110 protein-coding genes, 3 tRNA genes, 2 pseudogenes and 2 riboswitches (1 of these 117 only partly in view) are annotated in these 110,757 nt (G+C 69.7%); of the genes and pseudogenes, 46 read left to right on the top strand and 69 right to left on the bottom strand.

The window, feature by feature from the left end:
• On the top strand, positions 1 to 767 hold the final stretch of the coding sequence (locus CEK65_RS10110; protein WP_152181624.1) for a hybrid sensor histidine kinase/response regulator. It extends 1,918 nt beyond the left edge of the window; the window shows 767 of its 2,685 coding nt (coding positions 1,919-2,685); its start codon lies beyond the left edge, outside the window; the stop codon is at positions 765 to 767.
• Between the two features lie 393 nt (positions 768 to 1,160).
• On the opposite strand, the gene bfr is transcribed toward CEK65_RS10110, so the two are convergent.
• The 3 genes from bfr to CEK65_RS10095 all read right to left on the bottom strand — a co-directional run bounded on the left by bfr (position 1,161) and on the right by CEK65_RS10095 (position 2,636).
• Positions 1,161 to 1,631 (bottom strand): bacterioferritin, encoded by a 471-nt coding sequence (gene bfr, locus CEK65_RS10105; protein ID WP_017910327.1) that lies wholly within the window; start codon positions 1,629 to 1,631, stop codon positions 1,161 to 1,163.
• Between the two features lie 103 nt (positions 1,632 to 1,734).
• Positions 1,735 to 1,944 (bottom strand): (2Fe-2S)-binding protein, encoded by a 210-nt coding sequence (locus CEK65_RS10100; protein ID WP_017912292.1) that lies wholly within the window; start codon positions 1,942 to 1,944, stop codon positions 1,735 to 1,737.
• An 80-nt stretch (positions 1,945 to 2,024) separates the two neighbouring features.
• Positions 2,025 to 2,636 (bottom strand): RNA pyrophosphohydrolase, encoded by a 612-nt coding sequence (locus CEK65_RS10095; protein WP_152181623.1) that lies wholly within the window; start codon positions 2,634 to 2,636, stop codon positions 2,025 to 2,027.
• Between the two features lie 120 nt (positions 2,637 to 2,756).
• Here CEK65_RS10095 and CEK65_RS10090 point away from each other — a divergent pair.
• Positions 2,757 to 2,833 (top strand) — tRNA-Met (locus CEK65_RS10090).
• 41 nt (positions 2,834 to 2,874) lie between these two features.
• Positions 2,875 to 2,949, top strand: a tRNA-Gln gene (locus CEK65_RS10085).
• A gap of 480 nt (positions 2,950 to 3,429) precedes the next feature.
• Here CEK65_RS10085 and rpsI read toward each other — a convergent pair.
• A complete protein-coding gene (gene rpsI, locus CEK65_RS10080; protein ID WP_010341421.1) occupies positions 3,430 to 3,822 on the bottom strand; it encodes a 30S ribosomal protein S9 in 393 nt (130 codons plus the stop codon).
• A gap of 2 nt (positions 3,823 to 3,824) precedes the next feature.
• Entirely contained in the window at positions 3,825 to 4,253 is a 429-nt protein-coding gene (gene rplM, locus CEK65_RS10075) for a 50S ribosomal protein L13 (protein ID WP_010341420.1), read from the bottom strand.
• A gap of 215 nt (positions 4,254 to 4,468) precedes the next feature.
• On the opposite strand from rplM, the gene coq7 reads away from it, so the two are divergent.
• Both coq7 and CEK65_RS10065 read left to right on the top strand, forming a co-directional pair.
• On the top strand, positions 4,469 to 5,113 hold the full coding sequence (gene coq7, locus CEK65_RS10070) for a 2-polyprenyl-3-methyl-6-methoxy-1,4-benzoquinone monooxygenase (RefSeq protein WP_017913963.1): 645 nt from the start codon (positions 4,469 to 4,471) through the stop codon (positions 5,111 to 5,113).
• Positions 5,114 to 5,341: 228 nt separating this feature from the next.
• Positions 5,342 to 5,806, top strand: coding sequence for a hypothetical protein (locus tag CEK65_RS10065; protein ID WP_017910330.1), 465 nt, complete (start codon positions 5,342 to 5,344; stop codon positions 5,804 to 5,806).
• Positions 5,807 to 5,830: 24 nt separating this feature from the next.
• Here the strand turns inward: CEK65_RS10065 and CEK65_RS10060 are convergent, their stop codons facing one another.
• Positions 5,831 to 6,148, bottom strand: coding sequence for a multidrug efflux SMR transporter (locus CEK65_RS10060; RefSeq protein WP_152181622.1), 318 nt, complete (start codon positions 6,146 to 6,148; stop codon positions 5,831 to 5,833).
• Between the two features lie 116 nt (positions 6,149 to 6,264).
• On the bottom strand, positions 6,265 to 7,059 hold the full coding sequence (speD, locus tag CEK65_RS10055; protein WP_017910332.1) for an adenosylmethionine decarboxylase: 795 nt from the start codon (positions 7,057 to 7,059) through the stop codon (positions 6,265 to 6,267).
• A gap of 147 nt (positions 7,060 to 7,206) precedes the next feature.
• On the opposite strand from speD, the gene crp reads away from it, so the two are divergent.
• From crp to CEK65_RS10040, 3 genes are all read left to right on the top strand, one after another.
• On the top strand, positions 7,207 to 7,896 hold the full coding sequence (crp, locus tag CEK65_RS10050) for a cAMP-activated global transcriptional regulator CRP (protein ID WP_010341415.1): 690 nt from the start codon (positions 7,207 to 7,209) through the stop codon (positions 7,894 to 7,896).
• Positions 7,897 to 7,923: 27 nt separating this feature from the next.
• Entirely contained in the window at positions 7,924 to 8,682 is a 759-nt protein-coding gene (locus CEK65_RS10045; RefSeq protein ID WP_017913961.1) for a sulfite exporter TauE/SafE family protein, read from the top strand.
• A gap of 195 nt (positions 8,683 to 8,877) precedes the next feature.
• The gene (locus tag CEK65_RS10040) at positions 8,878 to 9,894 is read left to right on the top strand and encodes a glycoside hydrolase family 5 protein (RefSeq protein ID WP_226980538.1); all 1,017 of its coding nucleotides are present in this window, start codon (positions 8,878 to 8,880) and stop codon (positions 9,892 to 9,894) included.
• A 27-nt stretch (positions 9,895 to 9,921) separates the two neighbouring features.
• Here the strand turns inward: CEK65_RS10040 and CEK65_RS10035 are convergent, their stop codons facing one another.
• The 13 genes from CEK65_RS10035 to CEK65_RS09975 form a co-directional block, all read right to left on the bottom strand.
• The gene (locus CEK65_RS10035) at positions 9,922 to 10,659 is read right to left on the bottom strand and encodes a haloacid dehalogenase-like hydrolase (protein ID WP_152181621.1); all 738 of its coding nucleotides are present in this window, start codon (positions 10,657 to 10,659) and stop codon (positions 9,922 to 9,924) included.
• The gene (gene trpC / locus CEK65_RS10030) at positions 10,656 to 11,453 is read right to left on the bottom strand and encodes an indole-3-glycerol phosphate synthase TrpC (protein WP_152181620.1); all 798 of its coding nucleotides are present in this window, start codon (positions 11,451 to 11,453) and stop codon (positions 10,656 to 10,658) included. The genes CEK65_RS10035 and trpC overlap by 4 nt, the downstream gene beginning before the upstream one ends.
• Before the next feature lie 87 nt (positions 11,454 to 11,540).
• Complete coding sequence (gene trpD / locus CEK65_RS10025) at positions 11,541 to 12,578, bottom strand: anthranilate phosphoribosyltransferase (RefSeq protein WP_152181619.1); 1,038 nt, start codon at positions 12,576 to 12,578, stop codon at positions 11,541 to 11,543.
• The gene (locus CEK65_RS10020; protein ID WP_152181618.1) at positions 12,575 to 13,093 is read right to left on the bottom strand and encodes a DUF3304 domain-containing protein; all 519 of its coding nucleotides are present in this window, start codon (positions 13,091 to 13,093) and stop codon (positions 12,575 to 12,577) included. Before CEK65_RS10020 ends, trpD begins: the two co-directional genes overlap by 4 nt.
• 9 nt (positions 13,094 to 13,102) lie before the next feature.
• A complete protein-coding gene (locus CEK65_RS10015) occupies positions 13,103 to 13,741 on the bottom strand; it encodes a flavin reductase family protein (RefSeq protein ID WP_152181617.1) in 639 nt (212 codons plus the stop codon).
• A 49-nt stretch (positions 13,742 to 13,790) separates the two neighbouring features.
• Positions 13,791 to 14,369: an aminodeoxychorismate/anthranilate synthase component II gene (locus CEK65_RS10010; protein WP_017913955.1), complete on the bottom strand. Its 579-nt coding sequence runs from the start codon at positions 14,367 to 14,369 to the stop codon at positions 13,791 to 13,793.
• Positions 14,370 to 14,379: 10 nt separating this feature from the next.
• Positions 14,380 to 15,138, bottom strand: a complete 759-nt coding sequence (locus CEK65_RS10005; RefSeq protein ID WP_193314748.1) for an SIMPL domain-containing protein — start codon at positions 15,136 to 15,138, stop codon at positions 14,380 to 14,382.
• 27 nt (positions 15,139 to 15,165) lie between these two features.
• Positions 15,166 to 16,236: an aminotransferase class I/II-fold pyridoxal phosphate-dependent enzyme gene (locus CEK65_RS10000; RefSeq protein WP_152181615.1), complete on the bottom strand. Its 1,071-nt coding sequence runs from the start codon at positions 16,234 to 16,236 to the stop codon at positions 15,166 to 15,168.
• The gene (trpE, locus tag CEK65_RS09995) at positions 16,233 to 17,708 is read right to left on the bottom strand and encodes an anthranilate synthase component I (RefSeq protein WP_026143672.1); all 1,476 of its coding nucleotides are present in this window, start codon (positions 17,706 to 17,708) and stop codon (positions 16,233 to 16,235) included. Before trpE ends, CEK65_RS10000 begins: the two co-directional genes overlap by 4 nt.
• A 406-nt stretch (positions 17,709 to 18,114) precedes the next feature.
• A complete protein-coding gene (gene yegS, locus CEK65_RS09990; RefSeq protein WP_152181614.1) occupies positions 18,115 to 19,053 on the bottom strand; it encodes a lipid kinase YegS in 939 nt (312 codons plus the stop codon).
• 218 nt (positions 19,054 to 19,271) lie between these two features.
• Positions 19,272 to 19,754, bottom strand: a complete 483-nt coding sequence (locus tag CEK65_RS09985) for a GNAT family N-acetyltransferase (protein WP_152181613.1) — start codon at positions 19,752 to 19,754, stop codon at positions 19,272 to 19,274.
• A 1-nt stretch (position 19,755) separates the two neighbouring features.
• Positions 19,756 to 20,424, bottom strand: a complete 669-nt coding sequence (gene rpe, locus CEK65_RS09980) for a ribulose-phosphate 3-epimerase (protein WP_017910179.1) — start codon at positions 20,422 to 20,424, stop codon at positions 19,756 to 19,758.
• 9 nt (positions 20,425 to 20,433) lie between these two features.
• Positions 20,434 to 20,766 carry a DnaJ domain-containing protein gene (locus CEK65_RS09975; RefSeq protein ID WP_010341396.1) on the bottom strand — a complete coding sequence of 111 codons (333 nt, stop codon included), beginning with the start codon at positions 20,764 to 20,766 and terminating at the stop codon, positions 20,434 to 20,436.
• 142 nt (positions 20,767 to 20,908) lie between these two features.
• Here CEK65_RS09975 and CEK65_RS09970 point away from each other — a divergent pair, with 142 nt between their 5' ends.
• The 6 genes from CEK65_RS09970 (at position 20,909) to CEK65_RS09945 (ending at position 26,984) form a co-directional block, all read left to right on the top strand.
• Positions 20,909 to 21,835 (top strand): phosphoribosylaminoimidazolesuccinocarboxamide synthase, encoded by a 927-nt coding sequence (locus tag CEK65_RS09970; RefSeq protein ID WP_191091472.1) that lies wholly within the window; start codon positions 20,909 to 20,911, stop codon positions 21,833 to 21,835.
• 170 nt (positions 21,836 to 22,005) lie between these two features.
• Positions 22,006 to 22,686 (top strand): hypothetical protein, encoded by a 681-nt coding sequence (locus tag CEK65_RS09965; protein WP_226980537.1) that lies wholly within the window; start codon positions 22,006 to 22,008, stop codon positions 22,684 to 22,686.
• Between the two features lie 150 nt (positions 22,687 to 22,836).
• A complete protein-coding gene (locus CEK65_RS09960) occupies positions 22,837 to 23,319 on the top strand; it encodes a hypothetical protein (RefSeq protein WP_152181612.1) in 483 nt (160 codons plus the stop codon).
• Positions 23,320 to 23,662: 343 nt separating this feature from the next.
• Positions 23,663 to 24,196: a hypothetical protein gene (locus CEK65_RS09955; RefSeq protein ID WP_152181645.1), complete on the top strand. Its 534-nt coding sequence runs from the start codon at positions 23,663 to 23,665 to the stop codon at positions 24,194 to 24,196.
• Between the two features lie 70 nt (positions 24,197 to 24,266).
• A complete protein-coding gene (locus CEK65_RS09950; RefSeq protein WP_152181611.1) occupies positions 24,267 to 26,036 on the top strand; it encodes a peptidoglycan-binding protein in 1,770 nt (589 codons plus the stop codon).
• Between the two features lie 465 nt (positions 26,037 to 26,501).
• Positions 26,502 to 26,984 (top strand): Mpo1-like protein, encoded by a 483-nt coding sequence (locus tag CEK65_RS09945; RefSeq protein WP_152181610.1) that lies wholly within the window; start codon positions 26,502 to 26,504, stop codon positions 26,982 to 26,984.
• Positions 26,985 to 27,105: 121 nt separating this feature from the next.
• On the opposite strand, the gene CEK65_RS09940 is transcribed toward CEK65_RS09945, so the two are convergent.
• The gene (locus CEK65_RS09940; protein ID WP_152181609.1) at positions 27,106 to 28,035 is read right to left on the bottom strand and encodes an NAD-dependent epimerase/dehydratase family protein; all 930 of its coding nucleotides are present in this window, start codon (positions 28,033 to 28,035) and stop codon (positions 27,106 to 27,108) included.
• A 455-nt stretch (positions 28,036 to 28,490) separates the two neighbouring features.
• On the opposite strand from CEK65_RS09940, the gene CEK65_RS09935 reads away from it, so the two are divergent.
• The 6 genes from CEK65_RS09935 to CEK65_RS09910 are packed head-to-tail and all read left to right on the top strand — an operon-like array spanning position 28,491 to position 34,400.
• On the top strand, positions 28,491 to 31,322 hold the full coding sequence (locus tag CEK65_RS09935; protein WP_152181608.1) for a monovalent cation/H+ antiporter subunit A: 2,832 nt from the start codon (positions 28,491 to 28,493) through the stop codon (positions 31,320 to 31,322).
• Positions 31,322 to 31,687, top strand: coding sequence for a Na+/H+ antiporter subunit C (locus tag CEK65_RS09930; RefSeq protein WP_017908199.1), 366 nt, complete (start codon positions 31,322 to 31,324; stop codon positions 31,685 to 31,687). Before CEK65_RS09935 ends, CEK65_RS09930 begins: the two co-directional genes overlap by 1 nt.
• Positions 31,684 to 33,246 (top strand): monovalent cation/H+ antiporter subunit D, encoded by a 1,563-nt coding sequence (locus CEK65_RS09925; RefSeq protein WP_152181607.1) that lies wholly within the window; start codon positions 31,684 to 31,686, stop codon positions 33,244 to 33,246. The genes CEK65_RS09930 and CEK65_RS09925 overlap by 4 nt, the downstream gene beginning before the upstream one ends.
• Before the next feature lies 1 nt (position 33,247).
• The gene (locus CEK65_RS09920; RefSeq protein WP_010341382.1) at positions 33,248 to 33,751 is read left to right on the top strand and encodes a Na+/H+ antiporter subunit E; all 504 of its coding nucleotides are present in this window, start codon (positions 33,248 to 33,250) and stop codon (positions 33,749 to 33,751) included.
• On the top strand, positions 33,748 to 34,032 hold the full coding sequence (locus tag CEK65_RS09915) for a K+/H+ antiporter subunit F (RefSeq protein ID WP_017908201.1): 285 nt from the start codon (positions 33,748 to 33,750) through the stop codon (positions 34,030 to 34,032). The genes CEK65_RS09920 and CEK65_RS09915 overlap by 4 nt, the downstream gene beginning before the upstream one ends.
• Positions 34,029 to 34,400, top strand: a complete 372-nt coding sequence (locus CEK65_RS09910) for a Na+/H+ antiporter subunit G (protein WP_017908202.1) — start codon at positions 34,029 to 34,031, stop codon at positions 34,398 to 34,400. The genes CEK65_RS09915 and CEK65_RS09910 overlap by 4 nt, the downstream gene beginning before the upstream one ends.
• Positions 34,401 to 34,464: 64 nt before the next feature.
• Here CEK65_RS09910 and CEK65_RS09905 read toward each other — a convergent pair whose 3' ends face one another.
• Entirely contained in the window at positions 34,465 to 35,415 is a 951-nt protein-coding gene (locus tag CEK65_RS09905; RefSeq protein WP_152181606.1) for a sodium:calcium antiporter, read from the bottom strand.
• 211 nt (positions 35,416 to 35,626) lie between these two features.
• On the opposite strand from CEK65_RS09905, the gene CEK65_RS09900 reads away from it, so the two are divergent.
• The 3 genes and pseudogenes from CEK65_RS09900 to CEK65_RS09890 form a co-directional block, all read left to right on the top strand.
• Positions 35,627 to 36,724 carry a catalase family peroxidase gene (locus CEK65_RS09900; protein ID WP_152181605.1) on the top strand — a complete coding sequence of 366 codons (1,098 nt, stop codon included), beginning with the start codon at positions 35,627 to 35,629 and terminating at the stop codon, positions 36,722 to 36,724.
• The gene (locus CEK65_RS09895; RefSeq protein WP_017916921.1) at positions 36,721 to 37,290 is read left to right on the top strand and encodes a cytochrome b; all 570 of its coding nucleotides are present in this window, start codon (positions 36,721 to 36,723) and stop codon (positions 37,288 to 37,290) included. Before CEK65_RS09900 ends, CEK65_RS09895 begins: the two co-directional genes overlap by 4 nt.
• Before the next feature lie 175 nt (positions 37,291 to 37,465).
• Positions 37,466 to 37,636, top strand: a pseudogene (locus tag CEK65_RS09890) (TonB-dependent receptor); the annotation flags it as partial.
• An 88-nt stretch (positions 37,637 to 37,724) separates the two neighbouring features.
• On the opposite strand, the gene CEK65_RS09885 reads toward CEK65_RS09890, so the two are convergent.
• The 5 genes from CEK65_RS09885 to CEK65_RS09865 all read right to left on the bottom strand — a co-directional run bounded on the left by CEK65_RS09885 (position 37,725) and on the right by CEK65_RS09865 (position 43,159).
• A complete protein-coding gene (locus CEK65_RS09885) occupies positions 37,725 to 39,416 on the bottom strand; it encodes a diguanylate cyclase (RefSeq protein ID WP_017908336.1) in 1,692 nt (563 codons plus the stop codon).
• Positions 39,417 to 39,519: 103 nt separating this feature from the next.
• Positions 39,520 to 40,122, bottom strand: coding sequence for a response regulator transcription factor (locus CEK65_RS09880; protein WP_026143841.1), 603 nt, complete (start codon positions 40,120 to 40,122; stop codon positions 39,520 to 39,522).
• Between the two features lie 52 nt (positions 40,123 to 40,174).
• Positions 40,175 to 41,374 carry a sensor histidine kinase gene (locus tag CEK65_RS09875; protein WP_152181604.1) on the bottom strand — a complete coding sequence of 400 codons (1,200 nt, stop codon included), beginning with the start codon at positions 41,372 to 41,374 and terminating at the stop codon, positions 40,175 to 40,177.
• A 100-nt stretch (positions 41,375 to 41,474) separates the two neighbouring features.
• A complete protein-coding gene (locus tag CEK65_RS09870; protein ID WP_152181603.1) occupies positions 41,475 to 42,260 on the bottom strand; it encodes an ABC transporter permease in 786 nt (261 codons plus the stop codon).
• On the bottom strand, positions 42,257 to 43,159 hold the full coding sequence (locus tag CEK65_RS09865; protein ID WP_152181602.1) for an ABC transporter ATP-binding protein: 903 nt from the start codon (positions 43,157 to 43,159) through the stop codon (positions 42,257 to 42,259). The genes CEK65_RS09870 and CEK65_RS09865 overlap by 4 nt, the downstream gene beginning before the upstream one ends.
• A 250-nt stretch (positions 43,160 to 43,409) precedes the next feature.
• On the opposite strand from CEK65_RS09865, the gene CEK65_RS09860 reads away from it, so the two are divergent.
• Positions 43,410 to 44,657 (top strand): efflux RND transporter periplasmic adaptor subunit, encoded by a 1,248-nt coding sequence (locus CEK65_RS09860; RefSeq protein WP_152181601.1) that lies wholly within the window; start codon positions 43,410 to 43,412, stop codon positions 44,655 to 44,657.
• Between the two features lie 487 nt (positions 44,658 to 45,144).
• Here CEK65_RS09860 and CEK65_RS20970 read toward each other — a convergent pair whose 3' ends face one another.
• A complete protein-coding gene (locus tag CEK65_RS20970) occupies positions 45,145 to 45,582 on the bottom strand; it encodes a hypothetical protein (protein ID WP_193314746.1) in 438 nt (145 codons plus the stop codon).
• Between CEK65_RS20970 and CEK65_RS09850 the strand changes: the two genes are divergently transcribed.
• The 4 genes from CEK65_RS09850 (at position 45,581) to CEK65_RS09835 (ending at position 50,109) form a co-directional block, all read left to right on the top strand.
• The gene (locus CEK65_RS09850; RefSeq protein ID WP_017908954.1) at positions 45,581 to 46,270 is read left to right on the top strand and encodes an ABC transporter ATP-binding protein; all 690 of its coding nucleotides are present in this window, start codon (positions 45,581 to 45,583) and stop codon (positions 46,268 to 46,270) included. The two genes, CEK65_RS20970 and CEK65_RS09850, sit on opposite strands and share 2 nt — an antisense overlap.
• 13 nt (positions 46,271 to 46,283) lie before the next feature.
• Complete coding sequence (locus CEK65_RS09845; RefSeq protein WP_043093602.1) at positions 46,284 to 47,441, top strand: FtsX-like permease family protein; 1,158 nt, start codon at positions 46,284 to 46,286, stop codon at positions 47,439 to 47,441.
• 64 nt (positions 47,442 to 47,505) lie between these two features.
• On the top strand, positions 47,506 to 48,816 hold the full coding sequence (locus CEK65_RS09840) for an ABC transporter permease (RefSeq protein ID WP_152181600.1): 1,311 nt from the start codon (positions 47,506 to 47,508) through the stop codon (positions 48,814 to 48,816).
• Positions 48,817 to 48,966: 150 nt separating this feature from the next.
• A complete protein-coding gene (locus CEK65_RS09835) occupies positions 48,967 to 50,109 on the top strand; it encodes an alpha/beta fold hydrolase (RefSeq protein WP_152181599.1) in 1,143 nt (380 codons plus the stop codon).
• Positions 50,110 to 50,209: 100 nt separating this feature from the next.
• Here CEK65_RS09835 and rarD read toward each other — a convergent pair whose 3' ends face one another.
• Together rarD and yedA are read right to left on the bottom strand one after the other, a co-directional pair.
• Complete coding sequence (gene rarD, locus CEK65_RS09830) at positions 50,210 to 51,151, bottom strand: EamA family transporter RarD (RefSeq protein WP_152181598.1); 942 nt, start codon at positions 51,149 to 51,151, stop codon at positions 50,210 to 50,212.
• Positions 51,148 to 52,044 carry a drug/metabolite exporter YedA gene (yedA, locus tag CEK65_RS09825; RefSeq protein WP_152181597.1) on the bottom strand — a complete coding sequence of 299 codons (897 nt, stop codon included), beginning with the start codon at positions 52,042 to 52,044 and terminating at the stop codon, positions 51,148 to 51,150. Before yedA ends, rarD begins: the two co-directional genes overlap by 4 nt.
• A gap of 122 nt (positions 52,045 to 52,166) precedes the next feature.
• Here yedA and CEK65_RS09820 point away from each other — a divergent pair, with 122 nt between their 5' ends.
• A complete protein-coding gene (locus CEK65_RS09820; RefSeq protein WP_017913668.1) occupies positions 52,167 to 52,580 on the top strand; it encodes a Rap1a/Tai family immunity protein in 414 nt (137 codons plus the stop codon).
• Between the two features lie 473 nt (positions 52,581 to 53,053).
• On the top strand, positions 53,054 to 53,641 hold the full coding sequence (locus CEK65_RS09815; RefSeq protein WP_152181596.1) for a hypothetical protein: 588 nt from the start codon (positions 53,054 to 53,056) through the stop codon (positions 53,639 to 53,641).
• Between the two features lie 382 nt (positions 53,642 to 54,023).
• Here CEK65_RS09815 and CEK65_RS09810 read toward each other — a convergent pair.
• The 3 genes and pseudogenes from CEK65_RS09810 to CEK65_RS09800 all read right to left on the bottom strand — a co-directional run.
• Positions 54,024 to 54,134: pseudogene (locus CEK65_RS09810) on the bottom strand (peptidase); the annotation flags it as partial.
• A gap of 107 nt (positions 54,135 to 54,241) precedes the next feature.
• Entirely contained in the window at positions 54,242 to 55,174 is a 933-nt protein-coding gene (locus CEK65_RS09805) for an MBL fold metallo-hydrolase (protein ID WP_152181595.1), read from the bottom strand.
• Positions 55,175 to 55,534: 360 nt separating this feature from the next.
• Positions 55,535 to 56,827, bottom strand: coding sequence for a tryptophan--tRNA ligase (locus tag CEK65_RS09800; RefSeq protein ID WP_152181594.1), 1,293 nt, complete (start codon positions 56,825 to 56,827; stop codon positions 55,535 to 55,537).
• A 156-nt stretch (positions 56,828 to 56,983) separates the two neighbouring features.
• Between CEK65_RS09800 and CEK65_RS09795 the strand changes: the two genes are divergently transcribed.
• Positions 56,984 to 57,886, top strand: coding sequence for a hypothetical protein (locus tag CEK65_RS09795; RefSeq protein WP_152181593.1), 903 nt, complete (start codon positions 56,984 to 56,986; stop codon positions 57,884 to 57,886).
• A gap of 70 nt (positions 57,887 to 57,956) precedes the next feature.
• Here CEK65_RS09795 and CEK65_RS09790 read toward each other — a convergent pair whose 3' ends face one another.
• From CEK65_RS09790 to rocF, 4 genes are all read right to left on the bottom strand, one after another.
• Positions 57,957 to 58,172 carry a CsbD family protein gene (locus CEK65_RS09790; protein WP_010341025.1) on the bottom strand — a complete coding sequence of 72 codons (216 nt, stop codon included), beginning with the start codon at positions 58,170 to 58,172 and terminating at the stop codon, positions 57,957 to 57,959.
• 186 nt (positions 58,173 to 58,358) lie between these two features.
• Positions 58,359 to 58,493, bottom strand: a complete 135-nt coding sequence (locus CEK65_RS09785; RefSeq protein ID WP_026143575.1) for an entericidin A/B family lipoprotein — start codon at positions 58,491 to 58,493, stop codon at positions 58,359 to 58,361.
• Positions 58,494 to 58,548: 55 nt separating this feature from the next.
• A complete protein-coding gene (locus CEK65_RS09780; protein WP_017908941.1) occupies positions 58,549 to 58,701 on the bottom strand; it encodes an entericidin A/B family lipoprotein in 153 nt (50 codons plus the stop codon).
• Positions 58,702 to 58,843: 142 nt separating this feature from the next.
• Positions 58,844 to 59,767, bottom strand: a complete 924-nt coding sequence (gene rocF, locus CEK65_RS09775; protein ID WP_152181592.1) for an arginase — start codon at positions 59,765 to 59,767, stop codon at positions 58,844 to 58,846.
• 142 nt (positions 59,768 to 59,909) lie between these two features.
• On the opposite strand from rocF, the gene CEK65_RS09770 reads away from it, so the two are divergent.
• Positions 59,910 to 60,263: a hypothetical protein gene (locus CEK65_RS09770; protein WP_226977802.1), complete on the top strand. Its 354-nt coding sequence runs from the start codon at positions 59,910 to 59,912 to the stop codon at positions 60,261 to 60,263.
• A gap of 235 nt (positions 60,264 to 60,498) precedes the next feature.
• Here CEK65_RS09770 and CEK65_RS09765 read toward each other — a convergent pair.
• The 4 genes from CEK65_RS09765 to birA all read right to left on the bottom strand — a co-directional run bounded on the left by CEK65_RS09765 (position 60,499) and on the right by birA (position 63,328).
• A tRNA-Thr gene (locus CEK65_RS09765) sits at positions 60,499 to 60,574 on the bottom strand.
• A 102-nt stretch (positions 60,575 to 60,676) separates the two neighbouring features.
• A complete protein-coding gene (locus tag CEK65_RS20965; protein ID WP_193314745.1) occupies positions 60,677 to 61,525 on the bottom strand; it encodes an SPOR domain-containing protein in 849 nt (282 codons plus the stop codon).
• A 97-nt stretch (positions 61,526 to 61,622) separates the two neighbouring features.
• A complete protein-coding gene (locus CEK65_RS09755) occupies positions 61,623 to 62,366 on the bottom strand; it encodes a type III pantothenate kinase (RefSeq protein ID WP_152181591.1) in 744 nt (247 codons plus the stop codon).
• Positions 62,363 to 63,328: a bifunctional biotin--[acetyl-CoA-carboxylase] ligase/biotin operon repressor BirA gene (birA, locus tag CEK65_RS09750; protein ID WP_193314747.1), complete on the bottom strand. Its 966-nt coding sequence runs from the start codon at positions 63,326 to 63,328 to the stop codon at positions 62,363 to 62,365. Before birA ends, CEK65_RS09755 begins: the two co-directional genes overlap by 4 nt.
• Before the next feature lie 155 nt (positions 63,329 to 63,483).
• On the opposite strand from birA, the gene CEK65_RS09745 reads away from it, so the two are divergent.
• A complete protein-coding gene (locus CEK65_RS09745; RefSeq protein WP_152181589.1) occupies positions 63,484 to 63,768 on the top strand; it encodes a hypothetical protein in 285 nt (94 codons plus the stop codon).
• Entirely contained in the window at positions 63,735 to 64,523 is a 789-nt protein-coding gene (locus CEK65_RS09740) for a M90 family metallopeptidase (RefSeq protein ID WP_152181588.1), read from the top strand. Before CEK65_RS09745 ends, CEK65_RS09740 begins: the two co-directional genes overlap by 34 nt.
• Before the next feature lie 181 nt (positions 64,524 to 64,704).
• On the opposite strand, the gene CEK65_RS09735 is transcribed toward CEK65_RS09740, so the two are convergent.
• The 7 genes from CEK65_RS09735 to CEK65_RS09705 all read right to left on the bottom strand — a co-directional run bounded on the left by CEK65_RS09735 (position 64,705) and on the right by CEK65_RS09705 (position 72,365).
• A complete protein-coding gene (locus CEK65_RS09735) occupies positions 64,705 to 65,895 on the bottom strand; it encodes a DUF1501 domain-containing protein (RefSeq protein WP_152181587.1) in 1,191 nt (396 codons plus the stop codon).
• Between the two features lie 29 nt (positions 65,896 to 65,924).
• Positions 65,925 to 67,508 (bottom strand): DUF1800 domain-containing protein, encoded by a 1,584-nt coding sequence (locus CEK65_RS09730; protein ID WP_051064879.1) that lies wholly within the window; start codon positions 67,506 to 67,508, stop codon positions 65,925 to 65,927.
• A 215-nt stretch (positions 67,509 to 67,723) separates the two neighbouring features.
• On the bottom strand, positions 67,724 to 69,094 hold the full coding sequence (locus CEK65_RS09725) for a sensor histidine kinase (RefSeq protein ID WP_193314135.1): 1,371 nt from the start codon (positions 69,092 to 69,094) through the stop codon (positions 67,724 to 67,726).
• Positions 69,095 to 69,176: 82 nt separating this feature from the next.
• Positions 69,177 to 69,860, bottom strand: a complete 684-nt coding sequence (locus CEK65_RS09720) for a response regulator transcription factor (RefSeq protein WP_003469280.1) — start codon at positions 69,858 to 69,860, stop codon at positions 69,177 to 69,179.
• Between the two features lie 72 nt (positions 69,861 to 69,932).
• Positions 69,933 to 70,316 (bottom strand): hypothetical protein, encoded by a 384-nt coding sequence (locus CEK65_RS09715; protein WP_039726258.1) that lies wholly within the window; start codon positions 70,314 to 70,316, stop codon positions 69,933 to 69,935.
• Positions 70,317 to 70,730: 414 nt separating this feature from the next.
• Complete coding sequence (gene dusA, locus CEK65_RS09710) at positions 70,731 to 71,765, bottom strand: tRNA dihydrouridine(20/20a) synthase DusA (protein ID WP_152181585.1); 1,035 nt, start codon at positions 71,763 to 71,765, stop codon at positions 70,731 to 70,733.
• A 144-nt stretch (positions 71,766 to 71,909) separates the two neighbouring features.
• Positions 71,910 to 72,365, bottom strand: a complete 456-nt coding sequence (locus tag CEK65_RS09705) for a hypothetical protein (RefSeq protein WP_152181584.1) — start codon at positions 72,363 to 72,365, stop codon at positions 71,910 to 71,912.
• A 221-nt stretch (positions 72,366 to 72,586) separates the two neighbouring features.
• Positions 72,587 to 72,840: riboswitch (cobalamin riboswitch) on the top strand.
• A 210-nt stretch (positions 72,841 to 73,050) separates the two neighbouring features.
• On the opposite strand from CEK65_RS09705, the gene metE reads away from it, so the two are divergent.
• Positions 73,051 to 75,342 carry a 5-methyltetrahydropteroyltriglutamate--homocysteine S-methyltransferase gene (metE, locus tag CEK65_RS09700; protein ID WP_152181583.1) on the top strand — a complete coding sequence of 764 codons (2,292 nt, stop codon included), beginning with the start codon at positions 73,051 to 73,053 and terminating at the stop codon, positions 75,340 to 75,342.
• Positions 75,343 to 75,581: 239 nt separating this feature from the next.
• The gene (locus tag CEK65_RS09695; protein ID WP_152181582.1) at positions 75,582 to 77,582 is read left to right on the top strand and encodes a choice-of-anchor X domain-containing protein; all 2,001 of its coding nucleotides are present in this window, start codon (positions 75,582 to 75,584) and stop codon (positions 77,580 to 77,582) included.
• A 261-nt stretch (positions 77,583 to 77,843) separates the two neighbouring features.
• Here the strand turns inward: CEK65_RS09695 and purU are convergent, their stop codons facing one another.
• The 7 genes from purU to CEK65_RS09655 all read right to left on the bottom strand — a co-directional run bounded on the left by purU (position 77,844) and on the right by CEK65_RS09655 (position 84,813).
• Positions 77,844 to 78,695, bottom strand: coding sequence for a formyltetrahydrofolate deformylase (gene purU, locus CEK65_RS09690; protein ID WP_017911840.1), 852 nt, complete (start codon positions 78,693 to 78,695; stop codon positions 77,844 to 77,846).
• A 689-nt stretch (positions 78,696 to 79,384) separates the two neighbouring features.
• Entirely contained in the window at positions 79,385 to 79,825 is a 441-nt protein-coding gene (locus CEK65_RS09680) for an XVIPCD domain-containing protein (protein ID WP_017908683.1), read from the bottom strand.
• 121 nt (positions 79,826 to 79,946) lie between these two features.
• A complete protein-coding gene (locus CEK65_RS09675; RefSeq protein ID WP_152181580.1) occupies positions 79,947 to 80,825 on the bottom strand; it encodes an NAD(P)-dependent oxidoreductase in 879 nt (292 codons plus the stop codon).
• A gap of 58 nt (positions 80,826 to 80,883) precedes the next feature.
• Positions 80,884 to 82,041 carry an NADH:flavin oxidoreductase/NADH oxidase gene (locus tag CEK65_RS09670; protein WP_193314744.1) on the bottom strand — a complete coding sequence of 386 codons (1,158 nt, stop codon included), beginning with the start codon at positions 82,039 to 82,041 and terminating at the stop codon, positions 80,884 to 80,886.
• Positions 82,042 to 82,068: 27 nt separating this feature from the next.
• Positions 82,069 to 82,950 carry an NAD-dependent protein deacetylase gene (locus tag CEK65_RS09665; RefSeq protein ID WP_152181578.1) on the bottom strand — a complete coding sequence of 294 codons (882 nt, stop codon included), beginning with the start codon at positions 82,948 to 82,950 and terminating at the stop codon, positions 82,069 to 82,071.
• A gap of 195 nt (positions 82,951 to 83,145) precedes the next feature.
• Positions 83,146 to 83,526 carry a VOC family protein gene (locus CEK65_RS09660; protein ID WP_152181577.1) on the bottom strand — a complete coding sequence of 127 codons (381 nt, stop codon included), beginning with the start codon at positions 83,524 to 83,526 and terminating at the stop codon, positions 83,146 to 83,148.
• A gap of 33 nt (positions 83,527 to 83,559) precedes the next feature.
• Positions 83,560 to 84,813, bottom strand: a complete 1,254-nt coding sequence (locus CEK65_RS09655) for an MFS transporter (RefSeq protein WP_152181576.1) — start codon at positions 84,811 to 84,813, stop codon at positions 83,560 to 83,562.
• Positions 84,814 to 84,912: 99 nt separating this feature from the next.
• Here CEK65_RS09655 and CEK65_RS09650 point away from each other — a divergent pair, with 99 nt between their 5' ends.
• The gene (locus tag CEK65_RS09650) at positions 84,913 to 85,818 is read left to right on the top strand and encodes a LysR family transcriptional regulator (protein ID WP_017912252.1); all 906 of its coding nucleotides are present in this window, start codon (positions 84,913 to 84,915) and stop codon (positions 85,816 to 85,818) included.
• Between the two features lie 1,089 nt (positions 85,819 to 86,907).
• Here the strand turns inward: CEK65_RS09650 and CEK65_RS09640 are convergent.
• The 5 genes from CEK65_RS09640 to CEK65_RS09620 all read right to left on the bottom strand — a co-directional run bounded on the left by CEK65_RS09640 (position 86,908) and on the right by CEK65_RS09620 (position 92,688).
• Positions 86,908 to 87,240: a thioredoxin family protein gene (locus CEK65_RS09640; protein ID WP_017911175.1), complete on the bottom strand. Its 333-nt coding sequence runs from the start codon at positions 87,238 to 87,240 to the stop codon at positions 86,908 to 86,910.
• 87 nt (positions 87,241 to 87,327) lie between these two features.
• Positions 87,328 to 87,888, bottom strand: a complete 561-nt coding sequence (locus CEK65_RS09635; RefSeq protein ID WP_152181575.1) for a flavodoxin — start codon at positions 87,886 to 87,888, stop codon at positions 87,328 to 87,330.
• A gap of 120 nt (positions 87,889 to 88,008) precedes the next feature.
• Complete coding sequence (locus CEK65_RS09630; protein ID WP_010340146.1) at positions 88,009 to 89,049, bottom strand: ribonucleotide-diphosphate reductase subunit beta; 1,041 nt, start codon at positions 89,047 to 89,049, stop codon at positions 88,009 to 88,011.
• Positions 89,050 to 89,157: 108 nt separating this feature from the next.
• Positions 89,158 to 91,572, bottom strand: coding sequence for a ribonucleoside-diphosphate reductase subunit alpha (locus tag CEK65_RS09625; protein WP_017908331.1), 2,415 nt, complete (start codon positions 91,570 to 91,572; stop codon positions 89,158 to 89,160).
• Positions 91,573 to 91,752: 180 nt separating this feature from the next.
• A riboswitch (cobalamin riboswitch) is annotated at positions 91,753 to 91,972 on the bottom strand.
• Between the two features lie 188 nt (positions 91,973 to 92,160).
• Positions 92,161 to 92,688: a hypothetical protein gene (locus tag CEK65_RS09620; RefSeq protein ID WP_152181574.1), complete on the bottom strand. Its 528-nt coding sequence runs from the start codon at positions 92,686 to 92,688 to the stop codon at positions 92,161 to 92,163.
• A 178-nt stretch (positions 92,689 to 92,866) separates the two neighbouring features.
• Between CEK65_RS09620 and ompR the strand changes: the two genes are divergently transcribed.
• The 3 genes from ompR (at position 92,867) to CEK65_RS09605 (ending at position 95,861) form a co-directional block, all read left to right on the top strand.
• Positions 92,867 to 93,595, top strand: coding sequence for a two-component system response regulator OmpR (ompR, locus tag CEK65_RS09615; RefSeq protein ID WP_043093664.1), 729 nt, complete (start codon positions 92,867 to 92,869; stop codon positions 93,593 to 93,595).
• A complete protein-coding gene (locus tag CEK65_RS09610) occupies positions 93,592 to 94,860 on the top strand; it encodes an ATP-binding protein (protein ID WP_152181573.1) in 1,269 nt (422 codons plus the stop codon). The genes ompR and CEK65_RS09610 overlap by 4 nt, the downstream gene beginning before the upstream one ends.
• Before the next feature lie 77 nt (positions 94,861 to 94,937).
• Positions 94,938 to 95,861, top strand: a complete 924-nt coding sequence (locus CEK65_RS09605) for an alpha/beta hydrolase (RefSeq protein WP_152181572.1) — start codon at positions 94,938 to 94,940, stop codon at positions 95,859 to 95,861.
• Between the two features lie 31 nt (positions 95,862 to 95,892).
• Here the strand turns inward: CEK65_RS09605 and CEK65_RS09600 are convergent, their stop codons facing one another.
• From CEK65_RS09600 to CEK65_RS09590, 3 genes are all read right to left on the bottom strand, one after another.
• Positions 95,893 to 96,663, bottom strand: a complete 771-nt coding sequence (locus CEK65_RS09600; protein WP_152181571.1) for an NAD-dependent deacylase — start codon at positions 96,661 to 96,663, stop codon at positions 95,893 to 95,895.
• A 163-nt stretch (positions 96,664 to 96,826) separates the two neighbouring features.
• Positions 96,827 to 97,258 (bottom strand): organic hydroperoxide resistance protein, encoded by a 432-nt coding sequence (locus CEK65_RS09595; protein ID WP_017908249.1) that lies wholly within the window; start codon positions 97,256 to 97,258, stop codon positions 96,827 to 96,829.
• A gap of 87 nt (positions 97,259 to 97,345) precedes the next feature.
• Entirely contained in the window at positions 97,346 to 97,804 is a 459-nt protein-coding gene (locus CEK65_RS09590) for a MarR family transcriptional regulator (RefSeq protein WP_152181570.1), read from the bottom strand.
• Positions 97,805 to 97,945: 141 nt separating this feature from the next.
• On the opposite strand from CEK65_RS09590, the gene CEK65_RS09585 reads away from it, so the two are divergent.
• Entirely contained in the window at positions 97,946 to 98,344 is a 399-nt protein-coding gene (locus tag CEK65_RS09585) for a hypothetical protein (RefSeq protein WP_152181569.1), read from the top strand.
• Between the two features lie 22 nt (positions 98,345 to 98,366).
• Here CEK65_RS09585 and zapE read toward each other — a convergent pair whose 3' ends face one another.
• Positions 98,367 to 99,464 carry a cell division protein ZapE gene (zapE, locus tag CEK65_RS09580; protein ID WP_152181568.1) on the bottom strand — a complete coding sequence of 366 codons (1,098 nt, stop codon included), beginning with the start codon at positions 99,462 to 99,464 and terminating at the stop codon, positions 98,367 to 98,369.
• Entirely contained in the window at positions 99,461 to 100,126 is a 666-nt protein-coding gene (locus CEK65_RS09575; RefSeq protein ID WP_017908253.1) for an alpha/beta family hydrolase, read from the bottom strand. The genes zapE and CEK65_RS09575 overlap by 4 nt, the downstream gene beginning before the upstream one ends.
• A gap of 86 nt (positions 100,127 to 100,212) precedes the next feature.
• On the opposite strand from CEK65_RS09575, the gene CEK65_RS09570 reads away from it, so the two are divergent.
• The gene (locus CEK65_RS09570) at positions 100,213 to 101,076 is read left to right on the top strand and encodes an EamA/RhaT family transporter (RefSeq protein ID WP_152181567.1); all 864 of its coding nucleotides are present in this window, start codon (positions 100,213 to 100,215) and stop codon (positions 101,074 to 101,076) included.
• A gap of 61 nt (positions 101,077 to 101,137) precedes the next feature.
• Here CEK65_RS09570 and CEK65_RS09565 read toward each other — a convergent pair whose 3' ends face one another.
• Positions 101,138 to 102,463 carry a GTP-binding protein gene (locus CEK65_RS09565; protein WP_152181566.1) on the bottom strand — a complete coding sequence of 442 codons (1,326 nt, stop codon included), beginning with the start codon at positions 102,461 to 102,463 and terminating at the stop codon, positions 101,138 to 101,140.
• Positions 102,464 to 102,538: 75 nt separating this feature from the next.
• Here CEK65_RS09565 and CEK65_RS09560 point away from each other — a divergent pair, with 75 nt between their 5' ends.
• Positions 102,539 to 102,922, top strand: coding sequence for a MerC domain-containing protein (locus CEK65_RS09560; protein ID WP_017911918.1), 384 nt, complete (start codon positions 102,539 to 102,541; stop codon positions 102,920 to 102,922).
• 54 nt (positions 102,923 to 102,976) lie between these two features.
• Positions 102,977 to 103,363 carry a hypothetical protein gene (locus tag CEK65_RS09555; RefSeq protein WP_193314743.1) on the top strand — a complete coding sequence of 129 codons (387 nt, stop codon included), beginning with the start codon at positions 102,977 to 102,979 and terminating at the stop codon, positions 103,361 to 103,363.
• Between the two features lie 807 nt (positions 103,364 to 104,170).
• Here CEK65_RS09555 and CEK65_RS09550 read toward each other — a convergent pair.
• From CEK65_RS09550 to CEK65_RS09540, 3 genes are all read right to left on the bottom strand, one after another.
• Complete coding sequence (locus tag CEK65_RS09550; protein WP_152181564.1) at positions 104,171 to 105,928, bottom strand: ExeM/NucH family extracellular endonuclease; 1,758 nt, start codon at positions 105,926 to 105,928, stop codon at positions 104,171 to 104,173.
• Between the two features lie 93 nt (positions 105,929 to 106,021).
• Complete coding sequence (locus CEK65_RS09545) at positions 106,022 to 106,540, bottom strand: c-type cytochrome (RefSeq protein ID WP_017915253.1); 519 nt, start codon at positions 106,538 to 106,540, stop codon at positions 106,022 to 106,024.
• Between the two features lie 154 nt (positions 106,541 to 106,694).
• Positions 106,695 to 107,303 carry a TetR/AcrR family transcriptional regulator gene (locus tag CEK65_RS09540; RefSeq protein ID WP_017909842.1) on the bottom strand — a complete coding sequence of 203 codons (609 nt, stop codon included), beginning with the start codon at positions 107,301 to 107,303 and terminating at the stop codon, positions 106,695 to 106,697.
• A 132-nt stretch (positions 107,304 to 107,435) separates the two neighbouring features.
• Here CEK65_RS09540 and CEK65_RS09535 point away from each other — a divergent pair, with 132 nt between their 5' ends.
• Together CEK65_RS09535 and CEK65_RS09530 are read left to right on the top strand one after the other, a co-directional pair.
• Positions 107,436 to 108,599, top strand: coding sequence for an isovaleryl-CoA dehydrogenase (locus tag CEK65_RS09535; RefSeq protein ID WP_010341368.1), 1,164 nt, complete (start codon positions 107,436 to 107,438; stop codon positions 108,597 to 108,599).
• A gap of 129 nt (positions 108,600 to 108,728) precedes the next feature.
• Complete coding sequence (locus CEK65_RS09530; RefSeq protein WP_152181563.1) at positions 108,729 to 110,339, top strand: carboxyl transferase domain-containing protein; 1,611 nt, start codon at positions 108,729 to 108,731, stop codon at positions 110,337 to 110,339.
• The last annotated feature ends 418 nt before the right edge of the window (positions 110,340 to 110,757 follow it).

Raw genomic sequence — 110,757 nt, 5'->3', positions numbered from 1 at the left:
GCGCGCGGCTGGAGGACTGCCTGCAGCGCTGGCTGCCGCTGCAGCCGGCGGCCGCGCCGGCCAGCGCGGCGTTCGCGCCGGAGGCGGATGCAGCCGCGGACGGGTCCGCGGCGATCGCCAGCGGGCCAGCGGCGGATGCACTCGCCGACGCGGTGCACGTCGAACCGCAGGACACCCGCCACACCCCCCTGCACACGACGGACGCCGCCACGGCGTCCAGCCCCACCACCACGTCGACCGCCTCGATGCCATCGCCCGATCACGCCACGCTCGACGTCCCCCCGGCAGCGCCTGCGTTGGAACAGGACCTGGCATCGCGCGGCGCCACCGCAACGTCGACGCTGCCGCTCGCCGCGCCGGAGGCAGACGATCCGGAACCGCCCTCAGCGGTGCCGGCGCCGGTGCTGGAGATCGCCGTGCTCGACGAGTTACGCGAGGTCATCGGCTCGGCCAGCGTGGCGCAGATCGTCGAGCTGTTCCTGGCCGATGCGCCGCTGCTGATCCAGCGCCTGGAGCAGGCTGCGGCGACGGCGCAGAGCGACGCGCTGCGCGAGGCCGCACACACGCTGAAGTCCTCGGCCGCCAACCTCGGCGCATTGGCGCTGTCGGCGGCGGCGCTGCGCATCGAGTCGGGCGTGCGCACCGGCACGCTGGATCGCCCCGTGGTCGCGGTCGCCCTGGTGATCGCCGAGTTCGCGCGTGCGCGCCTGGCGCTGAGCGGCTACCGCGCCAGCGTCCGCGATGCCGCCGAGCCCGCCGAACCCTAGCGCGGTATCGCGCTACGGCGCGTCTGCAGGCGACACGATCGCCCGCAAGACCCGGCCACAGTGCATCGAAGACATCGACGCACGGCCTACTGCCTTTCTTGTAGGAACGCTTCAGCGCGACAAGGCGCTACCGGTAATGCCATCGCGGCTGAAGCCGCTCTTACAGGAGAGCGAGGTGGTGCGATGCCGATGCCATGTCGGCCGCATGGATTCGCGCAGAAGCAGCGTGTGCCGCTGCGCTGGATCAGCGGCGTTCTTGCGCCAGCCACGCGTCGCGGCTGCATGACAGTTGACTCCTGCACGTGCATGTCAGCGCCATCCCGGAGCGCAGAGCGAACAACATCCTGCGCGGCGCCGACACAGGCCAGCGCCGCGGCCTCATGCGCCGACGATTCAGTCGTCGAGCTTGGTCAGCAGGTAGTTCGGCTCGCCGATCCGGTCGATCAGGTCGAGCTGGGTTTCCAGCCAGTCGATGTGCTCTTCTTCCGATTCCAGGATGTCGGCCAGGAGCTGGCGGCTGACGTAGTCCTGGATCGATTCGGCGTAGGCGATGCCTTCGCGCAGGGTGACCGTGCCGTCCTGTTCCAGCGCCAGGTCGCACTCGAGGATTTCCTTGGGGTTCTCGCCGATGCGCAGCTTGCCCAGCGCCTGGAAGTTGGGGAGCCCCTCGAGGAACAGGATGCGGTCCGCCAGCTTGTCGGCGTGCTTCATCTCGTCGATGGATTCCTTGTACTCGTGCTCGGCCAGTTCCTTCAGGCCCCAGTTCTTCAGCATCTTGGCGTGCAGGAAGTACTGGTTGATCGCGGTCAGCTCGTTGTAGAGGACCTTGTTGAGGAACTCGATGACTTTGCTGTCGCCCTTCATTGCATCGCTCGCGTAAGCCGGAAAGCGCAGACTCTAGCGAATCGCGCTGCGACGTGAAGGAACGCGAATCGTGATCATCCCGCGCTGCAGCGCGGCGACGGCCTCAGGCGGCGCGGGCCAGGCCGCCGAGCACCGGCAGGGGCAGCTCGCGGCTCAGCGCGCGCTCCAGCAGGTCGCCGGCCATGTCCAGACAGGAGCCGCAGGTGGCCCCGCAGCCCGTGCGCATGGTCAGTTCGGACACGCTGCGGCAGCCGGCTTCGGCGGCTTCGCGGATCTGGCGATCGGTGACCCCATTGCAGATGCAGACGTACACGGCGGGCTTGGCGGCGGACGGCGCGGACTGCGCCTGGCACCCATTCAAACCAAAGTGAGAATGGTTGTCAATTCCGCCCGTTAATCGTTATTAATCCGCGCTACCCAAGGTCCGCCGCGCTTGCGTGGACGCTTGCGCGGCCGCTCGTGGCCCGCCGTATTGCCCGGCAGCCAGGCCTCCTGGGCCAGGGTCGGCATGGCGCGGATGCCGGCGCCGGCGATGGTCTGCGCCAACGGCGCCAGGTGGCGCAGCGCCCGCGCATAGACCCCGCGCTTGAACAGCACCACGTGCTGCACCGGGTACCAGAAATCGACCCAGCGCCAGTGGTCGAACTCCGGCGTCTCGGTCAGTTCCAGGTTCAGCTGGCTCTCGTCGCACTGCATCCGCAACAGGAACCAGACCTGCTTCTGGCCGATGCAGACCTGGCGCTCGTTGCGGCGGATAGCCCGGCTGGGCAGGCGATAGCGCAGCCAACCGGGGGTGGCGCCGAGCACTTCCACATGCTCGGGCAACAGCCCGGTTTCTTCGCGCAACTCGCGGTACATGGCCTCCACCGGGGTCTCGTCGGTGTTCATGCCGCCTTGCGGGAACTGCCAGCCGTCCCGGCGCACACGGCGTGCCCAGAACACCTGACCATCCGGCCGCATCAGCACGATGCCTACGTTCGGTCGATAGCCGTCCGGATCGATCACGATGCGGACTCCTGAAAAATCTACTGGCTCCGACTCTGCCATGGCTGCGGCCGGGCCACAAGCAGCGCAAAAACCCGTTGACAGCCGCCCGCTTCTCCATAAGAATTGGCGGTTCACCAGGGCTATGTAGCTCAGCCGGTTAGAGCACAGCACTCATAATGCTGGGGTCGGTGGTTCGAGTCCACCCATAGCCACCATGGTGTGCACGCCCAAGGCGTGCGATACTTGCAGTCCACATTGCCCCGTCGCCAAGCGGTAAGGCACCTGACTCTGACTCAGGCATTCGGTGGTTCGAATCCATCCGGGGCAGCCAAACAAAAAAAGAAGGCCGATCGAAAGATCGGCCTTCTTTTTTTGTTTGGCGCGGGGTTTGCGCAGGCGCTTCGCGCCTACGCCCCACATCTTGCTGCGCAAGATGTGGGCCCCAGCCCTTCCGCTTCCACATCCCCGCGCCTGTCGGCGCGCCCCCTTGGACTCCAAGGGGGCTACTCCACCAGATGGAATGCGGATCGTTGGAAGCAGGCGCGAGCCTATGAACTTCATCGGAAGCATTTCGGCAGCAGGGCGCGCGACCTCGAGCGTGAGGCAGGAAACCTCCCAGCGACCCCGGACCTCCAATCAGGCCGGCGATCGCCCAAGCCCGTGAGCAGATCCAACGAGGCAGAGCCTCGACGACCACCACTGCACTTGCCAGCACAAACCACAACCCTAGAACGACAAAAGCCCGGCCGAAGCCGGGCTTTTGCTTGGTCCCCAGCGGGCTCCCAAGGGAGCCCACGCCAGGCGCGATGGATCAGCGCTTGGAGAACTGGGTGGCGCGACGGGCCTTGTGCAGACCGACCTTCTTACGCTCGACTTCGCGGGCGTCGCGGGTCATGAAGCCGGCCTTGCGCAGCTCGGTCTTCAGGGTTTCGTCGTACTCGACCAGCGCACGGGCGATGCCCAGACGGATCGCACCGGCCTGGCCGGTGGTGCCGCCGCCGGTGGCTGTGACCAGGATGTCGAAGCTTTCGGTGTTCTTGGTCAGCTCCAGCGGCTGGCGCACGATCATGCGCGCGGTCTCGCGGCCGAAGAACTCGTCCAGCGGACGGCCGTTGACGGAGATGTTGCCGGTGCCCTTGCGCAGGAACACGCGAGCGGTGGAGGACTTGCGGCGGCCAGTGCCGTAGTTTTGCGAAATCGCCATGATTAGATATCCAGAACCTGCGGCTGCTGAGCGGCGTGCGGATGCTCCGCACCGGAATAGACCTTGAGCTTGCGGTACATCGCGCGGCCCAGCGGGCCCTTGGGCAGCATGCCCTTGACCGCGATTTCGATCACGCGCTCCGGGTGGCGCTCCAGCGCCTGCTCCAGGCTCTCGGTCTTCAGGTTGCCGATGTAGCCAGTGAAGCGGTGGTACTTCTTGTCCTTGAGCTTGTTGCCGGTGACGACGATCTTCTCGGCGTTGATCACCACCAGGTAATCGCCGGTATCGACGTGCGGGGTGTAGACCGGCTTGTGCTTGCCGCGCAGGCGGCGGGCCAGTTCGGTGGAAAGCCGGCCCAGCGTTTTGCCGGCGGCGTCGACGAGATACCAGTCGCGCTGGACGGTCTCGGACTTAGCAGTGAAGGTGCTCATGATCAGACTCGGTTGGTCGGGCGGATTCCTGCAGCGAACGGCCGGAACTTTGCCACGCGTTGTGAATTGCAAAAACGCAAGAGGCGAAATTCTACGCGGCCCGGCCGGCCGGCGCAAGTCCACCCATGACCGGCGGAGATCGGGCAGGCGGCGCGCTTGGCAGTGCGCCGGCCGGGGGCGAAAATCGGGATCCCCACTGCTTCCGGGCTTCCCCCATGACCGCCAGCCGCCAGCATTCCCCGCTCGATCGCGCCCTGGTCGAGGCCCAGCGCGCGCTGGAGACCGTATTCGGCGACCCGCCGGCGCAGCGCCCCTACCCGGCCGCGGCCACCGCCGATGTGGTGCTGGCGCCGGACGAGCGCCGCCATGCCGCCGGCCTGATGCGCATCAACCACGTCGGCGAGGTCTGCGCGCAGGGCCTGTATTTCGGCCAGGCCGCGGTCGCGCGCGATCCGGCCACCCGTGCGCACCTGCTGGAGGCGGCGCAGGAAGAGACCGACCACCTGGCCTGGTGCGCGGCGCGGCTGCGCGAGCTGGACAGCCGCCCCAGCCTGTTCAACCCACTGTGGTACGCCGGCAGCTACGCGATCGGCACCCTGGCCGGGCTGCGCGGCGACGGCTGGAACCTGGGCTTCGTGGTCGAGACCGAGCGCCAGGTCGAGGCGCACCTGGACGAACACCTGCAGACCCTGCCGCCGGCGGACCTGCGCAGCCGCGACGTGCTGACAGTGATGAAGGCCGACGAGGCCCGCCACGCCGAACATGCCGAACAGGCCGGGGCGCGGCGCCTGCCGCCGCCGATCCCCACGGTCATGGCCGCCGCCTCGCGACTGATGAAGGCCGTCGCCTATCGGCTGTAGCCGCCCGCCGGTCGGGCCGATGCCACCCCGGCTGGCATTGCCGCGCCGATCGCGTTAAAGTGAACGAACGCTGACTGATTCCACGTCGGCGCACGCCGTTCCGGCTGCGGTATCGCCATGTGCCGCAACCACCGATGTACCCGTGCCGAGTCGCGCCCGCGTGCGCTCCGCCTGCAGACTGTCATGCCCGCATCCTCGCCCCATCTGCCATCGCCCCGGACCCGCTGGTTGTCGCGCCTGCTGTTCGCGACCCTGTTCGCGATCGGCGGCGGCGCCCTGCTGCATCACCTGCTCGGCGACTACCGCCAGGCCAGCGCGATCCTGCGCGACCATTCGGTCGCCACCGTCCCGGTGATCGCCGACGGCGCCTTCGGCGTGCAGACCGAGCCACTGGTGCGCTACCGCTTCCACTATGTGTTCGAGAGCAAGGGCCGCCTGCACAGCGGCGCCTTCGAGGCCAGCGGCGCGGAGGCCGCGCCGTTGCTGCTGGACGGCGCCACGGTCGAGATCGCCTACGCCAATGCCGATCCCGCACGCTTCGGGCGCCTGGACCAGCTGCAGCACGCCGGCAACCTCGGCAGCGTGTTCACCCGCGCGCTGATCGCGCTGTCGATCGCCGCCCTGCTGGCGGTGGTCGCGCACCGGCTGCTGATCGGCCGGGTGCTGACCCGGCGCCGCATCGCCGCCGCCTGAGGCCCACGCGCGCGCGGGCTGCGCTCAGTGCCCGACCAGCTTCAGGCCGATCACCCCGACCACGATCAGGCCGATGCAGGCCAGCCGCGCCGGCGAGGCGCTGTCGCCGAACAGGGCGATGCCGAGCACCGCCGTGCCCAGCGCACCGATCCCGGTCCAGATCGCATAGGCGGTGCCCAGCGGGATGTGCTTGAGCGCCTGGGTCAGCAGCCACAGGCTCAGGCCCGCACCGGCCAGGGTGGCCACGGTCGGCCACGACCGGGTGAAGCCTTCGCTGTACTTCAGGCCGAGGGCGAAACCGATCTCGAACAGACCGGCGAGCAGCAGGTAGATCCAGGGCATTGTCTTTCTCCGTAGACAAATGAAAACGAAAACGGCCCGATGTCTGCACATCGGGCCGCCGTCGGCAGGGGTCGCAGCGCGTGCTGCGGGCGGGCCGTCCCGCCGGTGTGGAGCGCTTACTCGGACAGGTTGCGCCCGTGGAACAGCTCCTCGATCTCGCGCTTGAGCAGCGCCTCGATGCGCATGCGCTCCTTGAACGAGAGATTCTTGGCCTTTTCCTCGAACAGGTACTGGTCCAGGTCGAAGTCCTTCAGGTGCATCTTGGTGTGGAAGATGTTCTCCTGATAGACGTTGACGTCGAACATCTCGTAGCGCGACTTGACGTTCTTGGCCAGGAAGTTCTGGATCGAGTTGATCTTGTGGTCGATGTAGTGCTTCTTGCCCTTCACGTCGCGGGTGAAGCCGCGCACGCGGTAATCCATGATCACGATGTCCGATTCCAGGCTCTCGATCAGGTAATTGAGGGCCTTCAGCGGCGAAATCACGCCGCAGGTGGCGACATCGATGTCGGCGCGGAACGTGGCGATACCGTGCTGCGGATGGGTTTCCGGGTAGGTATGGACGGTGATGTGGCTCTTGTCCATGTGCGCGACCACGGCGTCGGAAATGATCTCCTTGCCCGCCGCCTTCTTGTCGATGACCGGCTCCTCGGAGATCAGGATCGTCACCGAGGCGCCCTGCGGATCGTAGTCCTGGCGCGCGATGTTGAGGATGTTGGCGCCGATGATCTCGGCCACATCGGTGAGGATCTGGGTCAGGCGATCGGCGTCGTACTGCTCGTCGATGTACTCGATGTAGCGCTGGCGCTCCTCTTCGGAGATCGCGTAGCAGACGTCGTAGATGTTGAAGCTCAACGCCTTGGTGAGGTTGTTGAAACCTTGCAGCCTCAGGCGAGGCAACGGCTTGACCACGGCGTGGATCCTCTGGAAGTGGGTCGGGGGGAAAGCCAATCAATTATGAGCCAAATGGCCGCGCTGCGAAACGTGGCGTCCGTCTCTTGTTTGCCGCCGCGAACGCGTCCCGTTAAGCTTCGGGAATTACGCCGTAGCGAAGCCGCCATGAGCCCCGGAAACACATCCACTGCAGCACCTGTGCGCATCGCTCCAAGTCCTTTGACGTTGGACACCGCCACCATCGACCGCTTCCTGGCCCACAGCCACCGTCGCCGCTATCCGGCGCGGACGGACGTGTTCAGGCCAGGCGATCCGGCCGGCACCCTGTACTACGTGGTCAGCGGCTCGGTCAGCATCATCGCCGAGGAAGATGACGACCGCGAGTTGGTGCTGGGCTATTTCGGCAGCGGCGAGTTCGTCGGCGAGATGGGCCTGTTCATCGAGTCCGACCAGCGCGAGGTGATCCTGCGCACCCGTACGCCCTGCGAACTGGCCGAGATCAGCTACGAGCGCCTGCACCAGCTGTTCCTGGGCTCGCTGTCGTCCGATGCGCCGCGGGTGCTGTACGCGATCGGCGTGCAGCTGTCCAAGCGCCTGCTGGACACCTCGCGCAAGGCCAGTCGCCTGGCGTTCCTGGACGTGACCGACCGCATCGTGCGCACCCTGCACGACCTGGCCCAGGAGCCGGAGGCGATGAGCCACCCGCAGGGCATGCAGTTGCGCGTGTCGCGGCAGGAACTGGCGCGACTGGTCGGCTGCTCGCGCGAGATGGCCGGCCGCGTGCTGAAGAAGCTGCAGGTCGACGGCATCCTGCACGCCCGCGGCAAGACCGTGGTGCTGTACGGCGCGCGCTGACCGCCATGGGTCGATAGGCCCGGCACGATGGTGCTGAGCGAGACCTTCTACTGGTTCGTGCTGGTCGGCCTGGCCGCCCAGCTGGTGGACGGCGCGCTGGGCATGGCGTTCGGCCTGGTCTCGTCCTCGGTCCTGCTGAGCCTGGGCCTGCCGCCGGCGGTGGTCAGCGCCAGCGTGCACAGCGCCGAGGTGTTCACCACCGGCGCCTCGGGCCTGTCGCACCTGGCCCTGGGCAACGTCGACAAGCGGCTGTTCCTGCGCCTGGCGCTGCCGGGCATGGTCGGCGGGGTCGCCGGCGCCTACGTGCTGACCCAGTTGCCGGGCGAGCTGATCCGCCCCTTCGTCTATCTGTATCTGCTGGCCCTGGCGGTGCTGATCCTGCTGCGCGCGGCCGGCCGTGCGCTGCCGCGCCGCGAGGTGCGACGGGTGCCGCTGCTGGGTTTCGTCGCCGGCCTGCTGGACGCCAGCGGTGGTGGCGGCTGGGGCCCGGTGGCGACCTCGACCCTGCTCGCCCACGGCGGCCAGGCCCGCACCACCATCGGCACGGTCAACGCCGCCGAGTTCCTGGTGACGCTGTCGATCTCGCTGACCTTTCTGCTGACCATGGGCGTGCAACACCTGGACATCGTGCTCGGCCTGCTGGTCGGCGGCATGCTCGCCGCGCCGCTGGCGGCGCTGCTGGTCAAGCGCGTGCGCGAGCGCTGGGTGCTGGTGGCGGTGGGCCTGCTGGTGCTGGGCATCAGCCTGTATCAGGTGGGCGGGGCGCTGTATCGGTGGTTGGGGTGAGGCCCGGGATTTGGGAGTCGGGATTGGGGATTCGCAAAGGCGGTCTCCGCGGCGCCTGAAGCCGTTGCGCTGGTGACCCGATCTGCGGTCAGGCCGCGTTCGCTTTTGCCGGGGCGGGCCGCGCGATGATCGCGGCCGGGATGCCGCCGCCGATGGCCGCGCGTCTCGCCACTCCCCTGCCCCCGCGAGACCGCCATGCGTGCCATCCCATTGCTCCTGGCCTTGTTGTGTCTGGCGCTGCCGGCGCCGCGCGCACGGGCCGACGACGCCTTCGCCCGGCTCGGGCGCGGGGTCAACATCCTCGGCTACGATCCGCTGTGGAACGACCCGGCGAAGGCGCGTTTCCGCTCGCCGCTGTACCGCACGATCCGCGACGGCGGCTTCCGCACGGTGCGGGTCAACCTGCAGGCATTCGCGCACATGGACGCGGACAACCGGCTCGACCCGACCTGGCTGAAGACGCTGGATACGGTGGTCGACCAGGCCACCGCCGCGGGCCTGAACGTGATCCTGGACGAACACGACTTCCACCCCTGCGCGGCCGACGCGGCGGTGTGCCGTACCAAGTTGCTGGCGTTCTGGAGCCAGGTCGCCCCGCGCTACCGCCATGCGCCGCCGTCGGTGCTGTTCGAGATCCTCAACGAGCCCAACGGCCAGATGACCAGCGCGGTGTGGAACGACCTGCTGCACGATGCGCTGCAGATCATCCGCCGCGACAACCCGACCCGCACGGTGGTGGTGGGCCCGGCCAGCAGCAATTCCTTCACCGCGCTCGACAGCCTGCGCCTGCCCGACGACGATGCGCACCTGCTGGTCACCGTGCACTACTACAACCCGTTCCGCTTCACCCACCAGGGCGCGCCGTGGGCCCCGGCGGACATCCGCGACCACACCGGCGTGAGCTGGGGCAGCGCAGCCGACCGGACCAAGCTCTACGGCGAGTTCGACCGCATCGCGGCCTGGGCCAAGGCGCATCACCGGCAGGTACTGCTGGGCGAGTTCGGTGCCTACGAACAGGCGCCGCCGGCCGATCGCCTGGCCTGGACGGTGGCGGTGGTCAACGCCGCCGAGAAACGCCATTTCGCCTGGGCGTATTGGGAGTTCGAGGGCAGCTTCGGCGCCTACGACATCGACCGCGGGCAATGGGTCGCGCCGCTGCACCATGCGCTGGTGGGCAGCGACAGCGCTTACCGCGGGGCTGCCGGCGGCTGACGCCGGCCTTCCCCGCCGCGGCGCGCCCTAGCGGGAACCGCCAGCGTCGCCGGCGCGGTCGCGGCAGCCCCAGTTGAGGATCGGCGTGCCGGACGGCAGCAGCCGGCGGAACACCGCCACCGCGCCGTGCTTGGGATTGACCACCACCGGCGCGGCCGCAGCCTGCAGCAGCGGCAGATCGGCGATGCTGTCGGAATAGGCCATGGCGATCTCGCCGTAGCCCAGTTCGCGCAGCATGCGCATCTTTTCCTCGTTGTGGCAGTGGCGCGTGGCGGTGACCGCGCCCAGGCGCGGGCCGATCAGGCTGCCGACCACCGGCACGTCCTGGTGCGCGACGAAGCCGAGGATGGCGCGCGCCAGTTCCGGCGGCGCGCCGGTGGCGACCACCACGCGATCGCCGGCGGCGCGGTGCCGGGCGAACACCTCCAGCGCCTGCGGCAGCAGCCGCTGGCGGATCTGCGCCTGATGCTGCAACACGTACTGGTCGATGATGCGGTTGAACTCGCGGGCGCGGCGCAGGCCGAAGCTGGCGATCCAGACGTAGCCGGAAATGCCGGTGCGCCGGGTCGGCAGCATCGCCACCAGCGGCCCCAGCAACGGGGTGGCCAGCACCGCGGCGGCCAGGCGCAGCGGATTGCGCTTGATCAGCCAGGCGAACAGGTGACTGCCGGAATCGCCGTCGTACAGGGTGTGGTCGAAATCGAACACCACCAGCGGCGCATCGGCGCGCGGCAGCGGATACGGGCTGGCGTCCTGCCCGCTCATGCCGCGAAGAACAGCTGGCGCAGCGCCTCGCCCGGTTCCTCGGCGCGCATGAACGCCTCGCCGACCAGGAACGCGTGCACGCCGGCGCCGCGCATCAGCGCCACGTCGTCCGGGCCGAGGATGCCGCTTTCGGTGACCAGCAGGCGATCGCGCGGCACCGCGCCCTGCATCGACAGGGTGGTCTGCAGCGACACCTCGAAGGTGCGCAGGTTGCGGTTGTTGATGCCGATCAGCGGCGCCGGCACCTGCAGCGCGCGTTCCAGTTCGTCGATGTCGTGCACTTCCACCAGCACGTCCATGCCCAGCTGCAGGGCAAGCGACGACAGCTCGGCCAGTTGCAGGTCGTCCAGCGCGGCCACGATCAGCAGGATGCAGTCGGCGCCGAGCGTGCGCGCCTCGTACACCTGGTACGGATCGATGGTGAAGTCCTTGCGCAGCACCGGCAGGGTGCAGGCGTCGCGCGCCTGCTGCAGATAGCGGTCGTGGCCCTGGAAGAAATCCTCGTCGGTCAGCACCGACAGGCAGGCGGCGCCGCCGAATTCGTAGCTGACCGCGATGTCGGCCGGGTGGAAGTCCGGGCGGATCACGCCCTTGGACGGGCTGGCCTTCTTGACCTCGGCGATCACCGCCGGGTCGCCGTTGGCGATCGCCGCCTGCAGCGCGCGGGCGAAGCCGCGGGTGGGCGGCATGGCCTCGGCGCGGGCGACCAACTCGGCCAGCGGCACGCGCGCGCTGCGCTCGGCGATCTCGTCGGCCTTGCGCGCGAGGATGGTGCGGAGAATGTCGCTGCTCATGCGGTGGGAATCCTGGGGGATGGCCGGATTATCGGCGATGCAGGGTGTCGGGGGTGAGAACCGGGATCGGGCGCTGGCGAAGGCGGTTCAGTCCAGCCCGGCCAGGCCACGGGTGCAGGCCACGTAGGCTTCCAGCTTCGCCCGCGCACGCCCATCGGCGATGGCCGCACGCGCCAGGGCGATGCCGGCACCGATGTCCTCGGCCAGGCCGGCCACGTACAGCGCCGCGCCGGCGTTGAAGGCGACGATGTCCAGCGCCGGGCCGGGCACGTTGTCGAGCACCGCGCGCAGCATCGCCATCGATTCGGCGGCGTCGGCGACCTTGAGGTTGCGGCTGGCCGACATGGCGATGCCGAAGTCCTCCGGGTGCACTTCGTACTCGCGGACCTGGCCGTCGCGCAGTTCGCCGACCAGGGTGCCGGCGCCCAGCGAGAGCTCGTCCATGTCGTCGCGGCCCCACACCACCAACGCGCGCTCGGCGCCCAGTTCCTGCAGCACGCGCGCCTGGATGCCGACCAGGTCGGGGTGGAACACGCCCATCAGGATGTTCGGCGCGCCGGCCGGGTTGGTCAGCGGGCCGAGGATGTTGAAGATGGTGCGCACGCCCATCTCGCGCCGCACCGGCGCCACCACCTTCATCGCCGGGTGGTGCACCGGGGCGTACATGAAGCCGATGCCGGTCGCCGCCAATGCCTGCGCCACCTGCTCGGGCTGCAGTTCGATCGCCGCGCCCAGCGCCTCCAGCGCATCGGCGCTGCCGGACTTGGAGGAGACGCTGCGGTTGCCGTGCTTGGCGACCTTGGCGCCGGCCGCCGCGGCCACGAACATCGCGCAGGTGGAAATGTTGAAGGTGTGCGAGCCGTCGCCGCCGGTACCGACGATGTCGACCATGTGGGTGCGGTCGACGACCGGCACGGTGCGCGAGAACTCGCGCATCACCACCGCCGCACCGGCGATCTCGCCGACCGTTTCCTTCTTGACCCGCAGCCCGGTGAGGATGGCCGCGGTCATCATCGGCGACACCTCCCCGCGCATGATCTGCCGCATCAGCCCCACCATCTCGTCGTGGAAGATCTCGCGGTGCTCGATGGTGCGTTGCAGGGCTTGTTGGGGCGTGATGGTCATGGGAGAGGAGCTGCTCGTAGCTGGGGAAGAAGTAGATCTTTTCGGGTTTCCCAGGGGCGCTTATCTTCTTCGCTCATGGGGTAAAGAGGGTGTCCAATGCCATATTCCGAAATGACTACCTTGACTTTATGATCTGGATAAAAATGCACTTGAATATCCCCGCCTTGGCTTGGATATTGGGGTAGATCAACAATTGCTTCTTGCGGCGATGGGGGCTGCGGGCCATTTTGCGTGGTGTCATAGGTCCATTGGATCTTGACCTTCATTCCCGGATGCCAACGCCTTGGAATGGACGCACAGCATGAAAATTTCCCGCCCCCTTCCTCGGGCGAAAGGTTGGGTCCACTTGCGCCGTCGACTGTAAATCTCTCGATGCCCCAATCGCTCATGTGATTGTAACCAGTCACAGATGCGGGCAAGCGATCATTGCCGCAACCACTTAATGAGATGCAGGCGACAAGCATGGACAATGAATTCCAGTACTGGATGCGCTTTTTTGTTTTTCTGTTTTGCATGTGATGCGCTCAGCGCGCCTGCGTCGGCCGCGACATGCGCAGGCGCCCTTGCGCCAGCACCTCGAAGTAGTCGGCCGGGCCGCCGGCGCGCAGCAGGGTGGCGACCGCGGCCGGGTCGTAGATGCCGTCCTGCAGGGCGTGCTCGGCGATGTGCACGCCGACCACCTCGCCCAGCACCAGCCAGGTCTGGATCGGCTCGCCGCGTGCGCTCTGCAGCGGCAGCAACTGGCTGAGCCGGCATTCGAAGCTGACCGGGCTGGCGGCCACCCGCGGCGCGCCGATCAGGCGCGAGGGCGCGGCGGCCAGGCCGGCCAGCGCGAACTCGTCCACCTCCGGCGCCACCGCGGCGGAACTGGCGTTCATCGCCTCGGCCAGCGGCCGCGTGGCCAGGTTCCAGGTGAACTCGCCCGTGGCCTCGATGTTGCGCACGCTGTCCTTCCAGCCGATGCTGGCGAAACCGACGATCGGCGGCACGTAGTTGAAGGCGTTGAAGAAGCTGTAGGGCGCCAGGTTGGCGACGCCGTCGGCGCCGCGCGAACCGATCCAGCCGATCGGCCGCGGCCCGACGATGGCGTTGAACGGATCGTGCGGCAAGCCGTGGCCGTTGGCCGGTTCGTAGAAATGGAAGGCGTCGGTGCGCTCGTGCATCGGCAGGGTCCGGCAGTGACGGGAAGCGGGCGACGCCCGCGCGGCGCGCTCAGCGCTCCAGGAAGTTCTTCAGCAGGGCGTGGCCATGCTCGGTGAGGATGGACTCGGGATGGAACTGCACGCCCTCGACCGGGAACTGGCGATGGCGCAGGCCCATGATCTCCTCCACCGTGCCGTCGTCGTGTTCGGTCCAGGCCGTCACTTCCAGGCAGTCGGGCAGCGTGGTCTTCTCCACCACCAGCGAGTGGTAGCGGGTGGCCTCGTAGCGGTCCGGCAGGCCGGCGAACACGCCGCGGCCTTCGTGGCGAATGCGCGAAGTCTTGCCGTGCATGATGGTGCCGGCACGCACCACCTGCCCGCCATAGACCTGGCCGATGCTCTGGTGACCCAGGCACACGCCCAGGATCGGCGTGCGCTGGCCCAGCCGCTCGATCAGTTGCAGCGACACGCCCGCCTCGTTCGGCGTGCACGGCCCCGGCGAGATGACGATGCGCTCGGGCGCCAGGCGCTCGATCTCGTCCACGCTGAGCGCATCGTTGCGCACCACCTTGACCTCGGCGCCGAGCGCCTGCAGGTACTGCACGAGGTTGTAGGTAAAGCTGTCGTAGTTATCCAGCATCAGCAGCATGGCGAAGGACTCATTGCGCGATCAGGAAGACCGCATAGACGTTTTCGGAAAGGGTGAGGGTGCCGGCTTCGAGGGATTCGGCGGCGGACGGCGGCATCGGGAGTGGCGTAGGTTGGGAGTTGCCGCTGAAGAGATCTTGGCGACGCGATTCCGATGGCCAATGGCCAGCCTGGATGCCATAGGCAAAGGCCGGCGCCACTTCCGAAATGGTGTAAAGGCCGCCCAGACGCACGCCGTAGGCGTTTGCCAGCGCTTGCGCCGACGCTCGGGTCTGTTCGGCAGCCTGGCGCTTGAGCTCTGCACGCAGCGCGACTTCGCCGCTATAGCGCGGTGCGATGCCGGACACTTGCAGTTCTTCGCTGGTCCTGAGCTTGCCTAGCAAACCACGCACATCGTCCAGCGTACCGAAATCAGCAGACAAGGTTCGCTGCACGCGGGTCCCGCTGAAGATTTGCTTGTCGTCTTCATAGCGCTGCTCTGGCTCGATCGACAGCGTCGTCGCCTGCACGCTGTCAGCGAGCGCGTGCTGTTGCTTGAATGCAAGCAGCACGTTTGCCGCATTGGCCTGCACACGTTTACGCGCCGCATCTGGATCGGCATCCACTGCGCTCAGCGTGATCTTGACCCCGAAGCGATCCGGCACCACCTCGCGCTGCGCCTCCCCCTTCACCAACAGATGCGGCTGCGACGGCAGGCTGTTGACCTGCGCGCTGGCGACGGCCGGCAAGGCCAGCACCGCGGCAACGGCCCAGGCGACAAGCGTACGAATGTTCATCTTCCTCTCCTTGGCGGAATGTCAGCCGGCCGCACGCGGCGTGCCGGAGTGGATCAGCGCGGCGAAATCCGCGATCAACGTGTCGACCGCATCGGCCTGCGTCGCCCACGACGTCACGAAGCGGATCACCCAGCGGCCGTCGCCCAACAGTTGCCAGCGCTCGAAGTCGTAGCGCTGTGCCAGGGTCTCGACCGCGGCGGCGGGCAGGATCACGAACAGCTGGTTGGTCGGCGAATCCGAGGCGAACTCCGCGCCGGCCGCAGCCAGTCCCTCGCGCAGCCGCGCGGCCATGCGGTTGGCGTGCGCGGCCAGTTCGTAGAACAGCCCGTCCTCGAGCAGCGCGGCGAACTGTGTGCCCAGCACCATGCCCTTGGCCAGCAGCGCGCCGCGCTGCTTGAGCAGGTAGCGGAAATCCGCTTTCAACACCGGGTTGAGGATCACCAGCGCCTCGCCGAGCAAGGCACCATTCTTGGTGCCGCCGATGTAGAACGCGTCGGTCAGCGCGGCGACGTCGGCCATGCGCAGATCGTTGCCCGCGGCGGTGAGCGCGCTGCCGATGCGCGCGCCGTCCAGGAACAGCAGCAGGCCATGCGCGTCGCAGAACGCGCGCAAGGCCTGCAGTTCGTGCTTGCGGTAGATCGTGCCGACCTCGGTGGTGTTGGACACGTAGACCAACCGCGGCTGCACCATGTGCTCGTTGCCGTGCTCGGCCAGCAACGGCGCGATCCGCTCCGGCGTGAGCCGGCCATCGGCCGCGTCCACGGTGAGCACCTTGTGGCCGGTGGCCTCGATCGCGCCGGTCTCGTGGGTGGCGATGTGGCCGCAGGCCGCGGCGATCACCGCCTGGTGCGGGCGCAGGAACGCGGCGATGGCGGTGAGGTTGGTCTGGGTGCCGCCGACCAGCAGGTGCACGTCGGCGTCGGCGCAGCCGATCTCGGCGCGGATCAGTTCGGCGGCGCGCGCGCTATGCCGGTCCAGGCCGTAGCCGGCATTCTGCTCGGCGCTGGCAGTGGCCAGGACGGCGAGCAGGCGCGGATGCGCGCCTTCGCTGTAGTCGTTGCGGAAGCCGATCCGCGGCGCGGCGGCGCTCACAGCCCCTTCGCCGCTTCGGCGACCGCGCGGAACAGCGCGCGACCCTTGTTCATCGTCTCGTCCCATTCGGTCTGCGGGTCGGAGTCGTAGACGATGCCGGCGCCGGCCTGCACGTGCAGGCGGCCGTGCTTGATCACGGCGGTGCGGATGGCGATGGCGGTGTCGGCGTCGCCGTGCCAGCCAAGGTAGCCGATGCTGCCTGCGTAGACGTTGCGCTTGATCGGCTCCAGCTCGCGGATGACTTCCAGCGCGCGGATCTTCGGCGCGCCGCTGACGGTGCCGGCGGGGAAGGTAGCGCGCAGCACGTCGGCATAGCTCAGGCCGGGCAGCAGGGTGCCGGTGACTTCGCTGACGATGTGCATGACGTGGCTGTAGCGCTCGATCACGAAGCGTTCGCCGACGGCGACGCTGCCGGCCTGCGAGACCCGGCCGGCATCGTTGCGGCCCAGGTCGATCAGCATCAGGTGCTCGGCGCGCTCCTTTGGATCGGCCAGCAGTTCCGCCTCCAGCGCCTGGTCCTCTTCCGGGGTCTTGCCGCGCGGGCGGGTACCGGCGATCGGACGCACGGTGACCTGGCCGTTCTCCAGCCGCACCAGGATCTCCGGCGAGGAACCGACCACCTGGGTGTCGCCGACGTCGAGGAAATACATGTACGGCGACGGATTCAGCGCGCGCAGCGCGCGGTACACGTCCACCGGGCGCGCGGTGAACGGCACGCTCAGGCGCTGGCTCAGCACCACCTGGAAGATGTCGCCGGCGCGGATGTAGTCCTTGGATTTCTCCACCGCGGCGATGAAGCCCTCGCGGGTGAAACCGGAGACGAAGTCGCTCTCGTCCAGCACGTCGCGCGCCAGCGGCGCGGGGTAACCGGCGCCGGGCTGGCGCAGCGTGGTGGTGAGCGTATCCAGGCGCGCCTGCGCGCGCTCCCAGGCGTCGGCTTCGGCCGGGTCGGCGTGCACGATCAGGTACAGGCGGCCCTTGAGGTTGTCGAAGACCGCCACTTCCTCGGACAGCATCAGCAGGATGTCAGGCGTGTCCAGTTCGTCGCGTGCCACCGCGCCGGCCAGGCGCGGCTCGATATAACCGATGCATTCGAAGCCGAACCAGCCGACCAGGCCGCCGGTGAAGCCGGGCACGCCCGCCAGCTTGGGCACCACATGCTGGGCGCGCAGCGCCTCGACCTCGGCGAAGGGATCGGCGACCTCGCGGCGCTCGATCAGTTCGCCATGGTCGCGCACCTCCAGGGTGTGCCCGCGGAAGGTGTACACGCGGCGCACCGGCAGGCCGATGATCGAGTAACGCCCGAAGCGTTCGCCACCTTCGACCGATTCGAACAGGTAGGTGTGCGGGGCGTCGGCGAGCTTGAGATAGACCGACAGAGGCGTGTCCAGGTCGGACAGCACTTCGCGGACGACGGGGATGCGGGTGTGACCTTCAGCGGCGTAGCGCTGGAACTGCTCGCGGGTAATCAAGACGGCTTTCCTTCCGGGACTCGGTGACAGGGCGGACGACGGCTGCAGGCCACCATCGCCACGCACGGCGAGCGGAAGTGAAGGAAAGCGGGGTCGTCAGGCTGGACACGGCGGCTACTTTACCGCAACTGCGGCGACTGGCAACGGTTGCAGGCGCGACCAATCGATCGCGGTGCGGAGGCGGTCGGCGAGGGCGTTGCGTCGGGACTGAAGTCCCTCCCACAGGAGGCGGCGCATGACTTCGGGCGCGCTGTTCGGCGCGCATCGCACCCATCCGTGATCCGTCGTGTTCGTCCTGCCACGGCGCGACCGAGCGCGGTATTGCGGAGATCGGTAAGGACAGCGCGTCGGGACTGAAGTCCCTCCCACATGGGCGCCGGCCTTCGGGCTGGCCCTCGACCTGCGATTAGCGCTCTGGCGCCTGCAGCAGCGGCGAGTCCGGCGGCAGATGCATGCGCAGGCGCCCGGGCACGCAGTCGATGCGGAAGTGGCGCGAGGTTTCCGGCTCGCCGTCCAGATTCAGGGTCAGCGGCTGCGCCGCTTCGATCCGCAGCCACGGCAGGCGCGCGCGCACCGCCACCCGCTCCAGCGCGGCCTGCTTGCCGGACGTGACCAGGGTGCCCAGGGTCGCGGCGACCTCGCCGGTCAGCTCCGGCACCAGGGTCAGGTCGAGCAGGCCGTCGTCGAGCAGCGCGTCCGGGCACAGCACCTGGCCACCGCCGGCCTGGCGGCCGTTGCCCAGGCCGAGCGCGATGAAATCGCCTTCCCAGGCAAAGTCCGGCCCTTCGAAGCGGGCCCGGATCGGATCGATCCGGCCCAGCCGGCTCATGCCAGTGACCAGGTAGGCCAGCCCACCGAGCATCTTTTTCAGGCCTTCGTCGGTCTCCACCGTGACCTGGGTGCCGAAGCCGCCGCTGGCGACGTTGGCGCACCAGTGCGGGCCGTGCTCGGCCTCGATGCGCAACAGGTCGATCGGCAGCGCCGGCGTGCGGGCGATCAGTTCCAGTGCCTCCAGCGGCGGCAGCGGGAGACCGGTCGCGGTGGCGAAATCGTTGGCCGTGCCCAGCGCCACCAGCCCCAGGGCCGGCAGCGCGTTGCCCGGTTCCTGGCGATGCGCCAGCGCCGTGGCGACCTCGCTGAGGGTGCCGTCGCCGCCGGCGGCGACGATGCACGCAGCACCGTCGGCCACCGCTTCGGCCACGTAGCGCTCGGCATCGCCCTGCTCCCAGGTCACCCGCACCTGCAGCGCCACGTCGCGCGCGCGCATGGCCATGACCGCCTCGCGCAATGCCTCGTCGCCGGCCGACTTGCCGTTGAGGATCAGACGCCAATGCGCTGCAGCCATGCGAACCATCCCGGGGTGAGGCGCCCAGGCTAACGGGCGCGGCATGCGCGATGCGTGAATCCAAGACGCGTGCGCTGTCATACGCACGTCACCGTGCGTCCGGAACATGGAAGGCCATAGCAAGGAAGACGGATGGAGGCAGGATCAGCCTCCGATTTCTCTCCCAGGGGCCGCACCGGCGACGGTGCGGTTCTTTTCTTTTGGCCGTCCGGCGCCGCTCAGCCAGCTGCGAGCTTGGCCAGCGCCTCGCCCTGCAGCCGGTACACGGTCCACTCGTCCTGCGCGCGGGCGCCGACCGCTTCGTAGAAGTCGATCGCCGGCTGGTTCCAGTCCAGCACCGACCATTCGAAGCGGCCGCAGCCCTCGGCCACCGCCTGCCGCGCCAGGTGCTGCAGCAACGCCTTGCCGGCGCCCACGCCGCGGTGCGCCGGGTCCACGTACAGGTCTTCCAGGTACAGGCCGTTGCGGCCGAGCCAGGTGGAGTAGTTGTAGAAGTACACCGCGTAGCCGATCGGCTGGCCGTCGGCCTCGCAGATCAGCGCCTGCGCGCGGGCATCGGCGCCGAACAGGCTGGCGCGCAGGCCGGCCTCGTCGGTCTGCACCGCGTCCTCGGCGCGCTCGTAGCGGGCCAGGTCGCGGATCAGGCGCAGGATCAGCGCCGCATCGTCGGCCACCGCCGGGCGGATGTGCAGCGCCGCCATCTCAGCGCCCCGCCACCGCGGCGCGCATCTGCGTGATCACCTCGGCGTAGTCCGGCGCATTGAAGATGGCCGAGCCGGCGACGAAGGTGTCGGCGCCGGCGGCGGCGATCGCGGCGATGTTGTCCGGCTTGACCCCGCCATCGATCTCCAGCCGGATCGGCTTGCCGCTGGCGTCGATGCGGGCGCGGATCGCGCGCAGCTTGTCCAGCGCCGAGGGAATGAAGGCCTGGCCGCCGAAACCCGGGTTGACCGACATCACCAGCACCAGGTCCAGGTCGTCCAGCACCCAGTCGAGTATGTCCACCGGGGTGGCCGGGTTGAGCACCAGGCCGGCCTTGCAACCGTGCGACTTGATCAGCTGGATGCTGCGGTGCACGTGGCGGCTGGCCTCGGGATGGAAGCTGATGATGCTGGCGCCAGCCTCGGCGAAATCCGGGATCAGCCGGTCCACCGGTTCCACCATCAGGTGCACGTCGATCGGCGCGGTGACGCCGTGCTTGCGCAGCGCCTGGCAGACCATCGGGCCGATGGTGAGGTTCGGCACGTAATGGTTGTCCATCACGTCGAAGTGGATCCAGTCGGCGCCGGCGCGCAGCACGGCATCCACTTCCTCGCCGAGGCGGGCGAAATCGGCGGACAGGATGGACGGGGAGATGATGCAGTCGGACATGGCGGGATCTCAGCGCTTGCGCAGGGTGCGGATACGGTCGTAGGCGGTGTTGAGCTGGCTGGCCTTCTTCTCGGCGCGGGCACGTAACTCGGGGCTGGCGCTGGCGACCTTGTCGGGGTGGTACTGGGACATCAGCCGGCGGTAGGCCAGTTCGATCTCGGCGTCGGTGGCGTCGCGGGTCAGGCCCAGCTCGCGGTAGGGATCCTCGCGCTGGGACAGCTTGAACCAGTCGGCGTCGAAGGCGTGCCCGATCAGCAGCCCGATCAACGCGCCCAGCACCGGCGTGGGCCGCAGCAGCAGGGCCCCGGCGATGGCGCCGAGCAGTTTTCCGTACCAGGGCATGGGGCAAGGGCGGGCGCGGCGTCAGGGCCGGCCATTTTACGGCACAGCGGGGCATTCCGGCCGTACACTACGCGGCCCGCCGTCCGCCGCGGGCCCGCCGGGTCCCGGGACGGTCGCCATTGCGAAGTCCGTAGGAGTGCCTGTGTCCACCACGCTGTTGCAATCCGATCTGCCCGGCCTGCCCTTGCGCCACCGCGGCAAAGTCCGCGACGTGTTCGATATTCCCCGCGAGCGCCTGCCGGCCGACGCGCCGCCCGGCGACTACCTGCTGATGGTCGCCACCGACCGCCTCTCCGCCTTCGACGTGGTGCTGCCCGACCCGATCCCGGGCAAGGGCGAGATGCTGTGCCAGGTCTCCAACTTCTGGTTCAAGAAGACCGAGCACCTGATGCCCAACCACCTCACCGGCATCGACGTGGCCGCGGTGCTGCCCGAGGGCGTGGACAAGGCCCTGTACGCCAAGCGCGCGGTGGTGACCCGCAAGCTCAAGCCGGTACCGGTGGAGGCCATCGCCCGCGGCTACCTGATCGGCAGCGGCTGGAAGGACTACCAGCGCACCGGCAAGGTCAGCGGCATCGAACTGCCCGACGGCCTGCGCCAGGCCGAGAAGCTGGCCGAACCGATCTTCACCCCGTCGACCAAGGCCGCGGTGGGCGATCACGACGAGAACATCGACTTCGACGCCATGGTCAAGACCGTGGGCGCCGAACTGGCCGAGCGCGTGCGCGACGCCACCCTGCGCATCTACCGCTTCGCCGCCGACTTCGCCGCCGAGCGCGGCATCCTGCTCGCCGACACCAAGTTCGAGTTCGGCACCGACGCCGACGGCCGCCTGTACATCATGGACGAGATGCTGACCCCGGACTCCTCTCGCTACTGGCCGGCCGACCAGTACGAAGTCGGGACCAGCCCGCCGAGCTACGACAAGCAGTTCGTGCGCGACTACCTGGAGACGCTGGACTGGGGCAAGACCGCGCCCGGTCCGCGCCTGCCGCAGGAGGTGATCGACCGCACCCGCGCCAAGTACGCCGAAGCGCTGCAGCGGCTGGCGGGGATTTCGGTCGACTGAGTGCGGGGCCGCGCGCCGGATGCCCGGCGCGTCACGGGTGGTCGCGGACGGCGGCCACCTTGCGGGCACCGACCGCCATGCCCGCTGATTCACGACCCGGAGCATCCTGTCCGGCTAGACTCCGGCACCCGCGCGAGCGCTCGTGCGTGCGACCCGATCAGGAGGATCCGTTGGCTAGTTCGCCCCCGCTTTTTGCAGCCCTCACGCTTGTCATGGCGCTGGCTGCCTGCAGCCCTAGGCAGACCGATGCGTCGACAACCGCAAGTCCCGCCGCTGACGCATCCGCTCGCACTGCATCTTCGGACAAGGCCGCCCCCGTTCGCGCGTCCACCGCATCGCAGACGGCCCATCAGGATGACGGCGTTGCAGCACTGGCCGAGTCCTTGCACCTTCGTTGTGAGAATGCGGCCAAGGGCAACGGCTGCGTGGCGGGCAACATGGACGCTGGCGATTTCTACGACGTCGACGTGTCTCCAGACTGTGGCGCAGACGGAAACTTCGCAGGCGTGGCCGAACGCGACGCGACACTTCTGGATGCCCTACCCGTCACCGGCAGCAAGGTGCAGGTCACCGCCAAGCTTTCGGATGGACAGTTCGTCTGCATTCTGGCGACCGCGCATGCGGGTCAACAGGCAGCCTACTACTACGTGGTCGCCGTCCCTCCCGCCAGCGTCGGCGCATGCAACGGCAAGCCCATTTGCAATCAGTATGGCGAGCGCCCAATCGACTTCGTGACACAGCGCAAACAGGGCAAACACTGCACCATTGCAGGCAATGCGCGTCCTGAAGGCGATTGTGCGCAAGGATGGATCGAACCGCGGAAGCTGGATGTGTTCTCGAATGGACTGTGATCCTTTCGCCACGCTGCTTACAGCCCTGACGTTCGCTGCCGGTAGATCCCCGACAATGTCCCGGTTCGGCTTCACGACATGATGATCCTGGTGAACTAAACTCACCCGCCCGAAGGGCGATTGCCCGCCCGACCCGATCAGGAGGATCCGTTGGCTATTGCACGCCCCATTCTGACGTCCCTGGCATTGGCCGCGGCCCTGGTCGCGTGCAAGGCGCAACCGGCTGGCTCCACGGTGGCCGCGGCGACGGCCGCGCCCGCGCAGGCCGCACCTGCCGCAGCCGCCCCGCGTTGCCAGGACGCCGATTTCGATGCCTTCCTCAAGCGCTTCAGCGCCGACATCGCGGTCCAGGAGAAGGCGACCGCCAACCCGTTGACGATGATCCACATCGACCCGGACGCGCAGCCGGAACCGGCGCCGGTGACCCGCAACGCGCCCCTGGCCGAGGTCGAATGGCCGGTGATCCCGAACCTGGAGGCAGCCCGCAAGGGCGGGCGCGAGGTCGTGGTGACGCAGAACGCCGAGGGCCGGCAGGTCCTGGTGCGAACGCCCGATACCAGCGACCAGCAGGTCTACCAGTTCGCGCAGAAGCCGTGCTGGACGCTGGTGAAGGTCGACGATCAGGCGTTGTAGTCGCGGCCCCAGGAGACCCGCATGGATGCTTCTTCGCCAGCGCAGCGCCGTCCCACCTATCGCGCCACAAACGTCCGCCGTCTATCCAACACTCGCGCCCAGAAACTGCGGAGCAGTACGTATATGCCCGCCTCACTGGGTGGAAATTGAACCTAAAAGAGGAATTCGCGTGCATTTCCTGAAGTTCTCTTCGCCTCTCCTCGCCCTGGCATTGGTAGCCTGCGGAGGTGCGCCCGCTGACGGCAAGTCTGCCGACATGCGAGACACCTCGCAGCAGTCTCCCTCCCCTAGTCAGCAAAACCAGGGGCAGAACGCCACCGCCAACCAGCAAGGGAGTGCTCCTGTGCAAAATGTCGCATCCTTCGTTCCTGCTGGCATGGAGGCCGTGGACACGCTCCGGGGCGACCTCACCGGCACCGGTCGGTCAGATGCATTACTGGTCGTTTCCCCCCCATCGTCCGCTGGCGAGAAGTTGGGTCAGGGCGCACCAAGAACGGTGATCCTGCTGACCCAGAATGAACGTGGAGAGCTGCACAAGGCCGCGGAGAATGCGCATATCGTCCCATGCGCGAACTGCGGCGGCATGGCCGGCGATCCTTACGCGTTTTCGCGGATCGAGAAAGGGCAATTCACCATCTCCATCTCGGGCGGCTCGCGCGAGCGCTGGGCTGACGACTTCACTTTCCGCTATGCGCCTGACAGCAAAACCTGGCTGCTGGACAAGGTGGTACGCGAACTCACCGATACGCAATCAGAACAACATAAGCAATTGGAACTGACGGCCAAAGATTTCGGGCAGGTGGCATTCGCGGATTTCGACCCCGCCAAGCTACCCAAGGTCGCCCCACTGGAAGAGGGCGCACCAGACAAGAATTAAAGGGAAGTAATGGTTTCCGCGGACATGGATGGTCCGTCCATCACGTTGCTGAGAAATGAGGAGCTACACCATGGCAACAGACAGAGAGAACCAGATGCTCCGCGCCGCCTACGCGGCCGGCATCACACAGCCCAGGGAACTGGCGAATTTCATGGCGCAGGTCGGCCATGAGTCCGGCGGACTTTCCAGGCTCGAGGAAAGCTTCAATTACACCAAGGGAATCGGACAGATCACGGCCAATGTGCGTTCTGCGTTGCGCGAAGGGCCGGAGGCGCTCGAAAGCGCGCGCGTCGAGGCGCTCAGGGGACGACCCGAACGGCTCGGCGAACTCATGTACGGCAATCGACGGGATCTCGGCAACGATCAGCCGGGAGACGGCTATCTGTATCACGGCCGTGGCTACATGCAATTGACCGGCAAGGCGCAGTACCGCGCGGCTGGCGAGGCGTTGGGGCTGGATCTGGTCAATCGGCCAGAACTGGCATCTCAGCCCGAGAACGCCTCGCGCATCGCCACTTGGTACTGGCAGCAGAAAGTTCCCGAGGAACAGCGCAACAGCGTCCAAAACGCGGGTGCCACCATCAACGGCGCCAACCCACCGAACGGCCTGGCGGATCGCGAGAGGCGTTTCGAACACTGGCAACGAACGCTGACACCCGAGTTGATGCAGAACCTGGCAGCGGGACGGCTGGGTGAGCCCGTGGCTGCACCCACGCAGGGCCATCGTCCGGCGACCGCCAACGCAGGGGCGTCTCACAGCAACTTCCAGCAGACCATGGAACGTATGCTGCCGAGCCAGGGCAAGGTCGATCCGCACATCACCGGGCACTACGGCGAACAGCGCGCCCGCGGCCCGCACGGCGGCACCGACTTCAACTACGAAGGCGGCCAGACCGGCATCAACCGGCAGCACCCGACGGTGCACGCACCGATCTCCGGCACGGTGACCTTCTCCGGCGGCCAGTACGGCACGGTGAAGATCCGCGACGCGCAGGGCAACTCGCACGAAATCCTGCATCTGGATTCACGCTCGGTGAAAGAAGGCGATACCGTGCGTGCCGGCGATCCGATCGGCACCATGGGCGGACGCGGCCCGAATGGGGCGAGCCAGTATGCCCAGCACGTGCATTACCAGATGCACGATGCGAACGGGAAGGCCGTCAGCCCGGAGACGTGGTGGAACCGCGGCCAGCAGGTCGACGCGTCTGCGCGCGATCAGGCCCAGCGCGGCAACGGCACGCTGCGTCAGGGCGACCACGGCTCGGAAGTGCGCGAGTTACAGCAGCACCTCAATCGCCTCGGCATCCGCGACGCGCAGGGCCGTCCGCTGGCCGAGGACGGGCGCTTCGGCGACAACACCCATGAGGCGGTCACCGCCCTGCAGAAACAACGCGGCCTCACCCAGGACGGCATCGTCGGCCGCGACACCCGGGCCGGGCTGGCGGCCGCCGAGCAGGCCCAGAAAGGCCCGCAGCTCGGCGAGCCGGGACATCCGGATACGCCGCTGTACGACAAGATGCGCACGGAGGCCGATCGTGCCGCCAAGCAGGCCGATCCGCAACACGCCAAGCTGTCGAACGAAGCCGTGGCCAACCTGACCCTGCAGGCCAAGCAGGCCGGGATCGACCACCCGGACAAGCTGAAGGAAGTCAGCATGCGTGGTGAAACGGCCTTCGTCGCCGGGACCACGCCGGGCTTCCGTGCGGTGGTGGATCTGCAGCAGCAAGCACCGCCGCTGGAGCAGACCAGCGCACAACTGGCTCGCCAGTCCGCGCAGCAGCAGGAGTCGGTGCAGCGGGAGCAGCAGCAGGAGACGAACAAGAGCATGGCGCGCGCCTGAGTCGCCAAGCCGTGGCGGGGCGATCGTGCCGACAGCGCGATCGCCCCCGACCGGCGATGCCACCGCGTGCCTGCGCTGACCGGTCGTGCGGCGTCCGACGCATCTCAGACGCCGTTCGTCGAAACGAAGCAAGCACCTCTCATCCCTCTGCATCCGGCACGATCGAACCGGATGCACGTTGCCTTGTGGGAGCGACGGGATGTTCCCGGCAAAGCCCGTCGCGGCTGAAGCCGCTCCCACAGGACATTTCCCAACGTTCCTGGAGGCTCCGAAAGGTCGCTCCGCTGGGGACGGCCTCATCTGCGCTGCGCTGGGCGAGGACATGGACGGTGTCGGGCGCGACCAGCAAGCGGGCAAGGCGCCGTGCTGCGGGCAATCGCTGCCCCGCGTCGCCGGATCCACGGCGCGGTGTCTCCGCATCGCGCCGGCGATGGCGCTATGCTGGAGCGGTTCCTGGGAGGGAAGATGGATACCACCGCCTACGCGCGCCCGATCGACCGCTATTTCGCCAGCTATTCCGACGATCACCGCAATGCCGCCAACCAGCGCATCCACGTGGTCGCGGTGCCGGCGATCCTGTGGTCGGTAGTGGCCCTGCTGTGGTGCATCCCGGTCGGCGGCACCTGGTTCCAGAGCGGGCTGTGGGCGGCGCTGGGCATGTTCGCGGCGTGGATGTACTACAACCGCCTGTCGCGCCCGCTGGGCTACGGCATGCTGGCGGCGTTCTTCTTCTGCGGCTGCCTGTGCCGGCTGCTGGAAGCGCACCTGGGCCTGCACGGGCTGCTATGGCTGGCGATCGGCGTGTTCGTGGTGGCCTGGATCGCGCAGTTCATCGGACATGCGCTGGAAGGCCACCGCCCCAGCTTTCTCACCGATCTGACCTATCTGCTGATCGGCCCGGCCTGGGTGCTGGCCAAGCTGTACCGGCGCATGCACTGGCGCTACTGAGCGCGGCCAGCAACACCACCGCGCATCGCCAGGCGGACGCAGGCGCTGCCGGGATTCCTCCACCCGCCGCGCCTACGCGCAGCCCGCATCGCGCCAGCGAGGACGCGACGCCGTGTCAGCCCTACTGCGCCGTGTCCCCGGCCTCCAGGCCCAACATCGCCGCATCCGGGGCGAAGGCGCGCGGCGCGTAACCAAAATCCTGCTGCGCCGGTTGCAGGTCGAATGCCAGGTCCTCGCGCATGCGCTGCAGCGCGGCGCGGTTCATGCCCTGCAGGCGGCCACAGGCGTGGGCCAGCGTCAGCGCCAACGCGAACGCCGCATGTGGCAGCGATAGCAGCCGCGCCGGCGGCCGCAGCGCGGCCAGCACCCGCCGCACCATCTCACGGTAGCTGAGCGTCTCGCCGCCACCGAGGGCGTAGCTGCGCCCGTGCGTGGCCGGGTGCGCCAGCACCGCCAGCGCCGCGTCGGCCAGGTCCTGCACGTGCACCGGCTGGCGCAGGCCGCTGGCGCTGCGCGGCAGCACGAACCAGCCGGTGCGCCGCGCCAGTGCCGCGATCGCGCTGAGGGTGCGGTCGCGGCCGGCGCCGTAGACCAGGGTCGGCCGCAACACCGTCGCCGCCGCGCCGCGTTCGGCGGCCACCGCGAACACGATGGCTTCGGCCTCGCGCAGGCGCCGGGCGACGTCGCGTTCGGCGGCGTCCAGCGAGTCGCGCTTGACCTCCAGGCTGGTGGAGCCGAAGGCGACCACGCGCGAAGCGGCGACGGGCGCACGCCGATACCAGTCGGCGAAAGCGTCCAGCGGCCCGCAACTGAACACCACCTCCGCTGCCACCGGTGGCGCCTGCAGCGCACTGAGTTCGCCGGCATGCCAGTGCAGGCCGGGGTGCGCCGCGCGCGCCTGCCGGGAGTAGGCGTGCACCTCCCACCCGTCGGCCAGCAGGCGGTGCAGCAGGCGCTCGCCGATCTGGCCGCTGCCGCCGAACACCAGTGCGATGCGCGGTGGCGCGACGGTCGTCGGAGAAGCGGGGGCAGCGGCGAGCGAATCGGTCATCGGCACAGGATAGTGCGTGCGTCGCCGTTTGCGGCTGGAATCACGCGGTATCCGCACGCTGCACGGCATGCGACGGCCGGTGGAGGCGGACAAGGCGACACGTGGCACGGACACACGCAGCCGGCAACGATCGCCAAGCGCACCGACGACCTGGCACGGGCCGCACGCACCAGCACCCGGATGGAGAGCGACGCGCGACGCGCTGCAGAACGCGCTCACCCACGGCGATGCTTGCGCCGCACGCAAAGCGCACGCCGCATGGCGCGCATGGCGTGTGGCGCATCGCGCAGCGCCAGCGTTCGATCACTCCCCTCCCCGCCCGCGCTCGCAAGCGCATCACCTGCGCACCGCTACGCTGTCGGCATGACCGTGCACGCCTTCCGTTCCCGCGCCGGCCACCGCCGTGACGCGCCTGTTACACTCGGGCTCCTGCTCGCGAATCTCGTATTCCCTGCATGATCCCAGCCCTCGACCTCCTGCTGGCCTTGCCGTTTCTGATGGCGGCGGCCGTCGTCGCCCTGCGCCACCGCTCGCGCGCCACCCTGGCCTGGGCCGCGGCGCTGGCGCCGTTGGCGGGCCTGGCGGTGCTCGGCGCGCTGACGCCCACCGTGCTCGACGGCGGCATCGTCCGCGCCGACCACGCCTGGCTGCCGCAGATCGGCCTGCAGTTCTCGCTGCGCCTGGACGGCCTGGCCTGGATGTTCGCCGGCCTGGTGCTGGCGATCGGCGCGCTGGTGGTGATGTACGCGCACTACTACCTGAGTGCACGCGAGAACGCGGCGCGCTTCTATGCCTGCCTGCTGCTGTTCATGGGCGCGATGCTGGGCATGGTGATCGCCGGCAACCTGTTGCTGCTGATGGTGTTCTGGGAGCTGACCAGCATCAGTTCGTTCCTGCTGATCGGCTTCTGGTCGCACCGCCAGGACGCGCGCGACGGCGCGCGCATGGCCCTGGTGATCACCGGCGGCGGTGGCCTGGCGCTGCTCGGCGGCGTGCTGCTGCTGGGGCGCATCGTCGGCAGCTACCAGCTCGACGCGGTGCTCGCCGCCGGTGACGTGATCCGCGCCAGCCCACTGTATCCCTGGGCGCTGGGGCTGATCCTGCTCGGCATCTTCACCAAGAGCGCGCAGTTCCCGTTCCATTTCTGGCTGCCGCACGCGATGGCCGCGCCCACCCCGGTGTCGGCGTACCTGCACTCGGCGACGATGGTGAAGGCCGGCGTGTTCCTGCTGGCGCGGCTGCATCCGGCGCTGGCCGGCAGCGACCTGTTCTTCTACACGGTCAGCGGCATCGGCGCGATCACCCTGCTCACCGGCGCCTGGTTCGCGATCTTCCAGCACGACCTCAAGGGCCTGCTGGCGTATTCGACGATCTCGCACCTGGGCCTGATCACCATGCTGTTCGGGCTGTCCACGCCGATGGCGGTGGTGGCCGGCGTGTTCCACATCCTCAACCATGCGGTGTTCAAGGCCTCGCTGTTCATGGCCGCCGGCATCATCGACCACGAAACCCATACCCGCGACATGCGCCGGCTCGGCAACCTGCGCCGCTGGATGCCGATCACCAGCGCGCTGGCGATCACCGCCTCGCTGTCGATGGCCGGCATCCCCCTGCTCAACGGCTTCCTGTCCAAGGAAATGTTCTTCGCCGAGGCGCTGGGTGCCGACGGCCCGGCGGCGATGCGCGTGTTCACCGCGACCTCGGCACTGTTGGCCGGCGTGTTCGGCGTGGCCTACAGCCTGCGCTTCGTCTACGAGACGTTCTTCGGTAAGGGCCCGCGCGATCTGCAGACGATGCCGCACGAGCCGCCGCGCTGGATGAAGATTCCGGTGGAGATCCTGGTGCTGGTGTGCGTGGCGGTCGGCATCGTGCCGGCGCTGACCGTGGCGCCGGTGCTGCGCGCCGCTGCCGGCGCGATCCTCGGCAATGCCCTGCCCGACTACAGCCTGGCGGTGTGGCACGGCTGGAACGCGCCGCTGGCGATGAGCATCGCCGGCGTGGTCGGCGGCGTGGCGCTGTATTTCGGGCTGCGCCGGCTGACCGCGCTGTACACCGAGGTGCGCCGCTCGCTGGGCAAGCGCGTGTTCCACTGGCACGTGCAGACCCTGTTCGGCGTGGCCGCACGCTTCACCCGCCTGCTCGCCAACGGCCGCCTGCAACGCAGCCTGCGCTGGCTGGTGCTGGCCGCGGTGGTCGTCGTGGCCGCGCCGCTGCTGCGGGCGCCGCCGCTGTGGCAGCAGTGGCCGGCGCCGCAGGGCATGCCGTTGCTGGGCTGGGGCCTGTGGCTGCTGATCCTCAGTTGCGCGCTGTCCACGCTGTTCCTGTACCGGCAGCGGCTGCTGGCGGTGCTGGTGCTGGGCGGCAGCGGCCTGGGCGTGAGCCTGGTGTTCGTGTTCCTGTCGGCGCCGGACCTGGCGCTGACCCAGTTGCTGGTGGAGATGGTGACCCTGGTGCTGATGCTGCTGGGCATGAACTACCTGCCCAAGGCCTCGCCGCCGGAACCGAGGCGCTGGCGCCGCTGGCGCGATGCGGCCCTGGCGATCGTCGCCGGCGGCGGCATGGCGCTGCTGGCGTATTCGGTGATGACCCGGCCGGCGACGACGATGGCCGGCGAGCTGCTGCAGCGCGCGCTGCCCGAAGCCTACGGCCGCAACGTGGTCAACGTGATCCTGGTGGACTTCCGCGGCTTCGATACCTTCGGCGAGATCACCGTGTTCGGCATCGCCGCGCTGGTGGTGCATGCGCTGCTGCGGCGCGCGCGGATGGCGCCGGAAAAGGTGATGCCCGGGCCGCCGATCAAGCTGCCGGTGCCGGCCGACCTGGCGCAGCTGATGTTCCCGCTGACCCTGACCGTGTCGATCTTCCTGTTCCTGCGCGGCCACAACGCGCCCGGCGGCGGCTTCATCGCCGGACTGGTGCTGGCGGTGCCGCTGCTGATGCAGTACGTGATCCAGGGCGCGGCCTCGGTGGAGTCGCGCTTCGGCTTCGACTACATCCGCTGCATCGGCCTGGGTCTGCTGCTGGCCACGCTCGGCGGCATGGCCTCGATGCTGTTCGGGGTGCCGTTCCTCACCAGCGGCCATCTGGACCTGCAGTTGCCGCTGATCGGCACGGTCCCGCTGGCCAGCGCGCTGGTCTTCGATACCGGCGTGTATCTGGTGGTGTTCGGCGGCACCATGCTGACCTTGTCGATGATGGGCACGATCAAGCCCTCGCGTACCCGCGACTCGCAGCGCGGGCAGATCGATCCGACGCGGCGTTCGCCCATCACCGGGGAGATGCACTGATGGAATTGGCACTGGCGAGCGCGATCGGGGTGCTGACCGCGGTGGGCGTGTACCTGTTGCTGCGCGCGCGCAGCTTCGACGTGATCCTGGGCATGACCGTGCTGTCCTACGCCACCAACCTGCTGATCTTCGCCGGCGGCCGGCTGGTGCAGGGCAAGGCGCCGGTGCTGCGCGACGGCATCGCCCCGACCCTGGCCGAGCACGCCGATCCGCTGCCGCAGGCGCTGGTGCTGACCGCGATCGTGATCGCCTTCGCGATGACCGCGGTGAGCATCGTGCTGGCGATGCGCAGCCGCGGCGACAACCACAGCGACCACGTCGATGCGCGCCCGGACCCCGACCCCGCCGACGGGGAGGCGCCATGACCCATCTGCTGATCCTGCCGATCCTGATCCCCTTGCTCGGCGCGGCGCTGTCGCTGTTCGCCGAGCACCGCCGCTACGGCCGCAAGGTGCGCCGCGCGGTGGCGTGGACCGCGATGACGGCGCTGGCCGCGGCGGTGCTGGCGCTGTGCGTGCAGGTGAGCGACGGCCAGGTCCACGCCTACCTGCTCGGCGACTGGCCCTCGCGGCTGGGCATCGTGCTGATGGCCGACCGCCTGTCGGCATGGATGCTGGCGACCACCACCCTGCTCGCCGGCGCCTGCCTGCTGCACGCCTGCGCCGGCTGGGACCGGCGCGCGCCGCATTTCCATGCGCTGTTCCAGTTCCAGCTGGTCGGCCTCAACGGCGCGTTCCTGACCGGCGACGTGTTCAACCTGTTCGTGTTCTTCGAGGTGATGCTGATCGCCTCCTACGGCCTGTTGCTCAGCGGCGGGCGCGGCCTGCGCCTGCGCGTGGGCTTCCACTACGTGGTGTTCAACGTCACCTCCTCCACCGTGTTCCTGATCGCGCTGGGCCTGCTGTACGCGCTGCTCGGTTCGTTGAACATGGCCGAGCTGTCGCAGCGCGTGGCGCAGGCGCCGCCGCAGAACGTGGCGCTGATCAAGGCCGCGTTCGGCCTGTTGCTGCTGGTGTTCTGCGCCAAGGCCGCGCTGCTGCCGCTGTACCTGTGGCTGCCGGAAACCTATGCGCGCGCGCCGGCGGCGGTGGCGGCGCTGTTCGTGATCATGACCAAGGTCGGCCTGTACGCGGTGCTGCGGGTGAGCACGCTGATCCTCGGCAGCCAGGCGCAGGCGCTGGACGGTTACGGCCGCGACTGGCTGCTGTGGCTGGGCCTGGCGACGCTGCTGCTGGCCGCGCTGGGGGTGCTGGCGGCGGTGCGCCTGCGGGTGCTGATCGGCTACCTGGTGATCGTGTCGGCGGCGACGCTGTTCGTGGCCTTCGCGCTGGACTCAGCCGGCACGCTCGGCGCCGGGCTGTATTACCTGGCGCACAGCAGCTTCGTCGCCGCGGCGCTGTTCATGATCGCCGACCTGATCCGGCGTCGCCGCGGCGGCGCCAGCGACCGCAAGGAGATCATCGCGCCGCTGCCGGGCAAGACCGTGCCCGGCGTGCTGTTCCTGATCGCGGCGATCTCGGTGGCCGGGCTGCCGCCGCTGTCCGGCTTCCTGGCCAAGGTGGCGATCCTGAGCGCGACGCCGGGCGGGCTGACCGCGCCGGTGTGGGCCGCGGTGCTGCTCAGCAGCCTGATGGTGATCATGGGCCTGACCCCTGGCGGCGTGCGCCTGTTCTGGCGCGTGCCCGGCGACCAGGACACGGCCGAGGACGGCACCGTGGAATTGCCGCGCCCGGCGCCGCGCAAGGCGCCGGCACGGCCGCTGGAAACCGCCGCCACCGTGCTGCTGCTCGGCTACGGCGTGGCGATGACCGTGGCGGCCGGGCCGCTGCTGCGCTACAGCGAGGCCGCCGCCGCACAACTGCTGCACCCGGCCGACTACACCACCCAGCTGCGCGGCACCGCGCCGATCCTGCGGGAGCCCTGACATGTCCGCCCGTCCCTGGTCGCGCCGCCTGTTCCCGTCCTGGCCGCTGAGCCTGACGGTCACCGCGTTCTGGCTGCTGATGAGCGACAGCTTCAGTCTCGGCCAGGTGCTGCTGGGCGCGGTGCTGGGCGTGGCGGTGCCGTTGTTCGCCGCGCGCCTGGACCGCGAGTTCGCGCGCATCGGCTCGCTGCGCCCGGTGCCGAAGATGCTGTGCGTGGCGGCCTGGGACATCGTGCGCTCCAACGTGGTGGTGGCGCTGCAGGTGCTCGGTCCGGAGAAACGCATCCACCCCGGCTTCATCTGGGTACCGCTGGACATCGCCAACATCCACGGCATCGCCGCCCTGACCAGCATGATCACCCTGACCCCGGGCACGGTGTCGGCGGCGCTGTCGGACGACCGCAAGTACCTGCTGGTGCACGTGCTGCACCTGGACGATGCCGAGACCGTGATCCGGCAGATCAAGACGCGCTACGAAGCGCCGCTGATGGAGATCTTCCCATGACCAGCCACATGTTCATCGAGACCACGATCGTCGTGTGCATGCACGTGGTGGCGCTGGCGATGCTGCTGGCGCTGTGGCGGCTGCTGCGCGGGCCGACCGTGCCCGACCGCATCCTGGCGCTGGACACGCTGTCGGTGACCGCGATCGCCGAATTGATGCTGTTCGGCATGTACCTGGATTCGCCGGTGTATTTCGAGGCGGCGCTGATCATCGCCATGCTCGGCTTCGGCAGCACCGTGGTGCTGAGCAAGTTCGTGCTGCGCCGGGACATCGTCGAATGATCGGCGTGCTGCAGGTCGGGCTGTCGCTGCTGCTGATCGTCGGCTGCTTCTTCATCCTGGTCGGCGCGCTGGGGCTGGTGAAGCTGTCGGACTTCTTCAAGCGCCTGCACGCACCGACCAAGGCCAGCACCCTGGGCGTGGGCTGCGTGCTGCTGGCCTCGGTCGGCTACCACCTGTTCCTGGGCCAGGACCCGCAGCCGCGCGAGTTGCTGATCACCGCGTTCCTGTTCATCACCGCGCCGATCAGCGCGCACATGATGGCCAAGGCGGCGCTGTCGCTGATGCTGGAACAGCGCCCGCAGGTGCCGGGCAGCGACCACGCCGAGCAGGAAGGGCTGCCGCCGCCGGAGCAGCCGGAGGAGCGCTGAGCGCGCGGGTCTGCGCAGGAGCGGCTTTTCCGATTCCCGATTCCCGATTCCCCACTCTCGGCACTCACGCCAGCAACGCCAGCTCCAGTCCCACCCACGCCAGGAACGCCACCAGCAGCACCGCGCCCTCGCCGCGACTCAACCGCATGTCGCCGCGCAGCATCGGGTACAGCACCGCCGCCAGCGCGATCGCTGCCGGCAGTTCCAGACGCACGAACGAGGCCGGCAACGGCAGCGGCCGCAGCGCCGCCATGCCGCCGATCACCACCAGCAGGTTGAACAGGCTCGAGCCCAGCACATGGCCGACCACCATGTCGCCCTGGCCCCGGCGCGCGGCGGCCACCGCGGCGGCGGCTTCCGGCAGCGCGGTGCCGATCGCCACCGGCAGCAGGCCGACCAGCAGCGGCGACAGGCCCCAGGCCGCACCCAGCCGCGGCGCTTGTTCCACCACCAGGTTGGCGCCAGCGTTCAACAGCACGAGGGCGATCAGCAGGCGCAGCAGATTCAGCACCAGCCCGGTGCGGGTCACCGCGTAGCCGGACACGCCAAGCTGGCGCGCGGCCGGTTCATGCCGCGCGCGCAGCAGCAGGAAGGCGACCACGCCGACGAAAGCCAGCAGCAGCGCGACGCCCTCAGCGCGCGAGATCGCGCCATCCAGACCGAAGCCGATCAGCGCCAGCGTCGCCAGGGTCAGCAGCACCAGCAGTGGCGGCAGCAGGCGCGTGCGCAGCAGCAGCGGCGCCGCCAGCGTGGCCAGGCCCAGGGTCAGGCCGAGATTGGCCAGGTTGCTGCCGATCGCGTTGCCCAACGCCAGGTCCTGCGCGCCGGCGGCGTAGGCGCGCGCGTTGACCGCCAGTTCCGGCAGCGAGGTGCCGAAGGCCACCAGCAGCAAGCCGGCCACGAACGGCGAGGCGCCGCAGCGCTGCGCCAGGCCGGAGGCCGCCTTCACGATCGAGTCCCCGCCCAGCGCCAGGAACGCCAGCCCCAACAGCACCAATCCGATCGCACCGGCCATCGCCGACTCCCTGCCCGCAAGATGCGGCGATTCTATGCGCAGCGCCGATGACGCCGCCGTGGTCGTGCCTGCCCGGCCATGGCACGCTGCGGCGGCCAGTCCCGCGCGCAACCCGCCGCCACTGCACTGCGTTCATGCCCGACCGTGTCTGCTAGCGCCTGCCGCGCGCCCGACCGCGTCCCTCCCCTCGCCTTCGCCACAGGAGCCGCCCATGTCCCGTCCCGATCCCACGCCGCCGCCGCGGCGGCCCTGGCTGGCGCTGGCCGGCATCGCCGCGATCGCCGCGGCACTCGCCGCCGCCTTCGCCTGGAGCGCCGGCTGGCTCGGCGGCCCGCAACGGCTGACCGCGCAACGCATGACCGACGCCATCGAAGCCGGCGGCCCGCCGCATCCGGGCTTCCGCCGTGCGCACAGCAAGGGCGTTTGCGTCAGCGGCCATTTCGAGGGCAACGGCCAGGGCAGCGCGCTGTCCTCGGCACGGGTGTTCGCGCAATCCTCGGTGCCGGTGCTGGGCCGCCTGTCGATCGGCGGCGGCGACCCGCATGGCGCCGACGGCGCCGCCCGCGTGCGCAGCATGGCGCTGCAGTTGCGCAGCGACGACGGCCAGGAATGGCGCACGGCGATGAACAGCTTCCCGTTCTTCGTGGTCGCCAGCACCGAGGGCTTCATGGCGCAGACGCTGGCCGCGCGGCCGGATCCGGCCACCGGCAAGCCGGACCCTGCGAAGGTGGCGGCGTTCCTGCAGCGCTACCCGGAGGCGAAGAAGTTCCAGGAGTGGGCCAAGACCGCACCATGGTCCAACAGCTGGGCCAACACCCAGTACAACGGCGTCAACGCGTTCCGCTTCACCGCCGCCGACGGCAGCACGCATGCGGTGCGCTGGTCGATGCGCCCGCAGACCCCGTTCGCGCCGCTGTCGGCCGAGCAACGCGCCAAGGCCGACGCCGACTTCCTCAGCGAAGACCTGCAGGCGCGGCTGGCGCGCGGTCCGCTGCGCTGGGATCTGGTGCTGACCGTGGCCGCGCCCGTCGACCCGGTCGACGATCCCTCGCAGCCGTGGCCGCAGGACCGCCAGCAGGTGGTCGCCGGCACCCTGGTGCTGGACCATGCCGAGCCGCAGGCCACCGGGCCGTGCCGCGACCTCAACTACGATCCGCTGATCCTGCCGCACGGCATCGCCGGCTCCGACGATCCGATCCTGGCCGCGCGCTCGGCGGTGTACTCGCAGTCCTTCAACCGCCGCGAGCGCGAGATCGCCCGCGGCCAGGCGCCCGATGCGACCGGTAAGCCGCACGGAGGTGCGCAATGAACCGCGACGACCGCTCCGCGCACTTCAACCTGCTCGCGCGCGTCCTGCACTGGCTGATGGCGGCGATGATCCTGACCATGCTGTTCGTCGGCGTGGGCATGGTCGCCTCGGTGTCGCAGCGGCCCTGGCTGCTGAACCTGCACCGACCGCTCGGCATCGCCATCGGGCTGCTGGTGCTGGTGCGCCTGGGCAACCGCCTGCGGCACCGGCCGCCGCCGCTGCCGGCCGACCTGCCGCGCTGGCAAAAGGCCGCCGCGCACGCCTCGCACTGGCTGCTGTACGCGCTGATGCTGGCGATGCCGCTGCTGGGCTGGTCGATGCTCTCGGCCGGCGGCTATCCGATCGTGCTGTGGCCGGGCGTGCAGTTGCCGCCGATCGCCCCGCACAGCCCGGCGCTGTATGCCTGGCTGCGCAGCGCGCACGGCTGGCTGGCCTACCTGCTGTTCGCCACGGTGCTGGCGCACCTGTGCGCGGCGCTGTTCCATGCCTGGGTACGCCGCGATGGCGTGTTCTCGAGCATGGCGCGCGGCGCGGCGACGCCTGCAGCGCCACGCGACAAGGCGTAGTCCACCCACGACACGACACGCGGGACGCAGCGCGTGCGTCCCGCGCTGCGCACGCTGGCGCCGGCACGCGCATGTCGATTCGGCCAGTGCGGTGCGGCCTGTCTCCCGGGCGACGCCACGCGTTTGTGTCGCTCCCGACATGGTCCCGGCCCCGGGCCGCCGTTACACTTGTCGACGGACGGGCGCGCTGGTCAGCGCTTTCGCGCGCTACCGCCTGTCGCCGGCCTTCTCGGTGCAGCTCAACCTCAACAACCTGCTGGACAAGCGTTACTACGCGCAGATCTACGGCGACGGTGCCTGGGGCGAACCGCGCAACGGCACGCTGAGCTTCAGTTGGTCGTTCTGAGCCGGCAGGCCGCGCGCGGGTGCTGACGCTGGCACGGCCGCGGCGCAGGCGCGCGACCGCGGCACTGCATGCACGGGATGGAGGCGGCCTAGGCCTCGGCGATGCGCAGCGGTGCGTCGCCAGCGGCAGCGACCCGGTTGCGGCCGCTGCGCTTGCCGCGGTACAGCGCCGCATCGGCGCAGCGCAGCAGCTCCTCGGTGCTGCGGCCGTGGTCCGGATAGGCGGCCACGCCGATCGACACGGTCACCGGCGGCAGCGCCTGACCCTGGTGCTGCACCTGCAGGTTCGCCACCGCGGCGCGGATCTGCTCGGCGCGGCGCTGCGCCACGTCGGCGGCGGCGCCCGGCAGGATCACCGTGAACTCCTCGCCGCCGTAGCGGCAGGCGATGTCCTCCGGCCGCACCAGCCCGGCCAGCAACTGGCCGAATGCGGCCAGCAAGGCATCGCCGCCGGCGTGGCCGAGGCGGTCGTTGAGCGCCTTGAAGTGGTCCAGGTCCAGCATCATCAGCGCCAGCGGCTGCTCACGGCGCTCGCAGCGCGCCAGTTCGCGCACCAGCGATTCTTCCAGGTAGCGGCGGTTGTACAGCCCGGTCAACGGATCGCGGATCGACTGCGTGCGCAGGCGCTGGCGCAACTGCAGGTTGTGCAGCGCCATCGCCAGCTGTTCGGCCACCACCTCGACCAGGGGCAGGCGCTCGAGCAGGGTCGGATCGCGGCTGGACAGGTGGATCAGCCCCAGCGGCTCGCCCTGCACCATCATCGGCACGCAGGTGCCATGGCGTGCCACGCCGGCGGCATGCGCGCAGGCCGGCGCGGCGCCGGGCCGCTGGATCTGGGTAGCGCGGCTGCGCAGGCCTTCGCAGCCACTCAGCGACAGCGACGGCGCGCACACCGCATCCTCGCCCCAGTGCGCGACGCAGACCGCCTGCTCGCCCGCCGCGTCGGTGCAGTACACGCTGCAGCCGGCGTCGCCGAGCAGGCGCTCCAGCGCCTGCCGCGCGACCTCCACCGCCTCGTCCTGCTGCACGCAGCTCTGCAGTCCGCGGCTGCAGCGGTTGAGCGTGCGCAGATCCTGTTCGGTGCGCTGCATCTGCTGCACGGTGCCCACCAGCAGCGCATTGGCATGGTGACCGCGCTGCTCGGCCTGACTGCGGCGGCCGATCTCGCGGCGCAGCAGCAGGTACAGGCCCAGGGTCAGCGCGCACACCGTGGGGATGCCGATCACCGCCAGCCGGCGCAGCAGGTCGGCGTTGGCGGCGGTGGAGCGGGCGCTGCTGGCCAGCGCCGCGCGCTCGCTGCGCACCAGGCTGTCGGTGTTGCGCCGGATCGCCTGCGACATCAGACGGCCCTGGCGGGCGCGCTCCGGGTCCGGCTTGCGCATGCCTGCCGCCCTGCCCTGGAAACGGGCCACGGCGAGCGCGCTGTCGCGCATGCGCGCCTCGATCTGCGCCTGGACCTCCTGCAGCCGCTGCTGCTGCGCGGGGTTGCCCTGCAGCAGCGTGGCCAGTTGCTGCAGCCGCGGCGGCAGCGCGCGCTGGCACGCCCGGAAATCGGCCAGGTGTTCGCGGCTGTCCAGCAGCAGGAAGCCGCGCAGCGAGGCATCGCAGTCGGCGAGGTTCAGCTGCAGGCCGTTGATCTCGGCAATGACCCGGTGGCTGCGCTGCACCGCGGCCGCATCGGCGAGAAAGCGCTCGCTGCCCACCAGCACGCCGCCACTGATGCCCAACAGCAGCAGCAGGGCCAGCGGCACGCCATAGCGGTTGATCGTGGTGGAGGGCATGGCGTTGGCCAATGGGAGGAAGGAAGGCCGCGCGCGCCCTGCACTGCGCTGCGCAGTCAAGCGCAGGGAGCCATGCAAGTTTCAGGCCGAACCGCGCGCCGCGTCACAGCCAGCCCTTCTGCCGGGCCAGCCGCGCCGCCTCGATGCGGTTGCCGACCCCGAGCTTGCCGATCGCCTCGGACAGGTAGTTGCGTACCGTGCCCGACGACAGCCCCAACTGCGTGGCGATGTCGCCCGCCGAGGCGCCCTCGCCGGCCAGGCGCAGCACCTGGCGCTCGCGGTCGTTGAGCGGGTCGGCCTCGGACCAGGCTTCCAGCGCCAGTTCCGGGTCGATCGCGCGGCCGCCGCGGTGCACCTGGCGGATCGCCTCGATCAGCCGCTGCGGCGGCGCATCCTTGAGCAGGTAGCCGCCGACCCCGGCGTCCAGGGCGCGGCGCAGGAAGCCGGGGCGGGCGAAGGTGGTGACGATGATGACGCGCACCGGCAGTTGCTGGCGCTGGATGCGCTGGGCCAGCTCCAGGCCGCTGAGGCCGGGCATCTCGATGTCGGTGACCAGCAGGTCCGGCGCATGCGCCTGCAGCGCGCGCCAGGCGGCTTCGCCGTCGGCCGCGCTGGCGACCAGGTCGAGATCCGCTTCCAGGCCCAGCAGTGCGCCCAGCGCACCGCGCACCATCGCCTGGTCCTCCGCCAGCACTAAACGAATCACGGTACCCCCCGGTCCTTGTCGGCCCATTGTAGTGCCCGGGCCGTGCCGGCGCTCAGCCGAGTGCGGTGTCCTGGTCCGCCGGGGACTGCATCCGCGCCGCCGGCGCGGCGTCCGCCATCGCCGCCTCGACCCGCGGCAACGGCGCGGCGGCGACCAGGCAGGTGCCCAGGCCGCGCTCGGAGGCGATGCGCAGGCTGCCGCCCACCGCCTCCAGCCGCTCGCGCATGCTGCTCAGCCCGGTGCCCGGCTGCAGCGCGCCGCCGCGGCCGTCGTCGCGCAGTTCCAGCAGGGCCTGGCCGCGCTCGCACCACAGCCGCAACTGCGCGTGGCTGGCACGGGCGTGGCGCTGGATGTTGGTGGCGGCCTCGCGCAGCACCAGCGCGAACACCGTCTCCAATTGCGGGCACGGCGGCAAGGCCTCGACCTGGTAGCGGAAGGTCACCCCCGACGACTCCAGCAGCAGCTTGGCCGAGGCGATCTCCGCCGCCAGCTGCGCCGCGCGGATCCCGCTGACCGCACGCCGCACCTGGCTCAGCGCCTCGCGTGCCACCTGGCCCACTTCCTCCATCTCGCGCTGCGCCGCGGCGGCGTCATGCGCGAGCAGGCGCGTGGCCAGGTCCGACTTCAATGCCACCAGCGACAGGGTGTGGCCGAGCAGGTCGTGCAGGTCGCGACCGATGCGCTCGCGCTCGGCCACCGCCGCCAGGCGCCGCACTTCCTCGTGGCTCAGGCGCAGCTGCGCCTCGCCGCGCGCACGGCGCTCGAAACTGATGTTCATCAGCCCCACCGACAGACCGACCACCACCGCGCTGACCATGTACAGCGGCGACCAGCCGCGCATCGTCCAGGCCAATGCGAACGAGGCCAGCACCAGCAGCATCGCCGCCACCGCCCGCTTCGGCTCGAAGCAGAACGCCAGGAAGGCGCAGGCATAGATGATGTAGCACTGCGCGCCGGGGTTGTACGGCAGCACCACGAACGCCAGCGCCGCCATGCCGGCCACGCACCAGGGCAGGTAGCGCCGGTGGCGGTAGTACGCCACGTAGTACAGGGCCAGGAACATCAGATAGCTGGCCAGCGTCGGCGGGAACCAGTTGCGGAAGTAGTACGGCTCGTACAGCGGAGTGACGAACAGCCAGATCGACCACACCAGCGACAGCCACACGAACCAGTGGGTGCTGGACTTGGCCGAGCTCCAGCCGATGCGGCGGGCGATCAGCGAGTCGGGCGAGGCGTGCAGCAAGGCGATCACGTCGGGCTCCCAGGGCGGCACGGCCGCCGCAGCGCATAGCTTAGCGAAGGCGCCGGCGCGCGAAACCGCGCGGCGACGCCGGGATCGGCACGGCGCACCATCAGCCGCGCCGCAGGCGCCGCTGCGCCAGTGCGTAGAACACCATCGTCACCGCCAGCAGCGCGATGACGTGGCCGGCACTGCCGTGGCCGTCGCCCTGCCCGACCACGCGCAGCGCCAGCTGGCCCAGGTGATAGGACGGCCACAGCGGCGCCAGCGTGGTCAGCCACGCCGGCAGCAGTTGCAGCGGGATCCACAGCCCGGACAGGAACGCCATCGGCAGGTAGATCAGGTTGACCAGCGCCGGTGCGCCGCTGCCGCCGGCATAGGCGCCCAGCGCCAGCCCGATCGCGCAGAACGGCAGCGTGCCCAGCACGTCCACCAGCAGCAGCCCGATCCGCTGCGCCGGCGTCAGCATCACCCCGCCGAGCAGCGCGGCTAGCGCCTGCAGCAATACGCCGATCGCCAGCGCGAAGGCCATCGCCAGCGCAGTGCGCGCCAGCAGCAGCGCCAGCGGCGGCACCGGCATCGCCCGCTTCAGCGCGAGCAGGCCGCGCTCGCGGTCCAGGGCCAGGCCGACGCCGAACCCGAACAGGGCCGGCGCCATCACCCCGAACACGCTGTAGCTGGCCATCAGGTACACCGCCGCGTCGTGGCGCCCATGGTTGAGCAGCACGCCGAACAGCAGGTAGAACAGCGGCGGGAACAGCAGCGTGGGCAAGGCGAACGACGGCGTGCGCAGCCAGCGCAGCACCTCGTAGCGGATCTCGCGCAGCAGCAGCGCGCCCTGGTCGCGCAACGACCAGGCGGCCGCCGGGGAAGCAACGGAAAGATCGATCGGATTCATGCGGCCTCCGCACGGGTGATGGCGAGAAAGGCGTCGGCGAGGCCGGCGCGGCGCACTTCCAGCGCCGTCAGCGCCGGATCGCTGGCGAGCAGCCGCGCCACCACCGGCTCGGCCGACTCGGCGACCAGCTCCAGCACCCCGTCGCGGCTCTCGGCGCGACGCACCTGTGGCCACTGCGCCACCTGCGCCGCCGGCAGCGCGCTGCGGCAGCGGATGGTGCATTGTTCGAAGCGCGCACGCAGCTCGGCGACGCTGCCCTCGGCGATCAGCGTGCCGCGCTGCAGCACCGCCACCCGGTCGGCCAGCGCCTCGGCCTCTTCCAGATAGTGCGTGGTCAGCAGCACCGCGCAGCCGTCGGCGACCAGTTCGCGGATCGCCCGCCACAGGCCCTGCCGTGCCTCGATGTCCAGGCCGGTGCTGGGCTCGTCCAGGAACAGCACCCGCGGCCGCCCGCAGATCGCCATCGCGAACTGCACGCGGCGCTGCTGGCCGCCGGACAACTGGCCATAGCGGCGTGCCATCAAGCCATCCAACCCGGCCAGCGCCACGCAGTCGGCGACGCTGCGCGGCTGCGGGTAATAACCGCGCGCCTGCAGCAGCAGTTCGCCCACGCGCAGGGTGTCCGGCAGCCCGGCGGTCTGCAGCATCGCCCCGGCCTGGCGGCGTGCGGCCAGCGCCCGCGGATCCTGCCCGCACAGGCGCACGCTGCCGGCGTCCGGCGTCTGCAGCCCGAGCAGCAGGCTCACCGCGGTGCTCTTGCCGGCGCCGTTGGCGCCCAGCAGCGCCAGCAACTGGCCGGGCCGCAGCTGCAGGTCGACGCCGTCGAGCGCGACCAGCGTCCCGTAGCGCTTGTGGACGCCGCTGAGCAGCGCCAGCGGCAACGCATCATGATCGGGCATGGGACACTCCGGTGCTGGCAGGGAGTGCCTAGGCTGCGCCGCGGCGAAGTCGCCGCCCAGTGCGGCGCGTCAGCTGCAGTGGATGACATCTGTCACTGGCAGCCCCCGCACGATTGCCGCATGCTGCGATCCACGCCGAGGGGCGGCGTTCTCCCGCTACAGCGCATCGCAGAAAGTGACTTCCGGCCATGCCCACGGCGGCCGGTGGCTCGCACACTGCAGCGCGCCGACCGTTTCGTTCAAGGACACGATGAGTACTTCCTCCGACCTGCTCAAGGAACTCCGTATCGACCGCAAGGCGCCGCCGAGCGAGCCGCCGTCGCGGCGCGGGCTGTGGATCGCCGTGGTGCTGCTGGTGGTGCTGCTCGCCCTGGGCGCCGGCGGCTGGTGGCTGTTCGGCCGCAGCAAGCCGCTGGAGGTGCGCACCGCCGCGGTGGTGGCGATCGCCCCCGGCAGCAGCAGCGCCTCGGTGCTGGACGCCAGCGGCTACGTGGTGGCGCGGCGCATGGCCACGGTCTCGGCCAAGATCACCGGCAAGGTCCGCGAGGTGCGCATCGAGGAAGGCATGCGCGTGGAGGAAGGCCAGGTGATGGCGACGCTGGATCCGATCGACGCCAATGCGCAGCGGGTGCTGTCGGCCTCGCAACTGGACGCGGCGCGCAGCCTGGTCGCCAACATGCAGGCGCAGGTGCGCCAGGCCGATGCCGACGCGCAGCGGCTGCAGACCCTGGCCGGCCAGCAACTGGTCTCGCGCTCGCAGTACGAACAGGCGGTGGCGCAGCGCGATGCCCTGCGTGCGCAGTTGCAGAACGCGCAACGCAACGTGGCGGTGGCCGGCAACCAGTTGTCGATCTCCGATCTCAACGTGGACAACACCATCGTGCGTGCGCCGTTCTCCGGCGTGGTCACCGCCAAGGCGGCGCAGCCGGGCGAGATCGTCTCGCCGCTGTCGGCCGGCGGCGGCTTCACCCGCACCGGCATCGGCACCATCGTCGACATGGATTCGCTGGAGATCGAGGTCGAGGTGGGCGAGTCCTACATCGGCCGGGTCAAGCCGGGCATGCCGGTGGAAGCCACGCTCAACGCATATCCGGACTGGAAGATCCCGGCCGAGGTGATCGCGATCATCCCCTCCGCCGACCGCGGCAAGGCGACGGTGAAGGTGCGCGTGGCGCTGAAGCAGAAGGACGCGCGGATCGTGCCGGAGATGGGCGTGCGGGTCAGTTTCCTGGAGGCGCCGCAGCCGCAGGCGCAGCACATGCCGCAGGGCGTGCGGGTGCCGGGCGCGGCGATCGTCAAGCGCGCCGGCCAGGACGTGGCGTTCGCGGTCAAGGAGGACAACACGGTCGAGCAGCGCGCGCTGAAGACCGGCATCGCCCTGGGCGACGACCGCCAGGTGCTGTCCGGCCTTTCCGCCGGCGACACGGTGGTGCTGGATCCGCCGGAGGCCTTGCGTGCCGGCATGCAGGTGAAGACGGCGGAGGCCGCTGCGCAGTAGTGCGCGATGGTGTGCTGCAGATTGCGTCAGCACCCGATGTCGCACTTGATGTAGTCGCTTTTCAACTGCACCCAGCGCCGTCACACCGCTCTTGCTGTGCTGTTGCTGTTGCCGTTGCTTGGCTTCGGCTCTTGATTTACCGGGTTCCCTTCCGCAGCGGCGGATGGACCGGGGAAAAACCCGAAGGGCGGCGCACATGGATGTGCGCCGTTCGCGGCAGGGGCAGGATGCCCCTTCCGCGAATCCCCGGTGCATCCGCGGACCCGGAGCGCGTAGCGCGGAGGGCGCGAGGCAGGGCGCGCTTTCTTTTGGTTACCTTTTCTTTGCGCGAGCAAAGAAAAGTAACTCGCCCGAAAGGGCGAAAGCCTTTGCTGTTGCTTCAATCTTGAGTGTCAAACGAGAAGATCTGTAGGAGCGGCGTTAGCCGCGACAAACGTAATTGATCATGGCTGTCGCGGCTGAAGCCGCTCCTACGATCCAGCGGTCGTCACCGTAACAGCAAGTGCAAGAGCAAAGCTTTCGCCTTGCGGCGAGTTACTTTTCTTTGCTTGTGCAAAGAAAAGTAACCAAAAGAAAGCACACCCTGCCTACGCGCCCTCCGCGCTTCGCGCTCCGGGTCCGCGTCCAGCCCGGGGATCCGCGGAAGGGGCATCCTGCCCCTGCCGCGGACGGCGTACATCCATGTACGCCGCCCCTTCGGGGTTTTTCCCCGCGCTGGCCGCCGCTTCGGAAGGGAACCCGGCAAGTCAAAAGCAAGAACAACGGCAACCGCAGAAGCAAAAGCAAAAGCAACAACCGCTGCAGCTGCACTTGCAACAGCAACAGCAACAGCAACAGAAAAATCAAAAGCAAAAGCAACGGCAATCCCCTCGCCCACCGGCGACCGCATCGCCTCCACCTCGTCCACCGCCAGGAACACAACCATGTCCACCCTCGTCACCCTGCGCAACGTCACCAAGACCTACCAGCGCGGCCCCGAGAAAGTCCAGGTCCTGCACGGCATCGACCTGGATATCGCCCGCGGCGACTTCGTCGCCCTGATGGGTCCGTCCGGCTCCGGCAAGACCACCCTGCTCAACCTGATCGGCGGGCTGGATTCGCCCAGCGGCGGCGAGATCGAGATCGAAGGCCAGCGCATCGACCGCATGAGCGGCGGGCAGCTCGCCACCTGGCGCAGCCACCACGTCGGCTTCGTGTTCCAGTTCTACAACCTGATGCCGATGCTCACCGCGCAGAAGAACGTCGAACTGCCGCTGCTGCTGACCTCGCTCAGCGCCGCCCAGCGCAAGCGCAATGCCGAGATCGCGCTGACCCTGGTCGGCCTGGCCGAGCGCCGCAACCACAAACCCAGCGAACTGTCCGGCGGCCAGCAGCAGCGCGTGGCCATCGCCCGCGCCATCGTCTCCGACCCCACCTTCCTGATCTGCGACGAACCCACCGGTGACCTCGACCGGCGCTCGGCCGAGGACGTGCTGGGCCTGCTGCAGGAACTCAACCGCAGCCACGGCAAGACCATCGTCATGGTCACCCACGACCCCAAGGCCGCCGAGTACGCCACCCACACCGTGCACCTGGACAAGGGCGAGCTGGCCGACGCGCCGGCCGCGCACTGAGCGAGGCGATGCCATGAAGTATTTTTCGTTGATCTGGGCGCAACTCTTCCGCAGCAAGACGCGGACAGTGCTGACCCTGTTCTCGGTGATCGTCGCCTTCCTGCTGTTCGGCCTGCTCGACTCGGTGCGCGTCGCATTCACCGCCGGCGGCTCGGTGGAAGGCGTGAACCGCCTGGTCGTGGCCTCACGCCTGTCGATCACCCAGTCGCTGCCGGTGCGCCTAGAGTCGCAGATCCGCAGCGTGCCGGGCGTGCGCGACGTGACCTATGCGATGTGGTTCGGCGGCATCTACAAGGATCCCAAGGACTTCTTCCCCAACTTCTCGGTGGCGCCGAACTTCTTCGACGTGTACAGCGAGTACGAGATGCCGCCGGAGCAGCTCAAGGCGTTCCGCGACACCCGCACCGGTGCGGCGGTGGGCGAGGCGCTGGCGAAGAAGAACGGCTGGAAGGTCGGCGACGTGATCCCGCTGCAGGCCACCATCTTCCCGCGCGGCGGCAGCAACGACTGGCCGCTGGAACTGAAGGCGATCTTCCGCGCCAAGGACCGCGCCAACGTGCAGGCGGAGAACCAGTTGATGATGAACTGGAAGTACTTCGACGAGAGCAACGACTACATCAAGGGCCGGGTCAGCTGGTACACGGTGCGGCTGGACAATCCCGAGCACGCCTCGCGCGTGGCGCAGGCGATCGATGCGCTGTCGGCCAACTCCGACCACGAGACCAAGTCGCAGACCGAGTCGGCGTTCCAGCAGGCGTTCGTGAAGCAGTTCGCCGACATCGGCCTGATCGTCACCTCGATCATGGGCGCGGTGTTCTTCACCCTGGTGCTGCTGACCGGCAACACCATGGCGCAGGCGGTGCGCGAACGCATTCCGGAACTGGCCACGCTCAAGACCCTGGGCTTCCAGGACCGCACCGTGCTGACCCTGGTGATCGTCGAGTCGGTGCTGCTGATCGTACTCGGCGGCCTGCTCGGCATGGCGCTGGCGGCGGCGGCGATCCCGGTGCTGGCCAGCGCCAGCCGCGGCGCGCTGCCGGTGCACGCGGTGCCGCTGCAGACCTGGCTGATCGGCGCGGCGCTGATGCTGGTCATCGGCGTGGTGGTCGGCCTGCTGCCGGCGCTGCGCGCGCAGCGGCTGAAGATCGTCGACGCCCTGGCCGGGCGCTGAGCCCGCCCCTTCTCTCCAGCACAGCGATGCCACGGACGGCGACGCAGACCCGAGGAACAACGCAATGAAGATGCAATGGTTATGGAATGTCCTGGCGATCGCGGCGCTGGCGCTCGGCCTGGGAATCTGGATCGCCCTGCCCTGGTTCCTGGTGCTGGCGCTGGTGGCGGTGCTCGCCGTGCTGCTGCTGGTCACGCGCAGCGGCCGGCTGTCGCTGGCCGCCGCGCGCATCGGCATCGCCAGCCTGCCGCAGCGTTGGGGCGCCAGTTCGGTGATCGTGGTCGGCATCGCCGGCGTGGTCGGCGTGCTGGTGGCGATGCTGGCGATGGGCCAGGGTTTCCAGGCCACCCTGGACAGCACCGGCGACGACACCACCGCCATCGTCCTGCGCGGCGGCTCGCAGGCCGAGACCAACTCGGTCATCACCCGCGACCAGGTGCCCTTGATCGCCAGCCTGGCCGGCGTGGCGCGCGGCGCCGACAACCGCCCGCTGGTCTCGCCGGAGTTGTCGCAGGTGGTGAACCTGCAGTCGAAGTCCGACGGCACCGACGTCAACGCGCAGTTCCGCGGCGTCGGCGAGCAGGGCTGGGCGGTGCACGACAAGGTCAAGCTCCTGCAGGGCCGTCGCTTCAAGCCGGGCCTGCGCGAGATCGTGGTCGGCAAGGGCGCGCAATCGCAGTTCCGCGGCCTGCAGCTCGGCCAGACCCTGACCCTGGGCAACCAGGCCTGGACCGTGGTCGGCGTGTTCGCCAGCGGCGACGCGCACGACTCGGAGCTGTGGACCGACACCCAGACCCTGGCCACCACCTACAACCGCAGCGCCTACCAGTCGATCAGCGTGCGCACCCAGGGCCAGGACGGCTTCCGCCAGTTCAAGGCGGCGATGGACGCCGACCCGCGGCTGAAGCTGGACGTGTTCACCACCCGCGAGTACTACCGCAAGCAGGGCGGCAACCTCAGCAAGGTGCTGGAGGTCCTGGGCACCTTCATCGGCACCATCATGGCGATCGGCGCGGTGTTCGGCGCGCTCAACACCATGTACGCGGCGGTCGCCACCCGCGCCCGCGAGATCGCCACCATGCGCGCGCTGGGCTTCCGCGGGCTGCCGGTGGTGGTGGCGGTGATGCTGGAGACCATGCTGCTGGCGCTGCTCGGCGGCGTGCTGGGCGGGCTGATCGCCTGGGCGATCTTCAACGGCTACAGCGTCTCCACCCTGGGCAGCAACTTCAGCCAGGTGGTATTCCAGTTCAAGGTGTCCCCGCCGCTGCTGTGGACCGGGCTGAAATGGGCGCTGGGCATCGGCCTGGTCGGCGGCCTGTTCCCGGCGCTGCGCGCGGCGCGGCTGCCGATCACCACCGCCCTGCGCGCGCTGTAGCGCCAGGGCTGAACGCGCCGGGCCGGGACCGCTGTCCCGGCCCGGCCCAATGGCGGCTGACGCGTCATCGTTCCGTCATCGAAACGCGGTAGAACGGCCGCCGCCGAGGCGCTAGCCTGCGCGGCCATTTGGTTCCACGCCGCCACGCCCATGTCCTCGCGCCTGCGCCTGCTGCTCGTCCTCTGCGCCAGCCTGTGGCTGAGCGCCTGCTCCTCCACCTCGCTCAGCGACCGCCTGGTCGCGCCGGGCGGCGTGTCGCCGTTGATGGACGAGGAGCGCATCCAGAGCCTGCTGGCGACCCTGCCCAACCGCAGCGGCCACGTGGTGGTGCCGGGCGGCATCCCGATCTTCTGGCGCGCCATCGACCCGGGCGATTACCACATGCGCTACCGCTACGAGCACGCCGGCCGCGACGCCAGCGGCCACGAGCATGCCGATTTCGCCATGGACGTCGCCACCCCGGCGCCGACCACGCACATGGCGCCGCGCGGCACCGTGGTGCTGCTGCACGGCTGGATGATGGACGGCGACTCGCTGCTGCCGTGGTCGCTGGACCTGGCCCAGGCCGGCTACCGCAGCATCAGCATCGACCTGCGCAACCACGGCCGCTCCGGCGGCGGCCCGGCCGGCTACGGCACCCGCGAGTCCGACGACGTGGTCGCGGTGATCCGCGCCCTGCGCGCCAGCGGCGAGGTGCAGGGCCCGGTGTACCTGTTCGGCGTGTCCTACGGCGCGGCCACCGCGCTGTTCGCCGCGCAGAAGCTCGGCGACCAGGTCGACGGCGTGGTCGCGATGGAATCCTTCGCCAACGCCGGCCGCGGCATCCGCGACATGATCCCGCACATGCTCGCCAGCCGCCCGCGCGGCTGGATGGCCAGCGCGGCGATGGACCTGGCGCGCTGGCGCTACGGCGGGCAGAACCTGGATGCGGTGATCGCCAACGCCAATCAGCGCCTGGCGCTCAACCTGGACCAGGTCGACGTCACCGCCGCCGCGCGCGCCGCACCGGCCTGCGTGCTGCTGCTGCACGGCAGCGCCGACCAGCACATCCCGGTGGCGCACGGCCGCCTGCTGGCGCTGGACGCCCCGCGCGCGCACTACCTGGAAATGCCCGGCGAGAACCACCTGAGCCTGCCGATGCGGCTGGACCTGCTGGCGCCGACCGTGGAGGACTGGTTCGCCGACCTGCAGTCGCCGAGCCATGGCGGCCGCTGCCCACAGCCGCTGCCGCCGCGCGCGGACCCCGAGCTGCAGCTGACCGGTGGGCCGGCCGCGAGCGATAGCCGCGGCTGAGTCGGGATTAGGGAGTCGGGATTGGGGATTCGTAACAGCGACTGCGCTGGCGATCTGCCACTTTCAGGGAACGGCGCCGGCTCTTGCCAATCCCGAATCCCTACTCCCCGCTTTTCACAGCCGAATGGCTGGTCATCCCCGCTCGCCGCCACACGCCGGACCGCCACAAGCTCTCTCCGGCGAACAACAGCAACCCGATCCAGATCGCGGCGAAGCCGATCGCCTTGCCCGCGTCGAACGGCTCGCGGAAGAACCACACGCCCAGCAGCAGTTGCAGGCTCGGTGCGATGTACTGCAGCAGCCCCACCAGCGACAGCGGGATGCGCCGCACGCCGTAGGCGAAACCGATCAGCGGCACCGCGGTCACCACGCCGCCGAACGCCAGCAGCAGGTCGTTGCGCCAGCCCCAGCCGCCGACGAAGCCGCCACCGTGGCCGGCCTCGCCCCACAGCACGAAGCCCAGCGCCGGCAGGAACAGGTACAGGCTTTCCACGCCCAGCCCGGCCACCGCATCCACCTGCACCAGCTTGCGCAACAGGCCGTACAGCCCGAACGAGCCGGCCAGGCCCAGCGCGATCCATGGCAACGTGCCGGCGTCGACGGTCAGCCAGGCCACGCCCAGCGCGGCGCAGGCCACCGCCAGCCACTGCAGCGGGCGCAGCCGCTCATGCAGTACCAGCACGCCGAGCAGCACGTTGACCAGCGGATTGATGAAGTAGCCCAGGCTGGTCTCGATCACGTGGCCGGCATTGACCGCCCAGATGTACAGGCCCCAGTTGAAGGCGATCGCCAGGCTGCTCAGCGCCAGCGTGGCCAGCGCGCGCGGCTGCGCGGCGATGCGCCGCCACCACTGCAGGCGTGCGCTGTACACCAGCCAGGCCACCACCAGCAGCGTGCTCCAGACGATGCGGTGGGCGATGATGTGCGGCGACGGCACCGCCTGCAGCAGGTGCCAGTACACCGGCACCACGCCCCACAGCGCGAAGGTCGCCGCGGTGATCCACAGGCCGCGCCGGGCCTCCTGCGCGGCGACCGCGGTCATCGCCGGGTCCTCGCCACGGTGATCACCACCACGCCGGCCAGGATCACCGCCATCGCACCGAAATCGCTGGCGCTGAAGCGTTCGCTGCCGAGCCAACTGCCCAGCGCCACCGCGATCACCGGATTGACGTAGGCGTAGCTGCCGGCCAGCGCCGGGCGTACGTTCTGCAGCAGCCACACGTAGGCGGTGAAGGCGACGATCGAGCCGAACACGCACAGGTAGGCCACCGCCAGCATGCCCTGCGCACTCGGCAGGGTGTGCAGGCGCTCGCCGCTGAGCAGGCCGATCGCCACCAGCATCACCCCGCCGCACAGCATCTGCCCGGCGGCGGCCATGAACGGCATCGGCAGGTCGCGCCCGCGCGACCACACCGAGCCGAACGCCCAGCCGACCGGCGCGATCAACAGCAGCACCAGGCCCAGCGGGCTGGCATTGAGACTGCTGCCGGCGTTGAGCCAAACCACGCCGGCGAAGCCGACCACGATCCCCAGCCATTCGCCGCGGCTGGCGTGATGGCCGCGCAGCGTGCCGAACAGCGCCATCCACAGCGGCACCGAGGCCACCGCCACCGCCGCCAGCCCCGAGGACACCTGACGCTCGGCCAGCACCACCAGGCCGTTGCCGCAGACCAGCATGAGCGCGCCGAGCATGGCCAGCGGCCGCCACTGCGCGCGCGTGGGCGCGGGCACCCCGCGCCAGCGCAGCACCGCGTACAGCACGCTGCCGGCGATCACGAAGCGCGTGCCGGAGACCACGCTCAACGGCGGCGCGCCGCCTTCCAGGGCGAAGCGGATCGCCAGATAGGTCGAGCCCCAGACGACATAGACCAGGAACAGGGCGAGAACGACGAAGCCGCCGCGCGCAGGCGCAGCGGCGACAGGAGCAGAAGGCATCGGACGGCGCCAGAGACAGCGGGGGCGCTATTCTAGAGCACCTGGTCTGCGCGCAAGCCGTCTCGCCCGCGCGCGGCGCGCTGCCGCGGCGTACAGATCGTTCGTCGAGAAAGGAGTCGTGGATGACATCACACCGCACCTGGCTCGCGCTGCCCCTGCTGGCGGCGCTGGGCAGCAACAGCGCGGCACGCCCGCCTGCCGGACCCTGGGACTTGAACGGACATCAGTTGCTGGAAGCCCCGCTGGACGGCTCGCTGGCAGACGACCTGGGTCCGCAGCAACCGCAGGAACTGCGGGTCATGGTGTCCTCGCGCACGGCGGCCGCCTACATGCTCGGCATCGCGGCCGGCAGCGAGGGCGCGCGATGGTGCCGACCGGCCGGCCAGTCCGGTCCACCGGATGTGCAGGCCCTGGTCGCCGATCTCGGCGCGCTGCCCGACGCGCGCCTGGACGAGCGCGCCAGCGACCTGGTCGTGCAAGCCCTGGCCAAACGGTATCCCTGCAAACCCGCCAAGCCACGCCGCCCATCGCACTGAGGGCGCCGACTACCTCGAGGTCGCGTCGGCGCGACGAGGCAGTGATGAGCCGCTGGCGCGACGATGCGTCGGGTGCCTCACGGGCATCCACACTGGCACCGCAGCCACCGCCAGCGGCGCCCGGCGCTCCACCGTGATCACCAGGCCGCGGCGCTGCAGGTCCGCGTGGGCGCGCCAACAGCCAGACCAGCAGCGCGCAGGAGATGAAGGATCTCAACCAGGTCGCGTCAGCTGCCGCCACTGTGCATGGCCGACCCGCGCCGCGCTCTGGCCGGAGAAACGAGATCGGCCTCGCGCGAGGAGTGTGCTGCTCCATGCAGTTCTGACCACTGAAGTTTCCACCGATCAGCCGACGTCCATGACAGCGCAACTGCAGCCCGCTCCGGCGCTCCGCAGACCCCGAAAAACCTAAGAGACGGTTCAGCCGCACGGGCGTATCTGTACGCACACACACCTGCTCGCTGCGCACTGCCATGGCCATCGATACCGCACTGTCGCCGCTCGGCACCGTCACGCCTTACGGCACGTCGCCCTATGGCTTTTCCGCAGCGAGTGCCTCCAGCGGTTCGGCTCAAGCCGGCAACCCGATCGTGGCCAGCAACGATCCGGCCGCGGTGCAGCAGGCGGTGGAATTGTCCGGCGAGGCCTCGGTGATCTTCAGCCTCGGCGGCCTCGCGGGAACCACCCCGGCCGACACGGGCCTGACCTACAACGCGGCCGGGCTGTTCAACAGCATCGTCAGCGCCGGCCCGAGCGATGCGGCCTCGGCCTCCTCTGCCGGCACCTCCACTTCGACCGCCGGCTCGTCGACCTCGACCGGCACCGGGCCGTATCCCACCCTCGACCAGGCCACGCAGACGTACGACCAGGGCCTGCTCGGCACCATCACCGCGCCGCCGTCGACCCCGGGCCTGTACAACGCCTCCGGCGTCTTCAGCGGCCAGGGCCTGACCCCGCAGCTGTCGTCGCTGCTGCAGTCCGATCCCAGCCTCAGCGACACGGTCACCGGCGACCTGCTCAATCAGGGCATCGTCGGCGGGTTGATCGACACCACTGCCTGAGCAGTGCGGCATGGTCGCCTGCGGCACCCGCATGCACCTGGCAGGTTAGAAACGGCTTCAGGCCGCTTCTAGCGCGCGCTTTTCGCAGCCTTGCCGAACACCGCGTTGTTCTCTCGCAGGAGCGGCTTCAACCGCGACAGGCATTGCCGGTCACGCCCCGTCGCGGCTGAAGCCGCTTCTACGCGTGGCCTTGCGCCACCCGCGAAGATCTCCTTCTACCGCATCCCCAGCGCAACGCACGTATCGCCGGCCATGGCCAACGGCTCCGGCACCGTCCAGCCAACATGCTGTGACGGCACTCGTATGTCGCTCGACTCGGCGTCGCTCAGACCGGCATCGCCGGACCACAGGCCTCAGAGGAATCGCTGTTAGACGGCAAGGCATGCCGCTCCAAGGCATCGGCGTCGCCGCCCGCATCGCCGGCCAGCGCATCGTTGGCTGCCTGTGCCGCACCTCCCATGAACAGGGAAGCGGACAGCAGCAACATGCGCATCGGGTTCACGGTCACGACCTGGCAACAAGCGGGCCGCACAGTGTAGAGAATGGCGTCGTGCGGAGACAGCACGGCGACGCATTCGCGTGCGCGAAACCGGCCGCCGTTCAGCGCGCGGGACGATCCAGCCAGCAGGCCAGGCCCTGCGCATTGAGTTCGATGTCCATGTGCAGCACACGCTCCACACCGGCATCGTCCAGCGGACAGCCATGCAGCCGCGCCCGCTCCAGATACAGCGCGGTCAGCGCCGCGACCAGGCAGCGATGGCGATCGGAACGGCCGTCGCAGCCGCGCGCGATCGCCACCATCGCCTCCAGTTGCTCCAGCAGTTCCGCCGCCAGCGTCTCGGCGCCCTCCACCGGACCGTAGTGGGTGAGATACAGCGTCTGCGGCGCATAGCCGAGCATGCGCTGGATCGAGGCCTGCATCGCTTCCGGCTCGAACTGCACCGGCGACGAGGTCGGAATCGCGAACGCACCGCGCGTGCTGTCCAGTTCGCGGTAGGACAGGCCGAAGGTGTCGCCACTGAACCAGCTGCGGCTGCGTGCGTCCCACACGCACAGGTGATGGCGGGCGTGCCCGGGGGTGTCGATGCACAACAGCTCGCGCCCGGCCAGCGACAGGCGATGGCCGTCCTCGGCCACCACCACGCGCTCCGCCGGTACCGGCACGATGCTGCCGTAGCTGCGCGCCATCTCCGCCTCGCCGTACACCGCGGTGGCGCCGGCGATCAGCCGCGCCGGATCGATCATGTGCGGCGCACCGCGCGGATGCACCAGCAGGCGTGCGTTCGGCAGGTGCTGCAGCAGCGCACCCGCACCGCCGGCATGGTCCAGGTGCACGTGGGTGAGGATCAGCCAGTCCACGTCGACCGGTGCCAGACCGGCCTGCGCCAGGGCGTCCAGCAGCAGCGGCACGGCATGGCTGGTACCGCAGTCGACGAAGGCGCCGCGCCCGTTCTCCACGATCAGGTAGGCGGCATCGAACTGCGCGCGCTGGAAGCCGGTATCGACGAGTTGGATGCTGGGATCGCGTGGCATGGCGCAGAAGCGTGGCTGGGCGAAGCTCCATTCTAGGCGGTATGGAGGATGCTGCCAGTGCCGGGCGGCAAGGGCCGGATGAGGACGAATAACGGAAACGCCGGAGAGCCGACAGCCCATTGTGGGAGGGACTTCAGTCCCGACTGCATGCGGCCGGCAAACACACGCGCTTCGGATGTCGCGATGGAACGCGTCATTTGTCTGTAGGAGTCGACCGTCATGCAGCCGCGACAAGCGAAGCCGAGCGCCGCCTGACACCCTCCGTCGTCGGGACTGAAGTCCCTCCCACAATGCAATCCTCCGACAAGGCTAGTGCCGCCCTGTCCGAGCCGCTTCTACGACGGACCGCCGTGCGAGCGCTCAGCCCGCCTCGCGCAAGCGCGCCAGCGCCGCCAGCACCGTCTCGGCCGGTGCATCCAGGGTCACCGGCGCCGCCTGCAGCGCCTCGGCCTGTGTGGCCTGTTTGAGCGCGGCGATGGTCTGCCCGGCGTCGCGCGGCGAGGCGAAGCCGCCGCTCTGCAACAGCAGCACGCCCTCGCCATCGAGCAGCTTGAAGTAGAACTGGCCGTCGGCCTCGCGGTACTGCTTGAAGCTCGGCAGCGCCTGCTTGGCCGCCGCCGCTTCGGTAGCGCCATCGGCCTGCGCCGACAGATCGCGCAGGCCCACCGCGTGCCGCAGCTCGGCCAGGAACGGGATCGCATAGCGTTCGCGCAGGCGCTGCGCGTTGTCGCGCAGGATCGCCTCGATGTCCTGCGGACGCGCCATCAGCGCTTCGTAGCGCACGCGCATCGGCGCGATCTCGGCATCGATGCGCTCGAACAGCTGCTGCTTGGCCTCGCCCCAGCCGATGCCGGCGGCGAACGCCTGCGCGAACGCGGCCGTCTCCTCGGCGCTGGCGAAGGCCTGGTACAGCTGGAACAGCGCAGAGCCCTCGGTCTCCTTCGGCTCGCCGGGCGCGCGCGAATCGGTGACGATGGCGAACACCCGCTTCTTCAGCTCCTCGCGCGGGGCGAACAGCGGAATGGTGTTGTCGTAGCTCTTGCTCATCTTGCGCCCGTCCAGCCCGGGCAGCGTCGCCACCTGCTCGTCGATCAGCGCATCGGGCAGCACGAAGTGCTCGCGGCCGTAGACGTGATTGAAGCGCTGCGCGAAATCGCGCGCCATCTCGATGTGCTGGATCTGGTCGCGGCCCACCGGCACCTGCTGCGCCTTGAACAGCAGGATGTCGGCGGCCATCAGCACCGGATACATGAACAGGCCGGCGGTGACCCCGGCATCGTCGTCCTCGCCGTCGGCGCGGTTCTTGTCCACCGCCGCCTTGTAGGCATGCGCGCGATTGAGGATGCCCTTGCCGGCGACGCAGGTCAGGAACCAGGTCAGCTCGTTGGTCTCCGGCACGTCCGACTGGCGGTAGAACCACACCTGCGCCGGATCCAGGCCCGCCGCCAGCCAGGTCGCCGCGATCTCCAGGGTCGAGCGCTGGGTCCGCGCCGGGTCCTGCGCCTTGATCAGGCTGTGCAGATCGGCCAGGAAGAAGAAGCTCTCGATGCCGGGACGCCGGCTGGCCTGCAGCGCGGGGCGGATGGCGCCGACGTAGTTGCCAAGGTGCGGCGTGCCGGAGGTGGTGATGCCGGTGAGAACGCGGGTGGTCATGCGGAATGGACGGTCAGGGGGAAACCCGGCGAGTTTACCCGCTGCGCGACAACCCCGTTCCGGCGCGTGGTGCGTTCAATCCGGCGTCCCCGTCCTGGAGTCGCCGCGATGCACGTTCCTGCTCCGTCCCTGCCCCGCCGTTCCCGTTCCCTCGCCGTGCTCGCCTTCGCGCTGCTGTGCATCGGCGGGCTGTGCGGCTTTCGTCCATGGCCGTCGCCACCGAGCTCGGCGCCGGCGGTGCAGCTGCAGGTGATCGATCGCGATGCCGGCGACGATCCGCTGCCCGCGCATGCCTGGCGCGGCGAGCGCTGGATCGCCGCCACGCCCGGCCACCGCTACGCGCTGCGCCTGACCAACCTGACCGGGGCGCGGGTGCTGGTGGTGCTGTCGGTGGACGGCGTCAACACGGTCAGTGGCCAGACCGCGGCCAGCGACCAGCGCGGCTATGTGCTGGCGCCGTGGCAACAAACCGAGATCGCCGGGTGGCGCAAATCGTCCGAGGACGTGGCGCAGTTCGTGTTCACCGACCTGGAGGACAGCTATGCGGCACGCACCGGACGTCCGCGCAACGTCGGCGTGATCGGCATGGCGGTGTTCGACGAAGCGCGGGCATGGCCCGATACCGTCCCGGGGAACGCAAGCGTCGACGCCGAGAGAGCTTCCAACGCAGCCGCGCGCGCGGCAACGCCCGGCGTCCCGACGCCGGAAGCAATGCCTGCACCGGCAGCGGCCGCCGACGCCCCGCAACGCAGTGCGGCCGCGCCCCTCGCGTCGGCACCGTCCGCGGACGCACGCACGTATGCACGCGAAGGCACTTCCGCTGCCCGCGTGCAGCAGCGCCTGGGCACCGGCCACGGCGCGCGCGAGTGGTCGCCTTCGCGCGTCACCGAATTCGAGCGCGCCAGCGACGTGCCGATGCAACGGACCGAGCTGCGCTACGACAGCCGCGCACGGCTGATCGCACGCGGCGTGCTGCCGCGGAACCTGCCGCCGCGGCGCGTGGCGGTTGCGCCAAGCGCGTTTCCCGGCGACTACGTGCCCGATCCGCCGGAGCGCTGAACTTCCCGCGCGTGCAAAAAGCACGGGCCGCAATGCGGCCCGTGTCGACGACGCTGCGGCGGTGTGCGCCTCAGTCGTGGTATTCCTTGCCCAGGCTGTCGCGGAACGCGTGCACTTCCTTCTCGGCGCGATCGCGCGCCCAGCCGTAACGCTCCTGCAGCTTGCCGGCCAGGTACTGGGTATTGCCTTCGGCAACGTCGAAGTCGTCGTCGGTGAGGTCGCCCCACTGCGCCTTGATCTTGCCCTTGAGCTGGGTCCACTTGCCGGCAATGATGTCTTTGTTCATGGCATCTCTCGTGATGTGTAAGCGGCGCCGTACGCCGCCCGCGCAGCATTGCGCGGCCTGCGTCGCGAACCGATCAACGCAGCGTCAGCGATGCATGAGCATCGTGAACCGTTACGCGGTGGTCGGCAGCCGCGCAAAAAAAAACGGGCCGGCAAGCCGACCCGTTTCTGGTCACCGAGACGAGGCTCAGTTCTTGGCGGCGTCTTGGACCTTCTCGCCCGCCTTCTGCACGTCCTTGCCGGCACCGGCAACGGTGTTGCAACCGGCCAGCAGGCCCACAGAGAACATCGCCAGCAGCATCCACGCAAACGTACGCTTCATAGGTTCACTCCTTGCTTACTTGGTCATGGGACGCGGCACGCAGGCCGCGCGAAACTCAGCACTTGCCCGCGCTGCAATCCTTGGCGGTGTCTTCCACCTTCTCGCCCGCCTTCTGCATGTCCTTGCCGGCGCCGGCAACGGTGTTGCAGCCGGTCAGCACACCAGCGCAAAACAGGGTCAGCATCAACAGGGTGGTCAGTCGCTTCATCGGGTCGTCCTCGGCAATCGCAGGTGGTCGGGGTGGGCGGCGATAGGCGTCGCCGCGCTACCGTCTGGGGGTGAATCTGCCGTCACCACTGTGGATTTCACGTGAATGAACCGGCGACCCATTCAGGGTGAGCCCGCGTCGCTCAGTCCCGCATCAGGGTCGATTTGCCGAACAGGCTCTCCACCAGGTCCACGGCCAGCTCCGCGGTCAGGTTGCGGTGGTCCAGCACCGGATTCAGCTCCACGATGTCCAGCGAGGCCATGCGCCCGCTGTCGGCGATCATCTCCATCACCAGCTGCGCCTCGCGGTAGTTGGGGCCGCCAGGCACGGTGGTGCCGACACCCGGGGCGATGCTGGGGTCGAGGAAGTCCACGTCGAAGCTGACGTGCAGATGGGTGTCGGCGTCGAGCCCGTCCAGCGCCGCCTCCATGGTCCGCTTCATGCCCATCTCGTCGATGTAGCGCATGTCGTACACGTCCACACGATGCTGCTTGATCAGCCGCTTCTCATCCGGGTCGACCGAGCGGATGCCGATCTGCCGCACCTGCTCCGGGCGCAACGCCGGCGCGCTGCCGCCGAGCTCGGTCAGCGCCTGCGGGCCCAGCCCGCACAGGCAGGCCACCGGCATGCCATGCACGTTGCCCGACGGCGTGACCTCGCTGGTATTGAAGTCCGAATGCGCGTCCAGCCAGAGCACGCGCAGCTTGCGGCCCTGCTCGCGGCAGTACCGCGCCACCGCGGTGATCGAACCGATGCCCAGGCAATGGTCGCCGCCGAGCACGATCGGCATGCGCCCGGCGCGCAGCTCGGCGTAGCTGGCCTCCATCAGCGCGCGGTTCCAGGCCACCACCTCGTCCAGGTGGCGGTAGCCGTCGACCGGCGCCTGCCAGGGATTGCGTGGGCCATCGATGTTGCCGATGTCGCGCACCTCGACGCCACGATTGGTCAGCGCCTCGTGCAGGCCGGCGATGCGCAGCGCCTCCGGCCCCATGCGCGCACCGCGATGGCCGGCCCCGATGTCGGTAGGCACGCCGATGAGGGACACCGGCAGAAAGGACGACTTCATGCGCATACGCTCCAGCCAAAAAAGTGACCCAGTCTAGCGGGACCGGCATGGCACGACTCGCCGCGGCGCAGCAGCGAAGGCGCACCGTTGGACGTCGATGGCGGTGGCTGACTAAGCTGCTTCGCCGTTTCTGGAGATCGCCTTGGAAAAACCGTTGACCGTGACCCTGGAGGCCGCGTTCGCCGGGCTCACGTTCCTTCCCTGGTTCGCGTGGGCGCACAACAGCCTCAACCCCATGCTGATCCTGCACGCAGACCACGTGGAGTACCGCGTGCTGCGCACGCGCACCCGTCCGTACCGCGAGATCGCCAGCGTGGACTATCGGAAGGCATGGGGAACCGAGAACGTCGTGCTGGCGTTCCAGGGAGCCAAAACGACCTTCATCGCGAACACCGGGCTGCTCAGGCGCACCAGAGAGGCCATCGCCTTCTTGCAGCAGCAGGGTTGTCCGCTTTCCGCGCGCGCGCAGTCCTTGCTCATGCCGCGAAGCCCGTAGCGCAGCTCGCGACAACACGCGGCGATCCAACCGCGCTTCGGTTGAGCGGCTGTTGCCTCGCGAGTGTGCTGCTGCGTGCTTGCCATCCGCCCCCCCACCACCCTGCTCGCGTGACGCGCAGTTGCTCCCTGCTCGACTGGATGTTCGTGAGGGCACGCGACAGAAAGCAAAAACCCGCTGTTTCAGCGGATTGATGGCGCAGCGCGGACATCTGCGGATGCCGGCGGATCGAAGATGGTGCCGCTTATCCGAATCGAACGGATGACCTACTGTTTACAAGACAGTTGCTCTACCGACTGAGCTAAAGCGGCAAGGTGGACGACGCCCGCGGGCGGGCCCGGGGCAGTCTACCTGCTGGCGCGGGACTCGGCACGCGCGACGGCGCGGCGCCGGACACCGGCAGGCGCGGCATTCTAGCGCAGCGTGCCGCAGTCCACGGTGCGCTGGCGCGCGGCGCCGAGTTGGCGGCGCAAGGTCGCGGCCTGTGCCGCGGAGTCGGCGCGCAAGTCCAGCCACCAGCGCGACTGGCCGCTGCCGCCGCTGGGGATCAGGTCGGCGTTGAAGCCGGCACGGGCCAGTTCCTGGCGGCGGCGCTCGGCCCCCTCGCGGCTGCGGTACTGGCCCAGGGCGATGGCATTGCCGGCATCGCCCTGGCGCAACGGGTAATAGTCGCGGATGCCGGCGGCGACGATGCGCTCGGTGGCCTGTTTGAGGCCGTCCTCGCCGCCGATGGTCGGCAGGATCACGCGGAAGCTGGTGGCATCGCTGTCGGCCGCCTCGCGCAGGCGCGGACGCGGCGCTCCCGGGGCCAGCGCGGCGACGGCGGCCTGCGCCGCGTCGCGGTCCGGGTACGGTCCTACGCTCAGGCACACCGCCGCGTCGGCGGCGGGCTTCGCCGCAGGCTCGACCTGGCTCTGGGTTGGAGCGGGCGCAGGCACGGCAGCGGGCGGCGTGGGCGCAGTGGACGGTGCGGCGGTCGTGGGAGCCGCCGGTGCGTCAGCCTGCGCCGGAACCGCTTCGACAGTATCGGCGGCGGCGACGGTGTCGGCCTTCGCATCGGCTGGCGCGGCGACAGGCGCAACGGCCGGCGGAGTGGGCGCAGCGGCCGGTGCCGGCGTCTCGTTGACCAGTTGCAGCGTCGCCACCCCGGCCGGCACGGCCGGCATCGGCACCGGGGGCGGCGTCGGCGGCTGCATCGCCCACCACACCGCGACGCCGAGGTTGAGGATGGTCAGGACGACGAGCAGGGCGCGAACGAGCATGGCCGGATTCTAGAGCGTGCGATGCAGCTTGGGAGAGACAGAGACGTCTGCGTGGGACGTGGCGACCTCGCCGCAACGGCCGCCTGCGCCGGCCCGCTCAGGCGGCACCGGCACCGGCCACGGCGTGCGCCTGCGCCCACAGCGCCAGTCCGTCCAGGACCAAGGCGGGGCGCTGCTCGGCCGACGGCAGTGCGTGCAACAGCGGCGGCACCCCACCGCCGTGCAGCAGCAGCCGCGGTCGGCGTCCGAGCAAGGCCTCGCCCTGCTGCAGGCTGCGTTCGATCAGCGCCACCGCCGCGCCGTCGCAGCCGGAGGCCAGGGCGTCGGCGGTGTCGGCGGCGAACTCGTGGTAATCGCCGCCCTCGGCCGGCAACTGCGCCGCCTTCTGCTGCAGGGCCTGGCGCATCACCGTGGGCGACGGCGCGATGCGGCCGCCGCGATGCAGGCCATCGCGGTCGAGCAGGTCCACGGTCAGCGCCGTTCCCACGCCGACCACCAGCACGTCGCCGCCGCCATGCGCGGCGAGCAGGGCCAGGAACCGGTCCACGCCGAAGGCCTGCGGTCGCGCGTAGGCGATCCGCACCCCGGCACAGGCAGCCTCGGTGCGCGCCACCTGCACCTGCGCGAAGCGGCTGCGCAGCGCCTCCAGCACGGTGGCGGTCAGGGCCGGCGCGGCGACACTGGCGACGTAGGCGGTGCCACCCTGCGGCAGCGCCGCGACCGCCGCCGCGTCCATCGCCTCGGCACCATGCGGCCAGGCCTGCACCGCGCCCACCTGCCCGTGTTCCAGCGCGGCAAACTTGAAGCGCGAATTGCCCAGGTCGAACAGCCAGTCGCTCATGCCGGCCTCACGCTGACGTCGCCCGCATGCAGCGGCTGCTCGCCGTCAGCGAAGGCCACCCGCAGCGCGCCGTCCTCGGCCAGCCCCAGGGCCGTGCCTTCGCGCACCTGGCCACCATCGTCGATGCGCACGGCGCGTCCGACCAGCAGATCCAGCGCGGCGTAGCGCGGCAGGAACGGCGCCAGTCCCTCCGCGTCGAACAGCGCCAGCGCCGGCAGCAGCTGCGACAGCACCGCCGCGGCGATCGCGTTGCGCGACACCGCGCCGCCGGCCAGCCGCGTCAGGTCGGTCCACGGCTGGTCGATGTCCGCGGCAGCGGCCGCCGGCATCGCCACGTTCAGGCCCAGGCCGATCACGGCCCGCGCCGGTCCGGCGAACTCGCCGCCGCCTTCCACCAGCAGGCCGCCCAGCTTGCGCCCGTCGGCCAGCAGGTCGTTCGGCCACTTCAGCCCGACCGTGGCGAATCCGGCCGCACGCAGGGCTTCGGCCACGGCCACGCCGGCCGCCAGGCTCAAGCCGCCCAGCCGGCCCAGCCCGCCCTGGAAGCTGCGCGCCACCGACAGATACAGATGCGCCGCCAGCGGCGAGGCCCAGACCCGGCCACGGCGGCCACGGCCGCCGGTCTGGCGCTCGGCCAGCAGGACCTCGCTGCCCTGCGCCGGCGCCGGCCGCTGCAGCAGGGTGGTATTGCTGGAGACCAGGCTCCAGGCGATCTCCAGCCCGGCCAGCTCGGCGCCCACCGGCCCGCTCAGTCCGGCCCGGATCGCCGCGGCGTCGAGCAGTTCCAGCGGCCGTGCCAGGCCATAGCCCTCGCCGGCCCGGCCCTCGATCTCCACCCCGGCCGCGCGCAGCGCCTGAATGCGCTTCCACACCGCCGCCCGGGTCAGCCCGCAGGCACGCGCCAGGGCATCGCCGGACAGGGGCCCCTTGCTGAGCCTGGCCAACAGTTCGCGCTCGTCCAACGCCGGTTCCATCGCCTCGTTCCGCCCCTGGGCGTGCAGTGGCGCGCCCTCGTGAACCGAAAAGTATGCGGCAACGCCCCCCGGGCGCCCAGGGCCGGAGCCCTGCAGCGGGTGAAAACCGCGTTAGAATCGGAATTCACCGCCGCTCGCCCTGGATGCCGACGATGCGCCGTTCCCTGTCCTGCCTGCTCCTGTTGCTGCTGCCACTCGCCGCCGCCCACGCGTCCAACGTGCTGGCGGAGAAGCCGCACACCGACTGCACCTACGGCGACGCGGCCGATGCCGACAGCACGCCGACGCGCCCGCCCGCAGCGATGCATGCGCCCGCCTCCACCGGCAAGCCGGCCTCGACCACCACGGGCGGCGGCAGCGACAGCGACCTGGTGCCGCGCATGCGCATGCCGAAGTGGCACAGCTTCCTGCCGGGGATGTTCCGCTGATCCCACGCTGGCTGCGCGGGCTGTGGTCGAAACCCGCCGCTATCGATGACGCCACCTGGCAGGCCGTGCGCCGCAACTGCGCCTGGGTCGCCGCTCTGGATGCGCCGCGCGAACAGCGCCTGCGTACGCTGGCCAGCGAATTCCTGCATCGCAAGACCATCTCGCCGCTGGGCGGCCTGCAGCTGGATGCCCGGCAGTGCGGCCTGCTCGCCGCACTGTGCTGTCTGCCGCTGCTGGAGTACGGCAGCGAGGGCATGCGCGGCTGGTCGCAATTGCTGGTCTACCCGGACGCGTTCCGCGTGCAGCGCAGCCATGTCGACGCGGCCGGCGTGCTGCACGAGTGGGAAGACGAACTGATCGGCGAATCCTGGGACAGCGGCCCGTTGATCCTGTCCTGGGCCGACGTGCAGGCCGACCTGGACGATCCACGTGCCGGCTACTGCGTGGCGGTGCACGAAATGGCGCACAAGCTCGACGTGCTCGACGGCGCCCTGGACGGCACGCCGCTGCTGCCGCGCGCCTGGCAGCGGCAATGGGCCGACGATTTCCAGCGCAGCTACGACGCCTTCTGCGCGCGCGTGGACCGCGGCCGCGCCAGCGAGATCGACGCCTACGCCGCCGAAGCGCCGGAAGAATTCTTCGCGGTGGTCAGCGAATATCACTTTTCCGCGCCAGAGCGGCTGCAACGCGAGATGCCGGAAGTGGCGGCGCATCTGGCGCGGTTCTATGGTCGCTCTCCGTTTGCCGCGGACTGAGCGGCCATCGCGTCTTGAGGCATCGCTTCAAGACGTCGCCGCGATGAACGCGACAACGCATGCGTTACGGGGAGTCGAGCGCGTCACGCGTCGGGACTGAAGTCCCTCCCACAGTGCACCCGTCGCGGCTGAAGCCGCCCCTACAGGACATTTCCCGAATCCCTCCATCGCGGAAAACGCGTCACACCAACTTCAAATCCCGCGCGTGCGCCTGCGGGAACACCTTCTGCAACTGTGTCGGCGACAGCCCCCACATGCGACCGAGCAGGCCGGCGAACATGTCGCGGTAGTTGGTCAGCACCGGGTAGTCGCGGTCCTGGAACAGCTTGTCCTTGCTCACCGCCACCTGCTCGCCGGCGATGCGGCCGCCGTTGACCCCGCCACCCAGCACCCAGTACGTGGTGCCGTGGCCGTGGTCGGTGCCCTTGTCGCCGTTCTCGCGGAAGGTGCGGCCGAACTCGGACAGCACCACCACCACGGTGTTGCGCCACTCCGGTCCCAGCGCCTCGGCATAGGCCGACAGCCCCTCGGACAGGTTGGCCAGGTTGTTGGCCAGCGCGCCGTCGGTGCTGCCCTGGTTGACGTGCGTGTCCCAGCCGCCGACATCGACGAAGCCGAGCCGGTAGCGCTCGCGCATCAGCGTGGCGATGCGCCGTGTCTCGTCGGCGAAGGTGCGTGCGCTGGCGGCGCCGCGGTTGGCCTGCTGCATCTCGTCGCGCAGGGCCTGCGAGACCTGCTGGCGCAGCGCCAGGCCGTCGTGCGCGGCACTGGCCAACTGGGTGCCGTGGTACATGCCGGCGAGGATGTCGGCCTGGCGCTGGTCGAAGGCCGGGGTCGGATTGCGCTTGAGCGAGAGATTGGGAATGTCGCCGCCGCCCTGGAAACTCAGCGGCAGCGAGTCGGTGAAGGCGATCGACGGCGTGCCGGTGGCCACCTGCGACAGCCGCGCCAGGAAGCCGGTGCGGTAGTCGCTGCGCTGCCCGGCCGGTTGCCCGGCCTCGATGCTGTCCTGGGTCTCGAAGTGGCTGCGCGACAGGTCGTCGGTGCCGGCGAAGGGCACAAAGGCCAGCTGCTTGTCGTTCCACAGCGGCATCAGCGTGTCGCGCAGTCGCGGGTTCAGGCCCCACTGGCTGTCCAGCGCAATGGCGCTGTTGGGATTGGCCGGATCCGGCCTGGCGATCGCCAGGCTCGGCCGCGAGGCGTAGTAGAAATCGCTCGCGTACGGCACCAGCAGGTTGTTGCAGTCGTAGCCGCCGCGCAGGAACACCACCAACAAACGCGGCGACGGCGCCGGTGCGGCGAACAGGCGCCCGGCGAACGGCAGGCTGGCCGCAGCGGCGGCGGACGCGAGCAAGAAGCGGCGACGGTGCATGGCGGATCTCCGTGCGGCGAAGGCCGCGGTCAGCGGTAGTTGAAATCGGGCGAGGCCAGCAGGTAGCCGTTCCACTCCTGCTGCGAGCGCGCCTGCGCCAGCGCCTGGCGCGTGGCGTCGCTCAATTGCGGCTCGATCGCGTGGTAGTACAGCGGCGTACTCAGTTGCGGGAAGCCGCCGCGCTGCTGCCCCTCGACGGTGAACAGCTGGGTGTTGCCGTTGCCGATCGCACGCGCGATCTCGAAGCGCTGCGCCATTTGCCCGGAACTGTTCCAGGCACTGGACTGCAGCGACCAGCCATCGGGCGTGATCCGTCCGAAGCTCGGCTCGCCCATCTGGTTCAACCAGCCCAGCAACGGCTGCGGATTGACGATGGTCTGCCCGTCGTAGGCCAGGCGCAGCGCCGAGACCAGGAAGCGGTACGGATCCTTGAACTTGTGCGGCGCGCCGGCCGCCATCTCCGGTGCGGTGAACATCACCTGCAGCACTGCCGCGATGTCGCCGTCGCTGCGCTGGAACGTGCGCGCCATCTTCTCCACCAGCGCCGGCGGCGGATCGTCGGCGACGAAGTACTCGGCCAACTGCCGCGAGATGAAATGCGCGCATGCCGGCTGGCGCACGATCAGTTGCACCGCGCGCTCGACCTCGTCGAAGCCGCCGCCGGCGATGCGCTGGCCGAGCAAGGTCTTGTCGCCGGGTTCGTGCCGCGCCGGGTTGAACTCGAACGCGCCACGGCGCACATACTGCGCCTGCAGCGCCGGCGGCAGCTTCGGCGGACCGTCGCGGTCGACCGGCGCGATGCCGACGCCGGTGAGGATCAGCGCCAGTTGCTGCACGTCCTTCTGCGTGTAGCCGGCATCGACGCCGAGGGTATGCAGTTCCATCAACTCGCGCGCGTAGTTCTCGTTGACCTTGCCTTTGGCGTTCTGCGCGTTGTCCAGGTACTCCAGCATCGCCGGACTCTCCAGCGTCGCCATCACCAGGTCGGAGAACTTGCCCAGCGCGTGCGGGCGGATCGCGTTGTCGGCGTAGTCGGCCACGGTCCAGTGCAGGCGGCCCTTGTCGGCGAACACGCTGAAATGATTGAGCCAGAACCACACCATCTGCTCGCGCAGCTGATCCGGCGCGTAGATGGAACGCAGCAGTTGCGCCTGGCGTGCCTGGTTCAGCAGCAGATCGCCGCGCTGCTGCGCGGCCTTCTTCGCCGCGACCTTGGCATCGCCATCCGGCATCGCCTTGATCGCCTGCTGCGCGGCGGCCTGCTGCTTGAGCAACTCCTGGACCGGCGTGTGCAATGCCGCGTAGCCGTCCAGTTGCGCGCGCACCGGCGCCGGCAGGGCGGCATCGCCACCGTCGGCCTGCAGTTGCTCGCGCAGGAAGCGCTTGCGGCCATCGCGCTCGAACTGCGCCACGCTGGCGCTGTCCAGGCCGGTGGTCATCGACTGCAGCCAGCGCGCATCGTCGCGCTTGAGCACCTTGTCGGTGGCAGCGATGGCGCCGACGGTGAACAGCACCAGCAGCAACGACAGCAGCAACCGCTGGGTATTGCGCAGCGCGCGCCGGCCGCGCACGCGCAGACGCGTTGCTGCAGGACGATGCCGGGATGCGGACATGCGGGGCTCCTGGACGAAAAGCGGCGTGAAGACCGGCGCAGTATCGCCAGCTGCGCGCCAGTCGCGTTAAGCCTCTGTCGGAAACCTCCCGGTCATTTGCACGGGATTCACCTGCTGCTGCACTGCAGCGGCGCGCGCGGCCGCTCGATTGGCGCGGGTCGTCGCTGTGCAGCGGGATGCCGGTCCCAGACCAGCACAGGAGCGCGCTGTGGGGCTTACAACCCCGGCGGCAGGGTGACCAGGAAGCGCGCCCCGCCCAGCTCCTCGGAGCGGCTCACCTGCAGTTCGCCGCGGTAGCCCTTGACCAGGTCCTGCACGATCGCCAGGCCGATGCCGTGGCCATGCACGCGCTCGTCGCCGCGCACGCCGCGCTGCAGGATGTGCGCCACTTCCTCCGGGGCGATGCCGGGGCCGTCGTCCTCCACGGCGATGATCAGGCCGGCACGGCGGCTGCCGGCGGCCGGCTCCGGGCGCACGCTCAGCAGCACCCGCCGGCGCGCCCACTTGAACGCGTTCTCCAACAGGTTGCCGAGCAGTTCCTGCAGGTCGCCGGGCTCGCCATGGAAACGCGCGCTCGGCTCGATGTCGAACTCGCACAGCACGCCCTTGGCCGCGTAGACCTTCTCCAGGCCGCGCACGATCTCCTCGGCGTTGGGCTCGATCGGCAACGGTGCGGCGAACAGCTTGTGGCCGCTGGAGGCGGCGCGCGCGAGTTGGTAGGACACCAGGTTGTTCATGCGCCGCAACTGCACGTCCAGCTCTTCGCGCAGCTCCGGCCCCTGCGCACCGCTGTCGAGCTGGGTGCGCAGCACCGCCAGCGGCGTCTTCAGGCTGTGCGCCAAGTCGGCCAGGGTGTTGCGCTGGCGGTCCAGGTTCTCGCGCTCGCTCTCGATGAAGGCGTTGATGCTGTCGGTCAGCGGCTCCAGTTCGCGCGGGTGGCGATCGCCCATGCGCATCGCTTCGCCGCGCTGCACCTTGGTCAGTTCGTTGATCACTCGGCGCAGCGGGCGCAGGCTCCATTGCAGGATGAAGGCCTGCAGCACGAGCAGGATCAGGCCGGCGCCGCCGAGGTTGAACCACACCCGGCCGCGGAACACGCGCAGCTGCGCACCCAGCGCGCGGGTGTCCTCCATGATGTAGATGGTGACCGGGGTTTCCTTGTCGCGGCGCACGTAGGCCAGGCCGATGCCGTAGCGGTAGACCTCGCCTTCGCTGCCGTCGATCTGGGTCATCGGCCAGGGGCCGTCGAAGGTCTCCTGGCGCGGTTCGAGCATGCCGCCGCGGGGCGGCAGCGGACCTTCGCTGGACATCGAGATCCAGCGCTCGTTGGGCATCACGATCTGCGCGTACAGGCCGCTGCCGGGCCGGTCGAAATGCGGGTCCGGCGGCGGCTTGTCGTTGTTGATGTACAGCGAGCCGTCGCGGGCTACGTCGATGTTGTTGGCGTAGGCGGTGGCGTAGCTCTTCAGGCGCTCGCGCAGGTTGCTCAGCGCGGTGTCGGCGAACGCCTGGTCCAGCGCGTAACCGGCCGCGGCCAGGAACGCCAGCAGACTGAGGCTGGCGGCGAGCAGCTGGCGCGCCTGCAGCGAACGCGGGCGCCAGCGCTTGTACCACCTGGGTCGTGCCGCCACGCGGTCGCTTCCTCGGTGTGCTCGCCGGCGCCTGCGATCAGCCTTCGGTGCGCGGAATCGCGAACCGGTAGCCGCGGCCGCGTACGGTCTCGATCGGCTTCAATTCGCCGTCCGGGTCCAGCTTCTTGCGCAGGCGGCCGATGAAGACTTCCAGCACGTTGGAGTCGCGGTCGAAATCCTGCTGGTAGATGTGCTCGGTCAGGTCGGCCTTGGAGACCAGTTCGCCGGCATGCATCATCAAGTACTCGAGCACCTTGTACTCGTAGCTGGTCAGGTCGACGTTGCTGCCACTGACGCTGACGGTCTGCGCCGCGAGGTCCAGCGCGACCGGGCCGCATTCCAGCGTGGGCTTGCTCCAGCCGGCGGCGCGGCGCAGCAGCGCATTGACGCGCGCCAGCAGCTCTTCGACGTGGAACGGCTTGACCAGGTAGTCGTCGGCGCCTTGCTTGAGGCCTTCGACCTTGTCCTGCCAGCTGGAACGCGCGGTCAGGATCAGCACCGGGAACTTCTTGCCTTCGTCGCGCAGCGCCTTGATCAGCTCCATGCCCGACATCTTCGGCAGGCCGAGATCGATGATGCCCACGTCGAAGGGCACTTCGCGGCCCATGTACAGGCCTTCCTCGCCGTCCTGCGCCGCATCCACCGCAAAACCTTCGCGCTTCAGGCGAGCGGCCAGGGTCTCTCGCAGCGGAGCTTCGTCTTCGACCAGAAGGATACGCATAACTCTCCCTAGTAACTTACAGGTGGCCGGTGGCCGGGGCGGTGTGTGGAACCTGAACCGAACTATCCGGACTCACGGGTGATCGTCGCGTGGTGGCTCCGGAGGCTCGCCCGACCGCGGCGCCCGCGGCGGTGCCGCACGGCCAGGCTGCGGATCGTCCATGTAGCGTACCCGCCCACGGCCATCCATGTACTTGACGCGGTTGATGTCGCGGCCGTCGAACGGCACGCGCTCGGCGCCAAGGATCTGCCCCCCGGTGGAGCGCTGCACCCGACGCACCGCGTCGGACAGCGAGCTGCCGCCATAGTCCCGATTACGCCCCGCGTCGCGCTCCGGCGGCGCCATCACCCCCGGCATGGGCGGCTGCTGCGCACGGCCGTGGCCAGCCGCGACCGACGCCAGCGCGAGCGCGAACACAGCGGCGAAGCGGTAGTGGCGGGAAGCGGAAGAAGTCACGACGGGCATCCTAACGGACTGATCGGAAACGTTCAAAACTTGTGAAGCGCGACACCTCGCGGGAACGGCGGCGACCTCGAGAAATCGAGGCAAATTCTTGATTTTTCGGGGTGAATCCGGTCTGAACTTTTCCGGGCGCCACGGGCGACATTCAGTCAAATGAACCTGCCGAAGACCGATGCAAGGGCCGCGCCAGCGCTCTGGAGAGGCCCTCGCCAGGTACTTCAGGGCGTCTCCCGGCAGGCAGAGACTAGTCGCCAGACCCTGAACAGACTCCCTGAACGAGCAGGGGGAAAAGTGGGATCCGGGTCCGCCACCGAGCAGGCCGCCATGTCGTCGGACGCCTCTGCGCGGAGGCGATGACGGCCCGCCGCCACGCAGCAGTTTCGGTCCGAAGACGCTCCCTGGACCGGCTCAGGCCGCGGCGCGCGCCGCCCCGTCGGTGACCGCCAGCGCCCGCTCCAGCAGCGCCCAATCGGCCCCGGGGCGGTGCGCCCCTTCGCTGAGGACCTGGCGGAAGGCACGGCCGCCGGGCTGGCCGTGGAACAGGCCGAGCAGGTGCCGGGTGATGTGCTTGAGCGCCAGGCCCTCGGCCAGGCGCGCCTCGACGTAGGGGCGCAGCGCGCGCAGCAACTCGGCGCGCGGGCGCAGTGCGGCGCCGGTCAGGGCCGCGTCCAGCCGGTGCAGGACGTAGGGATCGTGGTAAGCGGCGCGGCCCAGCATCACCCCTTCCACCGCCTGCAACTGCGCCTGCGCCGTCTCCACCGCAGCCAGGCCGCCGTTGAGCACCACCTGCAGCTGCGGCCGCTCGCGCTTGAGCCGGTGCGCCCAGTCGTAGCGCAGCGGCGGCACTTCGCGGTTCTCCTTCGGCGACAGGCCCTGCAGCCAGGCATTGCGCGCATGCACCACGAACAGCCCGCAGCCGGCCGCGGCGACCTGGTCGACGAAGGCCAGGAACACCGCGTAGTCGTCGTCCTGGTCCACGCCCAGCCGGCATTTCACCGTCACCGGGATGTCGACGGCCTCGACCATCGCCGCCACGCATTCGGCGACCAGCGCCGGCTCGCGCATCAGGCAGGCACCGAAGCGCCCGGCCTGGACCCGGTCGGACGGACAGCCGCAATTGAGGTTGATCTCGTCGTAGCCCCAGTCCTGGCCGATCCGCGCCGCCTGCGCCAGCAGCGCCGGCTCGCTGCCGCCGAGCTGCAGCGCCACGGGATGCTCGGACGCATCGAAATCCAGCAACCGCGCGCGATCGCCCAGCACCACCGCATTGGCGTGCACCATCTCGGTGTACAGCCGCGCCGACGGCGCCAGCAGCCGGTGGAAGACCCGGCAATGGCGGTCGGTCCAGTCCATCATCGGGGCGACGGACAGGCGCAGCGAGGCGGCGTAGCGCTGGTGCTCGGCGCTATTCGACTGATCCGCGCTGCTTTTTGGGGTTTCCATTGTCTGCAATTTTAGCGCGGTACACCGTTCGCTGCTGAGGGGGCCGCGTGCGCTTTTTTTGAGTCTGCGGCTAGGCATCTACCAAGACACGGTCGTCCGCGTCTCGCACGGACCCGCGCGCCGCAGCGCGCGGGCGGGAGCGCTTCAGCCGATCTGAGCCAGGTTGTTGATGCCGAACTGCGGCACGATCAGATTGGGGATTTCGACGATGTTGTTGGCGGGAATGCCCGACGCGCCGATGGTGCCGATCGAGGCCAGATAGCCGGGATCGGACGCCCCGGGATGGGCGAAGATCACCAGCACGCTGGCCGTCGGCGGCCCGCCGAGGCTGGCCAGCGCGGCGGCCACATCGGCTGCGGAAACGTGGCCTGCATTGGAATGGTTGACCCAGGCCGCAGGCACGGCATTCGGGTCGGTGGAGACGTAGATGACCGCGGCGCAGGTGATCAGGCCGAAGGCGCGGGTGATGCCGGGTACCGGGCCGATGGCCTGGGCCGCCGATGCGTTGACGCCCAAGTCGTTGCCGGCTCCGGCCAGATAGGGCAAGGGACCGGCCACGACGCCGTTCTGCACGTCCGTGACGAAGCGGCTGATGTTCACTGGATGACCGAAAGTGCCGTTGTGGTTGTAGATGGGCATGACGATGTCCTTGGCTGATGGGAGTGGGATCGGCGCTGACGCACTACGCCGCCGCCACGCCGCGGCGCAATCAGGCGTATCCGTATTTGCCGATGCCAGTGACCAGGAACGCAGGCGCACCCTTGATGTGAAACGCACCGCGGCGCATTGCGAGGGCCCTTGACCGCCCGCCGCATCCGGCCTATCGTGCGCTCGCCGAAGGTATTCATCGCTTCATTCGGATGAAGGGATGAATTTAAACGGGAATCCGGTGACGGCCGGCGCCGCAAGCGCCTGCCCATTCCGGAGCTGCCCCGCAGCGGTGAATGGAAACGACCTCCGTCAATGGCACTGGGCCGGCGCATGCAGGCCTGGGAAGCGACGGACAGTAGGTGCGCAGCCAACGTGGTGCGCGTGTCCATCAGCCCGAATACCGGCCCCGGCCGGAGGACCGTGCGTCCTCCGATTCGACCTGGCGCCTCCGCGGGGAGGCGGCCGGACCGCGACCCGGCCTTGCGCCACGCCGCGCCGTCCGCCTGCCCGCGCGGTACCGGTTCGCCCGCGGGGGCGAAGGTCGCTGGCGTGGCGGGCGGTCCGTGCGAACGGGGCGCGCGGCGCGCGGTTCCTTCGTTCCTCAATGCCCTTGAACGCAATGAGGAAACGCAACATGACGATCGTGACCAACCTGGGCTTCCCGCGCATCGGTGCGCGGCGCGAGCTCAAGCAGGCGCTGGAACGCTACTGGCGCCGCGACATCGACGGCGCGCAACTGCAGGACACCGCACGCGACCTGCGCCTGCGCCACTGGCAACTGCAACGCGAGGCCGGGGTGGACGTGCCGCCCAGCAACGACTTCAGCCTGTACGACGCGATGCTCGACACCGCGTTCCTGTTCGATGCGATCCCGCAACGCTACCGCGCGCTGGCCGATGCCGATCCGCTGGCCGGCTACTTCGCGATGGCGCGCGGCACGCAGGAACACGGCCTGGACCTGCACGCGCTGGAAATGACCAAGTGGTTCGACACCAACTACCACTACCTGGTGCCGGAGCTGGCGCGGCGCCAGCACTTCCGCCTGCGCGGCGACAAGCCGGTGGTGGAGTTCCTGGAAGCCAAGGCGCAGGGCATCCAGACCCGGCCGGTGCTGATCGGGCCGGTGACCTTTCTGGCGCTGTCCAAGACCGTGGACGGCAGCGACCGCTGGGCGTTGCTGGACAGCCTGCTGCCGGTGTATGCCGAATTGCTGCAGCGCCTGCATGCGGCCGGCGCTGGCTGGGTGCAGCTCGACGAACCGGCGCTGGTATTGGACCTGGACGAGGCCGCACGCGCTGCCTATCGCCGCGCCTATGATTTCCTTTCGCAGGCGCCGCGGCCGAAGCTGCTGTTGACCAGCTACTTCGGCGAGTTGGGCGACAACCTCGAGCTGGCGATGGCGCTGCCGGTGGACGGCATCCACGTGGACCTGGTGCGCGGCGTGGCGCAACTGGACGCGGTGCTGCAGGCCTTGCCGGCCGGACGCGTGCTCTCGGCCGGCCTGGTCAACGGCCGCAACGTGTGGCGCACGCCGCTGGACAACGCGCTGACCCTGGCACGCTACGCCGCCGGCCATGTCGGCCGCGAGCGGTTGTGGCTGGCGCCATCGTGCTCGCTGCTGCACGTGCCGGTGGATCTGCAGCAGGAGACCAAGCTGGACCGCGAACTGGTCGGCTGGCTGGCCTTCGCCAGGCAGAAGCTGCAGGAACTTCGCACCCTGGCCGATGCGCTGGACGACCAGCCGCAGGCGCAGGCGGGGCTGGACGCGGCGCGCGATGCGTTGGCCAGCCGTCGCGCCTCTGCGCGCGTGCATCGCGCCGAGGTGGCGCGGCGGGTGGACGCGCTGACCGACGACGCCGGCCGCCGGCAGTCGCCGTACGCGCAGCGCCGGCAGGCACAGCAGGCGGCGCTGCGGCTGCCGCTGTATCCGACCACCACGATCGGCTCGTTCCCGCAGACCGAGCAGGTGCGGCAGGCGCGTGCGCAGCACAAGGCCGGCAAGCTCGACGATGCCGCCTACGACGCGTTCCTGGCCGCCGAGACCGAACGCTGCGTGCGTGCGCAGGAGCAACTGGGCCTGGACGTGCTGGTGCACGGCGAGTTCGAGCGCAACGACATGGTCGAATACTTCGGCGAGCAGCTCGACGGCTTCGCCTTCACCCGTCATGGCTGGGTGCAGAGCTACGGCTCGCGCTGCGTGAAGCCGCCGATCATCTACGGCGACGTGCAGCGCCCGGCGCCGATGACGCTGCGCTGGACCACCTACGCGCAGTCGCTGACCGAGCGGCCGATGAAGGGCATGCTGACCGGGCCGGTGACGGTGCTGCAGTGGTCGTTCGTGCGCGACGACCAGGAGCGCGCGCAGACCTGCCGGCAGATCGCGCTGGCGCTGCGCGACGAGGTGCGCGACCTGGAGGCGGCCGGCATCGGCGTGATCCAGATCGACGAGCCGGCGATACGCGAAGGCCTGCCGCTGCGCCGCGCCGACTGGCAGGCGTACCTGGACTGGGCGGTGCAATGCTTCCGCATCGCCGCGGCCGGCGTGCGCGATGCCACGCAGATCCACACCCACATGTGCTACTCGGAGTTCAACGACATCATCGAGGCGGTGGCGGCGATGGACGCGGACGTGATCTCGATCGAGACCTCGCGCTCGCGCATGGAACTGCTCGATGCCTTCGTGCGCTTCCGCTACCCGAACGCGATCGGGCCGGGCGTGTACGACATCCACTCGCCACGCGTGCCGAGCACGCAGGAGATGGTGGCGTTGCTGGAGAAGGCGCGTGCGGTGCTGGATCCGCAGCAACTGTGGGTCAATCCGGATTGCGGGCTGAAGACCCGAGGCTGGGCGGAAACCCGCAACGCGCTGCAGGCGATGGTGGCGGCGGCGCAGCAGTTGCGCAGCCAGCACGCGCAGGCGGCGTGACCTGGCGATGCCCGGCGCCACGTGCGTCGGGCATCGCTGCGCTTGCAGCATGTCCGGCATCCCAGTTCGGCGCGCATTGCTGCATTGCGTCTTTGTCCGGCAATGTGCGCTGGCTATAGCCGCAGGCGAACGCGTGGCGAGGGGGCGCTGCGTCCTCGCCGACGTGCTGCCGGCGGCGCACTGCGTCGCGGTCTCCGGCATGTGCGTCTGCTTCTCAGCACCGCCAGGGAGAGCGCGTCATGCCGAAGCTGTCGAACCTGTCCGCCGTCTGCGTCCTGTGTCTCGTCGTCCCCGCCGCCGCGCTGCACGCGGCCGAACTGATTCCCAAACAACTGGCCGGACCGCCCGAGGAGTTCGCGCAGATGCGCGCACCCGCCCCGGCGGAAGCGGCGATCCTGTCCAAGAGCGCGTTGCTGCCGGTGGAATTCTCCGCCGCGCGCAGCGGCGGCCCGGCGCAATGGCACACCACCCTGCCGGTGGAGAACGGCAAGCTGCGCTTCGTGGTGCTGTCCGGCGACCACGATTGGCAGCCGCGGCTGAACGCACCGGCCACGGCCAGCGCACGCATGGGCACCGCCGCCACGACGCCGCTGCTCGCGCCCAGCGCCAAGGCCACCCAACTGGGCGCCGGCGGCGCCGCACTGCCGGCTCGCGAGTACCGCGTGGACAGCGCCGCCAACGGCGACTGGACCCTGACCCTGCAGGCCGACGGCAGCAGCACGGCGCAGCGTGGCTACGTGCTGATGGAGGGCGATCCACGCACGCAACTGGCGTCCTATCCCAGCGACCGCGCGCAACTGCAGCGCGGCCAGCGCATCGGCCTGACCGCCCTGCTCGGCGGCATCGATGCGCAAGGCGGCGTGTCGCTGGCGCGTAGCGCCGGCAGCGGCCGCATCGACACCGCGCAACTGCGCGTGATCGCGCCGGACGGCTCCGTCAGCCAGTGGCCGATGGCCGACGACGGCCGCCACGGCGACGGCGCCGCGGGCGATGGCGTGTATGCCGGCGACTTCCCGGCGACCGCCACCGGCACCTACATCGCGCAGGTGGTGGTGCATGGTCACGACGCCGGCGGCCAGGCGTTCGTGCGCACCAGCGAGCACGTGCTGCCGGTGCTGGACACCACCTTGCGCATCACCGCCGATGCCGTCGTCGCCAGCGCACAGCCCGGCACCCGGCTGACCCTGCCGATCCCGGTGCGCATCGGCGGCGGCCAGGCGCCGACGCACTACCGCGTGCTCGGCGAACTGTGGGGCACCGGCCGCGACGGCAGCGCGGTGCCGGTGGCCTGGCTCGGCGGAATGCTCGCGCCGCAGGACGGACGCCTGCCGCTGAGCGTGGACGAACGCTGGATCGTCCGCGCCGGCGCGCGTGCGCCGTTCACCCTGCGCAACCTGCGCGTGGAGGATCCGGACAACTTCGTGCCGCTGGCCACGCGCGCGACGTTGCCGCTGACCCTGCCGGCGCTGCGCCGCAGCAGCGTGGCGCGTAGCACCGGCGCGATCGACGAGAGCATGCGCATGGGCGAGCGCCCGGCGCAGCTGAGCACAGCCGCCACCACCGACATGCAGGCGCAGGCCACCGGCAAGCGCCTGGTGCTGGTGCACGGCTACTGCTCGGGCGGCGTGTGGCCGGTGGCGCAGTTCACCAATGCCTCCGCGTTCCTGGACGTCAACCAGAACCGCAGCAACGACCAGTTCGCGCAGCGCCTGGCGCAGTTCGGCAGCCAGTGGAACTCGTTCGGCACGGTGGCGCACAGCCAGGGCGGCATGGCCGCGCTGCATCTGTACGTGTACTACTGGAGCGGCCTGGACAACGCCAGCGGCGGGCGGGTGATGCAGTCGGTGGGCACCCCCTACCAGGGCACCAACCTGGCCGGCATCCTGGCCACGGTGGGCTCGTGGTTCGGCGTGGGCTGCGGCACCAACAACGACCTGACCTACGACGGCGCCAAGGCCTGGCTGGCCGGCATCCCCAACTCGGCGCGGGCGCTGGTGAACTACTACACCACCTCCTTCGCCAAGACCAACTGGTACACCAACGACTACTGCAATGCGGCCTCGGACCTGGTGCTGAGCGATCCGGAGGACGGCACCGTGGAGCAGGTCAACGGCCAGCTGCCGGGCGGCGTCAACCGCGGCCACACCACCGGCCAGTGCCACACCACCGGCATGCGCGATCCGGCGCAGTACCTGGACGCCAGCCGCAACGCGACGATGAACGCCAACGCGGCGCGTTGAGGGCTGGGAATGGGGAATCGGGAATGGGGAATCGGCAGAGCGAACGCCGCGCTGCGGCTGCTGATGGTCCCCTTCCCTATTCCCGACCCCCATTCCCAGCTTCATCGGAAATGCCACCGTGCAGTGACTGGAGAGCGGGGATGATCGTCGATGCAGACGGTCGGCACCGCGACCATGGATTAGGGCAAGCGGGTGCTTAGCCGCTGTTGCTGTTGCTGTTGCTGCTCCCCATTCCCGATTCCCGAATCTCCACTCCCCGCCTCAGCGAAATACCACCGTGCGATGCCCGTTGAGCAGGATGCGATGCTCGACGTGGCGGCGCACGGCGCGGGCCAGCACCTGCGACTCGGTGTCGCTGCCCAGGCGCACCAGTTCGCGCGGGGTCATGGCGTGGTCCACGCGGGCCACGTCCTGCTCGATGATCGGGCCTTCGTCCAGGTCGCCGGTGACGTAGTGCGCGGTGGCACCGATGATCTTGACCCCGCGTGCGTGCGCCTGGTGGTACGGCTGCGCGCCCTTGAAGCTGGGCAGGAAGCTGTGGTGGATGTTGATCGCGCGTCCGGCCAGCGCCGCGCACAGCGTCGGCGACAGGATCTGCATGTAGCGAGCCAGCACCACCAGATCGATGCGTTCGCGTTCGACCAGCGCCAGCAACTGCGCCTCCTGTTCGGCGCGATTGGCGGCGCTCACCGGCAGGTGATGGAATGGCACGCCGTAGGAGCCGGCGAGCGCGGCGAAATCGGGGTGGTTGGAGGCCACCGCGGCGATGTCCACCCGCAACTGCCGGCTGTGCGCGCGGAACAGCAGGTCGTTGAGGCAGTGACCCTGCTTGCTGACCAGCACCAGCAGGCGCGCACGGCGGCGCGCGTCGTGCAATTGCCAGTCCATCGCGTAGTCGGCAGCCAGGGGCTCCAATTGCAGCTTCACCGCGGCGACGATGCCGTCGGCGGGTACGTCGAAGTGCACCCGGAGGAAGAAGCGGCCGCTTTCCTCGTCGCCGAACTGCTGCGCGTCGAGGATGTTGCAGCCGTGCTCGAACAGCAGGCCGCTGACGCGGAAGACGATGCCGGTACGGTCCGGGCAGGACAGGGTCAGGATGTAGTCAGGGCGCATCTGTCGATGATAGGGGAAAGGCGGGGATTCGGGATTCGGGATTCGGGATTCGGGAATCGGGAATCGGGAATCGGGAATCGGGACAGTCCACCTCTGGAACGTGGTGAGGCAACTGTCATGCAGCGACGGCGGACGAAGTCCGCTGTGCATCCGATCTTGCACGGCGTCGGGACTGAAGTCCCTCCCACAGTGCAGTCCCTGACCGTGCCGGTGCTGCAGTGTGAGCGCGGCCTCAACCAGGATGGTGAGAAGAGGCCAAGCCATCCAGTCGAAGCCGGCTTTTCCTTCTCCCTTCGGGACCATGGCCCCCTTTTTGGGGGAAGGTGCCCCGAAGGGGCGGATGAGGGTCCGGGCGCAGCCTCGTGCAGTCGAAACACATCGCATGCGCTGCGCGCCCGGACCCTCACCCCAACCCCTCTCCCGGAGGGAGAGGGGCTAAGAGCCATCCAGCCGGAGCCGGCTTTTCCTTCTCCCTCCGGGACCATGGCCCCCCTTTTTGGGGGAAGGTGCCCCGAAGGGGGCGGATGAGGGTTCGGGCGGAGCCTCGTGCAGCTTGAACTTCGCGTGCGCTGCGCGCCCCGTACCCTCACCCCAACCCCTCTCCCGGGGGGAGAGGGGCTCAGCCATGCTTACCCGGAAACAGGGTCGAAGCTGACGCCTCACCCAGGACGCTGCTCACTCGCCTGCGCTCACTCCGGGCGCAGGCGCAGCGCCAGGCGGCGGTTGACCTTTTCCAGGCGCGCCAGCGAGTCCTCCACCGACATGCCGACCGCTTCGTGAGTGGTGATGTGCGCGCGCAGGTGCGCCGGATCGTCCAGGTCGCCGCGCACCAGGAACACGTTCTCGCCATCCTCCACGTCGCCGATCTCGCGGCTGAGCACCACGTGGTCGACCTGGTCGAAACCGTATTCCTTGGCCAGCGGCAGCAGCCGCGCCACCATGCGCTCGCTGATCGCGTCCGGCGCGCGCCCACAGGCGGCGTCCAGCGCATGCACGCCCTCGCGGATCTGCGCGTACAGGAGATGGTCCGGATGCTCCGGGTGATCGGGCCCGGGCACAGGCTCGCGCACGACCGCGCGCGGCGGCTGGATCGGGGCTCTGTCGCCGGGATCGGACGAATTCGGACTCATGGCATCCTCCTGTGATGCGCCAGCAAATCGCCGCACCTTAGCGGCAAGCGCGCGCCAGGCTCAAGCGGGTGCGCAGTGTGCGGCATGCGCCGCCAAGGTCCGCTGAAGAGCCGTCGGCGCTTCAGGCCTGGCCGGCGCGGCGCGCGGCGACCTTGGCCAGCGCCGCCCAGTCGAGGTCGCCGTCGCCGTGCGCGATCGCCTCGATGAAGGCATCGCGCAGCACCGCCGCCAGCGGCATAGGCACGTGTCGGGTCTCGCCGGCGTTCAGGGCCAGGCGCACGTCCTTCAGGCCCAGCGTGGCCTTGAAGCCGGCCGGGCTGTAGCGCTGTTCGGCGATCATGCCGCCGTAGGTCTGGTAGGCCGGTGCGGCGAACACGGTGCTGGTGAGCATGTCGAGGAAATCGGCCGCTTCCACGCCGTGCCCGCGCACCAGCGCCGACGCCTCGGCCATGGTGCCGATGGCGCTGGCCAGGCACAGGTTGGCGGCGAGCTTCACCGCGTTGGCCTGTTCCGGGGCGGTGCCGAAGTACCAGGTCTTGCGCCCGATGACATCGAGCAAGGGCTGCACCCGCGCCAGCGCCGCGGCGTCGCCGGCGGCGAGCAAATTGAGCTGGCCGGCCGCGGCCACCTCCACCCGCCCCAGCACCGGCATCGCCAGGTAGGCGACGCCGCGCTCGGCATGCAGCGCGTGCAGTTCGCGCGCCAGCGCCACCGAGATCGTGGCCATGTTGACGTGCACGCTGCCGGCGGTGAGCGCGTCCAGCGCGCCGCGATCGAGCAGGGTCTCGCGCACCGCGGTGTCGTCGGCCAGCATCGAGAACAGCACCGGCCCGCGCACCGCATCGGCCGGTTGCGCGGCCTGCTGCGCGCCGGCCTCGAGCAGGGGCTGCGCCGCCGCGGCGCTGCGGTTCCAGACCGTCAACGCATGGCCGGCGCGCAGCAGGTTGAGCGCGATCGGCTGGCCCATCGTGCCCAGGCCGAGAAATCCAATCGTCGTCATTGCAGGCTCCCTGAAGGAATCGAAATGGAGGACGCCACCAGCGCGCGCGGCGCGCCGGTCAGGCGTCGAACACGCCGCGCGCCGCATGCGGCTCGCAACGCAGGTATTGCGGCGACGGGCGTACCCGCGCGCCCAGCGCGGCGGCCGCGTGCCACGGCCAGCGCGGATCGTAGAGGATGCCGCGGGCCAGCGCGATGGCATCGGCACGGTCCTCGGCGAGGATGGCCTCGGCCTGCTGCGGCTCGGTGATCAGGCCCACTGCGATCACCGGCATGCGCACCGCGCGGTGCAGCGCCTCGGCCAGCGGCACCTGGTAGCCGGGCGCCACCGGAATGCGCTGACGCCGGTCCAGCCCGCCGCTGGATACGTGCAGATAATCGCAGCCCTGCGCCTGCAATGCCTGCGCCAGCGCCTCGCTCTGCGCCAGATCCCAGCCGCCGTCCACCCAGTCGGTGGCGGAGATGCGCACGCCCACCGCGATGCTCGGCGCCACCGCGGCGCGTACCGCTGCATGCACGCGCAGCAGCAGGCGCATGCGGTTCTCCAGGCTGCCACCGTAGGCATCGGTGCGCTGGTTGCTCAGCGGCGACAGGAACTGGTGCAGCAGGTAGCCGTGTGCGGCATGCAATTCGATCAGCTCGAAGCCGAGTCGCTCGGCGCGCCGCGCCGACGCCACGAACGCCTCGACGATGGCGTCGATGCCGGCCAGGTCCAGCGCCTGCGGCGACGGGCCGTCGTCGGCGAATGCCTGCGCCGACGGCGCCACCGTCTGCCAGCCGTTCGGCTGCTCGGGCGCGATCGCGCCGCCGCCGTCCCAGGGCTTGTGCGTGGACGCCTTGCGCCCGGCATGCGCGAGCTGGATGCCCAGCGGCATCGGCGACCAACGCCGCACCGAACGCAACACCGTGGCCAGCGCCGCCTCGGTGGCGTCGTCCCATAGGCCCAGATCGGCGTAGCTGATGCGCCCGCGCGGCTCCACCGCGGTCGCCTCCAGGATCAGCAACCCGGCGCCGGACTGCGCCAGTTGGCCCAGATGCTGCACATGCCAGTCGCTGGCACGGCCGTCCTCGGCCGAGTACTGGCACATCGGCGCGATCACGATGCGGTTGGACAGCGACAGCGGCCCCAGCGCGAGGGGCGAGAACAAGTGACTCACGATACGGATCCATGGAAACGCCGCGCGCGGCGCGGCAAGCGACCATTGCACTCCTGCCATGCGGCGCGATCAACCACTGCCGATGGATCAGTTCGTGCCGGGATTCGGAACGCGCGCCGCCGCCGGCAGCAGGAAGGACAGCGCCTGCGCGCACGGCTGCTCCAGCTTCAGGCTCAGCAGATCGTCGCCGCGGGTGCGGCCCAGGTTGACCGCGGCGATCGGCAGGCCGGCCTTGGCCGCGGCCTGCACGAAGCGGAAGCCGGAATAGACCATCAGCGACGAACCCACCACCAGCACCGCGTCGGCGCGCTGCAGATGCGCGAAGGCGCTGGCCACACGCTCGCGCGGCACGTTCTCGCCGAAGTACACCACGTCCGGCTTCAGCACGCCGCCGCAGTGCGTGCAGGCCGGCACCACGAAGCTGGCGAAATCCTCGCCCTCCAGGTCGGCATCGCCGTCGGGCGCCGGCGCGGCCTGCAACGTCGCCCACTGCGGGTTGTGCTGCAGCAGGTGCTGCTGGAACGCCTCGCGCGGCATGCGCCGCTCGCAGCCCATGCAGCGCACCACGTCCAGACGCCCGTGCAGGTCGATGGTGGCGCGGCTGCCGGCGGCCTGGTGCAGGCCATCCACGTTCTGGGTCAGCAGCACTTCGACCTGGCCGCGCGCTTCCAGCTGCGCCAGCGCGGCATGGGTGGCATTGGGCCGGGCATGGCCGAAGCGCGGCCAGCCGAGCAGGCTGCGCGCCCAGTAGCGCTGCCGCGTCGCCAGCTCGCCCATGAAGGCCTGGTAGGTCACCGGCTGCGCACGCTTCCAGTCGCCGGCGGCGTCGCGGTAGTCGGGAATGCCCGAGTCGGTGCTGCAGCCGGCACCGGTCAGCACGAACAGGCGCCGATGGCGGTCGACGAACGCTTCCAGCGCGGACGCCGCTGGCTGTGCGGACGCGGGGTGATCCTGCAGCAACTGCGACATCAGGCGGCTCCCGTCGGTGTGAAGGCGCGCGCCATTGCGGCGGCCGTGCCGCTGTATGTAGTGCGTGCTGGCCGGCAACACAAGGCCTGTGATTGCCGCAGGTGTGGACAGCGCTCGGCACGAACGATGGACCGGCGGCGGCACAGGGTCAGGCAGCGCGCGGACGGCACACGTCTGGTGCCAACGCGGCTCCCATCACAACGGGTTGGCGACCTCGATCAGGTTGCCGTCCGGATCGCGGAAGTACAGCGACAGGATCGGGCCGCGGGCGCCGGTGCGTTGCACCGGCCCGTCCTCGATCGGCACGGCGGCAGCGCACAGTTCCTCGGCCACCTGCGCCAGCGGCGTGGCGGTGAGAAAGCACAGATCGGCCGAGCCCGGCGTAGGCACCCGCGCCTTCGGGTCGAACGCGTGGCCATGCCGATGCAGGTTGATCTTCTGCTCGCCGAACGCCAGCGCCTTGCGGCCTTCGCCGAAGGTCACCACGCGCATGCCCAGCACCCGCGCATAGAACGCGCAGGTCGCCTCGATGTCGGCGACGGTGAGGACCAGATGGTCGAGATGGTCGATCTGCATTGCGGAACCCTCGTTGGATGACGGCCGCGCGGTTCACTCGCCGCGCGGCGGATGCGACCCGAAGCGGCCGTAGGGGCGGCTGTCGTCGGCGCCGCGGCGCAACACCTGCGCGGCGACCAGGCCGATGCCCAGCAACACCAGGCAGCACGCGACCAGTGCGCTCCAGCCGCCGTGCTGCCACGCCGCGCCGCTGAGCGAGCCGATCACGCTGGCGCCGGCGTAGTACGCCAGCAGGTACAGCGACGCGGCATGGCCCTTGAACTGCCCGCCCAGGCGCCCGACCCAGGCGCTGGCCGCCGAATGCGCGACGAAGAAGCCGATGGTCAGCAGCACGATGCCGGCGATGACCGGCACCAGCGCATGCGCCAGGGTCAGCGCCACGCCGAGCGCCGCGGTGGCGATGCCGGCCAGCACCACCGGGCCGCGGCCGAACCGGTCCGACGCCGCGCCGGCCACCGACGAGGACACGATGCCGAACACGTAGGCGCTGAAGATCATGCCGAGCTGGCTCTGGCTCAGCCCGAACTCCGGCCCGCCCAGGCGGAAGCCGGCGTAGTTGTAGACGCTGACGAACACGCCCATCGCCAGGAACGGGATCGCGAACAGCCACGGCAGGTGGCGATCGCGCAGATGCCCGCCCCAGGCGCGCAGGTGGAAGCGCAGATTCACTCCCTGGCGGCGCACGAAGTGCCGCGACGGCGGCAGCAGCCACACGAAGCCGACCGCGGCCAGCAGATCCACCGTGCTCAGCGTGGCCAGCGCGACGCGCCAGTCGAAGTGGTCGGTGAGCATGCTCATGCCGATGCGGCCGACCATGCCGCCGAACGCATTGCCGGCCACATACAGCCCGGTGGCAGCGCCGAGCCGGCTCGCCGGCAGTTCCTCGGCCAGGTACACCATCGCCACCGCCGGCACGCCGCCCAGGGCGATGCCGGACAGCGCGCGCACCACCACCAGGGATCCCCAGTGCGGCAGGCACGACGCCAGCAGGTTGAGCAGCGCGGCCAGCGCGATCGACACGAACATCAGCCCGCGCCGTCCCAGCGTTTCCGACACCGCGCCAGCGCAGAAGATCGCGATCGCCAGGCCGCCGGTGGCCAGCGACAGCGGCAGCGAACTGGCCGCCGCGCTGAGCCCGAACTCGCGTGCGAACTCGGGCAACAGCGGCTGCACGCTGTACAGCAGCGAGAAGGTGGCGAAGCCGGCCAGGAACAGCGCCAGGCGGATGCGCAACAGCGGCGCATCGTCCACGGCGTGCACCGGCGGGCATTGGCTGGAGGCGTTCACGGTGTGGGTCGCGGCGGAAAACGGATGGCCAGTATTCGCCTGCCGTCACCCGGCGTCCAATATATGATCGCCCCACTCTCCATATGTTCTGGATATGACATGGAACTGCGCCACCTGCGCTACTTCCTGGCCGTGGCCGAGGCCGGGCACTTCACCCGCGCCGCCGCGCAGTTGGGCATCCAGCAACCGCCGCTGAGCCAGCAGATCCGCGCACTGGAGGAGGAACTGGGCACGCCGTTGTTCGTGCGCACGCCGCGCGGCGCCGAACTCACCGATGCCGGCCGCGCCTTCCGCACCGAAGCCCGGCGCGTGCTCGCCGACCTGGAACGCGCCGGCGATGCCGCACGCCGCGCCGCACGCGGCGAGAGCGGCGTGCTGCGGCTCGGCTTCACCGCCTCCGCCGCGTTCAACCCGATCGTGCCGACCCTGGTGCGCGGCTTCCGCCGCGGCTGGCCGGCGGTGACGCTGGCGCTGGAGGAGACCAACACCGCCGGCCTGCTCGCCGCACTGCTGCAGGGGCGGCTGGATGCGGCCTTCATCCGCTACAGCGTGGCCACGCCCTCGGAACTGCAGTTGCTCAAGCTGCCCGACGAACCGATGAAGATCGCGGTGCCGGCGGCGCACCGGCTGGCCAAGCGCCGCCGCGCGCCGCTGTCGGCGCTGGCCGGCGAACCCTTCATCCTGTTCCCGCGCAGCTTCGGCACCAGCCTGTACGACGAGATCCTCGATGCCTGCCGTCAGGCCGGCTTCGAACTGAAGATCGAACAGGAAGCGCCGCAGATGTCGTCCATCGTCAACCTGGTGGCCGCCGAACTGGGTGTGTCGGTGGTCCCCGCCTCGACCGCGCAGGTGCAGTTGCCCGGGGTGCGCTACCTTGACATCGAAGGCCGCGTGCCGATGGCGCGCCTGGCCCTGGCCGCGCTGCCCGCCACCGCACAGGCGATGCCGATCGTGCGCCACCTGTGGCAGTTGGCGCAGGGGCATGCGGCGGGCAGGCGCGGGTAGGGGTACTGCACTTCCCTAGCAGCAATGCAGGAACGGCTTTAGCCCCGAAGGACTTTACCGAGAGAGCTTATCGCTGCTAAAGCTCACTCGTGCGGCTGTGCTTGTCCGACGTGTAAATCAAGCAGCAGCAACAGCAAAGGCTTTCGCCTTGCGGCGAGTCACTTTGATCAGCCTTTGGCTGCTGAGAAGCGCTTCTTTGCTTGTGCAAAGAAAAGTAACCCAAAGAAGCGCTTTACCACAGCCGAAGGCTGGTCAAGCACACCCTGCCTACGCGCCCTCCGCGCTTCGCGCTCCGGGTCCGCGGCCAGCACGGGGATCCGCGGAAGGGGCATCCTGCCCCTGCCGCGGACGGCGCACGTCCTTGTGCGCCGCCCCTTCGGGGTTTTTCCCCGTGCTGGCCGCCGCTTCGGAAGGGAACCCGGTAAGTCAAAAGCCGAAGCAACAGCAAAGACCGAAGCGACTGCCGCTGCAGCGCACACCCCCGTCATTCCAGCGGCCGCCAGCGAATGCACTTCGCGTGGTAGCCCATGTCGGCTGTTGATTGTGGTGGACGCGCAACGACGATGGTTTTCGAAGAAGCTGCAGGAGCGGTTGTGCGTGGCGTACAGGTGGCTGTGCCGGCGTGTACCCAGCTCAGGCGCATCACCATTGCAATGCCGTATGTATGCGCTGTATCCGCAATAGCTTTTGCTATTGATGTTGCGTTGGCTTTTGACTTACTAGGTTCCCTTCCGCAGCGGCGGATGGACCGGGGAAAAACCCGAAGGGCGGCGCACATGGATGTGCGCCGTTCGCGGCAGGGGCAGGATGCCCCTTCCGCGAATCCCCGGTGCATCCGCGGACCCGGAGCGCGTTAGCGCGGAGGGCGCGAGGCAGGGTGTGCTTTCTTTTGGTTACTTTTCTTTGCACAAGCAAAGAAAAGTAACTCGCCGCAAGGCGAAAGCCGTTGCTATTGATGTTGCTGCTTGATTTACGCGTCGGACAAGCACAACCGCAAGAGTGAGCTTTGGCAGCGATAAGCTCTATCGGTGAAGCCCGTCGCGGCTGAAGCCGCTTCTACGAGATACGAGGTGCGAGGAACCCGCGCGCTCAGCCCAGATGCGTGCGCACCGCTTCGTCGATCTTGGCCGGTGGCACGAACCCGGGCACCCGCGCCACCTCCTCGCCCTGGCGGAACAGCATCAGCGTCGGCGTCTGGCGCAGGCCCTGCGCGCGGAAGAACTCCTCGCCCACGTCTTCCATCTTCACCTTGAGCAGGGTCACGCCCTGCGCGCTCTCGCCCTCGGCAAAACGCTCCAGCGACTTGTCGAGCATGCGGCAGCCCGGGCAGTTGTCCTTGTTGAAATCGGCCAGCACGCGCGGGTGCGCGGCGAGGGCATCGGCGAACTGTTCGGCACTGGAAACGGTGATGGTGGTGAGCATGGAACGAAACCTTGTCTGATGTCGGAAGAAGCCCGGCGTGCGATGGGAACGCCGGCAATGCCAGGAAACGGATGAACGACGACGGCGTCAGCCGCTGCCATGCAACGGCAACACCCTCGCAGCGAAGCCAGCCGCGCCCGCGGGAGCGGACTCGGCAGCGGCCACCGGCACATCGCCTGCCAACGACGCGCGCGCTGCGCACAACGCCAGCACCTGCGCGCACCACGCGTCGATGGCCGCGTTGTCGCGGTCGCCGTGCGGCATCTGCTCGATCTCCAGCAATGGATAAGCGCTGTCGAAGAACCGCGCGATGCGCTTGACCGCACCGCAGTAGTACTCCAGCCCCCACTGCGTCTCGCCGGTGCCGAACGCCGCCACTTCGATCGTCTTGCCGGCCGCCTCGACCAACTCGGCGATATAGCGCTTCATCTCCGCCGGCGTGCGCCCGGCGTTGTCGCTCCAACTGCCGAGCAGATGCAGATCGAAGTCCGCCGCACGCCCTGCATCGCCGAGCGCGCCCTGCAGCGTCTGCAGGTCGGTGTGGATCCAGGTGACCGCGTGCCCCGCCGCCTCGCACTGCGCATGCACGCGGCGGGCGACGTCGCGGGTGTTGCCGCTGAGCGAAGCGTAGGCGAGCAGGATGTGCATGGGGCGGGGATTCGGGATGATCAGCCGTTCGGCTGCTGAAAAGCCGGGGAGTGGGGATTCGTCAGAGCGCAGGAACTTGCTGTTGCCAATCCCCATTCCCGAATCCCCAATCCCGGCTCTTCACAGATCGTCGAAGCCGTTGTCCGAGTTGGTCTTCTTGTAGCTGGCGTTGCGCATCTCGAAGAAGTCGGTCTTGGTCTCGGTGAAGTTGTCGGCGTAGGCCTTGATCCACGGCATCACGTTGTCGCTGGCGCCGCTGTACAGCTTCTCGATGCCGAGCATGCCGGACATCTTGTTGGCGCGGTACTTCACGTACTGGATCATCTCGTCCACGTCGATGCCCTCGATGCCGTCGAGCACTTCCGAGGACCACTCGGTCTCCAGGCGGATCGCGTGCTCGAAGGCCTGGTGCACGTAGTCGGTCAGTTCGTTGGTCTGCAGCTCGGCGTTCTCGCCGATGATGGCGCGGATCAGCTCGCTGATGAACTTGGTGTGGGCCAGCTCGTCGCGGTTGATGAAGCTGATGATCTTGCCGGTGCCGGTCATGCGGTTCTGCCGCACCAGGTTGTAGAAATACGCGAAGCCGGAATAGAAGTTGATGCCTTCCAGGATCGAGGACTGGATCAGCGAGCGCAGCAGGGTCTCTGCGGTCTTCTCGCGCATGAAGTCGTCGTAGGCCTGCATGATCGGCTGGTTGCGCGCGATGATGGTCGGATGCGTGCGCGCGATCTCGAACACGCGGTTCTGGTCGGCCAGGCCCGCGATCGAGGCCAGCACGTACGAGTAGCTCTCGTTGTGGATCACTTCCTGCTGGCCGATGATCGCGGCGTTGGCGTGCGCGGCCGGGTCGGTGATGTATTCGGCGACGTTGTAGATGAAGCGCGTCTGCGGCGAATCCAGCGTGGCCAGCAGGCCGATGATCGAGTCGTAGGCGTTCTTCTCGCGCGCCGACAGCTCCCCGTACTGCTTGGCATCGCCCTTCATGTCCACTTCGTCGGGGATCCAGAAGTTGGTCGACAGCTCCTTGTACGCCCGGTAGAAGGACGGGTACGGGATGTCGTTCCAGTTGAGGATGCCGCTGGTCGTGCCGTTGATGATGCCGGTGGAACGGTTGGGGTGCAGCGGTTCGAGGATCTTGATGCGGTCGAGCGCGATGGCCATGGATGTGCTTCGGTAGTCGGGTGAACGGCGCCGGCGGACGGCGCGGGAATGCGGGACGCGCGCGACAGGACCGGCCTGCCGCGCGGCGCGGGCGTCAGACGCCGGCGATCAGCTCGAGCACCACTCGCACTCGCTGATGTCGATGTCGTTGGAACGCACGTAGTACGTGGTCTTCAGGCCTTCCTTCCACGCGGTCATGTGCAGGTCCAGCAGGGTGCTGGCGCGGATGCCGCTGGGCACGTAGAAGTTGAAGCTGATCGACTGGTCGACGTGGCGCTGGCGGCGCGCGTTCTGGCGCACGCTGGCGAACTGGTCGACCTTGTAGGCACCCTTCTCGTAATACGGATAGGTGTCCACGGTCAGCCCCGGCGCCACCACCGGACGGCGGAAGTCCTTCTTCTCCTCGTAGTAGAACGCGCTGTAGATCGGGTCGATCGACGCGGTGGAGCCGGCGATCTGCGCGGTGCTCATGTTCGGCGCCACCGCCACCATCCAGGCGTTGCGCACGCCGTGCACGCTCACCTGCGCGGCCAGTTCCTGCCACTCGGCGCTGTCGTAGCCGCGCTTGGTGAAGTACTCGCCGTTTTGCCAGTCGCTGCCCTTGAACACCTTGTACGCGCCCTTCTCCTTGGCCAGCGCCAGGCTCGCCTGGATGGTCAGGTAGTTGATGCGCTCGTACAGCGAATCGCTGTACGCCTCGGCGTCCGGCGAATTCCAGTCGATGCCCTTCTGCGCCAGCAGGTGGTGCCAGCCGAAGGTGCCCAGGCCGATCGCGCGGTACTTCTGGTTGGTGATGGTGGCCTGCGGCACCGGCAGCTCGTTGAGGTCGATGACGTTGTCGAGCATGCGCACCTGGACGCGGATCAGCCGCTCCAGGATGTCCGGCGACAGCAGGTCCGGCTGCGCGGTGACCGCGCGGCCCAGGTTCACCGAGGACAGGTTGCACACGACGAAGTCGCCGGCCTGCTTGGTGGTGACGATCTGGTCGCCGCTGATCATCTCCTGGATGACCCGCGTCGGGCTCATGTTCTGCAGGATCTCGGTGCACAGGTTGCTGGAATACACCATGCCCTGGTGCTTGTTCGGGTTCATGCGATTGACTTCGTCGCGATAGAACATGAACGGGTTGCCGGTCTCCAGCTGGCTGACCATGATCCGCTTGAACATGTCGATGGCCTTGACCACCTTGCGGCCGATGCGCTCGTCGGCCACCACTTCCTCGTAGCGGGCGCGGAAGCTGCCTTCGCCGCGCTTCTCGTCGAAGAAGTCCTGCAGGTACCAGCCCTTGACCTCCTTCACCTCGTGCGGGTCGAACAGGTACCACTCGCCGCGGCGCTCCACCGCTTCCATGAAGATGTCCGGCACGCACACCGCGGTGAACACGTCGTGCGCGCGCAGGCGCTGGTCGCCGTTGTTCAGGCGCAGGTCCAGGAACGCCTCGATGTCGCGGTGCCAGATGTCCAGGTACACGGCGATGGCGCCCTTGCGCTGGCCGAGCTGGTCCACCGACACGGCGGTGTTGTTGAGCTGCTTGATCCACGGCACCACGCCGCCGCTGGAGTTCTTCACCCCGCGGATCGCCGAACCGGACGAACGCACGTAGCCCAGGTAGGCGCCGACGCCGCCGCCGTGCTTGGACACGCGCGCCACGTCGGTGTTGGAGTCGTAGATGCCCTGCAGGCTGTCGTCGACGGTGTCGATGAAGCAGCTCGACAGCTGCCCGCCGATCTTGCCGGCGTTGGCCAGGGTCGGCGTGGCCACGGTCATGTACAGGTTGGACAGCGCCCAGTAGGCCTCGCCGACCAGTTGCATGCGGCGCTCGCGTGGCTTCTCGTCCTGCATCAGGTACAGGGCGATGGTCAGCCAGCGCTCCTGCGGCAGTTCGTAGACCTTGCGCGAGTTGTCGGTGGCCAGGTAACGCGTGGCCAGCAGGTACAGGCCGTTGTAGGCGAACAGCTTGTCGCGCTCCGGATCGATCATGCGGCCGGCTTCGGCCAGTTCGTCCTTGGAGTAGTTCTTGAGGATGTCGATCGAGTACACGCCGCGGTCGGCCAGGCTTTCCTGCAGGCCGACGTAGGAGCCGTACTTCTCGCCGGCATCGTAGAAACGGTTCTTGCTGGCGCGCTTGTACAGGCGGTCCAGGTACAGGCGCGCGGCGAAGTACTCCCACTCCGGCGTGGCGATGTCCACGCGCGACTCGGCCTCGCGGATCAGGTAGTCGACCATGTCGTCGGCCGACAGGCTTTCCTTCTTCTCGATGAAGGCGAAGGCCTTGCGCTCGTAGTCGCTCACGTCCAGCTGCGGGAACTCGGCGTGGATCCGGTCCAGGGTGCGCTGCAGGCGCGAGCGGTCGAAGGCCATGCGGCGGTTGCCGCCGTCCTTGACGATCCAGGTCACGGCGCGCTGGTCGTTGCTCGGCTCGCTGCTGGCCGTCGGCTCCGGCTGGGCAGTGGCGGCAGCGGTCGTGGGGTCGACGGCGGCGTCGACGGACGCGGTGGCCGGCAGGCTGTGGGTCTGGCTCATGAAGGTCTCCAAGCGTGGTGCACGCGGCCGCCCGACCCTCGCAGGCAGCGGTCCGACCGGGTTCAATGGTGGGCAGGCGGTGTCGCGAAGACTGCAAACGGCGCAGGCACCGGGCCTGCGGGCGGTCAACGCTGCACCGACCCTCTCCCCCCGGAGAGCGCGCGGTCGGCGCCGCGCGGTGTGCTTCGCGCGGCTGTCGGCAGGTCTTCGGGCTGATGGGCAACGGCCGTGGCCGGTTCCTAGCCCGTCGCTTCCCAAGGCGGGCGCCTCAGTGCGGATGACGGGTTCGTTCCCAATTACCGCTGCGGGGCAGCGCCGGAGTTGGCGTTGGCACGCCGCACCGGCTTCCCTTTTGATCCCGCGGCTTGTGGCCGCCGGAACCGACCACCCCAAGATAGTGGGGTCGGTCGGCGACGTCAACGCTAAATGTAGGTGGAATTACGAAAACCTAAGCCTGGCAACGGTTTGCCGATGGCAGCCGATTCCGGCCCCGCCGCGGCAGCCATTCCTGGCCGTGACGGGGCTGTGAAGCCGGCCGCGGACAGGGGCATTCCTGCCCCCGAACTTCCGCCGACACCGCACCCTCGCCTACGGCCGGCACGGCACCACGGTGCCGCTCGCATCGGTGCAGGTGCCGGTGTGGACGATGCTGCCGTCCTGCACGCTGGTGCTGCCCTGGTAGCTGCCCTGCGTGCCATCGACGCTGCTCTGGCGGCTGCCGCTGAGCGTGCCGTCGGCGGCCCGGGCCAGGCTGCCGCTGCTGCTCGCGCTGGCACCGTCGGCGCGCTGGACGCTGGCACTGCCCTGGCGGCTGGCACTGCCGTCGGCGCTGCGCTCGGCACTGCCCTGGCGCGTGGCGCTGCCGCCGGCGGCGGTCGTGCGGGTAGCGGCGCTGCGCGCGCTGGCGTTGCCCTGGCCGTCGGCCTGCCATTGGCGGGCGCGTTGCACGCTGCCGTGCGCGCCGCTGGCGCTGGCCTGCACGGCGGCGTGGCGGGCGCCCTCGGCGCCGCCGGCGGTGCGCGTGCGGGTGTGTTCGCGTGCCGGTGCACTGGGCGCGACCAGGACGCCGGCGGCCAGCGCCAGCAGCAAGGGAGTGATGCGACGGGACAGCGACATGGCGTTCTCCGATGACGGCAGCGGCGTGCTGCCGAGCGTCACCGTAGCCATGGCGCCGGCGCCGCGGGCGCCGCATCGGCCAGCAAATGTTGCCGAACGCCGCAGCGGAAACATCCGCTTACAGTTGCGTCGCGGCGGCCGTTGCCGCGGGGCCGCGGCGCAACCGATAGTGGCGTCCATGGACGATGCCGCGCCCGCTCCCCGCCTGCTGCTGGTCGACGACGACGACCGCCTGCGCGCCCTGCTGTGCCGCTACCTGGAGAGCCAGGGCTTCGCGGTCAAGGCGGTGGCCGACGGCGTGCAGCTGCAGCAGGCGCTGGCGCGCGGTCACTACGACCTGGTGGTGCTGGACCTGATGCTGCCCGGCGAGAACGGCCTGGAGATCTGCCGGCGCCTGCGCGGCCAGGGCGACGCCACCCCGATCGTGATGCTGACCGCCAAGGGCGACGAGATCGACCGCATCGTCGGCCTGGAGATCGGCGCCGACGACTACCTGCCCAAGCCGGTCAACCCGCGCGAGCTGCTGGCGCGGATCCGGGCGGTGCTGCGGCGCACCCGCCCGGGCGGCGCCGGCGCACCGCAACCGGAGGGCGGCGAGATCGGCTTCGGCCGCTTCCGCCTGCACCTTGGCCGGCGCGAGCTGCGCCGCGACGGCGAACCGCTGAAGCTGACCACCGCCGAGTTCGCGGTGCTGTCGGTGCTGCTGCGGCACCCGCAGCAGCCGCTGAGCCGCGACCGCCTGTCCAGCCTGGCGCACGGCCGCGAACACGAGCCGCTGGGGCGCAGCATCGACGTGATCGTGGCGCGGCTGCGCAAGCTGCTGGAGGACGACGTGCGCACGCCGCGGCTGATCCAGACCGTGTGGGGCGTGGGCTATGTGTACGTGCCGCCGGAGCCGCAGGCATGAGCGCGCCGGCTTCCCGCGCCAGCGGCTGGCCGCGCAGCCTGTTCGGGCAGTTGGTCCTGGTGATCGCGCTGGTGCTGGCCGGCGCCGGCCTGCTGGCGCTGCTGCTCGGCCGCGAACTGGCAGTGCGGCCGGCAGCGCAGCAGCAACTGCGCATGCTGCACGGCTTCGCCAATGTCGCCGAGGCGCTGCAGCGCTCGCCGGCCGCCGCGGCGCTGACGCCGGCGTTGCGCGAGGCCGGGCTGCAACTGCGCAGCGCGCCGCCCACCGCCAGCGCCGCCGGCCCGCTGGCCGACGCGATGCAGCGCCGCGCGGCCGATCAGCTCGGCCCCGGGCGCGCGCTGCGCCGCGATGCCGACGGCACCCTGTGGCTGCAACTGGCCACGCCGACCCCGCTGTGGGTGGCGTTCTCCAGCCAGCCGCGCGAGCACGGCCTGCGCCGGTTCTCGGTGGCGATGCTGGCCGGTTGCGCGCTGCTGGTCTGGCTGGCCGCTGCGCTGGTCGCGCGGCGCCTGGTGCGGCCGCTGCGGCAGCTGGCGCAGGCCGCGCCGCACCTGGTCCGCGGCGAACAGGCCGCACCGATCGCCACCGGCGGTCCGCGCGAGGTCGCCGCGCTGGCGCAGGCGCTCACCGCAGCTAGCGCCGACGTGCGCCAGGCCGCGGCCGAGCGTGCGCTGCTGCTGGCCGGCATCTCCCACGACCTGCGCACCCCGCTGACCCGGCTGCAGTACGCGCTGGCGCTGCTGCCGCAGGTGGAGCCGGAACTGCGCGAGGGCATGGAGCGCGACATCGGCGAGATCGACGCGATCCTGGCGCAGTTCATCGCCTACGCCCGCGACGGCCGCGACGAACCGGCCGTGGCCCTGGACCTGGCCGACCTCTGCCGGCAGGCGCTGGGCGCGGCGCAACCCGGCTGGGAGGCCGTCCTGCCCGCGCAGGCACCGCTGCACGGGCGGCCGCTGGCGCTGCAGCGCGCGCTCGGCAACCTCGTCGGCAATGCCGAACGGCACGGCGCGGCGCCGTTCCAGCTGCGCCTGCACAGCGACGGCGGCGATGGCTGGCGCATCGAGGTGCGCGACCACGGCCCCGGCCTGGACCCGGCGCTGGCCGCACGCGCGCCGCAGCCGTTCGTGCACGGCGGCCATGGCGGCAGCGGACTGGGCCTGGCGATCGTCGAGCGCGTCGCGCGCCAGCATCGCGGCGCGTTGCTGCTGCAACCCATCGCCCCACACGGCCTGTGCGCCATCCTGCACCTGCGCCCGGCCTGAACCCGGCGCGCGCCGACGCCCGCACGCGTCGGCCGCGCCACGCCCCTCCTCGCCGTCCTCCATGGAGTGATCCGCCCATGCGCCTGTCCCGCCCCTCGCCCACCCACGGCCTGCTCGCCCTGATGTTGCTGCTGCCGTTGCTCGCCGCCCCCGTCCACGCCCAGGACGGGCGCCTGCGCGCCCGCCTGCTGCAGCGCCTGGCCACGCGCGACGGCGCCGACGGCGCACGCGCGCCCTTGCCCGCCGGCGCTCAGGTGCTGCGCGACGTCGCCTACGGCCCGGACCCGGCGCAGCGCATGGACGTGTACCTGCCGGCCGGCGCACGTCAGGCGCCGCTGATCGTGATGGTGCACGGCGGCGGCTGGGCCGACGGCGAAAAGGACAACCCCGGCGTGGCCGCCAACAAGGTCGCGCACTGGCTGCCGCAGGGCCATGTGCTGGTGTCGCTGAACTACCGCCTGCTACCGCAGGCCACGCCGCTTGCGCAGGCAGAAGACGTGGCGCGCGCGGTCGCGCGGATCCAGCAACTGGCGCCGCAGTGGGGCGCCGACCCGGCGCGCCTGGTGTTGATGGGCCACTCGGCCGGCGCGCATCTGGTGAGCCTGCTGGACCTGTCGCCGGACCTGCTGGCGCAGGCCGGGGCGCGCCGACCGCTGGGCACGGTGGCGCTGGACAGTGCGGCGATGGACGTGGAGCAGGTGATGCAGCAACGGCATCTGCCGCTGTACGACCGCGCCTTCGGCAGCGTGCGCAGCGACTGGATCGCCGCCTCGCCGTACCACGTCATGGGCGCCAGCGCGCCGCCGCTGCTGGCGGTGTGCTCCAGCCGCCGCGCCGACGCCTGCGCGCAGGCGCGCCACCTGGCCAGCAAGGCCGGCGCCCGCGGCATCCGCGTCGAGGTGCTGCCGCAGGATGCCAGCCACGCGGAGATCAACCGCGACCTGGGCCTGCCCTCGGCCTACACCGCGGCGGTGGACGCGTTCCTGCACACGCTGCGCTGAGCGCCGCGCACGGCCCCCACGACAACCGGGCTCAGGTCACCATGCACTGCTGCAGCAGCAACGGCAGCGCCACCGCGGCGCTGTCGCGCCAGTGCAGATCCGCGCGCGCCGACAGCGCGCTGGGTTCGGGATTGATCTCGACCACGCAGGCGCCACGCTCCTTGGCCTGCAGCGGCAGGCTGGCGGCCGGATAGACCAGGCCGGAACTGCCGATCACCAGCACCAGGTCGGCGGCGTCGGCGGCGCTCTGCGCGCGCGCCCATTCCGCCGCCGGCAGCGCCTCGCCGAACCACACCACGCCCGGGCGCACCGTGCCGCCGCAGGCCGCGCACACCGGCGGCACCAGGCGCTGGCTGGGCGTGTGCACGTCGATCGGCGGCAGCAAGCCGCGCCAGGGCTGGCCGCAGTCGCTGCAGCGCAGCGCCGACAGCCGGCCGTGCACGTGCGCGGCGACCTCGCTGCCGGCGCGCTGGTGCAGGTCGTCCACGTTCTGGGTCACCAGGGTGGTGTGGCGGACCTCGGCCAGGCGCGCCAGCGCCAGGTGCCCGGCGTGCGGCTGGGCCTGCGCCACGATCGCCATGCGCCAGCGGTACCAGCCCCAGACCAGGGCGGGGTCGGCACGCCAGGCGTCCTCGGTGGCCAGTTGCTCGGGATCGAAGCGCGACCACAGGCTGTCGTCCTGGCCACGGAAGGTCGGTACCCCGCTCTCGGCGGACATGCCGGCACCGGTCAGCACCAACAGACGGCGTGCGCCCTGCAGGAAGGCGGCGACGGTCTCGGCGTTGTAGGCGGAACTGAGCATGGCGCGCCCGATTTGATCAAGCTCACACTATTGCACCCCCGCGGGGTGGTCTCAATGTGCGTGGCAACACGCGCGGCGCCCACAACGCGAACGGGCGGCCAGTGGCCGCCCGTCGTGTGTCGCCCTGGACCGGCGCAGGCGCCGGCCCGGACATCGCGCTGGCTCAGTCGAGCACGACCAGCTTGACGTCGATGTTGCCGCGGGTGGCGTTGGAGTACGGGCACACCTGGTGCGCCTTCTCCACCAGCGATTCCAGCGTCGCACGCTCCAGGCCCGGCGCGGCGATGCGCAGTTCCACGGCGATGCCGAAGCCGCCCGGGATCTGGCCGATGCCGACATGACCCTCGATGCTCGTCTCGGCCGGCAGCGCCACCTTCTCCTGCCCGGCGACGAACTTCAGCGCACCGATGAAGCAGGCCGAGTAGCCGGCCGCGAACAGCTGCTCCGGGTTGGTGCCGTCGCCGCCAGCGCCGCCGAGCTCGCGCGGGGTCGACAGCTTGACGTCCAGCGCCTTGTCCGGGGTGGCGGCGCGGCCGTCGCGGCCCCCGGTGGCGGTGGCAGTGGCGGTGTAGGCGATGGTGGTCGGTGAAGCCATGGTGGTTCTCCTTCGAGGGCGGCGCCGCGGCGCCATGGGGTAGAGGGAAATGCGTAGAGGGAAATGCGCGATCGGGACGGGAATCGGTCAGGCCGCGGCCTGCAGCTTGCCGCGGACCTCTTCCAGGTCGTGCTTGAGCCGGGTCAGTTGCTGCAGGTCGCAGGCGACCGCGCACAGCACGCCTTCCGGCACCGCCTGCGCGCGTGTGCGCAGCGCCTGGCCGTCGGCGGTCAGCGCGATCAGCACGCGGCGCTCGTCCTCGGCCGCGCGGCTGCGGGTCAGCAGACCGATCGCCTCCAGGCGCTTGAGCAGCGGGGTCAGCGTGGCCGAATCCAGGAACAGCTTCTCGCCGATGTCCGAGACGCTGCGCTGGTCCTGCTCCCACAGCACCAGCATCACCAGGTACTGCGGATAGGTCAGGCCGAGGTCGCGCAGCAGCCCGCGGTAGAGCTTGTGCATGGCCAGGTTGGCCGAATACAGCGCGAAGCACAGCTGGGTATCCAGCTTCAGCAGGGCGGTGGCGTCGGGGGCAGAGGTACGGTCCATGGGCACTACATTACATAGCGCGCGATTCAATAGCAAGCGATATTTATGCCTTGCCGACTCCTGGCTGAAGCGGGCGCCGCCCTTCCCCTCGTGCTGACAGCGACGCAGGACTACGCTGCGCGCAACTCGAGGAGCTTCCGCATGCGCGCATCGTTCCTGCTGCTGGCCGCGCTCGGCGCTGCCCCCGTGGTGCCCAAGGCCGTGCCCAACACCCTGCCCGACGGCCCGGTGCTGGTCGGTGCCGGCGCCGACGCGTTGGTCCGGGAAACCCGTCGCCAGTGCCCCGGCGTGCCGACCGACCGGCTCACCCCGGCCGATCTGCTCGATGCCGAGGAGACGTTTCGCGATGGGCTGTCCGCGGCGCAGCGCCAGGCCATGGACCGGCAGTTGCCGCAGGACGGCGCGTCCGGGCCGGCCCGCTGCGCACACAGCGCAGGCGGCGCCAGTTGCCCGGCGGCCGCCTATCTGGAAGAGATCGCCGGCGCGGGCCTGATGCCGCGCTTCGTCGCCGGGCTGTGTGCGCCCGGCGCGGTGCGCTGAGCGTCCGCAGACGCTCCTGCGCTCAGACCCGGTGCGCCGCCGCCAGGTACTCGGCGCTCTGCATTTCGATCAGGCGCGAGGCGGTACGCTCGAACGCACCGGCCAGGCGCTCGCCGGTGTACAGCAGCGGCGGCGGATCCTGCGCGGTGCAGACCAGGTTGACGTGGCGGTCGTACAGCTCGTCGATCAGGTTGACGAAGCGCCGCGCCGCGTCCTCGTTCATGCGGTCGAAGTGCGGGATGCCGCCGAGCAGCACGGTGGTGAACTCGTGCGCGATCTCGATGTAGTCGCTGGGACCGCGCGGGCCTTCGCACAAGGCGACGAAATCGAACCAGACGATGCTCTTGCCGCGCGCGCGCACCGGGATCTTGCGCCCTTCCAGTTCGATGTTGCCGCGGCGCGCCTCGGCATTGCCGGTCAGCGCGCCCCAGCGCTCGCCCAGCCAGGCATCGCTGTCCTCGGCCAGCGGCGCGCGGTACACCGGCGAACGGGTCAGCGCGCGCATGCGGTAGTCCTCGGTGCCCTCGGCGTACAGCTCCACGCAATAGGTCTGCAGCAGGCCGATCGCCGGCAGGAAGCTCTCGCGCTGCAGGCCATTGAGATACAGGTTCTGCGGCGCGGTGTTGGAGGTGGTGACCAGGGTCACGCCTTCGGCGAACAAGCGCTCGAGCAGGCGCGACAGCAGCATCGCATCGCCGATGTCGGTGACGAAGAACTCGTCCAGCACCAGCACGCGCAGCCGGCTGCGCCACTCCTGCGCGATCTTCGCCAGCGGATCGCTCTGCCCGGCGTGCTCGCGCAGGCGCTCGTGCACGCCGCGCATGAAGCGGTGGAAATGCGTGCGGTACTTCCGCGCGATCGGCAGGCCGTCGTAGAACAGATCGACCAGGAAGGTCTTGCCGCGGCCGACCCCGCCCCAGAAATACAGCCCGCGCACCAGCTCGGGCTTCTTCCAGAACGCCGACAGCCGGTCCAGCCAGCCCTCCTGGTCGCCGTCCACGATCGCGGTATGGATGCGGTCCAGTTCGGCCAGCGCCGCGTGCTGCGCCGGATCGTCGCGCCAGTCGCCGCGCGCCACGCCTTCGGCGTAGCGCTGCGACGGCAATGCCGCCGCGCTCACGCCTGTGCCGCCGGCAGCCAGGCCTTGACCGCGTGCTGCAACGCGCCGCGCAGGTCGATCAGCTTGCGATGGAAGAAATGGCTGGTGTCGGGCATGCGCACCAGTTCCGGCTGTGCCTCCAGGGTCTCCAGCCAGTCGTACACGGCCTGCGGATCGACGATCTCGTCGGCCTCGCCCTGGATCACCAGCCACTGCGGCGGCGGCGCCATGCCGGAAAAATCCCAGCGCCCGGCCGGCGGCGCGATCGAGATCAGCACCTGCGGCTGCAACGCGGCGCTGGCGCGCAGCGAGACGTAGGCGCCGAAGCTGAAACCTGCGAGCCACAGCGCGTCGTGCGGACGCTGATCGCGCACCCAGGCGGCCACCGCGGCCAGGTCCTGCTGCTCGCCGTCGCCGTGGTCGAAGCTGCCGGCAGACGCGCCGACGCTGCGGAAGTTGAAGCGCACCACGCGCACGCCCAGCTCGCGCAGCGCGCGCGCGACCATCGTTACCACCTTGTTGTGCATGCTGCCGCCCTCGGTGGACAGTGGATGGCAGACGATGGCGGTGACCGGCAGCGCGGCGACGTCGGCGTCGGGCAGATCGACCGCGGCCTCGATCGGGCCGGCGGGGCCTTGCAGCGTCAGCGCGCCGGAAGCGGTGGGGAAAGCGGGAGAGGTCATGCGGTCATAATACCGGGGCTGGGTCGCGGCCACATGCCGAAGCGGTGCACGCAGCGTTCTTTTTCCTCCCGATCCGGATCCTGCGTGTGGTCTTCGTCCTGTTGAGTGTGGTGTGCAGCGTGCTGGTCTCGGCGCTGCTGAAGCTGGCGCCGCAGCGGCGCATCGACCTGGCCCAGGCGGTGACCTGGAACTACCTGGCGGCGCTGCTGCTGTGCGCCGCCCTGCTGCAGCCGCCGCTGGCCGCACTGGGCGATGCGCACACGCCGTGGGTGTCGCTGCTGGCGCTGGGCGTGTTGCTGCCGAGCCTGTTCCTGGTGCTGGGCCGCGCGGTGGCCAACGCCGGCATCGTGCGCACCGATGCGGCGCAGCGGCTGTCGCTGCTGCTGTCGCTGGCGGCGGCCTTCCTCTGGTTCGGCGAACGCGCCAACGGCGCCAAGCTGGCCGGCCTGGCGCTGGGCCTGCTGGCGATCGTCGGCATCGTGCAGCGACCGCAGGCGGCCGCGCACAGCACCGCGCGCACCACGCCGTGGCTGCTGCTGGTGTGGGTCGGCTTCGCCGCGATCGACGTGCTGCTCAAGCGCATCGCCCAGGCCGGCACGCCGTTCGCCGCCTCGCTGCTGGTCGCCTTCGCGCTGGCTTTCGTGCTGCTGCTGGGCGTGCAACTGTGGCGCCACCTGCGCGGTACCGTCCCGTTGGCCTGGCGCAACCTCGGCGCCGGCCTGCTGCTGGGCGCGCTCAACTTCGGCAACATCCTGTTCTACGTGCGCGCGCATCAGGCCCTGCCGGACAGCCCGGCCAGCGTGTTCGCGGCGATGAACCTGGGCGTGATCGGCCTGGGCACCCTGCTCGGCATCGCCGTGTTCGGCGAACGCACCAACCGCTGGAACCGCCTCGGCCTGCTGCTGGCGGTGCCGGCGATCGTCCTGATCGCGATGGGCGCAGGCGGCTAACGCTCAGCGCCCGCACCGCGCTCTCACGATTCCCCAGTCCCGATTCCCCACTCCCGGCTCATCAGCGCCGCCATACCGGAAACGGATCCTCCAGCCCCTGCCACGCCACCGGCCCCTGCTGCAGTTCGGCATCGTCGAGCAGGCAGGCATCGAGTTCGGCGCGCACCCGCGCCTCGTCCAGGCCGACGCCGATCACCGCCAGTTCCTGGCGGCGATCGCCCCACAGCGGATGCCACATCGCCCGCAGCGCCGCGTACTCGCGCGCATCGCCGACCTCCTCGACCTGCGGCGGCGGCGCGTTCCAGCACGCGGTCTGCTGGCGCTGCCAGCCGAGCTCGGTGTACGGCAGCGGCGATGGCGGCAGCGCCAGCGGCGTGTCCAGCAGGCCGCGGTCCACGCGCTCGCGTGCCGCGTACCAGAAGCCGGCCGCCTGGGTCTGGGTGGCCGCGCCGACGATGGACAGTTCGCCGACCCAGTCCATGCGGCTGGCCAGCCAGAAGAAGCCCTTGCTGCGGATCACGTCGCGCAGGCCGCGTTGCGCCAGCCGCGCGAAGCGCAGCGGATGGAACGGCCGGCGCGCACGATAGACGAAGCTTTCGATGCCGAACTGCTCGGTCTCCGGCGCGTGCTCGCCGCGCAGCGCCTGCATCCAGCCCGGCGCCAGCTGCGCGCGCACGAAGTCGAAGCGGCCGGTATCCAGCACCAGCTCCAGCGGCACGTCGCCACGGCTGGCCTCGACGATGCGCGCATCGCGGTTGAGCGCGCGCAGCACCGCGCGGGTGCGGTCGAGCGTGACCGTATCGGTCAGGTCGGCCTTGCTGATCACGATCACGTCGGCGAACTCGATCTGCTCCACCAGCAGGTTGACCAGCCCGCGGTCGTCGTCGTCCCCGGCCTGCAGGCCACGGTCGGCCAGGCGCTCGGCCGAGCCGAAATCGCGCAGGAAGCTCACCCCGTCGACCACGGTGAGCATGGTGTCCAGGCGCGCGACGTCGGCCAGGCCGCGGCCGTCGGCATCGCGCACGGCGAAGGTCGCCGCCACCGGCATCGGCTCGGAAATGCCGGTGGATTCGATCAGCAGGTAGTCGTAGCGCCCGCTCTCGGCCAGGCGCTGCACCTCCTGGCGCAGGTCGTCGCGCAACGTGCAGCAGATGCAGCCGTTGCTGAACTCGACCAGGGTCTCCTCGGTGCGACTGAGCGCGGCGCCGCCGTCGCGGATCAGCGCCGCGTCGATGTTGACCTCGCTCATGTCGTTGACGATCACCGCCACCCGGCGCCCATCGCGGTTGTGCAGCACGCGGTTGAGCAGGGTGGTCTTGCCAGCGCCCAGGAAGCCGGACAGGACGGTGACGGGGAGGCGGGAATCGGAAACGACGGCGTTGGACATGGCGGGCATCGGCGCGGAGGCGTGGCGGGCTGGAAATGTTACTATATAACACTTAGTGCATTGGAGTGATCGTCCATGAAATCCCTGCCGCAATCCTTCTTCGACGCCTCGGCGATGGTGTTGTCCGGGCTGTGTCTGCTGCACTGCCTGGCCTTGCCGTTGCTGGCCGCGGCGCTGCCGTTGTTCGGCGTCTGGGCCGAGGCCGAGTGGGTGCACGTGGTGTTCGTGGCGATCGCCGCGCCGTTGGCGGGGCTGGCGCTATGGCGCGGGCACCGGCGCGACGCGCTGCCCTGGCCGCTGTGGACGCTGGCGGCGCTGGGCCTGCTCGGTCTGTTGGCCGGCGCTTTCGGTATTCCCGACGAGGCCAGCGAGACCGCGATGACGGTGAGCGGCAGCCTGGCGTTGGCCAGTGCGCATCTGTGGAATTGGCGCCGGCATCGGCGGCGTTGCCGGCATTGAGCCTGGGTGCACGCGCACGCTACAACGTATGGCGTGTGGTCGCCGAACGGCAACATGATCAAGTCGCGGTTCGCTGTGGCGGTCGCCTTGGCAGTTGCCGTTGCCTCTGCTGTTGCCGACGCTTTGGCAGTTGTTGTTGCTGTTGCTCTGGTTGTTGCTGTTGCTCTGGTTGTTGCTTTTGCTCTGGTTGTTGCTTTTGCTCTGGCTTTTGATTTACCGGGTTCCCTTCCGCAGCGGCGGATGGACCGGGGAAAAACCCGAAGGGCGGCGCACATGGATGTGCGCCGTTCGCGGCAGGGGCAGGATGCCCCTTCCGCGAATCCCCGGTGCATCCGCGGACCCGGAGCGCGCAGCGCGGAGGGCGCAAGGCAGGGCGCGCTTTCTTTTGGTTACCTTTTCTTTGCGCGAGCAAAGAAGCGCTTCTCAGCAGCCGAAGGCTGATCAAAGTAACTCGCCCGAAAGGGCGAAAGCCTTTGCTGTTGCTTCAAGCTCTCGTGTCGGACAAGAAGAACTGTAGGAACTGCTTCAGCCGCGACAAACGTACTCGGTCATGCATGTCGCTGCGTAAGCCACTTCTAAGATCAAGCAGCAGCAAGTGCAAGAGCAAAGCTTTCGCCTTGCGGCGAGTTACTTTTCTTTGCTTGTGCAAAGAAAAGTAACCAAAAGAAAGCACACCCTGCCTACGCGCCCTCCGCGCTAACGCGCTCCGGGTCCGCGTCCAGCCCGGGGATCCGCGGAAGGGGCATCCTGCCCCTGCCGCGGACGGCGCACGTCCCTGTGCGCCGCCCCTTCGGGGTTTTTCCCCGCGCTGGCCGCCGCTTCGGAAGGGAACCCGGTAAGTCAAAAGCAAGGGCAACGGCCAAAGCCAAGGCCACAGCAACTGCCACAGCGACAGCGACAGCGACAGCGACAGCGACAGCGACAGCGACAGCGACAGCGACAGCGACAGCCGATGCTGCCGCTCTATCGGGCAAAAGCACCGCATCTATCAGCTTCGATCGGCACAACGGCAAAACGCGTAACCAGCACCGCGAGAGACAAAAGCGTCCTTCAAGATCGCTGGTGACACGCAAGGCAGGATGCGCGGCGGCCGATCACCCCGAAACACAGCGCAACTCCACATGACAGCAGTCGTCCGCTTTGCGAACGACAAGATCCCAGGTAGGAACGTCCCGCACAGCGAGGATGGGAAAAGGAGGCCGACAATCGGCTTTCCCGATTCCCCATTCCCGTTTCCCCACTCCCAGCCTACAGATCAAACCCCAGCAACAACGGATCGTGATCGGAACTGCGCCACGGGCCGGGCAGATCGCGCTCGCGGTAGCCGTCGCTGTCGGGCAGATCGGCGTTGACGTGCCATTCGGCGGCGCCGCGCAACCGCGCTGCCAGGGCCGGACTCAGCAAGGCATGGTCCAGCCGGCCGCTGAGGCCGCGATAGACGAAGCTGTAGGGCTGCGCGACATGCGCCTCCTGCAGCGCATCGCGCCAGCCGGCGTCGCGCAGCAGGCGCAGCGGATCTTCCATCGCATAGGCGTTGAAATCGCCGAGCAGCACGCTGGCCGTGCTGCCGGTGCCGGTGGGATCGCTGCGCAGCCACGCATCGACGCGGCGCGCCGACTCGGTGCGGGTCGCGTTCCAGCAGCCCTGGCCGTCGCCGCGATCGGCATCGGCGCCGCTGGCCTCGCTGCAGCCACCCTTGGACTTGAAGTGGTTGGCCACCACCACGAACGGCGCGCCGCTGCCGTGGCGGAAGGCCTGCGCCAGCGGCACCCGGCTGTGCTCGGCGAACGGGCCGCCTTCCAGCATCGCCGGCTTGCCGACCGGACTCACCCGCGAGGCGCGGTAGATCAGCCCGACCCGGATCGGGTTGTCGCCGGGGCCGCGCCCGGCGTCGACGAAGCGCCAGTCGCCGCCGCCGACATTGAGCGCGTCGACCAGGCTGGCGATCGCCGAGGTCGGGCCGTAGCCGTCGTTCTCCAGTTCCATCAGTGCGGCGACGTCGGCCTGCAGCGGGCGGATCGTCGCCACCAGCTTGCGCAGCTGCGCCTGGAACTCGGCCGCCGTGCGCGCGCCGCGCAGGGTCGGGAAACCGCCGCCACGGCCGTCGCCGTTGAAGAAGTTCTCCAGGTTGAAGGCGGCGATGCGCAAGGTGCCGTCGACCTGCGGCGGCGCCGGTTCCGGCGGCGGCGTCAGCTGCAGCGCGGCGGTCGGGTACAGCCGTGCCACGCCATCGATCACCCCGCCGACGATGCCCTCCACGTCCTGGACCGTGCTGCCCGCGCGCGGCGGTGCAGCGGCACTCCCCAGATAGTCCGGAAGTTTTGCCGTTGCCGTTGCCGATGTTGATGTCGGCGTCGGCGTCGGCGTCGGCGCACCGAGCGTGCCCAGGCGCAGCCCGCGCCGCGCATTGTCGGCAATGACCGTCGCCTGCTCGGCGCTGCCGGGCGCGGCCACTTCGCTGGGCTGCCACAGGCGTCCGCCGAAGGCCATGCCCAGTTCGCCGGTCTTGCCCAGCGCATCGTTGTCGACCACGGTCAGCGGCGCGGCGATCCGCACGCGCATGCCGGCCAGCGCCGACCAGTCGGCCGGCGCCGCGTCGAGTACCTGCAGCGGCAAGGGCTGCGCCCGTGCCAGCACGGTATGCCCTTGCTCCAGCACACTGCGCCCGACGAAAGCCGTGCCGGCCTTGGCCGACGCGGCGGCCTGCGGCGCCAGCTCGCCCCACACCCGCACGCGGTCGCCCGGTGCCAGGACGCGCTCGGCATCGCCGCGCACCAGCAGCGCGTCGGCGGTCAGCGGATCGTCGTCGCCGGCATCCTGCACCAGGTAGCCGCTGCCGCCGGCCTCCACCCGCGCGGTGACCACGCCCTCGAACACCACGCCCTGCGCCTGCGGCCCCGGGCGCAACTGCCCGATCGGCAGCAGCGTCGGCGGCGTCAGCGCCTGCGCGGCGGGGGCTGCGACCAGCAGCAACAACGACAACAACGATGGCGGCGGCATGCGCATGCGATCACTCTCCTTGTTTGCGCCGGCACGCGACGGGCGCGGAAACGAATGCGCCGCCCGAAGGCGGCGCAGTGGCGTGCGGGAGGCGCAAGGTTACTTCAGGTTGGCCAGCATCCAATCCACGGTGGCGTGGATCTGCTCCTCGGTCAGCCCGGGATTGCCGCCCTTGGGCGGCATGATGCCGCCGTCGGGGCCGGTGTAGCCCTCGATGGCGTGCTTGTAGAGCGTCTCCTTGCCCTGCGCGATGCGCTTGTCCCAATGCGCGTGGTCCAGCGTCGGCGCCTTGCCCACGCCGGTGGTGTGGCAAGCGGTGCACAGGTTGTTGAAGATGGTCTTGCCGTCGGTGGTGCCGCCGTAGGCCGCCTGCGCCGAGGCCTTGGCCAGCGCCGCCGCCTGTGCCGCCGCTTGCGCCGCGGCACCGGTGCTGCCGGCGTAGACCGCGCCGACCGGGGCGATGCGCTCCTCGGTGCGCTTGAGCGCCACCGGCGACACCTCCGGCGGGATGGCCCGCTGCAGGTAATGCGCGAACACGATCAGGCCGAGGGTGATCAGCACCAGCAGGCCGATCACCATCGAGAAGCGCTTGAGAAATTCGAGGTCGTAATTCCGCACATCACACCCCTTTGGCACGTGGTAATCCGGACCACCGCTACGCGACCGAGTATAGCCAGCGTTTGCGCCGCGCGGCACGCCGGGAGCACACGGAATCGCAGGCGATGCGTGCTGCATCGCAGCAGTTCGGCGCAGGCGGCGCGCCCGGTCGCGCTCAGGCGCTGCCCACCGCGCGCAGGCAGAACCCGCAGACCGCCTCGACCAGGCGCTCGCTGTCGCGCGGGCCGTCGCGGCTGGGCGCGGTCGGGCCGACCAGGGCCTCGGTGTAGGCGCCGACCAGGCACGCCGCGGCCGCCTCCAGGTCCTGCGCGGGAAACTCCCCCGCGGCCACGCCGTCGGCCAGGATGCCCTTGAACACGTCGCCGAGCAGGCGCCGGCAGCGAATGCGCTCGGCGTCCACCTCCGGCTCCACCGGCTCGGCGATGAAGGCATAGGCCAGCCCGGGGCCGGCCAGGGCGCGGCGCACGAACGAGGCGATGGCATCGCGCAGGCGCTGCGCGGCCGGCGCCGGTGCGGCGGCGATGGCGCGCAGGATGGTCAGCTCGTGCTCCACGGCGGCGGTCAGCACCTCCACGAACAGCTCGGCCTTGGACGGGAAATGCCGGTAGATCAGCCCGGTGGAGACCCCGGCCTCGGCCGCCACCGCGGTCACCGGGGCGCCGCGGAAGCCGTCGGCGGCGATCAGCCGGCGCGCCGCCAGCAGGATCCGCTGGCGGTTGCCGGCGAGGCGTTCTTCCATCAGGGCGGAGCGTTTGTAGGCCATGGCGTGATTCTAAGTTCAATTAATGAATTTCTGTTCACTTCTTTGCCGTTCCCGGCTACGCTGGGCGCTCTTGCCCGGCGCGGGTCCGATTCTAGGCGCCGCCGGCCACCCGCCATTCCCGGAGTTGCCGCCATGCTGATGCCGTCGTTGAATTTCGAGTTGGGCGAGGAGGTCGACCTGCTGCGCGACAGCGTCGCCGCCTTTGCCGCGCGCGAGATCGCGCCGCTGGCCGAGCAGGCCGACCGCGACAACGCCTTCCCCGCACCGCTGTGGCGCAAGCTCGGCGAACAGGGCCTGCTCGGCCTCACCGTCGAGGAAGAGTACGGCGGCAGCGCGATGGGCTACCTGGCGCACGTGGTGGCGATGGAGGAGATCTCCCGCGCCTGCGGCGCGATCGGCCTGTCCTACGGCGCGCATTCGAACCTGTGCGTGAACCAGTTGCGCAAGAACGCCAGCCCGGCGCAGAAGGCGCGCTACCTGCCGAAACTGTGCAGCGGCGAGCACGTTGGCGCGCTGGCGATGAGCGAACCCGGCGCCGGCTCGGACGTGGTGTCGATGAAGCTGCGCGCCGAGGCGCGCGGCGACCGCTACGTGCTCAACGGCAACAAGATGTGGATCACCAATGGCCCGGACGCCGACGTGCTGGTGGTCTATGCCAAGACCGACCCGAGCGGCGGCGCGCGCGGCATCACCGCGTTCGTGGTCGAGAAGGGCATGCCCGGCTTCAGCACCGCGCAGAAGCTGGACAAGCTTGGCATGCGCGGCTCCAACACCTGCGAACTGGTGTTCCAGGACTGCGAGGTGCCGGCGGAGAACGTGCTGGGCGAGGTCGGCGGCGGCGTGCGCGTGCTGATGTCCGGCCTGGATTACGAGCGGGTGGTGCTGTCCGGCGGGCCGCTGGGGCTGATGGCCGCGGCGCTGGACGTGGTGCTGCCCTATGTGCACGAGCGCCGCCAGTTCGGCGAGCCGATCGGCAGCTTCCAGCTGATGCAGGGCAAGCTGGCCGACATGTACGTGGGCCTCAACGCCTGCCGTGCCTACGTGTATGCGGTGGCGCGCGCCTGCGACGCCGGCCGCACCACCCGCCAGGACGCCGCCGGCGCGATCCTCTACGCCGCCGAGAAGGCGACCTGGCTGACCGGCCAGGCGATCCAGGTGCTGGGCGGCAACGGCTACATCAACGACTATCCGACCGGGCGCCTGTGGCGCGACGCCAAGCTCTACGAGATCGGCGCCGGCACCTCGGAGATCCGTCGCATGCTGATCGGCCGCGAGTTGTTCGAGCGGACCAAGTGATGCGCTGCGAAAGAGAGATCGGCCGAAAGGCCGTTTCGACGTCAGCGCGTCGGGGCTGATCCCGCAAAAGGGGACAAGAGCCCCTCCCACATCGGCCGCCTGCCCTTTCCTTCTTTCCACGGTTCTGTCATGAGCGCGATCCAGACCCAGTTGCAACCCGGCAGCGACGCCTTCGCCGCCAATGCCGCCGCGCTGCGCGCGGTGGTCGACGACCTGCACGCCATCCAGGCGCGCATCGCCCTGGGCGGCAGCGCCGCCGCCCGCGCCAAGCACCAGGCCCGCGGCAAGCTGCTGGTGCGCGAACGCATCGACGCCCTGCTCGACCCGGGCAGCGCGTTCCTGGAGATCGCGCCGCTGGCCGCGCTGGGCCTGTACGACGACGAGGTGCCGTGCGCCGGCGTGGTTGCCGGCATCGGCCGCGTCTCCGGCGTGGAATGCGTGATCGTCGCCAACGACGCCACGGTCAAGGGCGGCACCTACTACCCGATCACGGTGAAGAAACACCTGCGCGCGCAGGAGATCGCCCAGCAGAACCGGTTGCCGTGCATCTACCTGGTCGATTCCGGCGGCGCGTTCCTGCCGCTGCAGGACGAGGTGTTTCCCGACCGCGACCACTTCGGCCGGATCTTCTACAACCAGGCCAACCTGTCGGCGCAGGGCATCGCCCAGATCGCCTGCGTGATGGGCTCGTGCACCGCCGGCGGCGCCTACGTGCCGGCGATGAGCGACGAGACGGTGATCGTGCGCGAACAGGGCACCATCTTCCTCGGCGGCCCGCCGCTGGTGAAGGCCGCCACCGGCGAGGACGTCAGCGCCGAGGACCTGGGCGGCGCCGACGTGCACACGCGCATCTCCGGCGTGGCCGACCACTTCGCCGACAACGACCTGCAGGCGCTGGCGCGGGTGCGCGCGATCGTCGCCCAGCTCAACTGGCGCAAGCCGACCCCCGCCCTGGCGCTGCGCACGCCGGAGCCGCCGCTTTATCCGGCCGAAGAACTGTACGGGGTGATCCCGGCCGATCCGCGCAAGCCGTTCGACGTGCGCGAGGTGATCGCGCGGTTGGTGGACGGCTCGCGCTTGGACGAATTCAAGGCGCGCTACGGCACCACGTTGGTCACCGGCTTCGCGCACATCCACGGCTATCCGGTAGGCATCGTCGCCAACAACGGCATCCTGTTCTCCGAGTCGGCGCTGAAGGGCGCGCACTTCATCGAGCTGTGCGCGCAGCGCGGCATTCCGCTGGTGTTCCTGCAGAACATCACCGGCTTCATGGTCGGCCGCAAGTACGAGCACGGCGGCATCGCCAAGGACGGCGCCAAGCTGGTGATGGCGGTGGCCTGCGCCAAGGTGCCCAAGTTCACGGTGGTGATCGGCGGCTCGTTCGGCGCCGGCAACTACGGCATGTGCGGCCGCGCCTATTCGCCGAACTTCCTGTGGATGTGGCCGAACGCGCGTATCGGGGTGATGGGCGGCGAGCAGGCGGCGAGCGTACTGGCGACGGTGCGCCGCGACGGCATCGCGGCCAAGGGCGGGCAGTGGTCGGACGCCGAGGAGACGGCGTTCAAGGCGCCGATCCGCGAGCAGTTCGAGCGCCAGGGCCATCCGTACTACGCCAGTGCGCGGTTGTGGGACGACGGGGTGATCGATCCGGCGCAGACGCGGCGGGTATTGGGGTTGGGCTTGTCGGCGGCGTTGAACGCGCCGGCGGAGCCGAGCCGGTTCGGGGTGTTCCGGATGTGAGTGGGCGCATGCGTTCCCGGTGGCAGGCGCGTTCGCGCGGGGATCGGCGGTGGTCACGCAGGTGGTCGCTGGCGATGCCGGCGGCAGTGTGTCCGGCGGTGGACGCCACGACCGGCTCCGCGGACGCGCTCGCTGCGACGGCCTCCGCTTTTGCTGCTGCTTTTGCTCCCGCTTTTGCTTTTGCTCCTGCATTTGCTCTTGCTCTGCCTTTGACTTACCGGGTCCCCTCGGCGCGGCAGCCGCGGCGGGGAAAAACCCGAAGGGCGGCGCACATGGATGTGCGCCGTTCGCGGCAGGGGCAGGATGCCCCTTCCGCGAATCCCCGCCGTGGCTGCCGGACCCGGAGCGCGCCGCGCGGGGGGCGCGGTGCGGGGTGTGCTTTCTTTTTGGTACTTTTCTTTTCACAAGCAAAGAAAAG

It is taken from the genome of Xanthomonas sp. LMG 12459 (genome assembly GCF_009192905.1).
Classification (GTDB): domain Bacteria; phylum Pseudomonadota; class Gammaproteobacteria; order Xanthomonadales; family Xanthomonadaceae; genus Xanthomonas_A; species Xanthomonas_A sontii.
The sequence above is the reverse complement of the archived record's forward strand: the minus strand, read 5'-3'. Positions and strand labels throughout refer to the sequence as shown.

Coding starts and splice junctions, on each gene's coding strand:
- CEK65_RS09910 (WP_017908202.1), top strand. CDS start 34,029: ATGATCGGCGTGCTGCAGGTCGGGCTGTCGCTGCTGCTGATCGTCGGC.
- coq7 (WP_017913963.1), top strand. CDS start 4,469: ATGACCGCCAGCCGCCAGCATTCCCCGCTCGATCGCGCCCTGGTCGAG.
- CEK65_RS09845 (WP_043093602.1), top strand. CDS start 46,284: ATGAAGTATTTTTCGTTGATCTGGGCGCAACTCTTCCGCAGCAAGACG.
- CEK65_RS09665 (WP_152181578.1), bottom strand. CDS start 82,950: ATGTCGCAGTTGCTGCAGGATCACCCCGCGTCCGCACAGCCAGCGGCG.
- CEK65_RS09650 (WP_017912252.1), top strand. CDS start 84,913: ATGGAACTGCGCCACCTGCGCTACTTCCTGGCCGTGGCCGAGGCCGGG.
- CEK65_RS09605 (WP_152181572.1), top strand. CDS start 94,938: ATGCGCCTGTCCCGCCCCTCGCCCACCCACGGCCTGCTCGCCCTGATG.
- CEK65_RS09730 (WP_051064879.1), bottom strand. CDS start 67,508: ATGTCCGCATCCCGGCATCGTCCTGCAGCAACGCGTCTGCGCGTGCGC.
- CEK65_RS09530 (WP_152181563.1), top strand. CDS start 108,729: ATGAGCGCGATCCAGACCCAGTTGCAACCCGGCAGCGACGCCTTCGCC.
- CEK65_RS10040 (WP_226980538.1), top strand. CDS start 8,878: ATGCGTGCCATCCCATTGCTCCTGGCCTTGTTGTGTCTGGCGCTGCCG.
- CEK65_RS09835 (WP_152181599.1), top strand. CDS start 48,967: ATGTCCTCGCGCCTGCGCCTGCTGCTCGTCCTCTGCGCCAGCCTGTGG.
- CEK65_RS09785 (WP_026143575.1), bottom strand. CDS start 58,493: ATGAAGCGTACGTTTGCGTGGATGCTGCTGGCGATGTTCTCTGTGGGC.
- rocF (WP_152181592.1), bottom strand. CDS start 59,767: ATGAAGTCGTCCTTTCTGCCGGTGTCCCTCATCGGCGTGCCTACCGAC.
- CEK65_RS09575 (WP_017908253.1), bottom strand. CDS start 100,126: ATGACCTCTCCCGCTTTCCCCACCGCTTCCGGCGCGCTGACGCTGCAA.
- CEK65_RS09610 (WP_152181573.1), top strand. CDS start 93,592: ATGAGCGCGCCGGCTTCCCGCGCCAGCGGCTGGCCGCGCAGCCTGTTC.
- rarD (WP_152181598.1), bottom strand. CDS start 51,151: ATGACCGCGGTCGCCGCGCAGGAGGCCCGGCGCGGCCTGTGGATCACC.
- yedA (WP_152181597.1), bottom strand. CDS start 52,044: ATGCCTTCTGCTCCTGTCGCCGCTGCGCCTGCGCGCGGCGGCTTCGTC.
- CEK65_RS09585 (WP_152181569.1), top strand. CDS start 97,946: ATGCGCGCATCGTTCCTGCTGCTGGCCGCGCTCGGCGCTGCCCCCGTG.
- CEK65_RS09895 (WP_017916921.1), top strand. CDS start 36,721: ATGAACCGCGACGACCGCTCCGCGCACTTCAACCTGCTCGCGCGCGTC.
- CEK65_RS09595 (WP_017908249.1), bottom strand. CDS start 97,258: ATGGCTTCACCGACCACCATCGCCTACACCGCCACTGCCACCGCCACC.
- CEK65_RS09900 (WP_152181605.1), top strand. CDS start 35,627: ATGTCCCGTCCCGATCCCACGCCGCCGCCGCGGCGGCCCTGGCTGGCG.
- trpC (WP_152181620.1), bottom strand. CDS start 11,453: ATGAGCAGCGACATTCTCCGCACCATCCTCGCGCGCAAGGCCGACGAG.
- CEK65_RS09800 (WP_152181594.1), bottom strand. CDS start 56,827: ATGACCACCCGCGTTCTCACCGGCATCACCACCTCCGGCACGCCGCAC.
- ompR (WP_043093664.1), top strand. CDS start 92,867: ATGGACGATGCCGCGCCCGCTCCCCGCCTGCTGCTGGTCGACGACGAC.
- CEK65_RS09640 (WP_017911175.1), bottom strand. CDS start 87,240: ATGCTCACCACCATCACCGTTTCCAGTGCCGAACAGTTCGCCGATGCC.
- CEK65_RS20970 (WP_193314746.1), bottom strand. CDS start 45,582: ATGGTTGTGTTCCTGGCGGTGGACGAGGTGGAGGCGATGCGGTCGCCG.
- CEK65_RS09820 (WP_017913668.1), top strand. CDS start 52,167: ATGACATCACACCGCACCTGGCTCGCGCTGCCCCTGCTGGCGGCGCTG.
- CEK65_RS09905 (WP_152181606.1), bottom strand. CDS start 35,415: ATGGCCGGTGCGATCGGATTGGTGCTGTTGGGGCTGGCGTTCCTGGCG.
- CEK65_RS09930 (WP_017908199.1), top strand. CDS start 31,322: ATGGAATTGGCACTGGCGAGCGCGATCGGGGTGCTGACCGCGGTGGGC.
- CEK65_RS09695 (WP_152181582.1), top strand. CDS start 75,582: ATGCCGAAGCTGTCGAACCTGTCCGCCGTCTGCGTCCTGTGTCTCGTC.
- CEK65_RS09950 (WP_152181611.1), top strand. CDS start 24,267: ATGGCAACAGACAGAGAGAACCAGATGCTCCGCGCCGCCTACGCGGCC.
- CEK65_RS10010 (WP_017913955.1), bottom strand. CDS start 14,369: ATGCTGCTGATGCTGGATAACTACGACAGCTTTACCTACAACCTCGTG.
- CEK65_RS10035 (WP_152181621.1), bottom strand. CDS start 10,659: ATGAGCGGGCAGGACGCCAGCCCGTATCCGCTGCCGCGCGCCGATGCG.
- CEK65_RS09660 (WP_152181577.1), bottom strand. CDS start 83,526: ATGCAGATCGACCATCTCGACCATCTGGTCCTCACCGTCGCCGACATC.
- CEK65_RS09745 (WP_152181589.1), top strand. CDS start 63,484: ATGCCGACGATGCGCCGTTCCCTGTCCTGCCTGCTCCTGTTGCTGCTG.
- CEK65_RS09675 (WP_152181580.1), bottom strand. CDS start 80,825: ATGACGACGATTGGATTTCTCGGCCTGGGCACGATGGGCCAGCCGATC.
- purU (WP_017911840.1), bottom strand. CDS start 78,695: ATGCGCCCTGACTACATCCTGACCCTGTCCTGCCCGGACCGTACCGGC.
- CEK65_RS09560 (WP_017911918.1), top strand. CDS start 102,539: ATGAAATCCCTGCCGCAATCCTTCTTCGACGCCTCGGCGATGGTGTTG.
- CEK65_RS09920 (WP_010341382.1), top strand. CDS start 33,248: ATGTCCGCCCGTCCCTGGTCGCGCCGCCTGTTCCCGTCCTGGCCGCTG.
- CEK65_RS09565 (WP_152181566.1), bottom strand. CDS start 102,463: ATGTCCAACGCCGTCGTTTCCGATTCCCGCCTCCCCGTCACCGTCCTG.
- CEK65_RS09840 (WP_152181600.1), top strand. CDS start 47,506: ATGAAGATGCAATGGTTATGGAATGTCCTGGCGATCGCGGCGCTGGCG.
- rpe (WP_017910179.1), bottom strand. CDS start 20,424: ATGTCCGACTGCATCATCTCCCCGTCCATCCTGTCCGCCGATTTCGCC.
- CEK65_RS09720 (WP_003469280.1), bottom strand. CDS start 69,860: ATGCGTATCCTTCTGGTCGAAGACGAAGCTCCGCTGCGAGAGACCCTG.
- CEK65_RS10015 (WP_152181617.1), bottom strand. CDS start 13,741: ATGCACGAGCGCACCGACGCCTTCCATTTCTACGAACCGGCCAACGGC.
- CEK65_RS09790 (WP_010341025.1), bottom strand. CDS start 58,172: ATGAACAAAGACATCATTGCCGGCAAGTGGACCCAGCTCAAGGGCAAG.
- yegS (WP_152181614.1), bottom strand. CDS start 19,053: ATGGCTGCAGCGCATTGGCGTCTGATCCTCAACGGCAAGTCGGCCGGC.
- CEK65_RS09670 (WP_193314744.1), bottom strand. CDS start 82,041: ATGGCAGGAGTGCAATGGTCGCTTGCCGCGCCGCGCGCGGCGTTTCCA.
- CEK65_RS09860 (WP_152181601.1), top strand. CDS start 43,410: ATGAGTACTTCCTCCGACCTGCTCAAGGAACTCCGTATCGACCGCAAG.
- CEK65_RS09535 (WP_010341368.1), top strand. CDS start 107,436: ATGCTGATGCCGTCGTTGAATTTCGAGTTGGGCGAGGAGGTCGACCTG.
- rplM (WP_010341420.1), bottom strand. CDS start 4,253: ATGAGCACCTTCACTGCTAAGTCCGAGACCGTCCAGCGCGACTGGTAT.
- CEK65_RS09975 (WP_010341396.1), bottom strand. CDS start 20,766: ATGCCCTGGTACGGAAAACTGCTCGGCGCCATCGCCGGGGCCCTGCTG.
- CEK65_RS09755 (WP_152181591.1), bottom strand. CDS start 62,366: ATGAGCGACTGGCTGTTCGACCTGGGCAATTCGCGCTTCAAGTTTGCC.
- CEK65_RS09925 (WP_152181607.1), top strand. CDS start 31,684: ATGACCCATCTGCTGATCCTGCCGATCCTGATCCCCTTGCTCGGCGCG.
- rpsI (WP_010341421.1), bottom strand. CDS start 3,822: ATGGCGATTTCGCAAAACTACGGCACTGGCCGCCGCAAGTCCTCCACC.
- CEK65_RS09555 (WP_193314743.1), top strand. CDS start 102,977: ATGATCAAGTCGCGGTTCGCTGTGGCGGTCGCCTTGGCAGTTGCCGTT.
- CEK65_RS09885 (WP_017908336.1), bottom strand. CDS start 39,416: ATGCCCTCCACCACGATCAACCGCTATGGCGTGCCGCTGGCCCTGCTG.
- CEK65_RS09915 (WP_017908201.1), top strand. CDS start 33,748: ATGACCAGCCACATGTTCATCGAGACCACGATCGTCGTGTGCATGCAC.
- CEK65_RS09590 (WP_152181570.1), bottom strand. CDS start 97,804: ATGGACCGTACCTCTGCCCCCGACGCCACCGCCCTGCTGAAGCTGGAT.
- crp (WP_010341415.1), top strand. CDS start 7,207: ATGAGCCCCGGAAACACATCCACTGCAGCACCTGTGCGCATCGCTCCA.
- CEK65_RS10060 (WP_152181622.1), bottom strand. CDS start 6,148: ATGCCCTGGATCTACCTGCTGCTCGCCGGTCTGTTCGAGATCGGTTTC.
- CEK65_RS09805 (WP_152181595.1), bottom strand. CDS start 55,174: ATGCCACGCGATCCCAGCATCCAACTCGTCGATACCGGCTTCCAGCGC.
- CEK65_RS20965 (WP_193314745.1), bottom strand. CDS start 61,525: ATGCTCGTTCGCGCCCTGCTCGTCGTCCTGACCATCCTCAACCTCGGC.
- CEK65_RS09550 (WP_152181564.1), bottom strand. CDS start 105,928: ATGCGCATGCCGCCGCCATCGTTGTTGTCGTTGTTGCTGCTGGTCGCA.
- CEK65_RS09815 (WP_152181596.1), top strand. CDS start 53,054: ATGGCCATCGATACCGCACTGTCGCCGCTCGGCACCGTCACGCCTTAC.
- CEK65_RS09635 (WP_152181575.1), bottom strand. CDS start 87,888: ATGCACATCCTGCTCGCCTACGCTTCGCTCAGCGGCAACACCCGCGAC.
- CEK65_RS09935 (WP_152181608.1), top strand. CDS start 28,491: ATGATCCCAGCCCTCGACCTCCTGCTGGCCTTGCCGTTTCTGATGGCG.
- trpD (WP_152181619.1), bottom strand. CDS start 12,578: ATGACCATCACGCCCCAACAAGCCCTGCAACGCACCATCGAGCACCGC.
- CEK65_RS09870 (WP_152181603.1), bottom strand. CDS start 42,260: ATGAATCCGATCGATCTTTCCGTTGCTTCCCCGGCGGCCGCCTGGTCG.
- metE (WP_152181583.1), top strand. CDS start 73,051: ATGACGATCGTGACCAACCTGGGCTTCCCGCGCATCGGTGCGCGGCGC.
- dusA (WP_152181585.1), bottom strand. CDS start 71,765: ATGGAAACCCCAAAAAGCAGCGCGGATCAGTCGAATAGCGCCGAGCAC.
- CEK65_RS09540 (WP_017909842.1), bottom strand. CDS start 107,303: ATGGCCTACAAACGCTCCGCCCTGATGGAAGAACGCCTCGCCGGCAAC.
- CEK65_RS09945 (WP_152181610.1), top strand. CDS start 26,502: ATGGATACCACCGCCTACGCGCGCCCGATCGACCGCTATTTCGCCAGC.
- CEK65_RS09735 (WP_152181587.1), bottom strand. CDS start 65,895: ATGCACCGTCGCCGCTTCTTGCTCGCGTCCGCCGCCGCTGCGGCCAGC.
- CEK65_RS09630 (WP_010340146.1), bottom strand. CDS start 89,049: ATGGCCATCGCGCTCGACCGCATCAAGATCCTCGAACCGCTGCACCCC.
- bfr (WP_017910327.1), bottom strand. CDS start 1,631: ATGAAGGGCGACAGCAAAGTCATCGAGTTCCTCAACAAGGTCCTCTAC.
- CEK65_RS10020 (WP_152181618.1), bottom strand. CDS start 13,093: ATGCAAAACAGAAAAACAAAAAAGCGCATCCAGTACTGGAATTCATTG.
- CEK65_RS10045 (WP_017913961.1), top strand. CDS start 7,924: ATGGTGCTGAGCGAGACCTTCTACTGGTTCGTGCTGGTCGGCCTGGCC.
- CEK65_RS09625 (WP_017908331.1), bottom strand. CDS start 91,572: ATGAGCCAGACCCACAGCCTGCCGGCCACCGCGTCCGTCGACGCCGCC.
- CEK65_RS09865 (WP_152181602.1), bottom strand. CDS start 43,159: ATGCCCGATCATGATGCGTTGCCGCTGGCGCTGCTCAGCGGCGTCCAC.
- CEK65_RS09620 (WP_152181574.1), bottom strand. CDS start 92,688: ATGTCGCTGTCCCGTCGCATCACTCCCTTGCTGCTGGCGCTGGCCGCC.
- CEK65_RS09985 (WP_152181613.1), bottom strand. CDS start 19,754: ATGGCGGCGCTGCACATCCGCCCGGCGGTGGCCGACGATGCGGCGCTG.
- CEK65_RS09680 (WP_017908683.1), bottom strand. CDS start 79,825: ATGAGTCCGAATTCGTCCGATCCCGGCGACAGAGCCCCGATCCAGCCG.
- CEK65_RS09780 (WP_017908941.1), bottom strand. CDS start 58,701: ATGAAGCGACTGACCACCCTGTTGATGCTGACCCTGTTTTGCGCTGGT.
- CEK65_RS09940 (WP_152181609.1), bottom strand. CDS start 28,035: ATGACCGATTCGCTCGCCGCTGCCCCCGCTTCTCCGACGACCGTCGCG.
- CEK65_RS09600 (WP_152181571.1), bottom strand. CDS start 96,663: ATGCTCAGTTCCGCCTACAACGCCGAGACCGTCGCCGCCTTCCTGCAG.
- CEK65_RS09850 (WP_017908954.1), top strand. CDS start 45,581: ATGTCCACCCTCGTCACCCTGCGCAACGTCACCAAGACCTACCAGCGC.